This window comes from Reichenbachiella agarivorans (genome assembly GCF_025502585.1).
Classification (GTDB): domain Bacteria; phylum Bacteroidota; class Bacteroidia; order Cytophagales; family Cyclobacteriaceae; genus Reichenbachiella; species Reichenbachiella agarivorans.
Genome location: NZ_CP106679.1, coordinates 4,247,375 through 4,362,717 on the forward strand (window position 1 = coordinate 4,247,375; position 115,343 = coordinate 4,362,717).

General features: G+C 41.8%; 95 protein-coding genes and 2 tRNA genes (1 of these 97 cut by a window edge). 29 read left to right on the forward strand and 68 right to left on the reverse strand.

Features of this window, described 5'->3' with window-relative positions; translation table 11 throughout:
* Positions 1 to 334: 334 nt before the first annotated feature.
* From N6H18_RS17620 to N6H18_RS17665, 10 genes are all read right to left on the reverse strand, one after another.
* The gene (locus N6H18_RS17620; protein ID WP_262309597.1) at positions 335 to 1,237 is read right to left on the reverse strand and encodes a Cbp1 family collagen-binding glycoprotein adhesin; all 903 of its coding nucleotides are present in this window, start codon (positions 1,235 to 1,237) and stop codon (positions 335 to 337) included.
* 58 nt (positions 1,238 to 1,295) lie between these two features.
* Positions 1,296 to 1,433, reverse strand: a complete 138-nt coding sequence (locus tag N6H18_RS17625; protein WP_262309598.1) for a hypothetical protein — start codon at positions 1,431 to 1,433, stop codon at positions 1,296 to 1,298.
* 119 nt (positions 1,434 to 1,552) lie between these two features.
* A complete protein-coding gene (locus N6H18_RS17630; protein WP_262309599.1) occupies positions 1,553 to 2,905 on the reverse strand; it encodes a sigma-54-dependent transcriptional regulator in 1,353 nt (450 codons plus the stop codon).
* Positions 2,906 to 5,311 (reverse strand): ATP-binding protein, encoded by a 2,406-nt coding sequence (locus N6H18_RS17635; protein WP_262309600.1) that lies wholly within the window; start codon positions 5,309 to 5,311, stop codon positions 2,906 to 2,908.
* A gap of 213 nt (positions 5,312 to 5,524) precedes the next feature.
* The gene (locus N6H18_RS17640; RefSeq protein ID WP_262309601.1) at positions 5,525 to 6,004 is read right to left on the reverse strand and encodes a DUF4468 domain-containing protein; all 480 of its coding nucleotides are present in this window, start codon (positions 6,002 to 6,004) and stop codon (positions 5,525 to 5,527) included.
* A 154-nt stretch (positions 6,005 to 6,158) separates the two neighbouring features.
* A complete protein-coding gene (locus N6H18_RS17645; RefSeq protein WP_262309602.1) occupies positions 6,159 to 6,656 on the reverse strand; it encodes a hypothetical protein in 498 nt (165 codons plus the stop codon).
* A 305-nt stretch (positions 6,657 to 6,961) separates the two neighbouring features.
* Positions 6,962 to 8,383, reverse strand: coding sequence for a sugar porter family MFS transporter (locus N6H18_RS17650; protein WP_262309603.1), 1,422 nt, complete (start codon positions 8,381 to 8,383; stop codon positions 6,962 to 6,964).
* A 106-nt stretch (positions 8,384 to 8,489) separates the two neighbouring features.
* Positions 8,490 to 9,833 carry a xylose isomerase gene (gene xylA / locus N6H18_RS17655; RefSeq protein WP_262309604.1) on the reverse strand — a complete coding sequence of 448 codons (1,344 nt, stop codon included), beginning with the start codon at positions 9,831 to 9,833 and terminating at the stop codon, positions 8,490 to 8,492.
* Between the two features lie 15 nt (positions 9,834 to 9,848).
* The gene (locus tag N6H18_RS17660) at positions 9,849 to 11,333 is read right to left on the reverse strand and encodes a xylulokinase (RefSeq protein WP_262309605.1); all 1,485 of its coding nucleotides are present in this window, start codon (positions 11,331 to 11,333) and stop codon (positions 9,849 to 9,851) included.
* Between the two features lie 830 nt (positions 11,334 to 12,163).
* On the reverse strand, positions 12,164 to 12,529 hold the full coding sequence (locus tag N6H18_RS17665; RefSeq protein WP_262309606.1) for a hypothetical protein: 366 nt from the start codon (positions 12,527 to 12,529) through the stop codon (positions 12,164 to 12,166).
* Between the two features lie 892 nt (positions 12,530 to 13,421).
* Here N6H18_RS17665 and N6H18_RS17670 point away from each other — a divergent pair.
* The 5 genes from N6H18_RS17670 (at position 13,422) to N6H18_RS17690 (ending at position 16,219) form a co-directional block, all read left to right on the forward strand.
* Positions 13,422 to 13,904 (forward strand): glutathione peroxidase, encoded by a 483-nt coding sequence (locus N6H18_RS17670; protein WP_262309607.1) that lies wholly within the window; start codon positions 13,422 to 13,424, stop codon positions 13,902 to 13,904.
* Between the two features lies 1 nt (position 13,905).
* Positions 13,906 to 14,373 (forward strand): MarR family winged helix-turn-helix transcriptional regulator, encoded by a 468-nt coding sequence (locus N6H18_RS17675; protein WP_262309608.1) that lies wholly within the window; start codon positions 13,906 to 13,908, stop codon positions 14,371 to 14,373.
* A gap of 112 nt (positions 14,374 to 14,485) precedes the next feature.
* Entirely contained in the window at positions 14,486 to 14,896 is a 411-nt protein-coding gene (locus N6H18_RS17680; RefSeq protein ID WP_262309609.1) for a hypothetical protein, read from the forward strand.
* Between the two features lie 81 nt (positions 14,897 to 14,977).
* Positions 14,978 to 15,343, forward strand: coding sequence for a DUF2200 domain-containing protein (locus tag N6H18_RS17685; protein ID WP_262309610.1), 366 nt, complete (start codon positions 14,978 to 14,980; stop codon positions 15,341 to 15,343).
* Between the two features lie 72 nt (positions 15,344 to 15,415).
* Positions 15,416 to 16,219: a rhamnogalacturonan acetylesterase gene (locus N6H18_RS17690; RefSeq protein ID WP_262309611.1), complete on the forward strand. Its 804-nt coding sequence runs from the start codon at positions 15,416 to 15,418 to the stop codon at positions 16,217 to 16,219.
* Between the two features lie 97 nt (positions 16,220 to 16,316).
* Here N6H18_RS17690 and N6H18_RS17695 read toward each other — a convergent pair whose 3' ends face one another.
* The 9 genes from N6H18_RS17695 to N6H18_RS18775 form a co-directional block, all read right to left on the reverse strand.
* Positions 16,317 to 16,868, reverse strand: a complete 552-nt coding sequence (locus N6H18_RS17695) for a hypothetical protein (RefSeq protein WP_262309612.1) — start codon at positions 16,866 to 16,868, stop codon at positions 16,317 to 16,319.
* A gap of 222 nt (positions 16,869 to 17,090) precedes the next feature.
* On the reverse strand, positions 17,091 to 17,891 hold the full coding sequence (locus tag N6H18_RS17700; RefSeq protein ID WP_262309613.1) for an SDR family oxidoreductase: 801 nt from the start codon (positions 17,889 to 17,891) through the stop codon (positions 17,091 to 17,093).
* Positions 17,888 to 18,388: a dihydrofolate reductase gene (locus N6H18_RS17705; protein WP_262309614.1), complete on the reverse strand. Its 501-nt coding sequence runs from the start codon at positions 18,386 to 18,388 to the stop codon at positions 17,888 to 17,890. The genes N6H18_RS17700 and N6H18_RS17705 overlap by 4 nt, the downstream gene beginning before the upstream one ends.
* A gap of 19 nt (positions 18,389 to 18,407) precedes the next feature.
* Positions 18,408 to 19,325, reverse strand: coding sequence for a methionyl-tRNA formyltransferase (fmt, locus tag N6H18_RS17710; protein WP_262309615.1), 918 nt, complete (start codon positions 19,323 to 19,325; stop codon positions 18,408 to 18,410).
* A 12-nt stretch (positions 19,326 to 19,337) separates the two neighbouring features.
* Positions 19,338 to 20,273: a fatty acid desaturase gene (locus N6H18_RS17715; protein ID WP_262309616.1), complete on the reverse strand. Its 936-nt coding sequence runs from the start codon at positions 20,271 to 20,273 to the stop codon at positions 19,338 to 19,340.
* Between the two features lie 74 nt (positions 20,274 to 20,347).
* Positions 20,348 to 20,569 (reverse strand): membrane protein insertion efficiency factor YidD, encoded by a 222-nt coding sequence (gene yidD, locus N6H18_RS17720; protein ID WP_262309617.1) that lies wholly within the window; start codon positions 20,567 to 20,569, stop codon positions 20,348 to 20,350.
* A 41-nt stretch (positions 20,570 to 20,610) separates the two neighbouring features.
* Complete coding sequence (locus N6H18_RS17725) at positions 20,611 to 21,162, reverse strand: 1-acyl-sn-glycerol-3-phosphate acyltransferase (RefSeq protein WP_262309618.1); 552 nt, start codon at positions 21,160 to 21,162, stop codon at positions 20,611 to 20,613.
* Positions 21,163 to 21,167: 5 nt separating this feature from the next.
* Positions 21,168 to 22,115, reverse strand: a complete 948-nt coding sequence (locus N6H18_RS17730) for an acetyl-CoA carboxylase carboxyltransferase subunit alpha (protein ID WP_262309619.1) — start codon at positions 22,113 to 22,115, stop codon at positions 21,168 to 21,170.
* A 99-nt stretch (positions 22,116 to 22,214) separates the two neighbouring features.
* Positions 22,215 to 22,430: a PspC domain-containing protein gene (locus N6H18_RS18775; protein WP_262309620.1), complete on the reverse strand. Its 216-nt coding sequence runs from the start codon at positions 22,428 to 22,430 to the stop codon at positions 22,215 to 22,217.
* Positions 22,431 to 22,571: 141 nt separating this feature from the next.
* Between N6H18_RS18775 and N6H18_RS17740 the strand changes: the two genes are divergently transcribed.
* Positions 22,572 to 24,350 (forward strand): hypothetical protein, encoded by a 1,779-nt coding sequence (locus N6H18_RS17740; RefSeq protein WP_262309621.1) that lies wholly within the window; start codon positions 22,572 to 22,574, stop codon positions 24,348 to 24,350.
* Positions 24,351 to 24,542: 192 nt separating this feature from the next.
* A complete protein-coding gene (locus N6H18_RS17745) occupies positions 24,543 to 25,526 on the forward strand; it encodes a pyruvate dehydrogenase complex E1 component subunit beta (protein WP_262309622.1) in 984 nt (327 codons plus the stop codon).
* A 2-nt stretch (positions 25,527 to 25,528) separates the two neighbouring features.
* Here N6H18_RS17745 and scpA read toward each other — a convergent pair whose 3' ends face one another.
* Positions 25,529 to 27,670, reverse strand: a complete 2,142-nt coding sequence (scpA, locus tag N6H18_RS17750) for a methylmalonyl-CoA mutase (protein ID WP_262309623.1) — start codon at positions 27,668 to 27,670, stop codon at positions 25,529 to 25,531.
* Positions 27,667 to 28,719 (reverse strand): methylmalonyl-CoA mutase family protein, encoded by a 1,053-nt coding sequence (locus tag N6H18_RS17755; protein WP_262309624.1) that lies wholly within the window; start codon positions 28,717 to 28,719, stop codon positions 27,667 to 27,669. Before N6H18_RS17755 ends, scpA begins: the two co-directional genes overlap by 4 nt.
* 308 nt (positions 28,720 to 29,027) lie before the next feature.
* Here N6H18_RS17755 and dnaA point away from each other — a divergent pair, with 308 nt between their 5' ends.
* A complete protein-coding gene (dnaA, locus tag N6H18_RS17760) occupies positions 29,028 to 30,443 on the forward strand; it encodes a chromosomal replication initiator protein DnaA (RefSeq protein WP_262309625.1) in 1,416 nt (471 codons plus the stop codon).
* A gap of 67 nt (positions 30,444 to 30,510) precedes the next feature.
* Here the strand turns inward: dnaA and N6H18_RS17765 are convergent, their stop codons facing one another.
* The 13 genes from N6H18_RS17765 to N6H18_RS17825 all read right to left on the reverse strand — a co-directional run bounded on the left by N6H18_RS17765 (position 30,511) and on the right by N6H18_RS17825 (position 44,884).
* Complete coding sequence (locus tag N6H18_RS17765; protein ID WP_262309626.1) at positions 30,511 to 31,431, reverse strand: glutaminase; 921 nt, start codon at positions 31,429 to 31,431, stop codon at positions 30,511 to 30,513.
* A gap of 69 nt (positions 31,432 to 31,500) precedes the next feature.
* Positions 31,501 to 31,992 carry a hypothetical protein gene (locus N6H18_RS17770; protein WP_262309627.1) on the reverse strand — a complete coding sequence of 164 codons (492 nt, stop codon included), beginning with the start codon at positions 31,990 to 31,992 and terminating at the stop codon, positions 31,501 to 31,503.
* A gap of 47 nt (positions 31,993 to 32,039) precedes the next feature.
* Complete coding sequence (locus tag N6H18_RS17775) at positions 32,040 to 33,014, reverse strand: NADPH:quinone oxidoreductase family protein (RefSeq protein ID WP_262309628.1); 975 nt, start codon at positions 33,012 to 33,014, stop codon at positions 32,040 to 32,042.
* Positions 33,011 to 36,115 (reverse strand): UvrD-helicase domain-containing protein, encoded by a 3,105-nt coding sequence (locus N6H18_RS17780; RefSeq protein ID WP_316044846.1) that lies wholly within the window; start codon positions 36,113 to 36,115, stop codon positions 33,011 to 33,013. The genes N6H18_RS17775 and N6H18_RS17780 overlap by 4 nt, the downstream gene beginning before the upstream one ends.
* Positions 36,116 to 36,267: 152 nt before the next feature.
* Positions 36,268 to 37,185, reverse strand: coding sequence for a flavin reductase family protein (locus N6H18_RS17785; RefSeq protein ID WP_262309629.1), 918 nt, complete (start codon positions 37,183 to 37,185; stop codon positions 36,268 to 36,270).
* 66 nt (positions 37,186 to 37,251) lie between these two features.
* Complete coding sequence (gene fahA / locus N6H18_RS17790) at positions 37,252 to 38,490, reverse strand: fumarylacetoacetase (protein WP_262309630.1); 1,239 nt, start codon at positions 38,488 to 38,490, stop codon at positions 37,252 to 37,254.
* A gap of 18 nt (positions 38,491 to 38,508) precedes the next feature.
* Positions 38,509 to 39,162 (reverse strand): 3-oxoacid CoA-transferase subunit B, encoded by a 654-nt coding sequence (locus N6H18_RS17795; protein WP_262309631.1) that lies wholly within the window; start codon positions 39,160 to 39,162, stop codon positions 38,509 to 38,511.
* 2 nt (positions 39,163 to 39,164) lie between these two features.
* On the reverse strand, positions 39,165 to 39,860 hold the full coding sequence (locus N6H18_RS17800; protein ID WP_262309632.1) for a CoA transferase subunit A: 696 nt from the start codon (positions 39,858 to 39,860) through the stop codon (positions 39,165 to 39,167).
* Positions 39,861 to 39,947: 87 nt separating this feature from the next.
* Positions 39,948 to 41,105, reverse strand: coding sequence for a homogentisate 1,2-dioxygenase (locus tag N6H18_RS17805; protein ID WP_262309633.1), 1,158 nt, complete (start codon positions 41,103 to 41,105; stop codon positions 39,948 to 39,950).
* A 241-nt stretch (positions 41,106 to 41,346) separates the two neighbouring features.
* Positions 41,347 to 42,069, reverse strand: coding sequence for a YoaK family protein (locus N6H18_RS17810; RefSeq protein ID WP_262309634.1), 723 nt, complete (start codon positions 42,067 to 42,069; stop codon positions 41,347 to 41,349).
* Entirely contained in the window at positions 42,053 to 42,544 is a 492-nt protein-coding gene (locus N6H18_RS17815; RefSeq protein ID WP_262309635.1) for a hypothetical protein, read from the reverse strand. Before N6H18_RS17815 ends, N6H18_RS17810 begins: the two co-directional genes overlap by 17 nt.
* Before the next feature lie 268 nt (positions 42,545 to 42,812).
* Positions 42,813 to 44,198 (reverse strand): sensor histidine kinase, encoded by a 1,386-nt coding sequence (locus tag N6H18_RS17820; RefSeq protein WP_262309636.1) that lies wholly within the window; start codon positions 44,196 to 44,198, stop codon positions 42,813 to 42,815.
* Positions 44,195 to 44,884 (reverse strand): response regulator transcription factor, encoded by a 690-nt coding sequence (locus tag N6H18_RS17825; protein ID WP_262309637.1) that lies wholly within the window; start codon positions 44,882 to 44,884, stop codon positions 44,195 to 44,197. The genes N6H18_RS17820 and N6H18_RS17825 overlap by 4 nt, the downstream gene beginning before the upstream one ends.
* A gap of 326 nt (positions 44,885 to 45,210) precedes the next feature.
* On the opposite strand from N6H18_RS17825, the gene N6H18_RS17830 reads away from it, so the two are divergent.
* The gene (locus tag N6H18_RS17830; protein ID WP_262309638.1) at positions 45,211 to 45,627 is read left to right on the forward strand and encodes a hypothetical protein; all 417 of its coding nucleotides are present in this window, start codon (positions 45,211 to 45,213) and stop codon (positions 45,625 to 45,627) included.
* A 140-nt stretch (positions 45,628 to 45,767) separates the two neighbouring features.
* On the opposite strand, the gene N6H18_RS17835 is transcribed toward N6H18_RS17830, so the two are convergent.
* Positions 45,768 to 49,166, reverse strand: coding sequence for a chondroitinase-B domain-containing protein (locus N6H18_RS17835; RefSeq protein ID WP_262309639.1), 3,399 nt, complete (start codon positions 49,164 to 49,166; stop codon positions 45,768 to 45,770).
* Between the two features lie 405 nt (positions 49,167 to 49,571).
* On the opposite strand from N6H18_RS17835, the gene N6H18_RS17840 reads away from it, so the two are divergent.
* Positions 49,572 to 50,135, forward strand: a complete 564-nt coding sequence (locus N6H18_RS17840; protein WP_262309640.1) for a DUF4136 domain-containing protein — start codon at positions 49,572 to 49,574, stop codon at positions 50,133 to 50,135.
* Between the two features lie 311 nt (positions 50,136 to 50,446).
* On the opposite strand, the gene N6H18_RS17845 is transcribed toward N6H18_RS17840, so the two are convergent.
* From N6H18_RS17845 to N6H18_RS17900, 12 genes are all read right to left on the reverse strand, one after another.
* Entirely contained in the window at positions 50,447 to 51,607 is a 1,161-nt protein-coding gene (locus N6H18_RS17845) for a TIGR03364 family FAD-dependent oxidoreductase (protein WP_262309641.1), read from the reverse strand.
* Between the two features lies 1 nt (position 51,608).
* Positions 51,609 to 52,892: a DUF5690 family protein gene (locus N6H18_RS17850; protein WP_262309642.1), complete on the reverse strand. Its 1,284-nt coding sequence runs from the start codon at positions 52,890 to 52,892 to the stop codon at positions 51,609 to 51,611.
* A gap of 3 nt (positions 52,893 to 52,895) precedes the next feature.
* Positions 52,896 to 53,585, reverse strand: coding sequence for a phosphonatase-like hydrolase (locus N6H18_RS17855; RefSeq protein WP_262309643.1), 690 nt, complete (start codon positions 53,583 to 53,585; stop codon positions 52,896 to 52,898).
* 31 nt (positions 53,586 to 53,616) lie between these two features.
* Positions 53,617 to 54,984 carry a (R)-1-hydroxy-2-aminoethylphosphonate ammonia-lyase gene (pbfA, locus tag N6H18_RS17860; protein WP_262309644.1) on the reverse strand — a complete coding sequence of 456 codons (1,368 nt, stop codon included), beginning with the start codon at positions 54,982 to 54,984 and terminating at the stop codon, positions 53,617 to 53,619.
* Complete coding sequence (locus N6H18_RS17865; RefSeq protein WP_262309645.1) at positions 54,977 to 56,860, reverse strand: metallophosphoesterase; 1,884 nt, start codon at positions 56,858 to 56,860, stop codon at positions 54,977 to 54,979. Before N6H18_RS17865 ends, pbfA begins: the two co-directional genes overlap by 8 nt.
* Positions 56,857 to 58,212, reverse strand: a complete 1,356-nt coding sequence (locus tag N6H18_RS17870) for a PhoX family protein (protein WP_262309646.1) — start codon at positions 58,210 to 58,212, stop codon at positions 56,857 to 56,859. The genes N6H18_RS17865 and N6H18_RS17870 overlap by 4 nt, the downstream gene beginning before the upstream one ends.
* Complete coding sequence (locus N6H18_RS17875; RefSeq protein ID WP_262309647.1) at positions 58,209 to 59,303, reverse strand: phosphatidylinositol-specific phospholipase C1-like protein; 1,095 nt, start codon at positions 59,301 to 59,303, stop codon at positions 58,209 to 58,211. The genes N6H18_RS17870 and N6H18_RS17875 overlap by 4 nt, the downstream gene beginning before the upstream one ends.
* Before the next feature lie 44 nt (positions 59,304 to 59,347).
* Positions 59,348 to 61,015, reverse strand: coding sequence for a metallophosphoesterase family protein (locus tag N6H18_RS17880; protein ID WP_262309648.1), 1,668 nt, complete (start codon positions 61,013 to 61,015; stop codon positions 59,348 to 59,350).
* A 6-nt stretch (positions 61,016 to 61,021) separates the two neighbouring features.
* On the reverse strand, positions 61,022 to 62,101 hold the full coding sequence (locus N6H18_RS17885; RefSeq protein ID WP_262309649.1) for a sulfatase-like hydrolase/transferase: 1,080 nt from the start codon (positions 62,099 to 62,101) through the stop codon (positions 61,022 to 61,024).
* A 98-nt stretch (positions 62,102 to 62,199) separates the two neighbouring features.
* A complete protein-coding gene (locus tag N6H18_RS17890) occupies positions 62,200 to 63,300 on the reverse strand; it encodes a hypothetical protein (protein WP_262309650.1) in 1,101 nt (366 codons plus the stop codon).
* Between the two features lie 26 nt (positions 63,301 to 63,326).
* Positions 63,327 to 64,877 (reverse strand): SusD/RagB family nutrient-binding outer membrane lipoprotein, encoded by a 1,551-nt coding sequence (locus tag N6H18_RS17895; protein WP_262309651.1) that lies wholly within the window; start codon positions 64,875 to 64,877, stop codon positions 63,327 to 63,329.
* Between the two features lie 38 nt (positions 64,878 to 64,915).
* Entirely contained in the window at positions 64,916 to 68,131 is a 3,216-nt protein-coding gene (locus N6H18_RS17900) for a SusC/RagA family TonB-linked outer membrane protein (protein WP_262309652.1), read from the reverse strand.
* Positions 68,132 to 68,379: 248 nt separating this feature from the next.
* Between N6H18_RS17900 and N6H18_RS17905 the strand changes: the two genes are divergently transcribed.
* Positions 68,380 to 68,946, forward strand: a complete 567-nt coding sequence (locus N6H18_RS17905; RefSeq protein WP_262309653.1) for a helix-turn-helix domain-containing protein — start codon at positions 68,380 to 68,382, stop codon at positions 68,944 to 68,946.
* Positions 68,947 to 69,286: 340 nt separating this feature from the next.
* On the opposite strand, the gene N6H18_RS17910 is transcribed toward N6H18_RS17905, so the two are convergent.
* The 3 genes from N6H18_RS17910 to N6H18_RS17920 all read right to left on the reverse strand — a co-directional run bounded on the left by N6H18_RS17910 (position 69,287) and on the right by N6H18_RS17920 (position 73,978).
* On the reverse strand, positions 69,287 to 69,748 hold the full coding sequence (locus N6H18_RS17910) for a hypothetical protein (protein ID WP_262309654.1): 462 nt from the start codon (positions 69,746 to 69,748) through the stop codon (positions 69,287 to 69,289).
* Positions 69,749 to 69,758: 10 nt separating this feature from the next.
* On the reverse strand, positions 69,759 to 71,609 hold the full coding sequence (locus tag N6H18_RS17915) for a hypothetical protein (protein ID WP_262309655.1): 1,851 nt from the start codon (positions 71,607 to 71,609) through the stop codon (positions 69,759 to 69,761).
* Between the two features lie 125 nt (positions 71,610 to 71,734).
* Entirely contained in the window at positions 71,735 to 73,978 is a 2,244-nt protein-coding gene (locus N6H18_RS17920; RefSeq protein ID WP_262309656.1) for a Tex family protein, read from the reverse strand.
* Between the two features lie 129 nt (positions 73,979 to 74,107).
* On the opposite strand from N6H18_RS17920, the gene N6H18_RS17925 reads away from it, so the two are divergent.
* Both N6H18_RS17925 and N6H18_RS17930 read left to right on the forward strand, forming a co-directional pair.
* Positions 74,108 to 74,695: a TlpA family protein disulfide reductase gene (locus N6H18_RS17925; RefSeq protein ID WP_262309657.1), complete on the forward strand. Its 588-nt coding sequence runs from the start codon at positions 74,108 to 74,110 to the stop codon at positions 74,693 to 74,695.
* Between the two features lie 62 nt (positions 74,696 to 74,757).
* Entirely contained in the window at positions 74,758 to 75,132 is a 375-nt protein-coding gene (locus tag N6H18_RS17930; protein ID WP_262309658.1) for a hypothetical protein, read from the forward strand.
* A 159-nt stretch (positions 75,133 to 75,291) separates the two neighbouring features.
* Here the strand turns inward: N6H18_RS17930 and N6H18_RS17935 are convergent, their stop codons facing one another.
* On the reverse strand, positions 75,292 to 75,948 hold the full coding sequence (locus N6H18_RS17935) for a T9SS type A sorting domain-containing protein (RefSeq protein WP_262309659.1): 657 nt from the start codon (positions 75,946 to 75,948) through the stop codon (positions 75,292 to 75,294).
* Between the two features lie 154 nt (positions 75,949 to 76,102).
* Positions 76,103 to 77,197, reverse strand: coding sequence for a T9SS type A sorting domain-containing protein (locus tag N6H18_RS17940; RefSeq protein ID WP_262309660.1), 1,095 nt, complete (start codon positions 77,195 to 77,197; stop codon positions 76,103 to 76,105).
* 230 nt (positions 77,198 to 77,427) lie between these two features.
* On the opposite strand from N6H18_RS17940, the gene N6H18_RS17945 reads away from it, so the two are divergent.
* The 3 genes from N6H18_RS17945 (at position 77,428) to N6H18_RS17955 (ending at position 79,501) form a co-directional block, all read left to right on the forward strand.
* On the forward strand, positions 77,428 to 78,027 hold the full coding sequence (locus N6H18_RS17945; RefSeq protein WP_262309661.1) for a TetR/AcrR family transcriptional regulator: 600 nt from the start codon (positions 77,428 to 77,430) through the stop codon (positions 78,025 to 78,027).
* Between the two features lie 40 nt (positions 78,028 to 78,067).
* The gene (locus tag N6H18_RS17950) at positions 78,068 to 78,937 is read left to right on the forward strand and encodes an alpha/beta fold hydrolase (protein ID WP_262309662.1); all 870 of its coding nucleotides are present in this window, start codon (positions 78,068 to 78,070) and stop codon (positions 78,935 to 78,937) included.
* Positions 78,938 to 79,057: 120 nt separating this feature from the next.
* Positions 79,058 to 79,501 carry a hypothetical protein gene (locus tag N6H18_RS17955; protein ID WP_262309663.1) on the forward strand — a complete coding sequence of 148 codons (444 nt, stop codon included), beginning with the start codon at positions 79,058 to 79,060 and terminating at the stop codon, positions 79,499 to 79,501.
* 105 nt (positions 79,502 to 79,606) lie between these two features.
* Here N6H18_RS17955 and N6H18_RS17960 read toward each other — a convergent pair whose 3' ends face one another.
* The 6 genes from N6H18_RS17960 to N6H18_RS17985 form a co-directional block, all read right to left on the reverse strand.
* A complete protein-coding gene (locus N6H18_RS17960) occupies positions 79,607 to 79,825 on the reverse strand; it encodes a hypothetical protein (protein ID WP_262309664.1) in 219 nt (72 codons plus the stop codon).
* Positions 79,826 to 79,921: 96 nt separating this feature from the next.
* Positions 79,922 to 80,248, reverse strand: a complete 327-nt coding sequence (trxA, locus tag N6H18_RS17965) for a thioredoxin (protein WP_262309665.1) — start codon at positions 80,246 to 80,248, stop codon at positions 79,922 to 79,924.
* Positions 80,249 to 80,423: 175 nt separating this feature from the next.
* Positions 80,424 to 81,002 (reverse strand): toxin-antitoxin system YwqK family antitoxin, encoded by a 579-nt coding sequence (locus tag N6H18_RS17970; RefSeq protein ID WP_262309666.1) that lies wholly within the window; start codon positions 81,000 to 81,002, stop codon positions 80,424 to 80,426.
* 67 nt (positions 81,003 to 81,069) lie between these two features.
* On the reverse strand, positions 81,070 to 81,924 hold the full coding sequence (locus tag N6H18_RS17975) for a 5-oxoprolinase subunit C family protein (protein WP_262309667.1): 855 nt from the start codon (positions 81,922 to 81,924) through the stop codon (positions 81,070 to 81,072).
* Complete coding sequence (gene pxpB / locus N6H18_RS17980) at positions 81,914 to 82,633, reverse strand: 5-oxoprolinase subunit PxpB (RefSeq protein ID WP_262309668.1); 720 nt, start codon at positions 82,631 to 82,633, stop codon at positions 81,914 to 81,916. The genes N6H18_RS17975 and pxpB overlap by 11 nt, the downstream gene beginning before the upstream one ends.
* A complete protein-coding gene (locus tag N6H18_RS17985; RefSeq protein WP_262309669.1) occupies positions 82,621 to 83,388 on the reverse strand; it encodes a 5-oxoprolinase subunit PxpA in 768 nt (255 codons plus the stop codon). Before N6H18_RS17985 ends, pxpB begins: the two co-directional genes overlap by 13 nt.
* A gap of 144 nt (positions 83,389 to 83,532) precedes the next feature.
* On the opposite strand from N6H18_RS17985, the gene N6H18_RS17990 reads away from it, so the two are divergent.
* Complete coding sequence (locus tag N6H18_RS17990) at positions 83,533 to 85,485, forward strand: Crp/Fnr family transcriptional regulator (protein WP_262309670.1); 1,953 nt, start codon at positions 83,533 to 83,535, stop codon at positions 85,483 to 85,485.
* Between the two features lie 488 nt (positions 85,486 to 85,973).
* Here N6H18_RS17990 and N6H18_RS17995 read toward each other — a convergent pair whose 3' ends face one another.
* Both N6H18_RS17995 and rlmD read right to left on the reverse strand, forming a co-directional pair.
* Positions 85,974 to 86,342: a hypothetical protein gene (locus N6H18_RS17995; RefSeq protein WP_262309671.1), complete on the reverse strand. Its 369-nt coding sequence runs from the start codon at positions 86,340 to 86,342 to the stop codon at positions 85,974 to 85,976.
* Positions 86,343 to 86,344: 2 nt separating this feature from the next.
* Positions 86,345 to 87,748: a 23S rRNA (uracil(1939)-C(5))-methyltransferase RlmD gene (gene rlmD / locus N6H18_RS18000; protein ID WP_262309672.1), complete on the reverse strand. Its 1,404-nt coding sequence runs from the start codon at positions 87,746 to 87,748 to the stop codon at positions 86,345 to 86,347.
* 155 nt (positions 87,749 to 87,903) lie between these two features.
* Between rlmD and N6H18_RS18005 the strand changes: the two genes are divergently transcribed.
* On the forward strand, positions 87,904 to 88,710 hold the full coding sequence (locus N6H18_RS18005) for an SDR family oxidoreductase (RefSeq protein ID WP_262309673.1): 807 nt from the start codon (positions 87,904 to 87,906) through the stop codon (positions 88,708 to 88,710).
* A 126-nt stretch (positions 88,711 to 88,836) separates the two neighbouring features.
* Here the strand turns inward: N6H18_RS18005 and N6H18_RS18010 are convergent, their stop codons facing one another.
* The gene (locus N6H18_RS18010; RefSeq protein WP_262309674.1) at positions 88,837 to 89,583 is read right to left on the reverse strand and encodes an SH3 domain-containing protein; all 747 of its coding nucleotides are present in this window, start codon (positions 89,581 to 89,583) and stop codon (positions 88,837 to 88,839) included.
* A 79-nt stretch (positions 89,584 to 89,662) separates the two neighbouring features.
* Here N6H18_RS18010 and N6H18_RS18015 point away from each other — a divergent pair.
* Together N6H18_RS18015 and N6H18_RS18020 are read left to right on the forward strand one after the other, a co-directional pair.
* Positions 89,663 to 89,735, forward strand: a tRNA-Lys gene (locus tag N6H18_RS18015).
* A 46-nt stretch (positions 89,736 to 89,781) separates the two neighbouring features.
* Positions 89,782 to 89,857: transfer RNA gene (locus tag N6H18_RS18020), tRNA-Lys, on the forward strand.
* A 121-nt stretch (positions 89,858 to 89,978) separates the two neighbouring features.
* Here N6H18_RS18020 and N6H18_RS18025 read toward each other — a convergent pair.
* From N6H18_RS18025 to N6H18_RS18035, 3 genes are all read right to left on the reverse strand, one after another.
* Positions 89,979 to 91,943, reverse strand: coding sequence for a fructose-1,6-bisphosphatase (locus N6H18_RS18025; protein ID WP_262309675.1), 1,965 nt, complete (start codon positions 91,941 to 91,943; stop codon positions 89,979 to 89,981).
* 104 nt (positions 91,944 to 92,047) lie between these two features.
* Positions 92,048 to 93,484 (reverse strand): RagB/SusD family nutrient uptake outer membrane protein, encoded by a 1,437-nt coding sequence (locus N6H18_RS18030; protein WP_262309676.1) that lies wholly within the window; start codon positions 93,482 to 93,484, stop codon positions 92,048 to 92,050.
* 50 nt (positions 93,485 to 93,534) lie between these two features.
* Positions 93,535 to 96,513, reverse strand: a complete 2,979-nt coding sequence (locus tag N6H18_RS18035) for a SusC/RagA family TonB-linked outer membrane protein (RefSeq protein WP_262309677.1) — start codon at positions 96,511 to 96,513, stop codon at positions 93,535 to 93,537.
* Positions 96,514 to 96,660: 147 nt separating this feature from the next.
* On the opposite strand from N6H18_RS18035, the gene N6H18_RS18040 reads away from it, so the two are divergent.
* From N6H18_RS18040 to N6H18_RS18050, 3 genes are all read left to right on the forward strand, one after another.
* Positions 96,661 to 97,536: a DMT family transporter gene (locus N6H18_RS18040; RefSeq protein ID WP_262309678.1), complete on the forward strand. Its 876-nt coding sequence runs from the start codon at positions 96,661 to 96,663 to the stop codon at positions 97,534 to 97,536.
* Positions 97,537 to 97,706: 170 nt separating this feature from the next.
* Entirely contained in the window at positions 97,707 to 98,672 is a 966-nt protein-coding gene (locus N6H18_RS18045) for a PKD domain-containing protein (protein ID WP_262309679.1), read from the forward strand.
* Between the two features lie 77 nt (positions 98,673 to 98,749).
* On the forward strand, positions 98,750 to 101,437 hold the full coding sequence (locus tag N6H18_RS18050) for a DUF4832 domain-containing protein (protein ID WP_262309680.1): 2,688 nt from the start codon (positions 98,750 to 98,752) through the stop codon (positions 101,435 to 101,437).
* Here N6H18_RS18050 and agaR read toward each other — a convergent pair.
* Positions 101,427 to 102,209: a transcriptional repressor AgaR gene (gene agaR, locus N6H18_RS18055; RefSeq protein WP_262309681.1), complete on the reverse strand. Its 783-nt coding sequence runs from the start codon at positions 102,207 to 102,209 to the stop codon at positions 101,427 to 101,429. The two genes, N6H18_RS18050 and agaR, sit on opposite strands and share 11 nt — an antisense overlap.
* Positions 102,210 to 102,382: 173 nt before the next feature.
* On the opposite strand from agaR, the gene N6H18_RS18060 reads away from it, so the two are divergent.
* From N6H18_RS18060 to N6H18_RS18085, 6 genes are all read left to right on the forward strand, one after another.
* The gene (locus N6H18_RS18060; protein ID WP_262309682.1) at positions 102,383 to 103,555 is read left to right on the forward strand and encodes an SIS domain-containing protein; all 1,173 of its coding nucleotides are present in this window, start codon (positions 102,383 to 102,385) and stop codon (positions 103,553 to 103,555) included.
* Positions 103,556 to 103,559: 4 nt separating this feature from the next.
* Complete coding sequence (locus N6H18_RS18065; protein WP_262309683.1) at positions 103,560 to 104,498, forward strand: carbohydrate kinase family protein; 939 nt, start codon at positions 103,560 to 103,562, stop codon at positions 104,496 to 104,498.
* Positions 104,499 to 104,586: 88 nt separating this feature from the next.
* Entirely contained in the window at positions 104,587 to 105,408 is an 822-nt protein-coding gene (locus N6H18_RS18070; RefSeq protein ID WP_262309684.1) for a class II fructose-bisphosphate aldolase, read from the forward strand.
* Positions 105,409 to 105,410: 2 nt separating this feature from the next.
* Positions 105,411 to 106,478, forward strand: a complete 1,068-nt coding sequence (locus tag N6H18_RS18075; RefSeq protein WP_262309685.1) for an amidohydrolase family protein — start codon at positions 105,411 to 105,413, stop codon at positions 106,476 to 106,478.
* Positions 106,479 to 106,557: 79 nt separating this feature from the next.
* Positions 106,558 to 108,498 carry a glycoside hydrolase family 36 protein gene (locus N6H18_RS18080; protein ID WP_262309686.1) on the forward strand — a complete coding sequence of 647 codons (1,941 nt, stop codon included), beginning with the start codon at positions 106,558 to 106,560 and terminating at the stop codon, positions 108,496 to 108,498.
* Between the two features lies 1 nt (position 108,499).
* Positions 108,500 to 109,954, forward strand: a complete 1,455-nt coding sequence (locus N6H18_RS18085) for a hypothetical protein (protein ID WP_262309687.1) — start codon at positions 108,500 to 108,502, stop codon at positions 109,952 to 109,954.
* Positions 109,955 to 110,177: 223 nt separating this feature from the next.
* Here N6H18_RS18085 and N6H18_RS18090 read toward each other — a convergent pair whose 3' ends face one another.
* The 3 genes from N6H18_RS18090 to N6H18_RS18100 form a co-directional block, all read right to left on the reverse strand.
* Positions 110,178 to 112,367 (reverse strand): T9SS type A sorting domain-containing protein, encoded by a 2,190-nt coding sequence (locus tag N6H18_RS18090; RefSeq protein ID WP_262309688.1) that lies wholly within the window; start codon positions 112,365 to 112,367, stop codon positions 110,178 to 110,180.
* 90 nt (positions 112,368 to 112,457) lie between these two features.
* Positions 112,458 to 112,799, reverse strand: coding sequence for a hypothetical protein (locus N6H18_RS18095; protein ID WP_262309689.1), 342 nt, complete (start codon positions 112,797 to 112,799; stop codon positions 112,458 to 112,460).
* A 700-nt stretch (positions 112,800 to 113,499) separates the two neighbouring features.
* On the reverse strand, positions 113,500 to 115,343 hold the 3' portion of the coding sequence (locus N6H18_RS18100) for a methyl-accepting chemotaxis protein (RefSeq protein ID WP_262309690.1). Its footprint extends 739 nt past the window's final position; 1,844 of the gene's 2,583 nt are visible here — the last part of the coding sequence; the start codon falls outside the window, past its right edge; the stop codon is at positions 113,500 to 113,502.

The following is a 115,343-nucleotide window of genomic DNA, read 5'->3' on the forward strand; positions in this document are numbered from 1 at the left end:
GGGATGAGCAGCTTTTTTTTGTATCTATGTTTCTCATATAGCCACAAAAAAAAAGACCCACTTGCGTGAGTCTTTTATATGAGCAGATAGCAGCCTCTGCTTACATAACACAAATTCCATGCTATGACGCATGTGTAAAATAGAAGACTGGAATCAGTCAAAGCGATTGGGTGATCTTTGGCTGTCTTGCACAGGGGAAAGCAATTCTGGTTGAAAAGATGGCAGACAAATCCACCACTCCACTCAAACTAATTACCAGTTTTCTATTTCAAATCATTAACGGGTTGAATGGTGACACCAATCCACAGGCTGATGTCACAAATTCTTTGATCATTTAGCTATTGACTGCCACTACCAAGAACTTAGATATCTTCCAAAATTCCTCTGGATTGACAATCTTGATGAACTTGACATTGTCTCCTTCTTTGACGATTTCATATGAGCTACTTGGGTGCTCTGTAATGAAATCAACTTCTTCTGCATCAATCAATAGATTTTTAGTCGTACGTATGTCAATTTCTTCAAACTTCTCTTGTGGCACATCGCTTTTCAAAGCTGTCGTTTTACCCATTCCTAGGAAGCCTCCTTCTTTCGTTACAAGACCTTCTTCTTCCAATATTTTTCTCGTTCCGATAGCTAGATAGGCCTTGTTCAACTTGACATCTTGTTGATCCAGCACTTTCATTTGATCTTGAATCGTAGAATCTTGATTGACAACTTTAGTCTCCAATGTGTTCAAATCAGTGGTCAAATCTATGATTTGAATATCCTTTTCTTTCAAGTTTTCTTGCAAGGCTATAAGTGACTCCTTTCTCTCTTTCAATTCCAGAGAAAGGTTACTGATTTTGTTTTGAAATGATTTCAAGTTGATATTAGCATCATCCAATCTAGCCGAAAGGCTTGCAACTTTTTCGTTGGTCTCAAGGATCAAACTATCAATAAGGCTCATATCCTTCATCATTTGCATTTTATCAGCCTTGTTGACATCTCCCATCGAAATGTTAGATATCAAGCTTTCTCTGTCTTTGATGCTCTCTATTTTGGACTCCACGCTGTACATGATGTCGATGATTTCATTGTAAGCCGAATCTCTTGCCTCCAATTGCTGCTCCAGCTGAATGGACTTTTCAGACAATTTACTCTTCTCTTCTTCCATCGTGAAGAACAAGGCTATGAGTCCTACCGTCACCACTAAAGCAACAAGTAATACAGTGATTTTTATAGTTCTATCTTTCATGATTATAATTTTTAGGTCTAATTATTTTATTTAAGGATAACAGGGATTAAAAGGGAATCTAGTACCATGCATGACGATTGACTTGAATCGATTCTCTGATTGCATCATCGTGCTGCTCTATCTGAGGCTCTTGGCTTTCGGATGTCGCAATGCTTGTCAATGCTATACAAGATAATGTCAGTACAAATCGTCTCATGATCTATGATTTGATCCGTTGATACCAACAGATATACCAAAAACATTAAACACTGATTTACAGTTAGTTACAAATAATAGCACTTGTGATTTTTTCTCAAAATGAGAAAAAATCACTCATTAAGAGAGGGATTCTTCTTTGAGTAGTCGATAGATCGTAGACTGGCCTATGTCCAGTTTGTCAGCGACTAGTTTGATATTGTCATCATATTGCTTGAGGTAAAGCTTAATGATTTTGAGTTGATATTCTTTCATGGTGAGTTCCTCCGAGAGGACATCGGATACCACATCTCTTTGTGCAAAGGTGATATCGTCTGCAGTGATCTCATCACCATCTGCCATGACCATGGCCAACTCAATGATCGATTTGAGTTCGCGGATATTGCCAGGATATCTATAGTTCATCAGCTTCTGCAAAGTCTCCTGACTAAAACTCTTGTGGGACTGATGGTTTTCTTTGGCAAAGGTCTCTGCAAAATGTTTAGCCAAAATCACCACATCCTTGTCTCTGTCTCGCAAAGGAGGCAGTTCGATAGGCAGACCAAATAACCTATAGTAGAGGTCTTCTCTGAAATTGCCATTTTTCATTTCCTCCAACAAGTTGCGATGAGTGGCTACTATCACCCGACAATTCACCTTCACCACTTGCGTCCCCCCTACTCTGGTGATTTCCTTTTCCTGCAAGGCACGAAGGAGCTTGGCCTGTAGCGAGATCTCCATCTCTCCTATTTCATCCAAAAACAAAGTACCTCCATGTGCCTGCTCAAACTTGCCAATTCTCTGACTAGTTGCCCCAGTAAATGAGCCCTTTTCATGTCCAAAAAGTTCACTTTCAATCAATTCACGTGGGATGGCACTCATGTTGACTGGCACAAAAGCCTTGTTTCTCAACGGACTGTTGTAATGGATCGCTTTGGCTACCACTTCTTTACCTGTCCCTGTTTCTCCTGTGATCATTACCGTCAGGTTGGTAGTGACTGCTTTTTCGATCATACGAAACACCTTTTTGATGCCCGCACTCTGTCCTATGATGCTGGACTGAAAATCGTATTTTCGCTCTACCTCCTCTTGCAAAGTCTCCACACGTTGGATCAATTCCTTGTTTTTGCCCAGCTTGTTGAGTACATGAATCAGCCGGTCACGGATATCTTCACTTTTGGTAAGGTAGTCATAGGCTCCTTTTTTGAGTAGACTGACAGCTGTCTCCACATCCTGCTGCTCTGAGATCATAACGATCTCGATATTGGGATCAAAAGCCTTGATCTTGTCGAACAATTCTGCTCCAGAATAATCCGGAAGACGAAAATCAAGAGTGATCAAATCAGGTCTCTTCTTCAGATCGGCCAAAAGAGATGAGCCGTTTTCGTATGTTGACACTTCATAGTCAGGATTGAGACTTAAAGTATGCACCAATAGCTTTCTGTACCATTCGTCATCCTCTACGACAAAAACCTTCCATGACTGCTGCCTCATCTAAATTTGTGTTTGCTGTAAATATAATTGAAGCGATTCAATCACCGAAAGTGTTTCTTCTTTGATTTTACCCAGACGCTCTCTGGGTATGGGTGTGCCCCTTCGAGCGGAAAGTTCGGTCTCCTTGAGCAGATGGACCAACTCAGTCAACTTGAAGTGTCTGGCTGGTGCGATGATTCGATGCAAAACATCAGCAGCTCCTTCCCAATTCTGCGTATTTACCTCCCTATCCAACATCTCCAGATTCTTTTGAGAACTACTGATAAAAGTCTCAACCATGTCCATGACGAAAAACTCATCGCCCATTTGATGAAGTCCATCCAAAGAAAACTGCTGCGGTCTCTTCTTTTTGATCAAGCCCCCAGATGAATTAATAAAAGACCTTGTTTTCAACTGATCTGCCATTGCTCTCAACAAGTCTTCGGGCTTAAAAGGTTTTCTGATGATTTGGTCGATACCAGAATCAACTGCGGTTTTTAGGTGCTGATCAGAGACTGTTGCCGTCAAACCTAAGATCGGAATCCCAGCATTGATACCTCCCTCCTTCCTGAGCAAACTGGCCACCTCTGGACCGCTCATTTTGGGCATTCGAAAATCCAAAAGCAAGAGATCATACTTGTGTCGACTCAACAATTCATAGGTTGCTTGTCCATCGATCCCTACATCGTAACTGATATTTTGTGCATCCAAGATCGTTTTCAGCAACTTAACATTGAACGGCTCGTCGTCTGCTATGAGCAAGTGAACACCCAAAAAATCAAAGTCACTATGATTATTAGATTTCAATTCTTCTTCATTAGGCTCCAACTCCTCATAAGGTAGCTCTATCGAGAAGGTAGTTCCCTCACCAACGACACTTTGCAATCTGATGCTTCCTTGATGGATGTCAATCAGCTTTTTGGTAATGGTCAATCCAAGACCTGTTCCAGTTTGTTTGTCACTCCCATTGACTTGCTCAAATTCATCAAATACCAAAGCTTGTCGATCAGGTGGAATCCCAATTCCCGTATCACTGATGTCGATTTGCAGGTAGGTCTTATCTTCCCGTATGACTGATGTCGCACGTACGCTTATCTCTCCACTTTCCGTGAATTTGATGCTATTAAAGATCAGATTGAGTAGGATTTGTCTCAATCTAAATGCATCTCCCGACAGACACTTGGGCAGAGAAGACACCTCACACTTGAGACGCAATCCTTTCTCTTCTGCCTTTTGACTCAACAGCTGCACCGCCTCTTTGATCACAATCTCAGGATCAAATGGCGTGATATCTAATTTTATCTTACCCGATTGCAGTTTAGAAAAGTCCAATACATCATTCAAAATATGGATCAGATGGTTGGAAGACTTGTCGATGATAGAAACCTGTTCCAGCTGTTGCGCACTGAGGTTCGAATTGAGCAGTGTTTTGGCAAACCCTGCGATTGCATTCATAGGGGTACGAATTTCGTGACTCATATTGGCCAAAAACTCTTCCTTCTCCTTGGCAGTTTGCAAGGCGTTTTGTTTGGCCAAATTCAATACCATCTGATGACTCCTGGTACGCAGGACATAGATGATCAACATCGTCAAGGTAATGAACAAAATCACAGAGGCCATGAAACTAAAAATAGTGATGTATCGATTGGTAAACCGAACTCTATCCTGTGTTTGCAGCGCCATTTGTTTGATGCGAGTGATTTGCCAAGTTTCCATCCTTTTGATCAACGCCACGATCTCTGCATCAATGTCTTGATGATCCTTGTAGAGGGTGAACTCTCTTATCTTTTGGTTGTAGGCGCGCTTTTGTGCCTTTCTGGCAATAGAATCCAACTGCAAATTGACATCTACCGTGGGGCGTTCTTCTACTATCACAGTACTATCCGTAGTGATTACTTCTACCTCCTTTTTCCCAAGCAACTTCTGCAGAAAACCAATTTTCTTTTGATTGGAAACCACTGTATCAATAAGGATCACCGTGTCTTTTTTGGTCTCCTCAAAACGAGGAATGGAGGCAAACGTCTCCTCCACAGAAAACATATCAAGATGCGCGGCCTGATTCAATACAGTCACTTTGTTGAGAATGAGATTCTCTAAAGAATCAATAGATTTGGAAAATTCATAATCAGCACTCCGTAGTCTCAACTCTCCGAGGTGAGCCATAGCATTTTGTGTTCTCGCCTTGAAATCTGCCATATAGGACGTGTCCTGATTGAACACATACCCCTCGATCGCATCTTCCATTCTCCCCAATTCGATAGATATCTGACCTAGGATGATCAAATCCAGGTTAGGCTTCACTTCTTCCTCCAGAGTACTGACAATCTGGTTGAGATTGCGATAGGCAAAATACCCTATGACCGCTGCACCCAATGTGAGCAACAGCAACGAAGTACTGAGAAAATATGGGAAAAGTGACTTTTTCAAGGGCTTAGAAACATAGTTATATCAATCAATTCCTCATAGATACAAAAAAGGAAGTGAGTTTTGACTAGTTCGTCCACAAGTTTTACGGGTTACAGCAGCCAAAGTTAAGCTAGAGGATAAGACCAATGGCAAAAGAAAAAGGTCAATGGTGATGTCCCATTGACCTTTTACATTTTCTGAATTATATTTTTCTATAACTTAAGTGGTGGACTATCAATCCTGTGTTTTCTTCGCCATCAATTCACTGTACATACTTGACTGCAAGTTTTCCGAAAAAGTCTCGATTTCAAGACTGATGTCTTTGACGATTTTGCTCTTTGATTTCAGCTTTTTGTCCTCAAATAAATAAACCTTGTTGCCCGTCTTGTAAGTAAAATCTTTGAATGTCTCTCGGTACATGTTGTTTCTAAACTCAAGTACCAATGTGTAGTTGGCTACACTTGGAATACCCGACAGGTCATGCTCGATCATGGCATTCACGATAATCTTGTTGGCATCCTCGTCAAAAAAGGTCTTGTCTTGTGTTGGATTGGTATTGGCAGCAACCCAAGCTTTGGCTTTTTGGAAAAGCTCTGCATCTTGTCCTTGTAATCTTACTACCTTCTGAGCAAGGTATCTTCCGCTTTCTAATGTGAGTTGTGCACTGGCTTGAAAACTAGTGATCACAGCGAGTATGAATACTATCTTCTTCATGTTAATTTTGGTTTATATTCAATGCAAACTTACTTCACACCACAAACCATAACATCCTGACAAAGACGTATTTATTAAAATACAGTTTTCTCCTATCTCATATTGAAAAAGGGTGATTTTTCACCCCAAAACTGGCACAAAACCTCAACGAGTACTATTTGCGAGGAAATTGTGCATCCACGAGGCTGGATTGCTCTGAAAACATGTTGCTGTACATTTCGGAGATCAAACTCCCAGACAGCATGTTGATCACAAAACTTGCCTCACTGATCGCAAATGTTCGATCTGGCAAAGTAGCATCCTCCAGCTGATAAATATCATCCCCTATTTGAATGGTGATTCCTTCTACTCTCTCCTGGTACCAACCTTCGCCAAATTCTATGGTATAAGTGAAATAGAGCGTCTTTTGATGAATTTCTGAGTGAAATTCCGCAGCGATCCGTGTAGACAAACTGTTGCCATCCCTATCTACCTCCTCGTGATAGGCATCTGCTCTTTGTTGCACAAATGCCTCTCCCTTCTCCATGAGTTCTGCGTGAGTCCGCTGAACCTCTGTGACTTTCTGAAATTGGTAGAGTCCATCTACCAATTTTAGTTGTGCGTTTGCCTGAAAACATACAATCAGGGAAAGCACGGTTATCATTTTTTTCATAACTGGTTAAAGACAAAACTAGATTATTCCAAGATGAGATACATCCCTCATATTACCTATTTGCACAATTACGCGTTTCTCTTAATGGTGCTTTTTCCGACATTTTTGTCTCAAAAACTGGTAACAAAAATGCCCCTGACTCCAAGAGAATCAGGGGCTTTTCAATCACAAAGTGAGGATAATACTGTCTTATGCCAATAGATATAAGACACTGCATTCTAGAAACTTGATCTTTTATCTAACATCTAGCCTCTCATATATATTATCTCAATTTGGCATTCTGCTTCAAGCAACTTTGAATTGTACTATCCTTCCATTTCTTCTAATTCCTTGCCTTTGGTTTCATATACATATTTCACCACAAAGAAGATAGAGATAATTGCTCCGATCATGTACAAGCTATACGCAAAGGCCAAACCTGCTGATCCCAACAACATAGGGAAAGTCAAAGTCACAATAAAATTGGACACCCACTGCGCAATACCAGCAATCGCCAATCCCAAACCGCGAATCTGATTGGGGAACATCTCACCTAGCATCACCCACATCACAGGACCCCACGAGAAGTTGAAGAAAATCACATATAGATTGGCAGCTATCAGCGCCAACACACCCATCGAATCACTCAATTCCAAAGTCTCCTTGCCTGTCAACGGATCAGCGACCAATGAACCTGAGGTAAACGCTACCACTACCAAAGCCAAGGTAATACTCATCCCTACTGAGCCAATGACCAAAATAGGTTTTCTCCCCATCTTGTCAACGAGCAGTAAAGAAACCACCACAGCTCCTATACTCAATGCTCCTGACACTACGTTGATCAACAAGGCATCGTTCTCTCCAAAACCAACCGCTTGCCATAGGATAGAACCGTAGTAGAACACCACGTTGATCCCTACAAACTGCTGAAAACTCGCTAAACCAATCCCAATCCATACGATAGGTTTGATTCTACCCAAAGTCTTGTCATACAAATCAGACAGACGAGGTTTGTGATGATCCTTCGCCAAAGACGCTTGGATTTCATCCACCTTCGGCTGCCCCATCCCAGTTCCATAGAGGATATCCATTACTTTCAGGGCCTTTGCACTTTTCTGCTTGGCCACCAAATAGCGCGGACTCTCCGGGATGAAAAACAATGAAATCAAGAAAATAGCTGCAGGTATCAACTCCACCCAAAACATCCACCTCCAAGTTTCAAAATCTAACCACAGGATATTGACCGCTGATCCTGATATATCCGCTAGGATGTAATTGCTCAGGAAAGACAAAAACAATCCCGTAATGATGGCGACTTGTTGGATGGTCGCCAATGCACCTCTGAATCTAGCAGGCGCAATCTCCGCAATGTATGCAGGTGCCATGACAGAAGCCGCCCCCACTGCCAATCCACCTATGATTCTATAAACAATGAACTCAGGCGAGGTGACCGCTATGCCTGATCCCCAAGCCGAAATGATAAAAAACACAGCCGCCACGATAAGCATCGTACGTCGACCATAGGCATCTGCCAGTTTACCCGCAAAAAATGCCCCTACCGCACAGCCGAGCAACATCGAAGCGACATTGAACCCACTGCCAATATCCTCTGCCTCAAAAGCTACCTCCAACCCATGTACTGTCCCATTGATCACTCCACTGTCAAACCCGAATAGAAACCCCCCAAGGGTAGCTACCAGTGTAATCCCTATCACATAGAGATTATTTACTTTTTCTTCCGTTTTCAAAATTGTTTTAGTTTTTAGTCTTAATCATAAATCTTGCAATGCTACAAAGGGATATATAAAAAAAGGGTAGACTCATGTTTAAATCTACCCTAGTAAATATTACATCTTACCGAATGTACTGGTTGATGATGTTTTCGAAGAGCTCTTGCTGGCCACTTCTCAACTTAGGCTCACCACCCTCAGCAGCGATCTTTGCTAGTTTGGCCAAATCCATCTTACCTGATTCGAATTCTTTGCCATGGATCGTATCGAAAGAGCTATATCTCGCTTTTCTCAAGTTCAAGTACTGAGAGTTGGTCAAGATGTCGTCTGCGATCATCAACGCTCTCGCGAAGATGTCCATGCCGCCAATATGCGCATAGAAGATATCTTCTAGGTCTGTAGAGTTTCTGCGGGTCTTCGCATCGAAGTTTACACCGCCACCTTGCAAGCCACCGTTTTCTAGGATGACCAACATCGCTTCGGTCACTTCGGTGATGTCGTTGGGGAACTGATCGGTATCCCATCCATTTTGGTAATCCCCTCTGTTGGCATCTATCGATCCGAGCATCCCGGCATCAGCTGCCACTTGCAACTCGTGAGTGAAAGTATGCTGCGCCAAGGTCGCATGGTTTACCTCTAAGTTCAATTTGAAGTCTTTCTCCAAACCGTGATCCTTCAAGAAGCCAATCACTGTCGCCGAATCAAAGTCATACTGGTGCTTAGATGGCTCAGCTGGCTTAGGCTCGATGAAGAAGTTGCCTTTGAAACCATTCGCTCTCGCGTAATCTCTCGCCATGCCTAGGAATCTACCCATGTGGTCTAGCTCTTTTTTCATGTTGGTGTTGAGCAATGACATGTAGCCTTCTCTACCTCCCCAGAACACATAGTTTTCACCGCCCAACTTGATCGTAGCGTCCAGTGCATTTTTGATTTGTGCACCAGCGTAGGCCACTACATCAAAATCAGGATTGGTAGATGCACCGTTCATGTATCTTGGGTTAGAAAATGCATTGGCAGTTCCCCAAAGCAATTTCACGCCAGAGGCCGCCTGTTTTTCTTTCGCGTAATCCGTGATTGCATCTAGACGCTCTCCTGATTCCTTCAATGAAGACCCTTCTTGGATCAAATCGAAATCATGGAAGCAGTAATATGGCGCACCGATTTTGGTAAAGAACTCAAATGCAGCATCCATCTTGTCCTTCGCAGCACCCAGCGCATCCTTCTTCGCATCCCAAGGGAATGCCTTCGTACCAGGACCGAATGGATCTGCTCCCGTACCACAGAACGTGTGCCAGTAAGCGATCGCAAACCTGAAGTGCTCCTTCATGGTTTTGCCTGCTACTACTTTGTTTTCGTCATAGTATTTGAACGCCAATGGATTATCAGAATCCCTGCCTTCATATTTGATCTTTCCTATGCCACCGAAGAATTCCTTGTCTCCGGTTACAACTTTTATGTCTTCTGCCATGTCTATTGTTATTTTCTATTTAATAATTCTTTCTAATTCTGTTTTCCAAATTTGGTATCCCGCCATGTACTGCGTTCTATCTTTTGCTGCTTTGTAGGTTTTGATGATATCCACTTTTGCAAAAGCAGCTTTTTCATCTGCATACATACCTGTAGCAATCCCTGCCGCCTTGGCAGCACCCACTGCTCCGGTCGCATTGACCATCTGAATCTCACAGTCCAGTACGCTCGCAATGGTCGTAGAGAAGATTTCGGATTGAAACAGGTTGTCATTGCCGACCTTCATCACCTGCACATTCAATCCCATCTTCTGCATCACTTCCATCCCGTAGATGAACGAATAGGCAATCCCCTCCAAGGCCGCCCTGAAAAAGTGTGCCTGCCCATGGCGGTTAAACTGTAGATTGGATATGTGTGCACCCGGATTTTGATTTTCCAAGACACGCTCTGCACCATTGCCAAAAGGAATGATGCGCAAGCCATCCGAGTTGATCGCAATCTCAGCCGCCATCTCCTCCATCTGTGGATACGAGATGCCATTGGTAGCGATCATGTGCTTCACATAGCTGTATTGTATCCCTGCGCCGTTGATGCACAACAAGACACCCACGCGTGGGTTCTCTTGGGTGTGATTCACGTGCGCAAATGAGTTGACTCGCGTCTGCGGATCGATGGCTGGCTTGTCCACCACACCATATACCACACCCGACGTACCGCCTGTCGCAGCTACCTCTCCTGGGTGAAATACATTGAGAGACAAAGCATTGTTGGGCTGATCGCCTGCTCTGTAACCAACAGGTATGCCAGCCGTCAATCCTAAGAATGCCGCTGCGACCTCTGTGAGCTGACCTTGATCACCTATCGAAGGTACGATCTCTGGGATCACGCTGGCGTCTATGCCATAGTGATCCAACAGGAAGCCTGCTACTTTTTCTTCTTTGAAGTCCCAAAGCATGCCCTCCGACAAGCCCGAAACCGTAGTGGTCGCTTGACCTGTCATCTTGAGTGCGATGAAGTCTCCTGGGAGCATCATCTTGTGTACTTTGGCAAATATCTCTGGTTCGTTGTCCTTGACCCACTTGAGTTTGGAGGCGGTGAAATTGCCCGGTGAGTTGAGCAATCGCTCTAGGCACTTGCTCTCTCCGATCTCTTGGTAGGCTTGGTTGCCGATCTCAACGGCACGGCTGTCGCACCAGATGATCGAGGGTCTGAGTGGCGCATCGTCCTTGTCGACGAGCACTAGTCCATGCATCTGATACGAGATGCCGATTCCTTTGATCTGTGAGGTATCGATGGAGCTAGACGCCAAGAGCTTTTGGGTGACCTTCTGGATGTTGTCCCACCAGACGAGCGGTTCCTGCTCTGCCCAGCCTGTTTCGTGAGAGATGATCTCCATCTCAACCTCAGGATACTGCGTCAACGCCACGGTCTTGCCACTATCCACTTCTACCAAGGCGGCCTTTACCGAAGAACTACCCAAGTCATATCCTAATAAATACATTGCGTCTATTTAGTCTTTGTAATGATTCCAAGTCATTGATGGGCTTTGCAGCTCATGCCTAACTTGTCAACAAAGTAAGACCTCTTTGTCCCCACAATGTAAAAAGGAGCTACTTCATCCATTCTTCAATTTACTTCAACACTACGTCAGGAAGAGAATAATGGGAGAGAAAAGTATGGCTTTGTGCGCATCAATCATGTCACACTGTGGAGCATGTTTAGGTTTTTGAGGCAATGCGTGATTATTCTGTACATCTTGCAAATATTACAAACACTTCTTTATGCAGTAGGTAGGGCTGATATGTCTTACTATTTTAAGTACTTTACGTTTAGTATATGGCAACTGGAACAGTAGAAAGCAATAAACTTTCAACTTTGCTCTGAGCCAAAGCGTTGTATTTCACTTATATCTTTTCATTTTAAAAGCCAAATTGTTGATTTGGCGGTATTGGTTAATAGCACTGAATTTTGTAAACCACCGAACGCCCTATTTACTATATACCTTGTTGTGCGTTCGACTTTTTCAATGTTGCTTGTCGTGACAAGGTTTACATACCGAGACGAGCCATTTGATTGGTTCTTTTCCGATATTTTTTTTTGCATACCTTTTGTGATGAACCTGTGTCGCACGAGCTCCACAATATACACATTGCCAATTATCTCTTTTAAGAACTACATATCGTTTCCGTTTCCATTCATCTGATTTTAAATATAGATTTCTGTAGTAATCACGTCTTCGTTTACGTTTTATGTTAAAAATCCAATGCTTAAATAGCCAAATAGATAATGTGACAAACAGCAATATTAAAACCTGAATATCCATAAGGCTTATTACTCACAATGCATCGTATCAAATTCTACATGAAGTTGAGTTGTGCCAATATGATCAACTGTAACCCATTTGTAATTTCTTAAAACATAAGAGTTTCCACTATCCAATTCGACCCATTCGTCTATTCCTTTAGCGGCATTTTTTAGGTCGCTTTTTGTGGTTAATCCTATAGGTGCAGTATAACTTCTTCCTTTAACGAGATACTTACATTTATTCGATGATTCAATTTCTTCTAAGTCGGTCTGTGAAATAAATTTTGATTGAGTGAGTTCAGGTAAATTGTTGTTTACTTTCATTGGAGTCATTGAAGTCGCACAAGAGCTCAAAAGCAATAATGTTCCGATTAATAGTCTATTTCTTTCCATTTGATACGTTCATTAATTCAGGTTCCTGCTCATTTTACTGACACACAACAACCAAGTATAATTCACTCTCCAGTTTACCCTATAAAAATACGTGTAAATATACTGATACCAATAGGTTGTTTATATTTGATTTATCCAAGAATACCTCTTTCCGTCCATTGCAACAACCATCTGTCAGACGAATGATGTCCAAGCTGTGAAATATACCAAGATCTTGGTATAGCTAGGAGCAGTTGTCGCTCACAAAACTCACCGACACGGCCTTGTAATAAAAGCAAATAGGCACTGATTTGGGCTTCCACTTTTAGCTGTCTTTAGCTCAGGGTTGAAGTAAGCTTACCTGAAGGTCCATGTTGCGCAAGGTGAGGGTTGATGTTGCGCAAGATGAAGATCCATGTTGCGCAACATGAGAGGCAATGTTGTACAACATGAACCCTGAGCTTGCGCAAGCATCACAAAAGGCGCACATTTAGCCCTTTTCGGCGTATTGCGTGACTACTCTCCTCCATCAACAAAACCATCAATCCGAATCCTCTGCACGGCTTGTCGATGCTTCGTCACAGCGCAGCATGACAAGGAAGCCATTCCTAAACCTACCACCAGAGACAAGAAATAATGGCTTGCTTCCCTCTCAAGACTGTACCTTATCCATCGGGCAAACGAGTACACAAATGCGCTCCTCTAAGCTTATTTGAAAACGGACAGACAAACGACTGCTGAAAATCTCAGTTTTGCATCCCAAAACATGAGGCTTATGCTCCCTTTCCTTCAGAGAAATCAACACATTTTCTTTGTCCAATAAAAGCAGACCTACTTTGATTTGACAATCAATCAAATCTTGTTACATTTGTATCGCACACGATTTAATCGTTCAAACTTAATATTAGTTTCCATGAATTCAACAACATTTTATAACTTCTCAGCAGACAATATCAAAGGACAGTCAATCGATATGAGTACCTACAAGGGCAAACCTGTCTTGGTTGTCAATACAGCTAGCAAATGTGGTTTGACCCCACAGTTTGAAGGCTTAGAAAATTTGTACCAATCCTACAAAGATCAAGGGCTCGTTATTTTGGGATTCCCATGCAATCAATTCGGTCAACAAGAACCTGGAAACGCCAACGAGACCGAAGAATTTTGCCAAATCAACTATGGTGTGAGCTTTCCTATGTTTGCCAAAGTAGAGGTAAACGGCGAGTCTGCGCATCCGATTTTCAAATACTTGAAATCCAACTTGGGCAGCATATTTGGTAGCAAAATCAAATGGAACTTCACCAAATTCCTGATCGATCAAAATGGGAAACCCGTCAAACGCTTTGCCCCCATCACCAAGCCAGAGAAGATAGCATCAGCCATCAAAAAACTACTCTAACATGAGAAATCAAAATGATATATTGTGGTTGGAAAACCAACTCTGCTTTCCATTGTATGCTGCATCACGACTGACCACCAAGCTCTATGGCCCCTTGCTCAAAACCCTGGATGTGACCTATCCCCAGTATCTCGTATTGCTGGTTCTTTGGGAGCAGAACCACCAAAGCGTCAGTGCGATCAGCAAACTCTTGTACCTAGAATCCAATACGCTCACCCCCCTGCTCAAGAGGTTGGAGCAAAAGAAGTTGATCACTAGAGAACGCTCTGAAGCAGACGAAAGGACTGTGATCATTTCTTTAACAAACTATGGTACAGCACTAAAAAAAGAAGCCCTTTGTATCCCAAGTCAATTGATGGCCAACTTACAAGATCATACTACCACTGAAAAAGAAATCAAAGAATTTAGCAATACACTTTTGAAATTACTTACCGTTTTGGATCAAAAAACGAGTAAACTTACAATATAGGACTTTCAACCGTCGTGATGTGATATCTCACTATCAACATATTTTCTTTTGCTCCACAACTATTTCCGTCTTCTTCGTGTCTATAATTTGAAACCAATAAAAGTTGATGCATATGAAAGTAAATCCTCACCTACTAGTTATTCTACTTGCAGTTGGACTATTGACTGCATGTAGCACAGAAGATGTAACAAAAGAAAATCGCTTACCTGATTCTCAAGAAGAACAGCAAGCATACTTGGAAGAACAACTGGCGGCAATCACCCAATTGGCCGAAAGTGTGACTTGCCAGGACGCAGATCAGTGGAGTTTCACTTCTCTTGGCTCAAAAGCATGTGGTGGTCCGAGTAATTATATCGCTTACTCCCATAGCATCGATGTCTCCGATTTCTTGCTTAAAGTAGAATCCTACACGACTGCCACTGCTGCATACAATAGTAAGTGGAGTATCGTCTCTGACTGTGCAGTCACTCCAGCACCTTCCAGTGTTATTTGCGTATCTGGTAAAGCTGTCCTAGTTTTTTAACCTTGTGCAGGATATACAGTCTACGAAGCAGAACCGAATCACTATCCAATCGACTATGAGAAAACACAAAACACATTTGTCATGAACACAACCGATACTCACAATCAACGCATGGCTTCCATGACCTTTGCCTCCGTCTACCCGCATTATCTTACCAAAGTGGAAAAGAAAGGCAGAACCAAAGAAGAACTCGATCAGGTCATCGAATGGTTGACAGGCTTTCATCTCCAAAAAATAAATGAGCTGATACAAGAGAAAGTGACATTTGAAACCTTTTTTCAGCAAGCCACTCTCCACCCCAATGCACATCTGATCACTGGTATGATCTGTGGATACCGCATCGAAGAAATCGAGAATCCGTTGACACAAAAGGTGCGGTACCTAGACAAGCTGGTAGACGAACTGGCCAAAGGTAGAAAAATGGAGAAAATCTTGCGTGGTTTATAAGGAGTAACCTCTCTCTTTGGTACTCTATGCAAATTGTTATAGTTTTCCGAATCAAGAAGCGGATACCCAAGCATGAAGACCAATACATTTTATTCCAGTGGCCTACTCCTCATTCTCCTAGTCGTGTTCAGTGGTTTTTTCTCTATGAAGAAAAAACCTGTCAGCATTTATCTTATTGGAGACTCTACGATGGCAGACTATACGGACAATTATGATGAAGGCAAAGATTACTACAAAACCCGTTACCCTATCACAGGCTGGGGACAGGTATTTCAAGAGCAGTTTGACGGATGCGACCTGAGCTCATTTCAAGCGCTGTTTAAGGCTGATTCGGTGATCGTCAAAGATCATGCAAGAGGTGGGCGGAGTACACGCACATTTTTTCAAGAAGCGAGATGGCGCAAGGTATATGATCAACTGGAAAAAGGAGATTTGGTACTCATCCAGTTTGGTCACAATGATGCTGCCCAAGGCAAAACAGAGCGCTACGTTGATATCCAAGGTTACCAAGAATTCTTGCGACTCTACGTTTCACAAACCAGGGCCAAGGGAGCCATTCCGATCATTTTGACACCCGTATGTCGAAACTATCCTTGGGAAATGGGACATCTGCAAAATGTGCATGGTGAGTATCCACAAGCAGCCAAGGATATTGCCCTAGAGATGAACACCCACTTGATTGATTTGAACCAGTTATCAATGGACGCCTTTAGCAAAAAAGGAGAGCCATACGTCACCACAAACTATTTCTTGAATCTAGCCGCAGGTCAATACGAAGCGTATCCAGATGGCAAATCTGACAACACGCATTTCCAACCAGAGGGAGCCAAAGCTGTGGCGACACTGGTGTTTGAAGCTTTGAAAACTCTCCGATGAACCTGAGTTCTTTATCGTCAGATTACTATATGGGAAAGAAAGAAGGTTTTAGGTCTTCATTTTGAGACTTAAAATCTCATTCATCAACTATCGTGAATCAATCCCAACTAGCTTTTAGATCAAACACCTGATCACCTTTGGCCATAGAGCTTACAATTTCCACCTTCATATTGACACAACCACAAATTTCCCCTGCCTTTTCGATCCATCCTGCAATACGGTGCTCGATCAGTTCACTATTGACAGGCAGTTTGGTACATCTGACCAAAATCCCTTTGCTCGAACTTTCTTCTATTTTAAGTTCACTCGGGTTGTAAAAAGTAGTCAAGATTCTCGGTGCTCTCTTCAGGATAAAGGTTGGTGTACTCACCATCACAAAGACTTTATAAATCCCTGTCAACCCAGTCTCCGCACTGTATCTACCTATCTCCCAAGAACCCCTCAGTGGATCAGAATATATCAAACCACATAAAACTTCCAATGGTTTGAGAAGCGCATCCTCTATATTGTACCATGCTGTGTTAGACAAATTTTCCAGAAGAGCGGAGGATTGTTGAGGCAATTTTGACAACCATTCATTGTACTTTTCCTTATGTTTCTGTGACGCATAATCATGAATTCCCCGCAACATTATCCCTCTTACTTCCATCTAACTATAGTGTCATTTGTTCTTTAATGGGCGCAATTTGCACAAAAAAACACAAAAATTAAACCACAGATCGATGGCAGTGAACTATAAAAACTGTACCTGTAATTATGAAGAGAGCTATTATCGTATGTTACACCCAAGTATCTGACCACCTAAGGGATCAGCAATAAAGAAATCTCAAAATAGTCTAAAGTAATAGATACAAAACATAATAAATTCGTGTCAAGTCACGGCTATTTTCCGCACGATGCGTGAGAACAAACTTGGGAAGAAACGCTTGACATAGATACCCATCACTTCTTTGAATCCACCGATGTACACCTCTTCCTTTTCAGCCGCAATTGCTTTCGTTGCGATCTTGCAGAATTGCGCTACTGATAGACCGTTGGCCTGTGCATTGTCTAGCTTTTGTTGCTGTGATCCATCTCCCATCAGGGCATTGTAGGAGATATTGGTATGTACATATCCAGGACACAACAGAGTCACCTTCACATTGTCTTGGTGATGCTCTGCACGCATGGCATCATAGAATCCATGCAAGGCATGTTTGGATGCAGAATACCCTGACCTAAATGGCGTACTGATGATCCCCACTGCACTGGTCACAACCACATGCAGTCCAGATTGTCTCTTTACCATCTTTGGCAATACTGCCCTAGATAGATGAATCGCTCCAAAATAGTTGACCTCCATGATCTTGCGCTGTACATCCATTGAGGTCTTGAGCACTGTGTCCCGTTGGCTGATTCCACCACTTTGTACCAGTATGTCAATATGCCCTACTCTATTTTCTACTTCCTGTACACAACTATCGATTTGTGCAGGATTGGCGAGATCCAAGGGAGCAATTTCTATGCTTGCTTTCTTTCCTTCATTGTGCTTTTTCACTCTTTCCAACTCCTCCACTCTGCGAGACGACAGGATCAGCGTGCAATCAATATCACTCAAAAAAGTAGCTAAGCCTTCTCCTAATCCACTAGATGCTCCTACGATCCAAATATTTTTCCCTTCAAAGTATCTCATGCCTTTTCGTATTTTACAAAATCAAAAGAATACTTATGTCTGTCATCTGCAGCGTGATGTTGACGAGACACCTCTACCCAGCTGCTATCCAACTCAGGAAAAAACACTTCCCCTCCTTCTATAACTGCATCGATCTCAGTGAGATAAATTGTGTCTGCTATGTTTATCCCCTGCTTGTAGATCTGTCCACCGCCAATGATAAAAAGCAGTTCCTCTCCTCTTTGCTTCGCAAAATCTACCGTTGCTTCGATGTTTTTAAACAACTCACATCCTGGAGCCTCATAGTCAGATTGGCGGGTCACTACCAAATTTGTTCTGTCTGGCAGAGGACGAAATTTGGGAGGCAATGACTCATAGTTTTTTCTCCCCATCACTACACAATGGTGTTTGGTAGTTTCCATGAAGTACTTCATATCATCTGGCAAATGCCATGGCAAATCGTTATTGATTCCGATCACTCGGTTGGTTGACATGGCAGCTATCATGGCTATTTTCATGGGTATCTATTTTTTGGGATCAAACAAAATTATAACCTCTCAGCAAATCCTGAATCCCCATTCTCTTCTTTCCTTCCATCTGGATTTCAAGTATATCCAAAAAACCATTGCTGGTTTTCACACTCAAACGGTTTTTTCCGTCCGTTTGGATTTGACCTGGGTACAATGATTGATCAATTGCATCGGTGGAGTGTGCCACTTTGTATATTTTGAAATTCTTGTCGTTCCACTGTGTCCATGCAGCAGGGTAAGGAGACAGTCCCCTGACAAAATTCCTGATCTGCTCGGACGGTTGATTCCAGTTGATTTCACAAGTTTCCTTGTGGATTTTGGGGGCAGCTTTTAGTTCCGCAGACTCCATTTGTGGTTTGGTGACAACTTCTCCTTTGACTATCTGCTGTACAGTACTCAGAACCAATTTTGCACCATTGTGCATCAGTCGTTCGTATAGCTCACCTACCGAATCCTCGTCATGGATAGGTTCTTTGATTTGATCAATCACATTGCCTGTATCGATCTCATGCTGAAGGAAAAATGTCGTTGCACCTGTCTCCTTCTCACCATTGATGATCGCCCAATTGATGGGTGCAGCACCACGGTATTGGGGCAACAATGAGGCGTGAAGATTGAAAGTGCCTTTGGGCGGCATATCCCAAACCTGCTCTGGCAACATCCTAAAAGCCACCACGATCTGAAGGTCTGCCCTCAGTGACTTCAACTCTTCGATAAACTCTGCAGATTTCAGGTTGGTAGGTTGTAGGATGCTAAGCCCTACACTCTCTGCATAGTCTTTCACAGGAGTTCCTTGTAGCTTTTTGCCTCTACCTTTGGGTTTGTCTGGAGCCGTGATTACACCCACGACATCAAAACCGTTTTCTACCAATATCTGCAAACTAGGTACGGCAAATTCTGGCGTACCCATAAAAACAATCTTCATATTCAGCGGATTTTATCTCTGTCTCCTCACACGACTACCCAGCGTAATCATAGGATTGGCGATGAACTGAATAATGACCTTGGACCAAGACTTGTGTGTGAACAAATGATCGTAAAAATCTGGAGCCGTCTTTTTCACCTCTGGCAATCTTGTACCTGGTACATTAGGAAAATCATGGTGCTCATTATGATACCCGACATTCAAGGCAAAGATGTTCAATGGACCATAGTAAGAATAAGTCTCCTGCCCTTCTTTGAACACATAGTGTTCCGCAATGAAATGCCCAGCCAATGGATGTAAACTACCTGCAAGAAATATACTGATCAGCAGATAGACTATTGCCCCCGTACCCACAAAGTACCAATATACCGCAATCACAGCCAATTGAAATACCACGTTGATTTTGTGCCACTTTTCGTACTTGATAGGGTGTACAAACATCGGCCTCAGGGCATAAAACAGAATTTGATTGGTGGCCCATAGCAACTTACCTACAAATCCTTGAAATACTTTGCGCTCTCCGTCTGTTGGTAGATCTGTATCATTTTTGACATCCCCTTGCTCCCAATGGTGCTTGAGGTGATAGGTTCTAAATGTCATCGCATAGGGAAACAAAATAGGAATATTGGCAACCAAAGCCAACCAATTATTTGCCACTCGGCTCTTGAAAGCCAAGTCATGACTGATCTCATGGATAGCCAAAAACAAAGTATGACTCACCGACGCGCCTATCAAATAGGCCAAAGGTAGATACCAATACCAAGCCAACTCAGCAATAAATGGAGCACTCACCAATTGAAAAACTACCAGTGCCAAAGTCTTAAACTTCAATCCTTTGTCAATCCCAAATAGATCACGTACTTGTGGGTATTTGGCAAGAATCTCCTTTCTTCTGTTAAAATGAGGCTCTCTTTCGTCTGACCAGTAAAAACCGTTTTTCTTTTCCAAAATGTCTACTATTAATTAAGCCACAAAGATAGTCGGGAAATGGGAGCTAGGAAAATCGAAGGATGCAATTCTTGTCAGGGGACAGGATCATATCCACTCCCTCCCCATGGGTGACACTTTCCGATCCTTGTGAAGCCCAATTTCATGCCCTTCCATACACCGTGCTTCATGATTGCTTCCTTCATGTACTGCGAGCAGGTGGGAGAATACCTACACGAAGAGGGGAATAGAGGTGAAATACTGTATTGATAGATCAGTATAGGAATAATGGCTACCTTTTTAAGAATTTCTTTCATAGATGTTTGAACATAAAAAGGATACAAGAAGTTCTGAAATATCAACGCACACCCAACTCAGGATGCTTACCTTTCACATCACGGTATTGATTCTTGATATAAATTATATCCTCTTCCATGTTGCCAGTTGGCTCAAACTCTTCAATGAATTTGACGAGTTTTTTACTGTAATCAAAGCCTACCAACACGATAGGTACCTTGGCTCTCCATGCAATTCTATAGAAACCTGTTTTCCATTCTTCCACATACGATCGTGTACCCTCTGGAGTGATCGTCAATACCAATGAGTCCCTAGACTCAAATTTCTCTACTACACTCCCTACCAGATCGACCTTCTTGTTTTTACGATCCACAGGTATTCCACCCGTATAGGTAAAGAACCACGCCAAGGGTTTGAATCTAAAAAATTCCTTTTTGATCAGGTAATTGGCTTTGAATCCACAAATTGTTCTAGAAACAACGCCCAAAACAAAGTCCCAGTTGCTGGTATGAGGGGCGATAATAAGGACACACTTTTTCAGCCCTGCTGACAGGTTACCGTCAATTCTCCAACCGATCAATTTGAATACAGCTATAAAAAGCAGTCGTGCCATGATACTTAAGATGCGTAAGCACCCATATCACTGAACTTCTCGATACGTTGACTGATTCTTCCCTCTACAGACACTTTACTGAGGGCTTTGATATCCTTCAAAATCTGCTTTTTCAATTCCAAAGCAGCGGCCTTCATGTCAGTATGCGCACCACCTAGTGGCTCCTTGATGATCCCATCGATCAACTTATGACCCATCATATCTGTAGCTGTGAGCTTTAATGCTTCTGCAGCTTGCTCCTTATATTCCCAACTTCTCCAAAGAATGGACGAACAAGATTCTGGAGAGATCACCGAATACCAGGTATTTTCCATCATGAGTACTCTGTCTCCGATACCGATACCAATCGCTCCACCAGATGCTCCCTCACCGATGATGATGCAAATCACTGGCACTTTGAGCATAAACATTTCTTTGATATTTCGAGCGATTGCTTCGCCTTGGCCTCTTTCTTCAGCTTCTAAACCTGGAAATGCACCTGGAGTATCAATCAAACAAACGATGGGCTTATTAAATTTTTCGGCCATTTTCATCAAGCGAAGTGCCTTTCTGTACCCTTCTGGATTGGCCATTCCAAAGTTACGCATTTGTCTTTGCTTGGTATTTCTACCCTTTTGTTGACCGATCAGCATCACGGATTGACCATCAATGGTACCAAACCCACCGACCATGGCTTTGTCATCCTTGACGTTGCGATCTCCGTGTATCTCGATGAAATCGTCCGTCAACTCATATATGTAGTCTAAAGTATAGGGTCTGTCTGGGTGTCTGGATAGCTGAACTCTTTGCCATCTCGTCAGGTTTTGAAAAGTTTCTATCTTCAACTCTTCTATTTTGGTTTGAAGCGATTTTACAGTTTTAGAAACATCCACATTACTGGTTTGAGCCAATTGAAGCATATCTTGCAACTTTTCTTCTAGGTCAGCAATAGGTTTTTCGAATTCTAATAGCATATCTCTTAACATGAATTGAGTTGCAAACCTAAAAAGAAAAATGAATTAGAGAGCCAAAAAAAGGAAAGAGATATTCCTCATTTGTCTGAGGAGGTAATATCAATAATACCAGAGAGAATGTCTTCTTCTTAGATGCTTTCGGAAGTTCATCACAAAAGCCAATACTACATAGACAATCAGAGGACTACCAAAGGTTAGAAATGATATATATATGAAGAAAAGACGAATACTAGACGAAGGTATTCTCAACTTCTCCCCTAGTCTATTACAAACACCAAAAGCATGTTTTTCCAAAAAATCTTGAAGTACCTTCATAGCGCTGCAAATTTAAGCTAAAAACATCTATTTATTTGTATTGTTTAATTTTAGGTTATATCTAATTTTTCCGTATTATTGCATTTCTTTCGAAGAAAAGTACAAAAAGTTATATCAATTTTCAAAAAAATAATTTTTCAAATGAGAAAATCGAATATTGTGATAGCCATCGTATTGGGCTTGACTGTATTTTCAGCATGTAGTTCGTTGAACAAAATGGTGAAACTTGCCGCATCGCAGCAAGTAGACATTGTTCCGAACCCGCTTGAATTGCACGGAGATTCCGTAAAGTATGACATGGCCGTAGTGTTGCCAGCTAAAATGCTGCCAGAAAAGTATGTTTATAAACTAACCGCCTTCTACAAATCTGGAGATACAGAAGTAGAAGCAGGAACCATGACTTTTGACGCTGCTGATTTCCCAGACAGCAAAACTACCACCTCAAGACAAACAGACACTTTTGCTTTCCTATATGACCCAGCTATGGGTAATGGAAACTTAGAAGTAATGGGTACAGCTGTAGATGAGAAAGGTGAAAACAAATCAACTCCACGAACTACTGTAGCTCAAGGTTTGATCACTACCTCTCAATTGGTTGAAGATGTTTACTTCCCAACTTACGCTGCTAGTGGCTACACCGATCAGGAAGAATTGGCTCCTACCAATGTAAGCATGTACTTCGACAGAGGTAGTGCAGTATTGAAAAGCTCAGAAACAGGTGGTAAAAAAGGAAAGGCATTTTCTGCTTTCATTGCAGATAAGAACGTAACTAAAACCGTGACTATCACAGGTACTCACTCTCCAGAAGGTCTAGAAACTGTCAACTCTAAGTTGTCTGAAAACAGAGCTGCTGCGATTGAAAAGTACTACAGAAGCCAAATGAAGAAGTATGACTACAAAGGTCTTGCTGACTCTGTCAAGTTCATTTTGAAGCCAATCGTAGAAGATTGGACTGAATTCAAAACTGCATTGGATGCTTACGAAGGTGTTTCTGCTGATCAAAAATCAGAAATTTTGAAAATCGTAAACGGAGCTGGAACTTTCGAGGACAAAGAGAAGGCTTTGCAAAAATTGGATTCTTACAGCGCTATCTTCAAGGATATCTATCCAAATTTGAGAGCTGCTAAAACTGAAGTATTGACTGTAGTTGAGAAAAAGACAAACGCAGAAATCGCAGTAATTGCTAAGCAGATTGCAGAACAAGATTCTACTGCTACTGATTCTCTATCTATCGGAGAGTTGATGTTTGCAGCTACTTTGACTCCTTCACTTACTGAGAAAGAAGCCATCTACAAAGCAGCTACTAAGCAAGAAGGTAACTGGGAGTCTCACAATAATTTGGGAGCTGTTTACCTAGAAATGGCTATCGCTGCTGAAGGTGATGAGAAAAACCAGAAGTTAGAAATGGCATTGGCTCAGCTAGAAATCGCGGCTAACAAAAATAATGCATCAGAAGTACAAGCGAACATGGCTACTGCATATGCGCTACAAGGCAACACTGCTCAAGCTTACGATGCTGTAGTGGCTTCATTGTCTAGCAACCCTGGTAGCAACGCTGGCGGAATCAATGGTGTGAAAGGAACACTTGAAATCAAAAAAGGAGATTACGAATCAGCTATCGCTACTTTAGGTTCTGCTGACGAAACTCCACAAGTTGCTTTCAACAAAGGTTTGGCTCTTCTTTTGAACAAAGACTTGGAAAATTCTATCACTGGATTCGATAGTGCTATCGAACTAGATGCTGAATACGCCAAAGCTTACTATGCATCAGCTGTGGCTGCTGCTAGATTGGGCAAAGCAGAAGATGTACTTTCTAACTTGAAAACTGCAGTAGAAAAAGATCCTTCATTGAAGGAAAAAGCTCTTGCAGACTTAGAATTCAGAACTTTCGCTACTCAGGTAACCGAGGCTTTGAACTAATCAACGAAATTCACATTTGAAAAAAAGACTCTGACATAATTGTCAGAGTCTTTTTTTTGCTTTTACAGAAGTTCAAAAACATCTATTTATCCAAAATAGATTGGGATATTGCTATCCTTGACATAATTTAGCAGCTCGAAAAAATACGAGAAGACACCTCCTATTCACAGTATATTATTAAATAAGAAAAGAATGAAAGTTTTACAATTCAGAGAAGCCCTGAGAGAAGCCATGAGCGAAGAGATGCGCAGAGATGAGTCTGTCTATCTAATGGGTGAAGAAGTAGCCGAATACAATGGCGCTTACAAAGTAAGTCAAGGCATGCTTGAAGAATTTGGAGCAAAGAGAGTAATCGATACCCCTATTGCGGAGCTTGGTTTTGCAGGCGTAGGTGTTGGGTCAGCTATGAATGGTCTTCGTCCTATTATCGAATTTATGACTTTCAACTTTTCATTGGTAGCTATTGACCAAGTAATCAATGGCGCTGCTAAGATGATGTCTATGTCTGGTGGTCAATTCAATGTTCCGATTGTATTTAGAGGACCTACAGGAAATGCTGGCCAATTGAGTTCACAACACTCACAAAACTTTGAAAACTGGTATGCAAATACTCCTGGTTTGAAAGTAGTTGTACCTTCTAACCCTGCAGATGCAAAAGGACTATTGAAAGCTTCTATCAGAGACAATGATCCTACGATCTTCATGGAGTCTGAATTGATGTATGGAGACAAAGGTGAAGTACCAGAGGGAGAATACATCATTCCGATCGGAGTTGCGAAAACAGTGAAAACTGGAACGGATGTAACTATCGTATCATTTGGTAAATTCATGAAAGTTGCCATCGCTTCTGCGGAAGAATTAGAGAAAGAAGGAATCAGCGCTGAAGTAATTGACCTTAGAACTGTAAGACCTATCGACTATGCAGCAATCATCGAATCAGTAAAGAAAACCAATAGATTGGTCATCGTAGAAGAAGCATGGCCTTTGGCATCTATCTCTTCGGAGATCAGTCACTATGTACAAAGAAAGGCATTTGACTACCTAGATGCTCCTATCCACAGAATCACCAACAAAGACGTGCCATTACCATATGCGCCTACTTTGATCGAGGAGATTCTACCAAACGTAGAGAGAACAGTCAAAGCTGTAAAAGAAATCATGTACGTGCAGAAGTAAATTCACTCCTGCAATGTAACTATCAATTTTTCCAAAATCCCCGAAGCTGCTTCGGGGATTTTTGTTCCTGGCCCAAACACACCAGACACTCCTGCTTGGTACAAGAAACCGTAGTCTTGCTCTGGGATGACACCACCAGCTATGACCAATATGTCTTCACGTCCCTGCAGCTTCAACTCTTCTATCAACTGAGGAATGAGGGTTTTGTGTCCTCCCGCTAGACTAGATATCCCTACGATGTGCACATCATTATCCAAAGCTTGCATAGCTACCTCCTTTGGCATTTGAAACAGCGGACTGAGATCTACATCAAAGCCCATATCTGCAAAACTCGTTGCGATGATTTTAGCACCGCGATCATGACCATCTTGTCCCATCTTAGCTACAAGAATCCTAGGATTCCTTCCATCCAACTCTCGTACTTGCTCTACTAACTCTCGAATATCCTTTAACATATCCTTATCCATGTATTCTTTGGAATAAACCCCAACTACTGAACCAGTAGTGGCTTGGTATCGGCCAAACGCCTCCTCCAACACCCCTGAAATTTCCCCTAAGGTAGCTCTGGCTCTCGCAGCAGCCACACTCAACGACAGGAGATTTCCTTTACCCGATCGGGCACATAATCTAAGTTGCTCTAGAGCATTTTTCACATCTTGAGCATTGCGATTGTTTTTTAACTCATTGAGTTTCTTAACCTGAGAATCCATTACTTGTACATTGTCCACTTCCAACAAATCCATCAAATCCTCATCCCTATCTTGATACTTATTGACCCCCACAATGACCTCCTCTCCAGAATCAATTTTAGCCTGTTTCCTAGTTGCCGATGCTTCAATCTTCAATTTCGGGATCCCCTTTTCGATCGCTTGAGACATCCCTCCCATTTCTTCTATCACCATAATTTCATCCCATGCTTTTCGTGCCAATTGATTCGTCAAGTATTCCAAATAATACGAACCTCCATATGGATCAATTACCTCCGTGATTTGACTTTCTCTTTGCAAATACAACTGTGTATCTCGTGCAATAGCAGCTGAATACACACTTGGCAAAGCCAAAGCTTCATCCATGGCATTGGTGTGAAGGGATTGAGTATGTCCCATGATAGCTGACATGGCCTCCATACAAGTTCTAGCTATATTATTCCTAGGACTTTGGGCGGTTAGGCTCCATCCAGAGGTTTGACTATGCGTTCTCAAAGCCATGGATTTTGGATTCTTGGGATGAAACTGCTTCACCAGTTTGGCCCAAAGCAGGCGCCCAGCTCGCATCTTGGCAACTTCCATAAAATGATTCATTCCTATCCCCCAGAAAAAAGAAAAACGTGGAGCCAAGTCATCAATGTTTATTCCTGCTTTGATACCCGCACGCAAGTATTCCAACCCATCCGCCAATGTAAACGCCAACTCCAAATCTGCACTAGCACCAGCTTCATGCATATGGTAACCACTGATACTGATAGCATTAAACCTCGGCATCTTCTCAGCGGCGTAACTAAAAATATCACTAACAATGCGCATAGATTCCTTAGGAGGATAGATGTAGGTATTTCTCACCATAAACTCCTTGAGAATATCATTTTGGATCGTCCCATTCAATTGATCTGGCGCAACTCCTTGCTCCTCAGCTGCTACGATATAAAATGCCATGATGGGTAGTACAGCACCATTCATCGTCATAGAAACGGACATTTTATCCAAAGGAATCTGATCAAACAATACTTTCATATCCAGAACAGAATCAATTGCTACACCAGCCTTGCCCACATCACCAGATACACGCGGATGGTCAGAGTCATATCCTCGGTGTGTAGCCAAATCAAACGCTACAGACAATCCGGTTTGTCCAGATTTCAGATTATCAAGATAAAACTTGTTAGACTCCTCTGCGGTCGAGAATCCAGCGTATTGTCTAATTGTCCACGGCTTATTGACATACATGGTCGCATAGGGACCCCTGACATATGGAGCTGTCCCTGCACCAAAATTGAGATGCTCTGCATCTTTGATATCTTCTAGGTTGAAATGATTTTTGATTGGGATGCCTTCTGCCGTATTAATTCTTCGATCTACCTCGTATTGGGCAATACCAATTTTCAGATCGTCATAAGACAGTTCGGACAAGTTGATCTTGCTTTTCATGCAAATAGCTTTTGATACTGTGAATAATCAGACAAGAACCAAGACGAATCTGCTTGTTTAGAAACCAATTGGAATCTAGACCAAGCCTCTTTTGACAAATCCAACCCTACCTTTTCAAAAAAGTAGCTGCCCTTCAATGGATCCGATACCGTAGACAAATATGCTTCCTCTCTTAATAGATTAGAAACATTGCGATAGCGTGTTTTAGCATAATCGTCCGCAAACAGAGCCACTTCTATGTCACTGGCTCCACCCAAAATGGCTGACGTCATGACTGAAGTCAATCGGATTAATTGCTGCTCCAGTTCCATGTTTTCTAATCCTGTCCCCAACTCCGCCAGGATAGGAATAGATACATCATCCACGTCATATTGATCCAGCACTGCCGAAAACAAGCTATGCAAACAGCGGAGTTTTAGAATCTCTTGGTAGTAACTGGTCGAAATAGATGTGCGTATAAACAACTGCTCAAAAAATTGACCGAAATCCTCCTCTTCTACAGTTTTCAATTTTTCATGTAACTGTAGCAATGCTCCCACTATTTCATACAGAATGTCATTATGAGACTTACCTTGACGAATATCAATCATAGACGTCCTATATTTCTGAAACTTTTGTAAGGGGAGATTGTATGCAAACACAAACCCATCCATAGACATTTCTCCCTTTGGTCTCCTCCACTCATCCGCTGAAATGGTCTCTAACGAAACCAGAAGATTTCCTAATTCATTGAGGGCAATCCCATCCAATTTTTTCATATCAGACAGAATCACTCCCTGTACACCCAAATTTTGTATCTCAGTAAGATTCTCAGTAGAGGCAGACGCCACTCTTTCGTGGTAATTCCACCCTGTAGTGTGAGAAAAACCATCTATCTGAGGCAACCCTTCGGTATCAGATCTATCATAGTAAGAATCGACACCCATGCCCACAATAAATTTCCGATGAAACATCTCATGAAATGCCTCTATCCCTAGGGTCTTCAAATTCGATTCTACCCAGTTATCTTTACTTAATGAGGAGAATTCACTAAAACCGAAAGCCTTCATAATCATTTGGGGTTGTTTCAGTAATATAATTTCAATTCGACAAGAATAAAAACTCTCTGACTTACAAAGCTGTTTCTCGTATTTCTTGTTTAGCATTGTGCTTCCAAGTTCAATCAAAAGGCCAAAAGAGCAAATTGCACTTTTTAAAGAATTTAGAATTATTTTTTCTCATTTTCGGATAGAGGATAATTATTTAAAAAGTCAACATGAATTTGATTTTTTAATTCATTTTTTTTTGGTCAAATTTGATATTCCGAAAGAGAAAAAGCACAAGATTTTATTGTAAACCTCCATCTACCAAAGTTCCAATGCACATAAGAATATGGGATAACTGTCTGAAATTTATAGGGTCAAAAATCCCTGAACAAAGCTTCAAAACTTGGTTTATCCCGATTATTCCTATGAAATTTGACAGCCCTGTATTGACTATACAGGTACCGTCTCAGTTCTTTTATGAGTGGCTAGAAGACAATTATGTCCACTTACTTAAAGAAGCAATTCAATCAGAGATCGGTCCAGAGGGAAAGTTGGAGTACTCAGTGATAATTGACAAAGGAAATGCTAAAAATCAGCCATACACCGTCAATTTAGCTCAAAAGAAGGAGTTTTCAAGATTTGCACAAAACGGGGCAAGCAATAACTACGTAGCTTCGAGTCCATTTGCACTACCTCAGATAGAAAACATACAGCAGCGCTCTAATCTCAACGCTGAATATACATTTGACACCTATATCGAAGGTGATTGCAATAGACTAGCACGTTCTGCAGGTCTCGCAGTAGCAGCTAAACCAGGTATCACCTCATTCAACCCACTCATGGTTTACGGTGGTGTAGGTTTGGGCAAGACACACTTGGTACAGTCAATAGGCAACCGGATCAAAAGAGAAAATCCAGATCAATTTGTACTGTATGTGGCCTCCGAAAAATTCGCCAGTCAATTCATCGAAGCATTAAAAAATAACAGCCTTCAAGAATTTCAAAATTTCTACCTCAACGTAGACACTTTGATTATTGACGATGTGCAGTTTTTCAAAGACAAAGTAAAGACACAAGAAATATTCTTCCATATATTCAATCACCTGCATCAAAATGGCAAGCAGATCATCATGTCAAGTGATTGTCCACCTACTGAGTTGCAAGGACTACAAGAGCGATTGGTATCAAGATTTAAGTGGGGATTGACTGCAGATTTGCAACAACCTGATTTTGAAACCAGGCTGGCAATCATCCAGAAGAAATTGCAGGATGATGGATTGAAAATAGATGACAAAGTATTGGAGTACCTCGCATACAGCGTAGACACCAATATCCGCGAACTAGAGGGTGTTTTAATCTCTTTAGTCGCTCATGCATCTCTCAATAGAACAGAGATCAACTTGGAATTGGCAAAACAAACGCTCAAGTCGATTGTCAAAAATATAGAATCAGAAGTTGGGATAGACTATATCCAAAAAACCGTTTCTGAATACTTCAACGTATCATCTGATGACTTGAAAGCAAAAACGCGTAAGAAAGAAATTGTAATTGCTAGGCAACTGGCGATGTACTTCTCTAAAGACTACACCAATCATTCTTTGAAGAGCATTGGCAGTCACTTTGGAGGCAGGGACCATAGTACGGTGATTCATGCGCTACAATCAGTCAATGACATGCTGGATACAGATGCCAGATTTAGGTCTTCTTTCTCAGAGTTGAAGAAAAAATTTAAAATGAAGGCAATTTGATCTAGATTCTAGAATCAAAAGCCAAGATTTTAGCCATCAAAGCACTAGATACTTTTATTTCTGTCTTTCAAAAGATAGAATCACCAAGTTTGGTGGTCAGCAATTCCAACGCTTTCATTCCCTTGCTAGAATTGCCCTTTTTATTGAGTGGTGGACTCCAAACACTGACACAATAAAGTTGAGGATTGAGAGCTACAATAGCTCCTCCTACTCCACTCTTGCCAGGCAAACCAACCTCGAAGGCAAAATCTCCTGATTCATCGTAAAATCCACAAGTCAACATCAGTGCATTCATCCGTCTCGCTGCACTTTCGCTTAGCACAAAATCACCATGTCCAAAGGGTTGGCCTGTTTCGGTAAAATTCAGGAAGGCTTGCGATAATTCAGTACATGTCAGCTCCAATGAACACTGCGCGTAGTAGAAATCCAATACCTCTTCCACTTCATTTTCCAAATTCCCCTTGGCCTTCATCATGTATGCCAGCGATGAGTTCATATAGCCTACACTCTTTTCTGAACTAGCCACCTGCTCATTGTAGAAGATATCACTCTTGCCACACAGCCCTCTTACAAAATTTAAGAACTCCTGCTTAGGATTCTTCAATTTGCTGACAAGTATATCAGACACTACAATGGCTCCAGCATTGATGAATGGATTCCTTGGGATGCCATTTTCATATTCCAATTGAATGATAGAGTTGAAGGGGTTGCCAGAGGGCTCTACCCCTACGCGCTTCCAAATTTCAGCACCAATCAGGCTGATCGCCATGGACAGTGTCAGTACTTTTGAGATACTCTGAATAGAAATTTTCTCTTCCGAATCCCCATATTTAAATGTTTGGCCTGAAATAGTAGTGAGACAAATGGCAAATTTGTCGCGATTCACTTTGGCCAATTCTGGAATGTAACTGGGCAACTTGCCTTGGTTGTCAAAATCTTTAAGATCAGCAACTATTTCCTCAATGATCGCACTGTAATTTGTATTCATATCGCTGTGGCAATAAAAAACCTCTGACTCACAAAGAATCAGAGGTTTCGATTTCTGTCAATTTTCTTCTTACTTGATACCTTGGCAACTCATGGCCCATTCCATATATTGATCTTGGAATTTTTCGAAACTTTCTGGTGTCGCCAGTGCATAAAACATATAGTACACTTCGCTGTAAGCATTCTTTGCTATCACTGCGTACATCATTTTTTCACCTACCTCGGCTTCATAGACTTCCCACCACGCAAAACCATTTTCAGACTCACCATTGTCTACTGATGTCCAGTTTTTCTTCTCTATACCAGATTCCTTAGATCCAAAAGCATAAATTTTAGACTTATCAATTGCACCCATATAGGCGTAAGCATTGATTTTGGTGTCAGATTCGGCATTGTATCCTTCGATTTTGGTAAAACCATCTTTTTCAGATTGCTTGAAACCATATCCTTCAGGAATTGCCATGTCAAATTTGAACTTTTTGGTATCGATGTTACCTTGAGCCAATAAACTCTGTGAAACAACGGTCACCAAAAAGGCAAATACTAGTGTGAATTTTTTCATCTTGTTAATTAGGGGTTTGTATGATTAGTTAAAAATATAGAATTAATTCAAGGCAACAAAACAATCTTTCCTTTCACCTCTTTATTCGTCAAACAATCTAGCGCTTCCTTGAATGCGGATAATGGATATACTTGATACAGCTGTGTACTCATTTGCCCGTCATCAAACCAACGAAGCAATTGTGCCACGTTTTGAGCATTATCCTCTGGGTTATTTCTAAAAAAAGAGCCCCAAAACACACCCACAATGGAGGCACTTTTCAACAAGGGTAGATTCCAAGCAATACTAGGGATTTCACCACTGGCAAAACCCACTACCAAATACCTCCCAAACCTAGCAATGGATCGAAATGCAGGCTCCGCAAATCGCCCTCCTACAGGATCCACGATCACATCTGCGCCCTGGCCATTCGTGATTTCTTTGACTCTTGTTTTGAGATCTTCCGACATATAATTGACTGTCTCATCTGCTCCCAGTTGGCTGCAAAAATCCAATTTGTCATCCGTAGAGGCGCAAGCAATCACGTGACACCCCAGTATTTTGGCAATTTGAATAGATGCTACACCAATACCTCCCGCCGCTCCCAAGACGAGTACTGTTTCTCCTGACTTGATAGCTGCTCTATCTACCAACGCATGGTAGGCTGTCGCATAAGTCATCAGCGACCCTGCAGCAGACTCAAAACTCATCGAATCGGGGATTTTGAAAGCATTGCTAGCCAAAGAACGTGCCTCCTGTGCCATTCCTCCCCAGCTAGTGCCTGCCATGACTCGATCCCCGACGCACAGGTGTTTGACTTCAGATCCGATAGATTTGACAGTCCCAGCTACCTCTCCTCCTGGCGAAAAAGGAAACTCAGGTTGAAATTGGTATTTACCCTGAATAATCAAAGTATCAGGAAAATTCAGACCACAGGCCTTCACATCAACGATTACCTCGTTGGGTTCTGGTGTCAAGGATGGCATGTCTTCCAACGTCAACAAATCGGGAGAACCATAGTTTCTACAAATCACTGCTTTCATACTTTCATCACTTCAAGTTCTGTAAAATAGATCAAGTATCCTTCTACTGTTTTGTAACCCATTTTGGCTAAGATAGACTTGTATTCTTCTACCTGTCTGATGTGTCCAGCTGACTTTGCTCCTGTTTTATAGTCTATGACCAAAGCCCTGTCTCCTTTGATAACTACTCTGTCAGGCCGCTTCATTTTACCATCCGACAACAGGATTGATGCTTCATTTTTGACCTCCCAACCGTCAGTAAACCACTGTGGCACCTGAGGAAGATCCCATATTTGTCTCAATCTTGTTTTGATTTCATCGATCTCAGTAGTCCGTAAACCAAATTTTAATACGGCCATTTCTATCGCAGAGGAGAAATCACTGCGCTTCGTGATCTTGGAAAAGATCCAATGCACAATATCACCGTAATTGATGGAGTCGATTTGCGCCTCCTCCAATATTCTGGACTGATATCGCAAAATGATGTTATTACCCAATTCTGTAGCAAGTTTTCTAGGATGGATAGAATAGCTGGAAACTGTCTTGGCATCATAGGAAGAAAACGCTGGCAATTGACCTACTACAGCTTGTTGTTTATCCTCTTCAATCAACCCTTGTTTCAGCGCATACTCATATACCAATTGACCACTGGTTTTTATGCTTTTGGCATTTTTATCAATAGCAGAAGTAATGAACAAAGCCTCTTCTGCCCTGGTCATAGCCACGTAGAGCAAATTGAGGTTATCCAAATGTATATCGTGCTTTTCAGCAAAGTAATCCTTAGAGAAGATCGTATTACTAAGTGTGGCAGTATATTTAACTGGCACCAAAGGCAAACCCAGTACGGCTGGGTCATTGGCTCTTTCACTCCACAAGAATTGACTCATCAACCCCGCCCTGTGATCAAATAACCAATTGCAAAAAGGAATCAAAACTGCTTTGAATTGCAATCCCTTGGACTTGTGAATCGTCATGATTGCCATTGCATCTTGATTTTCAGAGACTTGGATTGATCGCTTGTCATGATCTGACCACCAATTGATGAAATCAACAATGGTATCACTCTCATACTCCAAAAAATCATCTACGGCATCCGAAAATGCCATTACATATGGCAAATCTTCCTCGGAATCCAACAAATCAAATTGGCGAACGATCACCTGTATCAATTCGGACAATCTAAATGACTGCCACTTGGTAAGTTTGGAACGAATTTGCTCCATGACTGTTGGTAACTCTTCGTCCTCAAACCAAAATTTCAGGGCATATTCGACTTGCTTTTTGTATAGTTTTTCATGAGGGAATAAAATGTAGTTTAGCAACTGCAACATCAAATGAACCGCCTTGTTGTTTTTGATATACAAAGATTCATTGGAGAGCACATCGTAGCTGAATCCATCATCGGGATACTCCATTTGGTGATTCATCAATGCCTGAGCAACTTCTCGACCCTCACGGTTGCCTCGCACTAAGATTGCGATATCACTCAGTGCATAATTGGCACGTTGGAGGGTTTGTATGTTTTGAATGAGAATCTGCATGGGATAATCCTTTTCTACTTCTGACTTTTCATAAAAATCCAATTGTATCAAGCCCTCCCCTGACGTATCAAACAACTCTTGACTACTTTGGTCATAAGCTTCTTGGACACGTAGAATCTCAGAGCCACCCTGTAGTGCTGACTCTATCATATATGGAGCTTGTTCGAAAAAGTCATTGTTGAATGACACGATATTTTCCTTACTCCTTCGATTGGTTTTCAGGTTAAGTTCATCGATCACACTGGCATCTATACCTTGCTTTACCTTGTTGAGCAAGATGTCCCAATCTCCACCACGCCATCGATAAATGGATTGCTTGACATCACCCACGACCATATTGAAGTTGCCACTGCTGAGACTATCCTGTATCAAAGGCTTAAAATTGCCCCATTGCATGCTACTTGTATCCTGGAATTCGTCAATCAAATAATGTTTGTAGCGGGTTCCTATTTTTTCATAGACATAGGGAGAATCACTGTCACTGATGATTTCATTGAGAAAGAGTTGAAAATCAGAAATGAGTAATAGCTCATTTTCATCCTTGTACTGAACGATCTCTTGCGAAATGCGTGACAACAAACCAAAAGCATAAAGCTGGCGTGACACCTGCGTCAGCGAATTGTATATCTCCACATGCGACTCATAATACGCCACCATCTCTGTCAACAAATCTCTCAAACCCGCATGAACCAGTGACATAACTTGATCTTTCTCTTTGGATGTTTTGGCTACCCAAGCGTCTTCTTCCAGTGCCTTGCTGACACGGACACCTGGTTCTTTGATGTCGCCCTGACTCACCTTGTACATGTAGCCTCCGACTCCTGATGACCCATAAGTAAAACTCCCCTCCGTCAGCCCATAGCCTTCGATCATCTGGACGGCACTTTGCCCAATCCCTCTATAGGTAGACTCAAACTCGACGATTCTCTGGCGTACATTCTTGATCAGACCATCCATAAAAGTAGTCTCCTCTAGTTTTTCGAAGACTTGCTCTCGCTTGTCTACTACTTCTTCTTTGAAAAGCTCCTTAGACAGGGTCAAAATGCTCTTGCTCGTATCCCAAGATTTGCCTTCGTTGATTTCGCTGATCGCAAAATCCGTCAGCCATTTGAGTAGCTGTGCATCCTCTGAGATTTTTTGGATCATCTGATCCACCACTTCTTTGAGTACCTTGTTTTGATCCAGTTCGATCTTGAAGCCTGTATGAATGCCTATTTCTCTGGCAAAAGACCTGACTACCTTCTGAAAGAAAGCATCAATAGTTGTAACAGCAAAAAAGGAGTAGTTGTGAAGGATACTGAGCAATACTTGTGAGGCTCTTTCTTTGAGTTGTGCATCGCTAAGTCCCAAATCCTCCTTGAGTTGGGTAGCCATGCCATGTCCATGACTACTGAGTTCCTTTAGCGTTTCTACGATTCTGGATTTCATTTCCTGCGTCGCTTTATTGGTAAAGGTCACTGCCAATACGGACTTGAAATAGTCTGGGTACTTGAGCACCAATCTCAGGTAATTGTAAGTGAGCGTGTAGGTCTTTCCAGATCCAGCCGATGCACGATATATGTTGAAATTTTTGATAATTATCCTTTTGTCAAATGAAAAGACAACTTACAATTTCATGCGGGATTATGCAATAGCCGATCGGTTGTTAAACCTGAAATATGTAATCCAGGAAACGATTGACCATCTTGCTCTGCAACAATGTTGGAATAAAGATCAAAGGAATGGAAAAAACTTTATCCCCCCTTCAAAACCTGATCTGCCAACACCACCACGGCCAAGGCTTGTTCCGTTTTGTGATCCAGCAACAATTGCTGTGCAAGCTGGTGCAACTGATCGATACAGGTCTGTGCATTGGTCCTATTGTCATGTAGAATCTGCATGACTTTCTCTGATTTCCGAAGCTCCAGAACTACATGCTGCTCTGGCCAATGCGGAAAATTCCCTAACCTACCCAAATTGTTGCCTGTAAGTACCCAACTATCTTTGGCACTATCTGGCAGACGATCTACTCCTATTCCTTTGGCATGGATCGGTTTGGGAATCTGAAACAAAGCTTCTGGAATCGCTCTGCAATACCAACTACCTCCCATCCTTGCTACCAAATCCAGTTTTCCAGTATCTAGGTTTTGATTTTCATCCAAATAATCCTCCCTCACATGAATATACACCACTTCGGCAAACACCAAATTGCCTGCTCCAGGACCCTCCCCTAGGGATTTTATTTCTGTCACTTTGCATTCGAAAGAAACTGGGGATTCCACCACTCTTGGCGGTTTCACTTTGACAGACTTCCCCTCTGTCAGGCCTGCTTTTATAAACTCATTGATTCCCTGCTCATATTCTGTACTGGCTAGCGACATCTGCTCGACAATGGGGTAGTTCACCACATTGATCACTACCTCAGGTACCTTTTGGACATTGTCCCAAGTATGCTTGGTAGTATTGTCCCTCCCGCGTCTGGTGGGAGAAAATATCATGATCGGTGGATTGGTGCTAAACATATTGAAGTAACTAAACGGACTCAAATTCACGTTTCCATGTTCGTCCACTGTGCTGGCAAAACAAATCGGTCGTGGTGCTATGGCCGTCAATAGGTAGTTGTGCAAAGCAGGTTGAAGCAATTCTTTGGGATCTATACTGATGGTAGACATATTTTTTTTGAGTTAAAAGGTGAAAGTTAGAAAGTTGAAAGTTGAATTATGCTTTCAATTTCAACTCTATTCTTTACAAGGTAACAACTGTGCGCTAACCGAACCAAAACCCACTCTGATATCCTTCTTTACGCCATACCCACGCAAAGTCACTATATCCATGTCTTCAACGAAGGCACGTGTAGTACCGTCGTTCATCTGGATCGGCTGACTACCTCCCCATGTAAGTTCCAGCATTGAGCCATATGTGCCTTTAGTGGAGCCAGAAATGGTTCCTGAAGCCATCAAATCACCTATGTGCACATCACAGCCATTGATGGTGTGATGCGCCAACTGCTGCACCATGTTCCAATACATGTATTTAAAATTGGTACGGCAAAAGATTTGTTCATCCAGATGCGCTGCTTTGAGCCCCACCTCCAATGTAATGTCAAAATTCCTATCTCCACTGTATGCCAAATACGGCAACACCTTTGGTTCTTGTATTGGTCCAGCGACTCTAAATGGCTCCAATGCCTCCATCGTCACTACCCAAGGAGACATCGAGGATGCAAAGCTCTTAGAAAGAAATGGTCCCAACGGCACATATTCCCATCGCTGAATATCTCGCGCTGACCAATCATTGAACAGCACCTTGCCAAATATATAATCCTCAGCATCGGTAGTATTAATTCTGTCCCCTAGTTTGGATTCTCTGCCTATGATATACCCCATCTCCAATTCGAAATCTACCTGCGCAGAAGCCTGAAAAACTGGCTCATCACTGCCATCTGGCAAAACCTGACCCATCGGACGATGAAATGGCTCGCCACTCACCCTGATAGAAGACGCCCTACCATGGTATCCCACAGGAATATGCTTCCAGTTGGGTAGTAGCGCATGTTCTGGATCACGAAACATCTTTCCCACATTGGTGGCGTGCTCTTTACTGGAATAAAAATCTGTGTAATCTCCAATCTTCACAGGTAGATGCATCGCTGCTTCTACCTGATTGATGAGTAGATCGGGATGATTTCTAAGAGGAGAATTCTCCTCTGACAGCAATTGTTGAACCTCTAGTCTGACTTGTTTGGTCACCTCCTTGCCTAAACCAATGAAATCATTCAAATAATCCTTCCGAAAAAAGAAAGAAGAGATAGGAAGTAATTCATTATCTGCCAGACCTGTCAGATTCACAATTTTATCACCGATGGCCATACCAATCTGCCTCTGCCCCCCATGTATAGAAAATACGCCAAAGGGTAAATTGTAAATACTGAAATCCGAATCACGATCAATTGCTAACCAACTGTTTAGCTCTTTCATATGCCTAGGAGGATTTGTTTAAATGTTCATCTCAGGAATCTCACCTTCTATGATCAGATTGCCCGCTGTGGCACTGACAATCTCTGCCACCGATACACCAGGTGCTCGCTCAATCAATTTGAAACCCTTGGTTGTGACATCCAAAACTGCCAAGTCTGTAACGATTCGTTTGACACACCCTACGCCAGTCAAAGGCAAAGCACACTCTTTGAGTAGTTTGGATTCGCCAGACTTGCTTGTGTGCATCATCGCCACGATGATATTTTGGGCAGAAGCGACCAAGTCCATGGCCCCTCCCATTCCCTTAACCATTTTACCAGGCACTTTCCAATTGGCGATGTCTCCTGTTTGGGATACTTCCATGGCTCCTAGTACTGTCAACTGTACGTGTTGGCCTCTAATCATGGCAAATGATGTCGCAGAATCAAACAGCACTGCTCCAGGTTTGAGCGTCACAGTTTGTTTGCCAGCATTGATCAGATCAGCGTCTTCCTCACCCTCTATAGGGAATTGCCCCATACCTAAAATGCCATTTTCAGATTGAAATTCTACCTCAATTCCCTCAGGAACAAAATTGGCAACCAGCGTAGGTATCCCTATGCCCAAATTGACATACCATCCATTTTGTAACTCCTGCGCAATGCGCTTGGCTATTCCTTGTTTGTTTAGCATGGCTATCGGTTTCTAACGGTTCGTTGTTCGATTCTCTTCTCATATTCCTTGCCTTGAAAAATTCTTTGGACAAAAATTCCAGGAGTATGAATTTGGTTTGGATCCAATTGACCTGGCTGTACCAACTCCTCCACTTCGGCGATCGTAACCTTGCCTGCCATCGCCATGACTGGATTAAAATTTCGGGCAGTCCCTTTGTATATCAAGTTGCCCAAGGTATCTCCTTTCCAAGCTTTGACAATAGCAAAATCTGCTGTAAGTGCGGTTTCTAATATATGTGGTTTGCCGTTGAATTCTCGCACTTCCTTTCCCTCTCCAATTTCAGTCCCATAACCCGCTGGGGTAAAAAACGCGGGAATCCCAGCACCTCCAGCACGGCATCTCTCTGCCAGTGATCCCTGTGGTATCAGGTCTACTTCGAGTTCACCGCTGAGCATTTGCCGCTCAAATTCCGCATTCTCACCTACATATGACGAAATCATCTTCTTGATTTGTCGTTTTTGTAGCAGCAGCCCAAGTCCAAAGTCATCGACACCTGCATTGTTGGAGATACAGGTCAGTCCCTTGATCTCGGCATCTACCAGTGCCTGAATACAATTTTCAGGAATCCCGCACAAACCAAAACCTCCCAACATCAGGGTCATATGGTGTTTGATTCCTTCGATCGCTTCTTCTGCATTTTGTACAGTCTTGTTCATATAGGAAAGTTTAAGGTTTATAAAATTAAAAGTTAGAAAGCCCGTTAGTCAGAAACAGTTAAAAACTTGCTCTCTTTCGCCACTAGGCTATTCTATCCATGAGCTGTAATACTTTCCATCATCGATTTTCAAAGCATTTTCGGTCAGCATCAGTGGTCTGAAGGTATCGATCATCACAGCCAATTCCTTGGTCTCTGTCTGGCCAATACTCCTTTCGTACGCACCTGGATGTGGCCCATGTGGAATACCCGCTGGATGCAAACTGATATTGCCAGGTGCTACATCGTTTCGACTCATAAAATCCCCATCTACATAATAGAGCATCTCATCCGAGTCTATATTGGAGTGATTGTATGGAGCAGGAATAGATTGCGGATGGTAATCATACATCCTCGGACAAAACGAGCAAACCACAAACGCTGAAGTCTCAAAAGTCTGATGAACAGGTGGTGGCTGATGAATCCGTCCAGTAATAGGTTCAAAATTGTGAATCGAAAAACCGTATGGGTAATTGTATCCATCCCAGCCGACTACATCAAACGGATGCGACGCATAATGCACATGATGTAGCATTCCTTGTTTCTTGATCTTGATAAGAAAGTCTCCCTTCGCATCATGTGATTCCAAATCCCTAGGCAACTTGTAATCTCGCTCACAAAAGGGCGAATGCTCCTGCAATTGCCCAAACCAGTTGCGGTATTTTTTAGGCGTATAGATCGGACTAAAAGACTCTACATACAATATTCTATTGTCCGCTGTGTCAAAATCAATTTGATAAATCATGCCTCTTGGGATGATGAGATAGTCTCCATATTCAAAGGGAATATTCCCTACTAAAGTCCTCAGTGTACCTGATCCTCTATGAATGAAAAGCAGTTCATCCGCACTCACATTTTTGTAATAGTAATCTTTCATAGACTGCCTAGGTGCAGTTAGTCCAATGATCAGGTCTTGGTTGACCATCAAAGGTTCTCTTGCCTGAAGGAAGTCATCCTTTTGCGACACTTGAAAGCCTATCAGCTTTTTGGAGTGAATGTTCTTTTCTACAGCAATCACAGGAGACACATCGATACTTTGACCGATATCCTGAATCATCGTAGGTCGGCGATGATGATACAGCAAAGACGACATGCCTTCAAATCCTATCGTTCCAAACAATTGCTCATAATAAAGAGAACCGTCAGATTTTTTGAATTGAGTATGTCGCTTGCCCGGTATCTCACCTAGTTTGTGATAAATGGGCATGGCAATGTTGTTTTTGGGTCTATCGCTTCCAGTACTTCTTACCAGAAAGCTTCCTAATTTTAATCAATTTTCGGGAGAAATGAGAGCAAATGAAAGACTATCCATTGCTAGGAAGCAGGAAAGACACTAGGCACATAAAACCATCGCCAATCAACAAAATAAAAAGCCCCGATCCGCACAACGCTGAAGTAGTTGAGTAGAGGCGTTGTGAAATCTGGGGCTCTTGGATGTATTTTCTTTGTTATGCTCGGTTGAGCTTTACACTGAATCTAATCTGATAATAATCATAGCAGATAATGAAAAACAGAAATAAGCAGACGATATAAAAGACATTGTAAGAGACCTCATAATATAGATACCCTGCTACAAATCCTCCTAGCAAATAAGCCAACATGATGGTTGTTTGCATTTTGGCCTTGTCACGCAAATGTTTCTTTTGGCGAAATTCTCTTTGTGTAAACATTGAGAACAAAATACCCAAATCAGTAGTCAAACCAGTCAGGTGAGTGGTCTTGACTGTCGAACCAGAGATACTAGCTGTCAAGCCGTTTTGAATCCCCATCGCAAGCAACATGAATCCTATCAATATCTCCGTTTCTACCAAAGTCTCCATGTAAAAAAATTGAACATAGCTTCCTACAATCAGTAGACAAACGATCTCCATCGCCAAAGGCAAGGCGTGCGCCAAATAGACATTAAATCTGTTGAGATTGATGATGATAAAGTTGGCTAAAAAGCCACCGAAGAAAAACAGCAAAATCCATGCGGCTACTACACCCGCTTGGTACCAATTGCCTTTGGACAGTTCCTCCGCCAATACAGCGTAGTGCCCCGTCACATTGGATGTATAGGCAAAAAACACAATGACAGACATCACATTGACCATGCCCGCAGACATGGCTGTGAGTGTTCCTAACTTTATATTATCACTCAGAGAACGCTGAGTGTCAAATTTTCTTAGCATAACTTATAGTACTTGGCACCTTCTCAAAAACCATCTTCACTACCCCTCTTGCGCCAATATCCGTGGTAAAGTGGATCTCCATTTTATCCGCAGACAAACTTTTAATATTGTAATACTCCGTACGCTCTCCGTCGGCCAACAATTTCAATATATTTCCTCTTCCTTTCAATCTCCAATCCAATCTTTTGGACTTCCCGTATTGGTCAAACAATCCTATTTCACCATCAGGAGCAAAATGCCACACTTCTGCTTCATGAAACACCAAAGACTTGCTGATCTCACTCTTCATTTGATGATCGATTTCCATGGTCATTTCATCCTCACCTTCTAGGTCGTCAAGCTTTTCATATTGCCAAGACGTTTCTTTCCAAGCACCTATCAGATGATTGTGTGGGTGCCCGCCTGAGTTGATCATCAACGAAATTACTCCTACTAGGGATGAGAGTATTAATGTGTAGATGATTGCCACTTTCATAGTTTGTTAGTTTAATTTCCAATGAAAACTTGCCCTTTGAAGGGTGGTATTCAAGTCTTCTGAAACAAAACTAGAGTAGTCACATTAAGACCACATAAACACGAGATTAGAATGACATTAGAGTTTCTTAATTTGAATGGTAGATGCTAGATACTCGAAGATGTATTGAGTATTGAGTATTGAGTATTGAGTATTGAGTATTGAGGAATACATTAACAGATCTTTACACTCTGTTAATTTTCTAATTTTATAGACTCTCTTATCCGTGCTAGACAGGTGATTCTATCTTGGCAGGTTTGAGCAGGACTCTTACCACAGTACCCTTATTCATCTCGGAGTTGATTTGGAGTTTGCCGTCGTGCATCTGGATGATATTACGGGCCAAGGGCAGGCCAATCCCATAACCTTCGTGATTACGCGTATTAGTAGCTCTAAAGTAAGGGTCGTAAATAAACTGAAGTTCCTCTTCTGGAATACCAATACCTGTGTCTTTGATTAAGATGATGATTTGTTCTGGCGAAACTCCAAGAGCGACCCTGACGGGTTGATTGCCAGAATATTTACACCCATTCAAGATCAAATTTGAAAGTGCCAAATGCAAAAGTGTTTCACTCCCTTCTATTTTGAGTAGGTTATGATTTTCAGGTAGCAAGTTAAAATCGATGTTCACCTGACTATTGGGACTGATTTTCATCACAGTCTCCTTCACATCTAAGATTAGCTGATCTATTCTAAAACGACTGAACTCTTGTTTTTTACCATCAAATCCTGTCTGAGCCAGTCTTAGCAAGGCATGGGTTTTCTTGTTTAGTTTTTCTGCTTCCTCCAATATTGTCATGAGGGATTCTATATAATAATCACTGGTTCGCATCTTGCTAAGTGCCACATCTGCCTCTCCGATGATAGTGGTCAGTGGTGTATTGAGCTCATGGGATGCATTGCTAATGAAATTTTTCTGACTCTCAAAAGACGCTTCTAGTCTGTTGAGCATATCGTTGAATGTGCGGGTGAGATCCCCAATAGTATCCTCTTTTCCTGAGTTTACCTCTAGGCGCATGTGTAGATTACCCGAACTGATCTCCTTAACCTTCTTGATTATATCATTGATGGGTTGAGTGATTTTTTGGGAAAATAGATAGGAAACCAGCAGGATAATAAAAAATGCGATCATAAATGATCCAACCAGAATGTTACGAAAATATGAAACATGGTGTGTGATGAAATAATTTTCTGCTGAAGCCAGCACCACATATTTTTCATTGATCGCTGATTCATAGATCATTCCATAGTAGAAAATCCTCTGGTCATTGTAGTTGGCACTACCATTATCCAGTATTTCATTGATGAATTCCTTTTTGTATGCACTCAAGTCGTGTTTATGAGGACTGTGATAGAGTTCTGTGAGTTCAAAGAGCTCAATATTCTCATCAGGAAGCTTCTCTAAGTATTCTTGTCTCAGCTCTCTGATCACCATGACCTCTGTCTCATGCTCTACATATATTTTTGCTGCTGTGATAGCACGGATCTCTAGGCGTTTGTAAAAATCCATGAAGGCATAATCGAAGATCGAATAGTAGATAAAACCACTGAACAGCAGACTGTAAGACACAAATACCGCCAACAATACCAATATGATTTTATTTTCTATCTTCATTCTTCTTCTTTGAGAACATAGCCCATACCTATCACTGTATGAATCAGTCTTTTGTCTGTATGACGCTCTAATTTTTTGCGCAAGTAGTTGATGTACACATCGACTACATTCGTACCCATATCAAAATCAACACCCCATACCTGATCCAATATCGCCACTCTAGACAACACTCTTTTCGGGTTCTTAAGTAACATGAGCAACAGTCTATATTCCGTAGAAGTAAGTGATATATCTATACCGTTTCGCCGGACAACTTTGGTTTCATCGTTGACCTCCAAATCTGCAAATCTATACATCTGATCAGGCAGTGACTCGCTACTATTATGAGACCGTCGGAGCAAAGTACGCATCCTGGCAAGTAGTTCGATAAATTTGAAAGGTTTGGCCAGATAGTCATCTCCACCAGAATCAAGTCCCATCACGACATTTTCGGTACTACCTAGTGCTGTTAGAAATAAGATAGGCACCTCTTTCTTTTCTTTGCGAATCCCCTTGCATACCTCTAGCCCGTTGAGTGTGGGCATCATGATATCCAATATGATGAGATCATATTGGTTGGATAGTGCCATATCTAATCCTTGCTGTCCGTCCATGACCACAGTCACCTCATAAGCCTCCTCAGTGAGCCCTTTATTGATAAAGGCACACACATGACTATCATCTTCTACCAGCAATATCTTCTTCACTTAGACTTCTTTTTTCTGGAATAACAATTTACAATCTGTACCGACCAAGATAAACAGATTTTCGAAACCTCAAATTAGACCATGAGTTCTAGCCAACATATTTTATGTAAATGAGTTCTTAAAACCCTCATGGGCTCAATTGAAGGAAGTAAAAAAAACAAAAATTAAGTGCTTTGTCATAACCATTTGCATACGGAATGTATCTCACTTTCTTTTTTGTTTAATCACACGATTCTACTAAATTAGATACAGTAGTAAATACATAGCTCGACTAGGTACATGATGCTTTGTTTTGAAATATTGTTCAACCATCAAAATCCACTGTTATGAATCAAGGTTTCATCAAAATTGAAAAGTCTGTAACAAAACACGCCAAAGAGGCCTACGAAAAGCATAACTACATTGAAGCTGAGCAAGTTCTACATTATTGGATAGAAAGTCAGTTGCATGAGCAATTGATACTATCTGGCTGTATCGATCAAGACGGTGAAATGCTCAAGGTATGGAAGCAGGCGAGCACCACAGACCTCCTTACTGCTGCACGCGTTCTACATTTGCACAATCAAATATCTAAAACTCAGTACCAAAAAATTACCCAATTTAATGAGCTAAGAACCAGAGTGACACACTTATTATTTTACGATCCCCTTGACAGAACCTACCAAGGCGTCCCAAAAGAAACCTATGACGAAATGTTCAAGCTGGGTATGGAGCTAGCCAGAAAGTATGAAAGCCAAAATTGAGTGTTGATGAATCAATTTGAAGCAGTGACTTGACTAATCTAATTCAAGTTTGATTTTCATTGTTTTCAACATGCGATTTTTTTACATAAAAAAACAGGTGAAGAATCCTTCACCTGCTCGACTATGTTAAAAAGCAATCGTTACTGCTTGATAATTCGCTGACTGAAAGTTTCCTTACTTCCCAACAATCTAAAATAATATACCCCAGGGTCCAACTGACTAACATTAATTGCAGATCCGTCTAAAGACTGGTTAATAACTGTTCTACCTAGTTGATCAAATACTTTCAGCGTGTGATAGTCATTTGCTCCACCTATATTGACAAAATTAGTCGCAGGATTAGGACCAAACCACACAGATTCGATCGCAGTGTCAGGACTGACTCTTGCATTTGAGTTTGCATACCCAAACACTCTGAATTCTTCAATACTCGCCCAATCTCCAGAATAGTCGGCTGCTCCAGTCACCGTAATCCTTACATAACGTGCGTTGACACTCGCAAACGTATCTGTAATTGGAGAGGTGTTGGATCCTCCTGTTGTATTACTGGATCTGTTTACTATTTGTGTATATGAACTCCCATCGGTAGATACTTCGACCTCATACTGGTATGCACGGTCTCCATAGCATATCACCTCAGTACTATTGATTGTGTAAACAGCCCCCAAATCAACCCTGACCCATTCTGGGTAAGTTTGTGCAGACCATCTAGAATCTGGATCATCATCTACCAAATTTGATGCAGGATTGGTTGATTGTTCACTTGAGAATGTTACCGACTTGTTCAATGCCAAATTAGAAACAGTCGGCACGCTGGAAACAGTAACCGAACTATTGTCAGTAAACGAACCATCTACAGTAGTCACAGTAATAATTGCAGACCCTGCAGAAACTGCAGTCACCAAACCGCTACTATTAACTGTTGCTACAGAAGTATTGCTACTACTATAATTAACAGATTGATTACTAGCATCATTAGGACTCACCGTAGCAGATAGTTGTTGTGTTGTCCCTTCTACCATAGAAAAACTAGAAGGTGTCATTGACACTGAAGTAACATCCACCGTCTCAGACACACTTTCTCCTGCATACACTCTAAGCTCCAGCAGACTAACCCAACTGCCAGTATATGAAGCGGCGCCCGTTACAGTAATTTTCACATATCGTGCATCTATGCTTGAGAAAGAATCGCTTATCGGGTTTGATGTAGTTCCAGAAGTAGAGTTGGCACTTCGATCTACAACTTCTGTATAACTGCCATTTTGTGTAGAAGAAACTGATATGGTGTATTGATAAGCTCTATCACTATAGCAAACCAACTCTGTGCTTCCCAACGTAAACTCAGCTCCTAAATCAATGATAGCTGACTGAGGATAACCAGACACAGACCATCTTGTACTTGTGACTCCATCCACCAAATTGGCAGCCACATTAGAACCATCAGGCGTACCTGTACCAGTCACTAGTTTGTTTAAGGCAAGGTTCGTGTCATTTGATGGAGCGACAACAGTAACCACACTTGAGTCAGTGAATCCACCATCCAATGTAGTCACGGTAATGGTTGCATCTCCAACTGCTATAGCCGTCACCAAACCACTTGCACTCACACTTGCTACTGAACTATTGCTGCTACTATAATTCACTCCTTGATTGCTAGCGTTGCTTGGCAACACCCCGACGGTGAGCTGTTGCGAAGCACCTAAACCCAATGTGGCTGTACTTGGAGAGAGGTTGACACCTGTCACATCCACATCAGCTGCAACTCCAGCTTGTGTTACGGTGATAGTTTTAGCTGCTACTCCTGAAGCTGAAACGGTAACTGTGCCAGTTCTAGCTGAAGAAGATGTATTAGCTGTCACAGTGACAGAAATACTACCATTGCCACTACCCGAAGTAGGTGAAACTGTGATCCATGATTGATTGTCTGTGACTGTCCAACTCACATTAGAAGAAATGTTAGCCGTCTTGCTACCTGTAGAGGAAGCAAAATTCGATACGGGTGATACCGTCAAATACTCACTAATCACCCCACAACTACTCAAAGGACTACCAGATGCATTCAAAAAACAAGCTCCAACGGACACACCTACCATACTATCGGTATGTGGGAAAAAAGTAGCCGAACCACTACCTCCACTGACCTCATGTGCACCCACGTCCATATTAGAATTTGGCCTAGCACGGCCTTCTATGTCATAATTAACAGTAGAACTGTAACTACTGCCTGCTACATTGGCTACCGGACCCGAAGCACTAGGTTTAAATATTTCTCCACTTGCCGAAAAATTAGCGTTTGCATTGGTAATTCCAGCATTTGAGATGCCGATTGCCGAACCTCCAAAAATATTGCCTTCGTAAGTCATCCCTTGACCTGTACCCGAGATGTCCCCACCTACAATATTAGATAAGGTACTATAAATCACATTATAAGCCAAAACACCCGTCGGATCATAACTAGATCGATCGTTATAAAAAATCGGTGATTCCACATTGTACAATGTATTGAATGCCACTACAATATCATCTACCTTTTGGTATCCATTGGTGATACCGCCTGATGCATCAGATCCTCCTACGAGTGTGATACCATTGTTCCATTTATCATTCGTACTGATTACGTCTTGGATGTAATTGTTGGTAATGATATGATAACTATCCGTGATTCTTATGCCACCTGTGCCTTCCACACCTTCTCCTAAGAAGTAATTCCCATCCACAGTAGCACGAGCACCATGCCTTAGAACCAAAGAACCTCTACATCTCCTGAAAGTGTTGTTTCGATAGGTATTGTCCGCACTTTTGTTGGTGATGATTTCATTTTCACCATCAGACTTGTAAAAGTAATTACCCTCTACAATGACGCTAGCACTCTTGTCTTGAAACTCACTAGTCCCTACTCGGATTGTTTCGCTGTCCCCCGAGTGCGTAGTAGTTGGATCTCTTTTGACATAATTATAGAAATAATTATTTCTAATGATGTGACCTACAGGGTTGAAGTCATTATACTCTAGTTCTACCAAAACCAATGCACCTGGGCTATTCTTGTTTAGAAAGGAACAATTTTCAACAACGTTGTTTGTGCCATAGAGTACCACCCAACGGTGTTTGTCTGTACCATTAGGTGTCAGGTTGTTAAAAGCACAATTTCTTAAGGTGGAATTGTTTGCATAAGTGCTGCTCTTTCTGAACTGTACATGGTTGTTACTAGACCCTCCACCATTCCAATAAAAACCATCAACAATCACATAGTCACCAGAAATATCCATATTGGTATGCCCTGTAAAAACTACCCCGCCTGGGGTTTGTGCTTTTAATATTATAGGATTAGAGGCGGTTCCGTTGGCAGTAAAACTGATCGTTTGATTGGAACTGTATGTGCCATTTGTCCAGGTCACTACGTCTCCAGGAGACAAACTTAGACTGTTGAATTGACTTGCAGAGTTGACGGTATAATTGGCTCCATAAGTCTGAAAAGCACATAAATGAATCATGACGCACAGTGCCCATCGGCCCATGCGACTCAGTAAATAGTCTTTCATACTAATTAATTTTAGTTAAATAATCATGCTCATAATTGGACACCCAATAAATTGGTAACCCAATTACTTATTGACCAAAGTAGAAAAAATAAACTGAATATACAACTGAATATCAATGCGATAGACGCTACATAGCTATGGGAAACAAATACATTCACAATAAAAAACCATCAAATCGGCTCAAAAAGGCGTTTTTTTAAACTCATAGAATATTTAAAATAAATATTACTTAAATGCAAAAAAACACCAAAGCAAATAATCCAACATGCATGACAGGAGATAGTAAAGATCGATCCCCATAGCACCGTTCATCTCATCAAAGTTTATCAAAAAACCTACTTACAAACCACTATTGGCTGAAAGTGCAATAGCTATTTGTTGATTTTTTGTTAACTTTATATTAACATGAAATTAACACATCTATATATTGTGCTCTGTGTATTGGCCAGCTGTAGCATGTCGCATCACCATACCATCCAATCTTCGTATGCAGAAGATGGTCGATTTGAGCAATATCAGAGCTATTCTATAGTTAGCAATGTTGCACTAGCTGCAGTAGATAGACAAGCGGTCGAAAAGGGAATTGCATCACATATGAACTCGCTCGGTTATCAAATAGACAGCAAAAATCCATCAATCTACATCTATTACCAATCCTACACTGAGGATTTCAAACTGAAGACCGATAACCAGCCTTCTCTTGAAAACTGGTTGGCACGAAAAGAATACTTCCAAGAGGAAGAAAAGAAAGACAAGCAAACCAGTCCTACTATGATCTATGGCAATTCCCTCTTCATCTCCTTTTATGATCCTGCTTTACAAAAAGAAATCTGGAATGGTCACGTCAGTAACATGCACAACTCTCGCTCCTACAACAATCAGGCTGCCGCACAAGTCATCCTGCAGCAATACCAACTGATGTCCAAAGGTTCTCAAATAGAAGAGTTTAGACATTTCGCGCTACGTTAGATTGCAGACCAATCTGACATGGGAGATTCAATTTCTTTATTCAAGAAATATACATGCAGACATAAAATTTATCTTCATTCTTTATTCAAAAAGTCAGTATATTTTTGTCTCTTCATAATCCTAAGCAGGGTTATCTCAAAGTCTGTGCAGACTTCTATTCCAGTACTTTTTATACCTTTTAAATACCTGACAACTAGATGATCGACTTTCTTGTAGGGATAAAATTTATAGAGGTAAACTACATCTGAGTCTACAGTATTGCCTCTGGCTATGTGTATAAATGGCACAAAAAAAGCGCTTGATTCAACCCCCTACTCTCCAAAAATCTTCCGAATACTTTCCTCAGCGAATCCTGCGCTACCTGTCATGCCCTTGCCTCCTATCCCGGTGACAATGTGGATGTGCTGGTCAATGGTATGCTCGAAAACATCCTTGTTTTTGCACTGGCTATAGATACCAAACCAGGTGCGCTGCAGCTCCCAAGATTCTAGGTCGAAGATTTCCTTGGCTAGCTGGATCATGTACGCATTCATCTCCTGATTGATATCGAAACCCAAGGCATCTGCTTGGGCGGCATCTGCATATTCGTGGGAATCACCGATGATGACACTGCCATCCATCGCTTGCTTGAATAGGATGTGAATCCCCCATTCTTTGTGTTTGGACTGTGGGTCTTCTTTGGCCTTGATTGCTGCGTAGGAGTTGCATTCGCTAAAACTCTCATAACGTCGGATGCTCAGTCCTGTCAGCACAGAGCCAGGTATGAACTGATTCCTTTGCGGCACTGTCTGCATCATCTGCAGTTTGGTCACTTCGAGATCGCTCTCCTGGTAGAGTTTTGGATACAGATTTTTGAAATCACTGCCCGTGCATACGACGACCTTTTCGGACATGAATACTTCGCCTGAATTGCAAAATACCCACTGGTTGTCACTGGCAGACTCAATCTCTGTCACACAGCGGTTCGAGAAATACTGCAAACCGTACTGCTCGATCAAGTAGGCTCTGATCTGATGTACCGCCACTCTCGGCTCTACGGTCACCTCATCTGGAAAAAACAAGCCTCCCTTCACATAGTCCGCTTTCAAACCCTGATAAGTCTCTAGACATTCGGCAGGGGATTTCAACTGTGAAGCATATCCATTGACCTGATTGATCTGCTGCAGTTCGTGGATCAGTGTCATTTCTTCCTCGTCTGAGGCAATGTAGATCGAGCCGTTTTGACGAATCGATATATCTGTCTTAGCCTGTATGTCTTTATATATCTCTAGACTCCTGCGGCCATATTTTTGCCATTTGGCATCCATACCCGAGGGGACGACCTGTCCGAAGTTTCGCACGGTGGCGCTCATCGGTTCATGGTCTCGCTCGATCATCGCGACGGACCTGCCTGCCATCAGTGCATGGTAGGCATGAAAGGTACCCAAGATACCGCCACCTACTACGATCAAATCATATTTCATTGTACTCATCTCAATTCGCTATTCTAATCTTTCGCAACAAATAAACTACCGTAAAACCCGTCATCACGATCCCTATCACGGCTACCACATAAGCGGACTGGACGATAAAGTCCAACCAATCCACATTGGGTGAATAAAAATTCTTAAACAACAACACTCCCACACTGCCTAGGTAGCCAAAAGCATCCGCGATGTACATCAAAAAACCTATGTTGGCACCAGAGATTTTGAAGACCGGGATGACCCGCTCAAACACAAAGCAGTTGAACGGAATGTAGGCCAAATACACGCCTGTCATGATCATAATCACCCACAGCGAACCAGACACCACTTTTTGTTCCATCCCAAAAGTGCTCAACGCAATCGTGACATAGCCCACCAATATGATCAACTGTATGGCCAACAGTGCCTTGAAGTTGTCCCTGATCAGGAAAATCGAACTCATCACGATCAGTACAATGATGGTGGAAGGTATCGACGTACTCAAGTAGATCGACGGCTCCTCCGCAAAGCCCAAAGCCAGCCAAATATCGGAAGCGTAATTGCTGCGCAGGTCTCTAAAGATGGTGAGCATCATGTAGCTCAGTACCATGACCAGCATCAATCCTCCGATACTTTTGAGGCTTGTACGGCGACTTGCAGCATCCATAGGCACGCGTGCCATCCGCTCCGCTTTGTCCTCCTCTGTCGGTTCGGGCATTTTGTTGAGCAAATAGACCGAGATCAACAGTGGCACGGTGAATATCAGCCCAACAATGTAGGGCATGTGGTACTCCGATACACTGAGGTTGATGATGAGCCATTGTGCGACGGACTTGCAGAGATTGGATGCCATGATGAAACTGATCGACAGGATCGCGCCCAATATCTCCGTACTAGACCTACCCTCGAGGTAACTAAACACGATACCCCAGATCATACCCAAGGGCAGACCATTGAGGAAAAGACACCAGAAGTTGTAGGGAGCTGGGATGAACGCAAACAGTACCAAGGCCAACTCTGCAAAACCAATCAGCGCCAAAATCAACCAAGCCCGCTGGCTCTTCTTTAGCTCGGAGATGAACTTGATCCCTATGAACTTCGAGAACATGTACCCCAGCGCCTGTGCGATGATCAACAGGCTCTTGAACTCCAACCCCAGATAGGTGACATCCGCAAATACACCCACAGAAAAAGCCTTTCGAAAAGCATACATGCATGAATAGGTCGAAAATGCCACCAATCCCATAGAGATCACGAGGAACCAAGCGTTTTTGGATTTTTGGGAGAAAGCAGCAGGCAAGGTCACATCCATGTCTTATACTTTGGCGTAATCCATGATTTCCATCAGATTGGAGACGACATGTGTCGCACCCAAAGCTGTCAATTCTTCGCGGCTGTACATGTTGGACGCTACGCCTACGATGTACTTGCACTGGGCGTTGAGTCCCTCTTCCATATCGGATTGGGTATCCCCTACTTTGACGACTCGCTGTGCGTCTGTGATTCCAAAATGCGCCATGATCTTTTGGATCATCTCTGGCGAGGGTCTGCCCGATTCTACTTCATCACTGGTCACTGTGAAATCGATCAAATCACTTCCAGTCCAGCCTAGACGCTTGAGCAATAGGTCCACAATCTCCCGACTATAGCCAGTATCTAGGGCTACTTTGATCCCACGGTTGTGTAGTTCTGCAAATAACTCTACCGCTCCTGGAAAAGCCTTTATTTCATCTGTCTCTTCGTATTTTTTGATCAAAATCTTAAAAAAATCTGCATTGACTGCCTCACGCTCTTCATCACTAGCCTCAGGCGCATGCGCATCAATCAACTGATTGATGCCTTCGGTTTTGTTCATCCCACCCACTGCTCTAAACACCTCTTCCAACTCCAGATGGATGCCGACTCTTTCCAATGCTTTTTTCACACACTGATACACTGTTTTTCCTTCTTCTACTGTGGTGCCAGCCATGTCAAATACGACCAGCTCTATTCCGTTCAAATTCATATATCTATATTATAATGCCGAAGCACAATGGTTAATTTTTTATTAAGCTTTTGAAAATCTGTCTGAAGCTCTCCAGGATAAAATCCGCTTCGTCCTGACTAATGATCAAGGGAGGATGCAGTGTGACCACATTGGTATCGATCACTTTGAATGACAAGCCTTTGGACAGGCCATATTCCAATACCGCATTCGCTAAAGTTGGGTTCCGTTCTTTGGACTTCTTTGAGGTCACCAGATCTATCGACAGAAGCAAACCGATCCCGTCCACATGACCGATCTGATCATACGCAGCTGCCATCTCTTGCAATCCTTTGAGCAGGTAGCTACCCAATGATTCCGCACGTGACACCAATTCTTCATGCTGAATGAAGTCAATCGTGGCATGCCCCGCTGCTGCACTAATCGGACTCTTCTCATGCGTAAAATGCCCGATCGAATAATCTGCCACGACGTTGTATTTGTCCTTGGTCAAGATACCTGCAAACGGCAGAATACCTCCGCCTAGAGACTTGCCCACCACCAATACATCAGGGGTGACATAGTGCTCCGCGGCAAACATTTTACCCGTTCGTCCCATGCCACACACGATTTCATCAAAGATCAAAAATGCGCCATACTCATCACAAAGTGTTCTCACAGTCTGCCAATATCTAGCTGTCGGGATAAAAGGCGTAGATGCCACAGGTGTCCCGACCACCGCTGCAATATCTGGATTGTTCTGAAACACCACACGCAGCTGATCAAGATAGGCAGCATCGATGGCATCTGTATCAGCAGGATCTATGCCCCAGGGATTGCGGTAATAGTTCGGGAACTCCACGAAAAATGCACCCGGCACCATGGGACCCACGCCAGTCGTCCAGTGGGCATTGCCACTGAGCGTCGCTGCTTGAAAGGTGCTGCCATGAAATTGATTCCAAAAGGAAACTGTCTTCCACTTGCCCGTCACCCGCTTGGCGAGCATCACCGCCATCTCGATCGCCTCCGATCCTCCCGGACAAAACAACACTCGATCCAGTTCCTCAGGTGCCATCGACACCAGCTTCTCCGCAAAATCCACCGTCACCTGTGCCGTGTAACGTCTCGGAGCAAAACTCAACTGATCGTCCAGTTGACGTTTGATGGCTGCTATGACCGCAGGGTTGTTGTACCCGATGTGGTGTACGCCATTGCCATGCAGGTCGAAGTAGCGCTTGCCGTCATGGTCGAAGATGTAAGCGCCCTCTGCCCTGTCGATGACATTCATCACAGGCGAAGACAATGCTTGGTGCAAAAAAATATTGGCATCACGATTCAATATCGTCCGTGACGCTTGACTCAGGGATTCGGCCTTTCGGCTCTGCACCCCAGACTTGTGCGTATCTCCTTGCTGCACGAAGGAGGCAGTCATGTTACTCATGGTTGGTTGATTTATTGAGTTTAAATATGTCTTTCATTCGGCCTTCGCTATCGTACATGCGCAGCTCCAGCTCGTCCCCAAACACCTCGATGGTCAAGTAGTGATGTCCCCTGAATGTCTTGGCACTGAACCATGAACGAGTCGGTGCAAAATCCTCCAAATTACCGCCTGCACCACCGGCTTGGACATAAGTCACACCTTTGGTTTTGGTGACTTTGTTGTCCAATATCTGATGGGTCCGCTGATAGGTATGCAGGTGACCGAAGAAGACCATGTCCACGCCGTACTTTTCGTAGAGTGGCACGATGGGCTTGATCTCTGGGTCGCCCATGGAGGTGGATTCCTTCCAACTGTCTCCATAGTCGTCCTCATCCGAGGAATAGGGTGCATGATGATGCGCCACGAACTTCCACTCAGCAGTAGAGTGCTGCAGCTGTTCCTCTAGCCAGACATACTGCTCCGCTCCCTCCGCAAACTGATCCTTTCGGTTGCTATCGAGCATGAAGAACTCCGCATTGCCATAGGTGAATTTGTAGTAGGCCTTGTCCTTGTACGGCAAGATGTGGTACTGATTGAACCAATACAGATCACCCTCTCCATTGCCCGCAACTGGATACACCGGAATGCGTGAGGTCAGTTGACTCATGGCATGGAAGTACTCATAGTTCCACTGGAACTTGTTGGCCTCTTGGCCGCCATCAGTCAGGTCTCCAAGATTGAGCAGAAACTCAGGTCGCTCGTCCCAAAGCAACTTGGACACACGGTTGTTGACATGTGGACGCGCTTCCGTATCACCTATCACCGAGAAGGTGAAAGATGCTGGCTCAACCTCTCCCGTTTTGAAGGTCGAAATTCCGCTTTCTATCACCTGCCCTTCCTTGGTGGTTGATTTGATGTTGTAGAAATAAGCTTGACCCGGTTCTAGGTTTTTGAATACGTATTGATTGATGTTGCTGCCTTCAACTGTACCTGTTTCGCGGTTGCTTTTTAGGGTCTCTAGCTTCACACTTTCCGTCAAGGGCACAGACGTCCCGTACTCAATCACTGTATTGGCGGGTTCGCTGGTTTCCCAGACGATCCCCATCTGGGTAGGCGTACCCATCTGTAGGTAAGGTCCTGCATTGTAGTGAAACAAGTCTGGGTAGAGTTTCCCTTCTATGGTCAGGTTTTGAAAGTCTTCGAAGTTCTTTTCAATCTTCTTTTTGCTCAAAGCCTGACGATACAGTCGCTGACACTTCAACAAATCTCCCATCTGCATGTAGGGCTCATGAGAGAGGTAGGCAGCATTCTCCAACTGCATGACTTTCGGGTCGTATTGCATGATTTTACCGACTTTCATCTGAGCTTTCAGTTCGCCATTGAGGTAGAGTTTCATGAACTGTCCGTCATAGGTGGCTACCAGATGTGCCCAGTAATTCTTCCATCCGCGTCCCTCCACTTCAACATTCAGCGCGCTAGAAAACGCCGACTCCTGATCTTTGAGCGTAAAGACTACCTGACGACCATAGACACCCAGCAACCACAGCGGATCTTTCTCCTCATGCTGATAACGATAGGTGGTCATAATGCCCACCTCTTGATTGACATGGTAGAGCAACCAGAGTTCCACCGAAAAAGCCTCCGTTGGCACTCGCTCAGAAGGGAAAAAACCTTCGACTCGCTCCGTTGGATCTTGACCGAAAAACTCAAACGGATAGGTCTTGTATTTCAAAGGAGCAACGGGTGACTTAGGCGATTCTAATCTTGGTCCGATAGGGTTATTGGCATGGCGATCCAGCGTATAGTCTGGCCAAAACCACCATTCGCTGAGGGCGTCCTGTGCTCGCGAAAATTGTACTGCCCCTATCAAAACAAGTAGAATTAATAATCTTTTCATACTTTGTCTCTCAATTGGTCCCAAGGCCCTGTGATGGCCATGGTGAGCCCTTCTTCTTGTACATTGACGAATAGTGTTTTGCCGGATGGCGAAAAACATACGCCCGTGAGCTCTGATTTGGAGCCTACATTTCTACCAATGTTGTAGATCTCTCCGTTCGGCTTGATGCCTCGGATGTAAGCACCCGCTACATCCTCCACCAGGATCACATCACCCCATGGTGAAACGGTCAGGTTGTCGCAGAACTTCAGTATCTCGGTATCATTGGGTTCTGCAAACAAAGTCAAAACACCGGGCTGTTCGGCTTCCCGATCAGTCCCCTCAAACGGACTCGGTTTGTATTTGAACACCTGACCTGAGCGGTTCTTGCCGCCATTGGTACAGGCAAAATAGACCTCTTCGTTACCATACCACATCCCTTCGCCTCTATCAAAAACAGCCGCTCCCGCTTCGAAACCTCTGTGGCGCAAATCATCCGCTGGGCTTTCGACATTGTCAAGTGTCATCCATTCCACAGCAAGTGACTGGCCAACTGCCAGCGCCTGTTGTTCAATATTTCGTGTATCAAAGCTCGACTGATCTTTGATAACCAAGGCCTGTAGCACGCCTCCTTCATGGAGCTCTCCCGGCACATGAGGCAGGTAACGATAGATCAAACTGTCGTGCTGATCCTCGGTCTGATAGACTATGCCAGTACTGGGATCTACAGCCACCGCTTCGTGGTTGAAGCGACCCATCGCCTTGATGGGCTTAGGTACGATCAATCCTGTGCCACTGACAGGAATCTCAAAATTGTATCCATGAGACTGCTCATTTTCTTCGCCTTGTGGCGTAGTGTCTTCCTCACAGGTGATCCAGGTGTTCCATGGAGTCGGTCCTCCTGCGCAGTTGCGATTGGTACCGATCAGGCTTAAAAACTGCTTCTCTACTTCCTGCTTCTCTTCGTCAAATACCACAGTGGTCGTACCCCCAAGACTTGGATTTTTCCCAAATCCATGGTCATAAAACTGCTCTTTGTGCAACAGATCAAACAGCTCCAAATCTTTGCCAAATGGACCAAATTCTATGGGTTTAGGGCTGTTCTCATGGTTGCGGATGAGGACGACTTTCCCATCCAAATCAAAAGCCGCCATACCATCCGCTCTGCTCGGTACAAAGAATCCATCTGACATTTTCTGTCCCCATTGGGAGATGATCTTTGCCTCGAATCCTTTCGGCAATTCCAACCATTGATTGGCAGCTGTCATGGTTTCATTTTTGGCAAACGAACAATGGGTCAGGTACTGTGCTAGTCCGGCAAACCCTATGGAAACTACTGCAGACTGTTTGATAAATTTTCTTCGTGAATTCATTGTGCTTGGTTGAGATTGATAGATACAGGATTGCTTCTTTCGTAGGTCGAGCTATCAAATGTGACTTGGAAAGTACTGAATGGATTGATTTCTTTGACATAGTAATCTGTCGTGATCACCTGTGCGCCTGAGCGTTTGGCAGCCTCGAATCGCTCGTAGTTGTTCTTCCTCGCTTCATCTGTATTGGCATCTGCGCGGGTTCTGACCATGTAGCCCTTTTTGACTCGCTCTCTGATTTCCTGCTCCTGCTCAATCGGATCATTCATGATGAAAAATGCAGCCATAGGGTGTGTCTCTTCTACATCCACGAACATTGGTTTGCTCGCTACGTCACCTTGCAAATACTGCTCAGTTAGTTCACGACCTGCATCGAAGACAAACAAGACTTTCCCTCTCGAAGCGTCCAATGCTGGCCAGCCAGTAGTCAAGACCGCTTCCCTCAAACTCGCTGCTGATCCCTGTACCAGTCCAGGGGTGATCAGCTCTTCATCTGCAAATACAGCTGCGATCTCCGCATCCAAACTATCCAAAGCCTGTGCATCGAAAGCCGTCACTTCGGTATATCCTGGCTTGTTGATACCGGAGTTCTTAGGATTGATCGTGATGATGATAGGGAAATGGGTAGGATTTGCCATAGACCAGGTCCGTACATCCGACAAACACCCCTTGAAAGTCAAACAGTGACTCCTAAAGTCAATGTCCGGGATATGAAACGTTTTGATACCCCGAGTCGACAACTCATGAGCCGTATCGAATGGTAAGGCTGGGATTCCCAGAGAATCCATCAACTGCAAAGCCAAAGGCTGCTGAAAACGCCCTCCTTCTGGGTCATACACGACATCTATTTCCAGATTCCTCAGTCCCAAATCCAACTGCTGATCGAGTGGCAGGTGTTTGTAGTCCAAGCCCATCGCACCAGAGTCTTCTTGAATCAACAATTGCATCAGGGCGGGTTCTATACCGCTCTTGTAGCTGTTGTGGCTACCGATGACTTGCATTTGGTTGAGCTTGATTGGTTCTTGGGTTTCTTGCTTGGGTTGACAGGCGATTGCTGTCAGGAAGAGAAAGAATATGGGAGTCAAATGTTTCATGAATATAAAATGATTAATTGCTAATTTCTTTTGGGTTGGGTGAATCATTGGTGCGTTAAGGTTAGACTATCCATCAATTGATTTTCCAGATCATAAGCTCTGAATATCAATGATTTATCTTGTACTGTGGCGATACCATAGTGGTGTTTTTTGATGACGGTATCCATGACTGGCCAGTCGGATAAACCCGAAGGTTCGAGTCCACCACCTCCGCCACCTACAACCAGAAACGCTGTCTTTTGCGCTCCAAACTGACGGATCAATCGCTCATAGTCATGGCTGTGTCCAGCGACCACTAGATCGATGCGAGTGGATTCAAAAAGCGGCTCTAGGAGTTCCAATATAGATACCTCACCGTGATAGCCTGGCCAACCTTGTGAGTAAGGCGGATGATGCAATACAATCCATCGCCACTCCGCTGACACCCAAGCGGATGAATGAATCTGCTCAATAAACCAATCGTACTGCGCAGAGCCCTCTGGTATCCCAACAGGAAACCGTTCATCAGGATCCAATGCAATGAAAACACAATTGCCCTCTGTCCATGAGAAATATTGCTTTTGATGAGGCAAAGCAGCGAACTCAAAGTAATTCTTTGGATTAAGGTCATCGTAGTACCCATCATAATCATGATTGCCCGGCACTGGATAATGCACAAAAGTGGACTGACTCAAGGCCTCTACAAACTGTAAATATGCGAAGCGGTCACTGCCCTGATCGACAAGATCCCCTGCTCCTAAACCGAAGGTGGGTTCATGTTCATTCATACGAGATATAAGCTTACTAAAAGTAGCCCATCCTCCTTGGCTATCTCCCCAGAGTGCCAATTGGAAAGTGTCCTTTACCATTTGTTTTTGGAAACTGTAGATCTGCGATTGCGTCTTTCCTTGTTGTATTTGGTAATAGATTTTGTTCTCAAAGGACTGGAAAGCTGTGAGAAAATTTCCCAAAACACCAGAGACCGTTTTGTTTTGGTTGAGATCCAAAGAATCTTTTCCGAATCGGACAGTTGCCTGCTCTATTCCCTCAGATTGCCACCTTAGATAGAGACTATCATTGGCTGATTGCCAGTAGGGATCGGTGAGTATGGCTGGATATGCTGACAAATCTGCTTGTTTCAAATCTGGATGAATCAAGCTGAGCTTTCGCTCTATGATCCACTGATCGTAATGTTTTTGTTGGGTGCTCTGATAGTCTGACCAGTCCTTTTGAGCAATCCATTGGACACTTCTGAGTCCGCCCTCCATGGCATTGTTGAGCACTCGAATCGTAATTTCTGTAGGTTGATTGGATGTAGCGTGAATGGGGAAATATTCTCCTGTCAATCGATGAACACGCTGGCCATTGAGCCAAAGCTGTGCGCCATCATCGGCACGAATGTGCAGTACGCCGTTATCGAATTGCACAGAGGTTCTGTACCAAATCGGTGAATTGGGCAGTAGGATTCGATGTGGGAGTGTAATAGGTACAGCACTATCAAAGGACGGTATGGTGGGATTTAATCCTCCGACCATATCACTGGTCAGCACCTGCCAGTCTTGATTGACATCCACACCAGCCATCACAGGTAGATGCATCAGAGAATCCAGCCTTGCATTGGCTTTCAAGTCTCCTAGTAACACATCCGAATAAGTAAGAATGGGTAAATGAGTCTGAGGGCTACTACACCCCCAGACAAACAAAATTACAAACGTAACAACTAGTCTATTCATGAATCACTACTTCTGAATTGCTCCCTTGATTGCTTCACCAGCTTTAGGTTGCTTGTACTTTTCTCCCAGAGCCTCCATGACAGTGCGCGCCACTTGGTTTTGGTAAAACTGCCCTTCTTCTTTGATTTCGCCCTTCGCAGGTGAATCTGGTCCCATCACTGCTATCCAGATTTCACCAGCATCTTTGATGCGGTTGCCATGGTGCTGCCAAGTTTTCTTTGGGTGTGTGCCACGTCCGTGATCCGTTGTGATGATGAGTGTCGTCTTACCTTTGTACTGTTCCTGAGACTGTGCATAATCCCATAGCTCTTTGATGTAAGCATCCGTTTGCTTCGCAGACTTCAAATACTGGTCGTACTCGCCATCATGAGCAAAATCATCCGTCTCACCATAGGCGACATAGAGTACCTTAGGCTTGTTTTTCTTCATGTATTCCATGGCATAGTGATGGGTAAACACATCCAACCGAACGCCACCCCAAGGCCCTCTGATTTCGTCTTGAATCTTGTTCAAGAAAGATTCGGTCTCGCTAGGGCTGTCGGTTGCTTTTTCAAACCCGGCATTGATTGGGAGACCACTGCGCTCCCTGTTGATGATGTAGGGGAACACATCCCAAGACCCGAAAGCAGCCACTTGCCCCTTGTATTTTTTGGTATTGTTGAGATGCTCTAGAATGGTAACATTGGGATTGTTAATTTTATCGTTGCTACTGATATTTTCGTCATCTGCAAAGCCTGTCAAAATCTCGTTGTACCCTGGATATGAAAACCACATCTGGTTGCTGCAATCTACCTTATTCCCATACTTCCTATTGCCGTAGAGTTGCCCCTCTACTGCGATGGTGTTCCAAAAGAAAGGCATCAGCATTTCTCTTCTTTGTAGTGGATCATTGACCCAAAACTCCTCAGTGAGCTCTTCTGGATTCTCGACATATTTAGAATCATCGACAAGCAGGGAATCTGCTCCTCCGAACAATTCTTGCCATCTCAGACCATCAAGAGATACGAGTATGATATTTTCTGTTTTTTGTGCCATACCCATCACTGAGAATAGACAAAACAGACACAGTATTGATATTTTTTTCATATTTCTTAAAACAATTATTATTTGAATTCGAACACCCTTTTTACTAAAGTATGAGGTTCGTATTCTCATTGAACCTCATACTTATTTGTGTTTTCCTACTACAGTCTGCCTTTATAGCTCAATCTAACCGTCGTTGACCCCTCCGAAGATTTGACTATCTCCAAAATTCTAATTACAGCATATTCATTTGACTTACTAGTAGGCTTTCCTACTTTTATCAAAATAGAAATATCTGATATACCAACCGTCAAATCAGAAATCTTCGAAGAAGGTGTGCCCATAGCATATGCATCTCTGACCGATTGAAAATCAGCTGTCTCAAAATCAAAATCTTCTGAAATCACATACTCAGTACCTGAAACAGCATTTGATATCAACTCAAGAGTATTAGCATTACTTACCAAAATAACATCCTGATTTTCAGCATCTATATCATCTTCAGAACCAATCATCATAGATGATAAATTGAAGGAATTGGCTCCATCTAGGGTTAATATTTCCTCTCCAACTGAATTCAATTCTATGGGAATGACAAGCATTTCAATTTCTTGAGCGGCCATTAAACCCGCCTCTGAAACAATCTCTGATCGAAAGTATATTTTAGTATTAAGACCTAAATCACTTTCTTTTGGGACTACAAAAGAATATTCTCCGTCAAAAGTCAAACTGCTCAAAGCCTGACTATAAACTTCTTGAAATGTATCTTCAGTCTCGTATTTTCTAAATAATTTGATGGATTTAATATTTGTTTGACGAGTAGATGCTTTGATTTGTACTGTTGCAGTCGAATCATTGTGTACCGTAGCAGGTGCTTTAGTAGACATAGGCTCAGCTTTAGTAATAGAATATTTGGTTCTAAATTCATTTCCAGTATTCGCATCCTCAGCAATAACATCTATTCGATTAGCGTCTTTGATCTCCGACCAAGTTGTCTGAATTGTTGCAATACCATTTGAGAAATTTACTGTCCCCAAATTAATTACAGTCCCTTCTAAAATGGCTTCTACATTGGCAGACTGCAAATCGACAGACTCCACCTCAATCGTCAAATTATCAATAGCCGTCCACTCACCAGATGAATATGGAAATAAAACCTCCGTAAATGGTTCAAAAGCAAAATCCTCTTCACGGTCATCATAACAGCCAAATGCGAGTACCCCTAACACCATTATTAATATTATTCCTTTATACTTTTTCATTTTTATATTTTTTAGAAGTGTATATTTTATTTGACATCCCACCACACTTTCGTGTTGAGATTGTCTGGCCCCTGACGAGCGATCACTGCATCGTAATTGTCTTTATTGAGTGCCTGTACATCGGTTGGATAGATGAATCTCACAGGTACCGTAGGCTGAACTGCTCCAGACCCTGGCGTAATCGTCGGGTAGCCAGTTCTTCTCCAGTCAAACCATGCTTCCATACCGCTAAAAAACAATGCGATCCATTTTTGTGTCCCGATTTTCTCCAAAAGCTCTTCTTGTGTGCCAGTATAGGCTACATCTGCTTGTGTGAAATAAGTCGCGTCTGGCTCTACTGCAGCACTGATTTCAGTATAGCCACCCACATCTAGTCTAGAAATATAGTAGTCAAATGAAGATTGGATACCATTCATATAGTAAGTCTTAGCATCACCAGTCGAGATAAATCCACGCTCTCTCGCCTCTGCCAATACAAACTGCAACTCAGAATAGCTCATCAAGATCGATTGTCTTGCTATCGGTGAAGCCAAATCATCACATGCAGAACAAGAGAACATCAAACCCACACGTGAGATGTAATTCGATCCACCTTTGTCAGCCTCTCCAGTAGGAGAATAAGCCAATGCTTCTTCATCAGCTAGGCCATTAGGTACTCCTTGATAATCATCCAAAGTACCGACCAATCCTGCTCCAGAATTAGTCGTAGGTTGTGCATACGCATAAAGTCTGTTATCACCTAGTGACTTCAGGATTGTCTCCATGTTTTCACTCAATCTGTATTCATCATACGAACCAGAACGAGTGGTATAAAGTGGCTGCTGGTTCGGATTGTCCTGCAAGTACTGCAAAGCAGCATTGTCAACATTTCCTGTCATGATCGGATAAGTCGTAGGATCACTTATGATGGTCTGCATAGCTGTGCTAGGATCTACTCTATCAGACAACCTCATGTGAATTCTCAACAAAAGTGAATTGGCAAACTTCTTCCACATCATGATCTCCCCATCAAATAAAATGTCACCCTCTATCCCAGCAGATGATGGATCAAGCAAGGTATTAGCAGTTTCTAAATCTGCAATAATGCCCTTGTAGATATCTTCTTGGGTATCAAAAGTAGGCAGGTTAACACCTGATTTGGCTGAAGTTGCTTCAGAATATGGCAAATCTCCATAGGTGTCTGTCATAATCGAATACATCCATGATTTCATCACCAAGGCAACACCCTTGTAGTTATCATTACCTGACTCTTCTGCAATAATGATGATGTTTTGTACATCACGCATAGCTCCAAAATAGGGATTATATGGATCAGATTCTGGTCCCCAGTTGTATCTATCTTCGTTTGTAAACTGGATTTTAGCAGAATACTGCATCACAACATTACCATATCCCCATGCCAAATCTGCACTTTGAGAAACACCACTCCTGATCACTGTCGGCAACAGCAAGTATGCAGGTACTGATTCAGGGCTATTTGGGTTGGTATTTACCTGTTCGAAATCATCGTCACAAGAGGTCACTGTCAACACGACAGCCAGCACCCATGCTATTAGTTTTATATTAAATATTTTCATCTTTCTGTTTTTAGAAAATTAAGAAGTATGCTTTCTGCTTAAAGATTGATATTGATGTTGAATCCATAGCTTCTTGCTGATGGGTAAGCCATGTTTTCGATACCTGGCTGGAGGGTTCCTCCACTCATCGCCATGACATCAGGATCGAAATGTGGGTTTTCTGTCCATAGTGCTAGGTTTCTACCTACTATGGATACCTTCACAGATCTTACAGGCAGATCGGTAAACCATTTCTGCGGCATAGCGTAGCTCAATTTGACCTCTCTCAACTTCACATAAGAAGCATCATATTTGGCTGCCTCCACGTTGTTACGCTCATAGTATCTGTTGTTAAAATTCCTTGCAGAAATTACCACATCATTGGGCTCATAAGAATTTTCACCTGTACTAATCACGCCATAGCTAACAAGTCCATTTTCACGACCGTTGAGCGTCTCTTTCAACTGACCAGAGGTACTTCCAATCGTCTTGGTACGAGACACTACGATACCACCTTGTCTGATATCAAATAGGAATCCTAATGAAAGCCCTTTGAAAGAAAGTGTATTTTGGATCCCCATCATCCAGTCAGGATTGTAGTTGCCTTGCATTTGCAAATCCGATCCTCTGAGTGGGGTTCCTTCGGCAGAATGAATGATCTGACCATAGTATGGACTGTTCACATCCTCCACTCTGGCAAAGCCAACACCGTAGATATTCCCCATTCTTTCACCCTCACGAGCTTGGATGTAAGCACCATTACTTTCTGTCAAAGTATAGGCATCAAGACCATCTGCCAATTCGATTACTTTTGATCTATTTCTGGTGAAGTTGACATTGATATCCCAATTCAAGCCATTGTTCAATTTAATAGGAGTAGCTGTCATCATCAGCTCTATACCATTGTTTTGGATCTCTCCTGCATTGATGATGCGGCTATTATACCCAGTAGAGATATCCATCGCAATCGGTATGATCTGATCCCTGGTTCTGTTGTCATAGTAGGTAAAATCCATGCCCAATCTTCCTTTGAAAAACCTAAAGTCTGCTCCAAATTCGTATGATGAAGTTCGCTCTGGTTTCAACTCAGAGTTGGCCAATGTAGAAGACTCACTTTTGGCTTGTGTAGAACCCCATGCTGTGCCTGGCACAAAAACATTTGTCAAGCTATATGGATTGGTATCGTTTCCTACCTGAGCAAATGCAGCCCTCACTTTCATGAATGAAAACACAGATGGCAACTGGAACATATCGCTTACCACTGCACTCAATGTAGCAGATGGGTAGAAGTAACTATTGTTGTCTGCTGGCAAAGTAGAAGACCAGTCATTTCGTCCTGTGATGTCCAAGAACAACATATTCTTGTAGGCAAACTGTCCATAACCATAAAAAGAGTTAATCCTCTTCTCTGAATTAGTTTGCTCGGCCTGTAGATTCACCGCTGAGTTGGAGAAGTTATAGATACCTGGGATCAATAGCTGTGGAGCAACTGTTTTGTTGTAATTGTTGACCTGCTTCATTTGGTTTCCTCCAGCAGACAGCGTAAAAGCAAAGTTTTGATTCAACGTTTTGTTGTAAGTCAACAAGAAATCAGAGTTGCGCTCATTGAAGAATATTTTATCCTCTCTGTACATACCCACTGGGAATCTCTGTGTACTGAATGCTCTCTTTCTGTCTCTCAACTCATTGTAAAAATCTGTCCCTGTTCTGATCATTAAGCTCAACTCATCCGTGAATTTGTAGGTAGCAGACACGTTGCCCAATACTCGGTCTTTGGACTGACCATTGGTGTTTTCGTATGTTGTGAAATAAGGATTGTCGTGGTAGTTGTAGTTGTAGTTGAACTGCTGCACTCCCTCCATACCTGGCATCCAATATTCTCTCAAATTGCTCGTATTGATCTGACGACCATACCAGATCCATAGGTACATCAAACTCTCTGTACCATAGCTAATCGCAGGACGGTTGCCACTTTCAGTATTGATGTAGTTGATCGCAGCATTCACTTTCAGCTTATCAGTGATGTTGATACCAGTATTCAATGCCAGCGTATTTCTTTTAAGATCGGTGTTAGGCACCATTCCTTTTTGATCCAAATTGGTGTATGACAGTCTCACATTTCCAAAATCATTGGCAGACGTTATAGCTATGCTATTGGTCAAAGTCACTCCTGTTTGAAAGAATTCATCGATGTTGTCAGAGTTTTTGCTCCATGGAGTCGGCGTAATTGTACTACCAGCAGGTGCATTGAGATCCCCACCTCTGTATCCATCCACATTTCTTGGTGAATCAAATTGTGCGATCAACTGACCATCCATTTTAGGTCCCCAGCTTTCATCCACACCATCGGCAGTACCAGATCCAGCACCATCCACAAATTCAAACTGGCCATTATTACCTTGCCCGTAAGTATTTTGCCAATCTGGCAATCTGAGAGGGTTCTCAAATGTCGTATTAGAGTTGATAGATATACCCAATCCTTTCTTTCCCTTTCCAGACTTTGTCGTGATCAAAATTGCACCATTGGCAGCTCTAGAACCGTACAATGCTGCAGCAGCAGGCCCTTTCAGTACACTCACGGATGCGATATCGTCTGGATTGATCTCCCCTGCAGCATTTCCATAATCGACTTCAAGGTTGTTGTTACCAGATGCACCTTGTACCTGGTTACTAATCGGGATACCGTCTACGATGAATAATGGTTGGTTGGCATTGATATTCAATGAGGACTCTCCTCTGATTGTCACCCTTGCTGACCCACCTATCGTAGACCCTGAGTTGGTCACTTGCAGACCAGCTACTTTGCCACTCAAGCCACTGACCATGTTGGTTTCTCGTGCTTCGGTCATGTCGTCACCTTGCACTTCTTGTACAGAGTAGCCAAGAGCTTTGGATTCTCTCTCCACACCCAAGGCAGTCACGACGACTTCATTGAGTTGTTTTACATCTTCTGATAACGTGACATCAATCACAGTTTTGTTTCCAATGGCGATCTCTTGTGTAACATAACCTATGCTAGTTACAATGAGGGTCTGTGCTTCGGTCGGTAGGTTGAGCACATAGCTGCCATTGATATCAGTGATACTACCCACTGATGCAATTTCTTTTACGATCACAGTAGCACCAATAATAGAGCTACCTGACTCATCGAGAACCTTACCCTCGATACGTCTATCCTGTGCCATCACGTTGGATGTACAGCACAAAACTAAAACAAGCATCAAACTACTTAGGAGTAGCTTGATCTTTTCGGGATTAAATAAAGTTGAATTCATAGAATTTGGTTTTTGTGATTTATTCTATGCAATATCAAACTCTACTTTAAAGTAGCTGTGTTGAAAATGTTACTGTATCTCTAAGTTAGTTCACGAAAAACATACGGTTTGTTAACATTAAATTCATTGACTAATATGAAACCCTTTTGGTAACTTTGTTTCTAAATAAATGCATTAATCGAATGTTAAGTTTATATATATGAAACTTACATGATTAGTAGTTTACAAATAAGAAACCTCTCTAAAACATGGACAACATCGTAGTAAGCTGGATCGGTAGCAAAATCAAATCAATCCGAAACCAAAAAAACCTCTCACTCAAAGAGCTGAGTAATCAATCCAAAATAAGCAAAGGTCTCCTCTCAAAGATCGAAAACTCCAGAACTATTCCCTCATTACCTGTTTTCATCAACATACTAGAATCGCTAGAAGTAGCCCCCAAGGACTTCTTTGAAGACATGTACCTGAAGAATGGAAAGAATTTCACAATAGTAAAAAAAGAAGATAGAAAGGAAATAGAAAAAGAAGACAGACAAGGTTTCAGATACCATTCGATATTGAATCAAAGCATGCTCAATCTCAACGTGGACATAGTACACCTCACCGTCGAACCGCATGCAAAGTACGAGCCCACCAGTACGGATGGTTATGAATTCAAGATAGTCTTGTCTGGTAAAATTGAATACATCGTAGGTGAAGACAGCACACTATTAGAAGAAGGCGATTCCATCTTTTTTGATGCGAGGATACCACATTACCCTAAAGCTGGAAATGAAAAAGTACAACTATTGGTGATTTACTTTTTGTTTCCATAATCCTACTAGATATTTAGCGAGTCACTGTGAAGACCCAGCGAGTATTAGTGGGTGGTTAGCGAATCATAGTGAAAGAAAAACGAGTGATCACGAATGATTAACTGGTTTTAGTGAATACCCAGCGAGTCGTAGTGAAAGAAAAACGAGTTTTAGCGGATGGCTGACGAGTCATAGTGAAAGGAAAACGAGTCCTAGTGAATGGCTGACGAGTCTTAGTGAATGGCTGACGAGTTTTAGCGGATGATTAGCGAGTCATAGTGAAAGGAAAACGAATTATGGTGAATGCTTATTCCATTCGCTTTCCTTTCACACCAAAACTTTGCTGTTCATTGAGTGAAATTTAGAAAGAATAATCTTCTTCTATATTGACCCCATCGAGTTCATAGGATACCTTCAGGTATTTGGAAGTCAAGTATAGCACTGACATACGATTGATATCTTGCAAGGCTTCAGTGTTGAATTCTATTTCATTTCCAAAGTTCTCTTGAAGATCGCCAACTACTTCATACCTGGCTTTATAAACCACCACCACGGGCACATCACTGGCACATCCATCAGTTTGTGAAAACATAATCACACTATCTACTTCGGTGGTACGAAGGAAAGCAAGTATGTTGGCATCAAAACAATTTTCCAGCTCAACTTTTCTGCCATTTTCGTAGCGTGAGTTGAGCTCCCACAACTTCAAACTGTCCGCAGAAAGTAATCTATTGGCCTGTGTAGTCGAATAATTATCTTCAACATCCCCTAGGCAGGAATAGAAAGCGCTTCCTAACAGAAGCGCTATCCAAATATTTTTCATTCGTGATTTTTTATCTGACATTTCCTGTTCTATCGATGACTTTGTAGGCGACTTCACCAGGCCCTATGGTATCCATTTTATCCTCTGCTACAAAATAAAAGATGGTCTCCTTCACAATGTCGTTGAGCTTGACCTGAACTGGCTGACGGGGAGCATCTATATGATTAATCCATTTCACCTTTCCAGAAAAGTCAGTAGACACTGCCAGCATGTTGTGATGTGGCTTTTCAGTGACGCTGTATAGATAGGCTGTCACCATGCCACTTTGCGCAGGTACAAATGCCCCATAAACCAACAAATCTGATTTGTCATAATTGAATGATTTTAGGGTGATCTTCTCCTTCCACACAATCTGTCTAGCATTGTTGACCTTGGCGATGAAACCGTGATCTACTTTGTCTTTAAAATCAATACCTATGACATAGGTATTGGATGAATCGTCCTTCATGGTAGCCACCGTATAGAAATCACTCAGGTATCTGGTGGCGTATACACCGTCTTCTCTTGGTGCCAAATACAAGGAATCTTTACCATCCACACTCACGCCCCATTTACTTTTCAAGTCAACGGCTTGGTGTTTCTTTTCCCATATCTCTTTGTTGGTCTTGACAAAGGTTTCCATTTTTTGTCTCAACTTGATCAAACCAAAATCTCCACCATACTCACCTTCAACTAGACTGGCATATTTCTTTTTTCCTACAGTAATGTAAGGCTCTACCAGTGTCGCAGCATTTTTCCCGATTCCATCTAAGATGTGAATTAGGCTGTCTGTGATTTCCAATTGATAATCAATATCCATTTCATCTTCTATTCTTGGATTTTGCAGTGGTTTGGTGATGAAATCAAACAAGTTCAATCCGATTTGGATATTGAAAAGTTTCTCTGGCAATGGATTGTTATCCAGATCATGCATCTCTCTAATCAAGCTGTGATCTATTTTGGTATTCAACGTTTCAAAACGCACAGTAGCCAATCCATTCATTGATTCGCCTTGTGCTTTCAGTTTCTTATCAAAATCCACCAACTCTTGCTTCAAAGTCAACACGTCTCTTTCTATTGTCTTGAAACTCGATTCTGCCCATGTGCCATAATCCCATGCTTCTACATCATTGGCATAGAAATTCACCTCCGAAAGACCGTCCTTTCCATAACTACGAATTTGCTTGAGTTCCAACTCTGGGCTGTAGCCTTTTACTCCAGTCAAACTCACCGCTTCACGGACTTTATTGAAGGCATTTCTCACATCAGACATATAGGTAATCATCAAGTCCAAAGTATCCATTTGAGGTTTGTGTGCATGCACCAAAAATTCTTTTTCCTGACTATGGTTCTTGACAATATTTGCGTAACTCGATTTACAAAATGTATAATTAGAGTTGATTACGTAGAGATTTTTATAAATCTGTCTTGCATTGCTCACAATATTGGAAGTTGCCTTGATTTTGTTATCCAAATCCAACTGTACATCAGAGAGTTTGATTCCAAAATCTCCAGTCCTCAAGTCACGGCGGTAGTACATTTGGTAAAACTCATCATTTTTCTTAAGCTCCTTTTCATCTATCAAGGTTTTGGCTATGACCAAATACTTGAGTGATGAATCTGCCGCTTCCAAAATGGCTGTCGAATCTTTCACCAAGTGATACCCCGCTACAAGCTCTTCATAATACAATCCCATTCGCAGGTTGGGGTTGGCCTCTGTTGCCTTCTTTTTATCAGACAAATAACTACGAAGCATAGGAATAGCTGTATCGTAATTTTTGGCCTCTAATAGTGCAAAGATGTCTTTGTATTTTTGAGCCTGCACCTGTTGAAACACGGTACAGCATAAAAGGATTAAAATTGATTTTGTAAATTTTGACATACGTCTATGATTTTTCTCTATTTAAGAAATTGACTTCTTGTTAGTTAACAAATGCTTTCTGCATTCAAAGCATGAAATTATGGATTTTCCACGCAAAAACCATAGAATGTTGAACTAACGAAGGTTTAGCCATTAAATTTCCCTTTCAACATGGCTAATTTTGATTGCAAATCTCCTTCCGGTTCATTTTGCTTGGCTTGCTTCTTTTCATTTCGGTTGGCTGGTGCCTTGCCAAAAGGATCAGATTTGAGTGAAAGAGAGATTCTTTTCTGTGCTGCATTGATTTCTGTGACTGTCACTTGCACTTGCTGTTGGATCTTCACAACCTGTGATGGATCACTCACAAAATTGTCAGACAAATGACTCACGTGTACCAACCCATCCTGGTGTACGCCAATATCCACAAATGCTCCAAACTTAGTGATGTTGGTTACGATCCCAGGCAGTTTCATCCCGATTTTCAAATCTGAGATCTCATTGACTCCTTCTTGAAAAGAAAACACTTCATATTTCTCTCTAGGGTCTCTGCCAGGTTTGTCCAATTCGCTCAAGATATCCTCCAAAGTAGGCAGCCCTACTTCTTCGGTGATGTATGCCTTAGGATTGATTTTAGACCTCAAGGCAGGGTCAGACACCAAGTTCTCCACAGAACTTGACAAGTCTTTAGCCATTTGTTCGACCAAGCGATATCTCTCAGGGTGAACGGCACTTCTATCCAGTACATTTTGACCATTTCGAATACGGAGAAATCCCGCTGCTTGTTCAAATGCTTTATCCCCCATTCTGGCAACTTTCTTGAGCTCTTCTCGGCTCTGAAATGGCCCATTCGCCTCTCTGTGTTTGATGATGTTCTCTGCCAGTTGTGGCCCCAACCCTGAAACATAAGTCAACAGTTGTTTGCTGGCAGTATTCAACTCTACACCTACACGGTTCACACAGCTACCTACTACTTCGTCCAGTGAGCCTTTCAAAGCTGTCTGATCGACATCATGCTGGTACTGACCTACACCGATAGATTTTGCATCGATCTTTACCAGTTCTGCCAAAGGATCCATCATTCTGCGTCCGATTGAAACCGATCCTCTTACCGTCACGTCCTGATCAGGAAACTCGTCTCTTGCTACCTCAGAGGCAGAATAGATCGAAGCACCACTCTCATTGACCATCGCGATGATGATCTTGCTGTCCAAGCCCAATGAACGAACAAAAGCCTCTGTCTCCCTACTTGCCGTGCCATTACCAATAGCAATGGCTTCAATGTTGTGCCGCTCTACGAGCATTTTCAATACTGCCCCAGACTCTCTGGTTTTGTTTTGTGGCTGGTTGGGATAGATGGCTTCAAACTCCAAGAGCTTTCCTTGACTATCCAAGCATACGACCTTGCACCCAGTCCTAAAGCCTGGATCTACCGCCATGACGTTTTTTTGACCCAAAGCAGGTGCCAACAACAACTGACGCAGGTTGTCCGAGAAGACATCAATTGCCTCCTGATCAGCTATTTTCTTTGACTCCACACGTGCCTCTGTCTCCATTGAGGGTTTCAACAATCGCTTGTAGGCATCCTTCAAAGCGATTTCGACTTGTTGACCACAAGCGTTTTGACTGTTCAGTACTTTATTTTCGATGGATTTGATCGCCAATGACTCCTCTGGACAGATGTCCAAAGACAAGATCATTTCCTTCTCTCCTCTTCTCATGGCCAACAGCCGGTGCGAAGGGATTTTTTTGAGTGGCTCATCCCATTCGAAGTAATCTTTGTATTTCTGTCCTTCCTCTTCTTTGCCTTTCATCACGGTGGATTTGACCACACCCTGCTCCATGAATAGCTTACGTAGCGAGGCTCTGACCTCACTATTTTCATTGATCCACTCTGCAATAATGTCTCGCGCGCCTTGTAGTGCCTGTGCGACATCTGCGACATCCTTTTCTTCGCTGATGTATTTCTCAGCAGCCAACTCAGGATCATCCATTCCTTGCTTGAAAATCAATTCTGCCAATGGCTCCAAACCTTTTTCTTTGGCAATGGATGCTTTGGTTTTTCTCTTAGGCTTGTATGGCAAGTAAATATCCTCTAGCACTGCCATGGTAGCAGCTGCTTCTATTTTCTTCTTTAGCTCAGGTGTCAATTTGCCTTGCTCCTCGATAGATTTCAAGATCGCCTCTCTTCTTTTGTCCAGATCGCGCAATTGCTGAATCCTATCCTTGACATCTCCAATCTGCACTTCATCCATGCTACCTGTCATTTCCTTTCGGTATCGAGAGATAAAAGGAACCGTACCTCCTTCGTCCAACAGTGTGATAACAGCTGCCACTTTACTATTGGCAAGATTTAATTCCGAAGCGATGATTGCTATGTGTTGTTGACTCATTGAACTCTATTGATTAACTGAATATTTTTATTTTGGGGAGTCAAAAGTAAATGGTTAAGGGAATTAATTTGTGTTCTGAATTGTCTTAATTCCGAAATATTTATCCACAATGTGTAATCATCGGTCTATATGAAAATCAAGAAGGAAATTAGAGAATGGGGCATCATGATTACCCTCTTCGGTGCACTCTATTTCACGGGCTACTACAAGGACGTGGCGGGCTTTTTACAGCGTATGATTCTGGAAACTCGTTTGCTTCAACCAAATATCATCGATGATGAAAACAAAGTGGCAGACTACCAATTCACCCTCATGGATGAAAGTGGTCAACAGGTGGATTTTAGCAGTTTTCGGGGCAAAACTGTATTCCTCAACTTTTGGGCGACATGGTGTCCTCCCTGTATCGCCGAGATGCCAGATATCAATGCTTTGCATGATGAGGTCAAGGGTAAAAACATCGACTTTGTGATGATCAGCCTGGACGATGATTTCAATACCGCCAAGGCATTCAAAACCAAGAAAAATTACACCTTCCCAGTTTACACATTGGTATCAAAAAGACCTGATGTATTTGCTAATCAGTCGATACCCACTACTTTCGTGATTGCTCCAGATGGTAAAATCATCGCTGAAAAAAGTGGGATGGCCAAATACAACACTGAGGACTTTAGAAATTTCCTCATTACAACATCCAAAAACGAGACACTAGTTTATTAGAACCAAGACAAAAGGTTGACTGCTGGCAGTCGACTATCAATAATTACTTTTTAACTTTCCCTATGATCGAAACCATTCTACCTGCTATCACTGCCCTCATCGGTACGACCATTGGAGGATTGCTGGCTTTCTTAGTCCAGAAGAAACAGTTTCAGCATGAGCTGGACAAACTTAAACTTCAAAACAAAACGGAGTTTATGGCCGAAGAAACCGTCAAGCACTTCCTCAACCATAAGACCTACACAGACCGCTCATTTGATGTGATCAAAAAACATCTCGGTGGGTTTGATGATGATGAACTCAGAAAAATACTGGTTCGTGCTGGAGCAATCAGAGACTACAGAGATGACGGCTCAGAATGGTGGCGTTTGCTCTCCCGCATGGATGAATACATCGAGAAGAAAACAAGTAAGAAACAACTTGAGAGAGTCAATTAATTTCTGAATCTATGCAAAAAACAGCAGGTTCAAAGGTCGAAAAAAGTTTGTAAGGACACAAACCTTGGCGTATCATGGTAGTAATCTGACATAGTAGGGTTATGCCTAGTCAAAAAATTAACTTATTGATTTTCAGCTTTTCACTTTCAAACCGCTGACTCATTTCTTTTTGATCTGAACCGTCTTTTGACCGAAAACAGTCGTGACCTTCAAAAAATAAATACCTGCTTGGGCTTTGTGTAGTTCTGCTGAGAGAATCAGTTCGGCTTCTAGGTTGGAACCAGGATTGCCAGACACCAAAGTCCCGCCCCTGATGTCTTGTAATTGATAACTCAAGATCTCTTCACTTGAGATATGAATGTTTCCTTTCGTGGGATTGGGATACACGAGAAAATCTTTCCCGTGATCGCCTACCACAAATACGGAAGGGCTATGGCTAAAACTGCCATCCTCAGCAATCAACTTTAAGCGATAGCTTCTATTGAGATTGTGGGTTGACAAAGGGTAATAAAGCTGCTTGTTTTGATAGACACTACTCGTTATCAATTCCAAACTTACAAATTCCTTCTCAGACGCAGATTTTACTTCGATTACGTATTCCTTGACTCCTGGGATTTCATTCCAGTGGAGTTGCAGACCATGCACATGATCTGTGATTTCAAAAGCCAAATTGGTCTGATCAATTCGCCCTGCCAATTGCTCCCAAACAAAATTATCTATCTTCAGATTCCGATTCAGTACAATAACTTTATGAGAATGAGCTTCAAACGAAGCTATCTGAGTCACAAACACCAATACCAACAACAATCTCAACATATCTATCTCTAAAAAACTAATTATTCACTGTTAAGCAAGCAACATACATACGGCAAAAACATTGCCAAGAGCTAAGTAAAACACTAATGCATTCTCTTAATTTTATTTTTAAGCAAAACGGCTATTATTGCGTAAAATCCCAAAAAGAGAAAATCTATTCCTTTACTAGATTGATTGTTACCATACCACTTGGCGTGTACAAGGACAACATGTATCTACCTGACTGAGCTGACATCAAATAGAGAGACACATGTTGCTCTAGGGTATGACTATCCAAAACTGTTTCGCTGAGGACTGCTTTTCCAGACAAATTATAGAGTTCGAAAGCATTGACATCACCACCATTGAGATATATCTGTCCATTAGTTGGATTGGGATACACCGAGTAGACATTGCTCGCTCTCATTCCTGTTTGCACAACTGCACTGTACTCAAACCCTCCATCAAAATCGATTTGTTTCAAACGATACATAACAGTCTCATGGCTGACTGGTATTGCATAACTATATTGCTGCATTGTATTGCTTGTACCATTGCCCTCTACAAAACCTATGGTATAAAAATCATCGTCAGATGACTCCTTCCTTTGGATTTCAAAACCCTCATTGTTGATTTCAGAAGCTGTCTCCCAAACCAGCATTTGTTCATCATCACTTTCTAGACATTTGAAATAAGTAAACTCTACAGGCAATGGGCTTCCTGCCATTTCTGTATTCAAATTAACCTCTTCACCATCGTAGGTTACAATACCTCCATCGTCCACATATCCTCCATTGGCCACCACTGTTCCTCCGTCCTCAATGTCCAGTGTAGAGCCCTCTTCTGCTATCATTTGACCCTCTATCCATAAACCGCCTTCACCCTCTATGGTCATGTGCCCATATTCTTCATTGACAAAATCACCTCCAACTGTTATAGATCCATTATTCGTATCTGGTTGATTAAAAATAAACCACCCTCCATTGTTAAAATTTTGCCCTACATCCAGTGAAGCACCTGTATTGACGGTCAGTTCCCCCGTAGCATCAATATTCAATTCTCCCGTTACAGTAAGGTTACCATTAATTATCAAAGTACCATACACTGCAAAATCACCATTAATCGTTACGTCACCATTGATAGTGAATGTGTACAACCATCTTACACTATGATTACCCACGTAACTACATACATCTCCGAGAACATTATTTTGATTCGTAAATCTTCTAGAACCATCTGGATTTGGACAGGCTGCACTGAGATGCATCATGTTGAGAAAAAATACAAAACTTAGAGATATTAGAATTTTAACAACTGGAGGTATTGATAGATAGCTAGTTTTCATGTTGATTGTATGATAATCGATTGTTGCAATTGACTTAAACCAAAATTAAACCGTCCATTCAGTCCAAAAAATAAGGCATTCACCTAAAGTTACTTTTAAGAAAATTCTTGGTATACCAATTGGTACAATATTGAAAATTGACTAACATTACAGACATGACATTGACCAAAGCCGCCAAAACAACCCAATACATCATAGAGACAGTAGCTCCCTACTTCAACAAGCACGGCTACACAGGCACGAGTCTATCAGATATCACCAAGGCTACTGGTCTGACAAAAGGCGCCATTTATGGCAATTTTGAAAACAAAGAGGACTTAGCTATCCAAGCATTTAACTATACGGTTAAGACTCGATTGTGGCCTGTCATCGAAACCATCAATGCTCAAAACACAGGTTTAAAAAAATTAAAAGCATTGACTAATTTCTATAGGAATTACTACGATCATGTATCAGAGTATGGTGGTTGCCCGGTACTCAATGTGGGTGTGGACTCCCTCAACCACAACAATGCCCTCTACAACCGAGTGGTCTCGGTCATTCAAAAAATGACTCAAGGCATTATAGATGTCATCGAACAGGCTCAGCAGGAAGGCAGCATCAAAAGCAACCTAGATGCTAGCTCCTACGCCAAGAAAATATATGCTCAAATACAAGGAAGTGTTTTCCTTGCCATCATCAGCAAATCCAATGAAAATATGCAATCCATGATGGATCACATTGATCAGATGATCGATCAAGAAATGAGAATCTAAAAAAATTTACTTTAAAATATACCTATCAGTATATAATATTATGAAAAAATTGATCAAACTCTATTTCCAAACACTATCTTTTATCTCCCCTTCATTGGCTGCTGGACAGGCATTCAACCTGTTTCAAATCCCAATAAACAAAAAAATAAGAACCAAAGAGCAAGCTTTTTTCGACTCAGTTGATTCGTTTGACATCAACTGGGAGATAGAGAATATCCAATGTTACGAACTAGGCCCAAAGGACGGCTCACTTGTCATCATGGTACATGGCTGGGAGTCCAATGCCGCCAGCATGTCAGGTATCGCCAAGGAATTGGCCGTCGCAGGACATAGAACTGTCCTGTTCAACCTGCCTGCACATGGGTTTTCAAAATTGAAACGCACCAACCTCAAAATGTGCCAAGAGGCGCTACTGACAGTATTGCAGCATCTCGACCCTCAGATGCCCTTTTCGGTGGTGTCTCATTCGTTTGGTTCTGCGGTCACCTCCTATGCCCTCGCCAAATCTTCCTACCAAGTAGATCATCTGGTCTTCTTAACCACACCCAATAAAATTGAAGATGTATTCTTAGAATTCGCAAACTTCATCGGACTCAGCACCAAGGCACACCACAAAACACTCCACATGGCAGAAGCCATCCTCCAAGAGCCCATCTCCAACCTCACTGTAGCTCACTTGGGACAATTCATCAATTCAAAAAATCTACTAATCATCCACGACAAGACAGACAAAGTCATCAGCCAAGAAAAATCAATCGCAGTATCACAAGCTTGGCTAGACTCAAAACTGGATCTAATCGACAAAACAGGGCACTACCGTATGCTCTGGGATAAAAATGTGATACAAAAAGTCAGTAATCAATTGACTGCCAGCCAGACAATCAATACCCAAAAGGAACTAATCCCCTGACCCCCTCGTCAGAAACATAATGTCAAGCTTGGTCATTTGATCCAAAATCATAAACTGACATACACTATTATTATCGGCTAACGGTTATAATAGAGTTATGTAAATAAAAATGTTAGTGTTATGAAAAAGTTAGTATCAATTGCTATCGGGTTGCTCGCTGCAGCAACTGCCATAGCTCAAGATTTAAGCCCCTACGCGGCTTATCAGATCAAGGAAAATGTCAAGGTTGAAATCCTAGAGATCAAACGAGTGGAAAAGTACGGATGGGACAATCTGGAAGTCAGCTATCGACTAATCAACGAGAGCAACTATGACCTACAGAAAGTTGATTTTCTGGTGCACTTGATTGATGTAAATCAAAATGAAATAGGAACTGTAGAATTATTTGCTTTCGACATCCCCAAAAAGTCCGATGATCAGTACAAAAGCATTGAAGTACTATCTCCCTACGCCAATGAGAATGTCACCAAACATTATGTAGAGACCAAAGCAATGGATGTGATGATAGGCCAACAAAATCAAACTGTATCGATTCAGTCTACCCAGTCTGTAAGATTCAAATAATCTTTAAGTAGCCAGATAAGTGAACTATCTGGCTACTCTTTTAATGCAGCAGGCTCTACACCTTTCGGATGACCTCCAAAAACTAGTCTCCTACCCACCAACTTGTTATTTCCTTCGGATCAATTTCCAAACACCAAACACTGCAGCAACTGCCCCTACGAATAGCGTCAGGTAATAACTGTTGGAACTCATGGTGTATGATCCCCCCAATTCATTCTTTACGATTGTTCCCAAGCTGGCATTGGGAGAGTGTGTCATAGCCCAATAGATAAAGAAGGCGCCAATGAGGATATAAATCAATGCGAGTTTCATGTAGTTCTTCATATTGCTTGTTTTTACGGAAAAGATACAGAAAGTATCTATAAAGAAAAACCCTGACCATTTGCATGATCAGGGTTCTTCAATAATTTCAAATCTATATTATGCAAGTTGCGCATCCAGTTTACCAGCCAATACCCCTTTAGGTACAGCTCCTACTTGTTTGTCAACTACTTCTCCATTTTTGAAAACCAAAAGTGTTGGTATGCTTCTTACTCCGTACTTGGCAGATACTTCTGGATTAGAATCCACATCTACCTTACCTACGATCGCTTTGCCTTCATAATCACCGGCAAGCTCTTCGACAACTGGTCCGATCATCTTACATGGTCCACACCATTCAGCCCAAAAATCCACTAATACTGGCTGATCAGATTGTAAAACTTCGTTGAAGTTGCTGTCTGTAATTTCAATTGCTTTGTTACCCATGATTATAAATTTTAATAAATATCTTTTTTTAACTGTGCTTTGAAAACGCAAATATAAAGCAAATTGTTCATGAGAGATTATCGTTTTTGTGAATGATCACATAGAGAAAAACAATTAATTGCTATTTACACATACTTAGACCCATTCAAAAACTCACTTCAAATCTCAGAAAACATTATTTCTGAACCAATTTGCCGTTTTCGTATTCGTATTGGATTGTCACATTTCCATTTTGATCATACCACAGTGCAGTGCCATGTATGAGTCCATCTTTGTACATGCTCTCTTCCATCACCTTTCCACTCGTGTAATATTTTGTCTTTACTCCGTTGAGTTTCCCCAAAAGATAAACTCTAGACTCTGCCTTTTTACCTTTGTTGTATAAAATATACTCCCCGTCCTCAAGACCGTTGACATAATTAGCTACCAAGGACAACTCTCCACGAGTATCCATTTCGATATGAATACCTTGTTTCAATCCATTGACATAGGTAGTGATGGTTTTAGGCAACCCATTTGCATGGTATACCGTCCAACTCCCATTTCGCTTGCCATCAAAATACTCTCCCTGCTCGTCTATGCGATTGCTGAACTTGACTGTAGCACGGGATACTCCTGGCAAGCCTTCGAACTCTGTAATCTCAGCATACTCTGGCAATGCTTCTAAACCTACACTGCTGGACTCTACGTTGGATTTCTCACATGAAAACACCAACAAACTGAACATAGAAATTAAAAATAAGTACTTCATCATTGATCTATAGTTTTCAAAATTTGAAATTAGAAATAAGAATAAACTTTGGCAAGTTCCATGGCAAACTTCACTTCCATTTGAACCAAATCGAATCATTTGGCTTCAATTGTGCCAGCAGGTTCAAGTCATTAGAATCTACGACTGCTATCCTAGGATAGCCTCCAGTGGTCTGTGCATCAGCCATGAGGACAATCGGCTGTCCAGCATGTGTGAGCTGAATCACACCTGGAAATACTCCTGAGGAAATAATCTCAATCTTTTTTTCGATGAGAAAAACATGATCCAGCCGAATACCCATCCGATTGGACAAATTGGAAATCAACAAAGGCCGACCTACCCATTCGTCTTGTTGTTTACGAGTCAATACAGACAGCTCTGGCCCAGGATAAATCCCAATTTCAATTTCCTCAGGCGTCTTAGTAGGTGTAAAAAGATTAGGAAATACTCGCTCCAATGTTAAAACCTCTACAATCTGATGCTTGACGATGATCGTCTCATCAAATACCGAATGAGCCACTGGACTGACACTGCCTAGCCACTGATTTTGCTCCCATATACCTCTCACGCCCAAATATGTGCGACACCCATCTGTATTTTTACCAAAGGTCAATCTGTCTCCATCATATATATCGATGGTTTCGTTGAGAGCCACCTGTTCTCCATTGATCATAGGAGAGGTATCAGCACCTGTCATCGCTATTTGTCCGATTCCTTCGAATAAAATAACTGGCCCCATTAGCGTGATTTCCAACACAGGGGTATTGAGATCATTGTTAACCAAACGATTGGCCATCTCATAGGATTCCAAATCCATGGCTCCCCCCACTGGGATTCCTCTATGCTGTTGCCCGACCCTCCCTCGATCTTGGATCGTAGTGTATAATCCTGGCTTTTCAAATATCAATTTTAACTTACCAGACATGGAGCGACTTATTGTTAAAATGTCCCAATCTCACATCCTTTTGGATCAATTCAAAATCTCTGCTCGTCACAGCAAAAAACTGCACCTGATCACCTGCCCGCAACAAAGCGGACGCTGATTCCACCGACATCATCGGGATAGGTGTTCGTCCTATGATTTGCCAACCTCCAGGTGCCTTACTCGGATAGACTCCAGTTTGCTCACCTGCCAAACCTACAGATCCTGAAGCCACACTGGTACGAGGGTGCTGACGTCTTGGTACTTGGATTTTGGCATCCAATTTTCCCAAATAAGGAAATCCAGGCAAGAAACCGATCATAAAAGTATGATAGATGCTTTGACCATGTATGTCAACGATCTCTGAGAAACTCAATCCTGTCAACTGCGACACTTCTGACATATCCTGACCAAAGTCACCTCCATAACATACAGGCAACCTATACAGCTTGCGTTGGGTATCAAATCCAGTTTCGTTCCATTCATACGAATTAACAATCGCTTTCAATTTCTCAAATGAGAGCAAGTCTGGATTGTAACGCAACGTCAATGAGCAATAGGCAGGAATACTATCAACAACCCCTACGATACTTTGATTCAATAACCAATGATTGAGCGCATGCACAGAACGATTGATCTCTACATCAATCCGCTGCTCAAATTGAATCAGGACAGCTTGGTCTCCATATGGAAGTATCACTAGTGACTCCATCGCTTCAGTTCTAGGTTCATATTGCTCATCTCCATGTGGATACTTTTGATAATTTCATAGGCTACAGGATTGTCTCCATGCAGGCAAAAGGAATCTGCTTGTATCGACAAGAGACTTCCATCTCTAGTCACAACCTCTCCCTTTACCAAACCTACGAACTGCCTTGTTGCTTGTTTCACATTAGTCAAGACTGCTCCCTCTAGTTTCCTGTTGACCAAAGTCCCATCAGACTCATATAGTCGGTCGATAAAAGCCTCTCTGATGTACCGAATCCGTTGTTGCGCTGCGAGTTGCTCCAACAGACTATTGGGTAATCCCATCAGTGCCAGCTGTGGGTCCAACTCTTGGATCGCTTGGATGATAGCGCGTCCTACTTCTTCGTCTTTGGCTGCTTCATTGTACAATGCACCATGAGGCTTGATATAGGACAGCTTCGCTCCTTTGCGTGCTGTGTTTTCTTTGATGATTTCTATTTGATGCTTGACTGTATCAATCAATTGTTGATATGGCATTTCCATTCTACGCCTCCCAAACCCCTCCAAATCTGGATATGAAGGGTGAGCAGCTATTCTTACGCTGTATTTAATTGCGAGATCAATGGTATCCTCGATCACTTGAGGGTCTCCTCCATGAAAACCACAGGCGATATTGGAAGAACTAATCCAAGGCATGATCGCCACATCATTGCCTACAATCGACTCAGCATAACTCTCCCCCATGTCACAATTAATATCTATGTATATTGGGTCGATCATCGTATTAACTAAACTTCAATCCAAAGCTAACAAAATATGAACAGACTAGAATTAGCACATATGGAAGAGTGTTTATCACTTTTTACTGATTAATTATCTCCATGCATCAATCCATAATTGAAGTTTATTCCATAAAATTGCACTTTGAAATCAATCGCCTCCGAATTGTTTAACTTTTATAAAAAATCATCGCCCAACAACCTAGATAGTATTTTTGCGAAAGCAGAAAAAGTGACCTATACCAAAGGTCAACACCTAGCTGTACAATTCGAAAGAACCAATTATTACTTCATGCTCCAAGAAGGTGAGGTAAGTGTGTATTCCTATCTGGATGGTAGAAACAAGAAAATAGAACTAGGCAGATATTCTAGTTTCAATTCCCCGCTAGGTCTTGATATGATGAATGAGCCGTATCGCTATGACTCTCATATTGAAGCCTATTCTGATACTGTTACTGTTTTGCGTTGGGACAGAAAGCAACTCAACTTATTTCTTGATAAAAATATTGATCTAGCGATTTTGTTCTTTGAGCATATCAATAGACATGCTTTGGATTTGATCAGAGAGTCAAGTTACCTCTTTGCGAATACCGCAATGATCACCAAGCAACCAGAAATTGCATTAAAAGCGGCCAAAGGTTACGATTCTCCTTTAGGATTCAATGAAGATGATCTCGTTGTCTTTTTGCTCCAGTCCCCTTTCTTCGAAATCTTCGAAGAGGAAGATTTGAGAGTATTGTCCAAACATATCGTAAGAAAGCAATACAAAGTCGGCAACATCATTGACCTACAAGATGAAGTCAGCAAGGGGATCAGCATCTTGAGAGTAGGCGACATTCGATTTTCACGTTTCAATAGTGAAGGAGAGGAAAAATACAAGGTTTCTCTTCGTGCCATTTCTACGCCAGGCTACCTACTGGGTCCCTCTGGTTTTTTGGGCGCTGAAAATGTGATGACCACCAAGGCGAAAAAGGACTCTGTGATCCTACATATCCCATATGATGCGGTCAAGGCGCTCAGCAAGAAGAATCCTGCCTTTGCACTAAAACTGCAAATCAGAATCTCATGGCTGCTCAACAACCAGTTGAGAGGATTGAGAGCACGATTGATTTCTGCTCAGTTCAACGAGGAAGTGACTGTATCGACCAATTTGATAGAAAGCAATCGGGCAAGTTTATCATTGAGTTCGCCACTGCACAAAGTCCCTCATTTGCTGAGTTTTAAGCACACGATCACAGACGGATTGAGTATTTTGCACCATGTTGAGTTGAATGGATCAGGTATCGAAAAGAACATTGCCTCTCTCTGTCTGGACAATTTGCACGACACACAACGGGAGGTGACTTTCTATGAAAACCTCCAGAAAATGTACAACACTGTGGTGTCAGCTCCTGCCATCATGATGGCAGATCGTGTACATAAAGAATGCATCAAACTCTCCAAAGAGACTTTTGATCAAATATCGACTTTCGTCAAAGGCAAAGAACTGATTCCAGAGCAACCTGGTAACCTATTTATTTACAATCATTTGCTCAATCCACCCTACTATGCATTGCCCAATCAGTTCCAAATCAATTTGGATTGTCATTTTTTGAGCACCATCATCAGTGAAGCATACAACGAAGAGGTGGGGATGAAAATCGTACGTAGTGGTAGAGAAATCGAACACGGTCATCAATCCTACTACGAACGACTGGGGTATATCAACGCCTATTCGGAAGACACGAGCAGCAGCGAAAATTTCGAAAAGAACGAACGCGTATCCGATCAGATAGAGGAGTTCCTCACGGAATACAACAACGTGATCATCGCACCAGAGCACACATCCTACACCACAGAGCAATCTCCTGGATTGTTCAATGCAGACGTGTTCGAAAGGGTATTGGAGATGGAAAGAGAGCCTCTTATCGTACCTGTGGTGATGGCCAATTTTGATCAGCGAATCAGGAACAACAAGTTTGCCTGTGAGATCAAAGAGCCCTTCCTATTGAGCGAAAAAATGAAGTCATACAACACGGACAATGTTCGGGATTTTCTTCAAATGTACCGAGGAGAGTTTAAGCATCACGTCAAGCTCCTAAGAGAAGAGATACAATAATCTTTTGCTAGACTTTAGATTATTAGAAGTTAGATTTTAGACACTTGTATGGTCTAAAATCTATAACAATATAAAACGGCACGGGTCTGAAAAATATATCTTGAAGTCAAAGAGATACACTAAATCACTCTGTATCAAACCTATGACAAAGCATCCAAATCAAGCCTGCCATATCACAGGATTTCACATCGGAAAAAAGCCTTTCTACCTTGTTGATACCCATAGTTATGTTCTCAAACGGCTACTACATTTGTATCATAAGGTTTTGAAGAAAGCCTTTCTTATTTACAAGTTTACTGAAGATAGAATTTGAGTGAGTGAGTAGGTTAATTTCTACAGAAACGATCATTCTTTTTTAAAGTATTTCTGTGTATTTGATGTTTTCAAGTCTATAGGCTCTACTGGTTGTCGGACGGTAGAGCCATTTTTTTGTCCTTTTTTCAATCTTCTATAACGACCTCTAAATTTTCATATAGCTGTCAATACTCCTAATCCTCTGGATAGGGAACAAATACGAAATTGGTAAAATCTTTGTCTATCACGAACAAGCAGCAAAACTCATCCGCGTCTTTATATGCTTCTTTGAACATTTCAATTTTATCCTCTTCGACCACTTTCCTCTGAACGAATTCATCCAAAAAAGATGCTGAGTAGTTCCAATCATTGTCCAGCTCACCCGCTTTGTACAGTATCTGTCCTATAGACACTTCTTGCTTGGAAATTGGAAAAATTGGGTAATCAGAAAAACCACGAGCTCTAATTTGATAAGAAGCTTCCTTGATGTTTTCACAAACTTTTACAAAATCTTGGGTAATAGTCCCCAAGTATTTTCCATTCAATTCTGGATCGTTATTCATTTCTATCGCTTGGTTAATAATACTATATTCTCCACATGGTGTGTATGTGGGAACATGTCCACAGGTTGTATTTTCGTGACTTGATAATTTGCATCCATCATCGCAATATCTCTAGCCTGAGTCGCAGGATTGCAACTCACATAGACGACTTTCTGAGGTGAGAGTTTGAGAATCATCTCGACGACATTTTCATGCATACCCGCACGTGGTGGATCAGTGATGATCACATCAGGCCTTCCATGTTTAGCTACAAATTTATCATTGAGGACATCTTTCATGTCCCCAGCAAAAAAATCTACATTGGTGATCCCATTGACTTCTGCATTGACGAAGGCATCTTGGATCGCATCCTCTACATATTCTATCCCTATGACCTTCTTAGCCTTTTTCGCACAGTAGTTTGCAATCGTACCGGTCCCCGTGTACAAATCATAGACCAGTTCATCGCCTTGCAGATCGGCAAACTCGATCGTTTTGTCATAGAGTATTTTGGCTTGTGCTGAATTCGTTTGATAAAAAGACTTGGGTCCAATTTTGAATCTCAAATCTCCCATTACTTCTTCAATATGATCTTTGCCCGCAAACAACACCACCTCTTGATCATAAATGGTATCATTGCCCTTTTGATTGATCACATAAAGCAAAGAAGTAATCTCAGGAAATTGCTCTTTGATGTGATTCATCAACCCATCAATTGCCTCCTGATCAGGCTCAAAGAACTGAATCAGCACCATCACCTCCCCACTATCCGTCAATCGAATCATCAAGTTGCGCAACAGACCGTGTTGGTCTCTGATATCAAAAAAGGTCAGACTGTTGGCAAGGGCATATCTTCTGATTTCATTCTTGATGGCATTGGTAGGCTCTTCCATCAAATGACAAGTCTCTACATCGACTACTTTGTCAAACAAACCTGGGATATGAAAACCGAGACCATTTCTCTCAATTTTGTCAGAGGTATCGATTTGTTCTTTGGTAAGCCACTTCTTGTTGGAGAATGTAAATTCCAACTTGTTGCGGTACCGCAAGGTCTTTTCTGATCCCAAGATCGTAGCAACCTCTGGCAACTCCACTTTGCCAATTCGCTGCAAACTGTCCTCTACCTGCTGTTGTTTGAACTCGATCTGAGAAGCATAATTGAGGTTCTGCCATTTGCAGCCACCACAAGTACCAAAGTACTCACAGGTCGGCTCTACCCGCAAATCAGAGTACTGATGAAAATGCACAGGGCTACCTTCCATGAAAGCCTTTTTCTTTTTGGTAATATTCACATCCACCACATCTCCAGGGACAGCTCCTTTGACAAATATCACCTGACCATCCAATCTGGCGATGCTTTTACCCTCTGCCGCTACTGCCTCAATTTTGAGGTTGTCCAACCTAATTTGCTTTTTTCTTCTTGCCATTGGGCGCAAAATTAGCTGAAAATAGCACCGATTAAAAGCTTAGTTTCATTTCAAGTCTTACTAAATTCGACCATTCAAATTTTTGACTTCATATTCATCAACACAATCAGCAAGCATACGTACCTAGTACGAAGATTTTCTACATAACTGACTCCATGCAAAAGACACTTATCATCACTGGCGGTACCTCAGGCATCGGCAAAGCCTGCATCCTCCGTTATGGCAAAGAAGGTTATCAAATCGTCTATACAGGTAGGGAACAAAGCAAAATAGACCGTGTCCAAAAGGAGTTTGAATCAGCTGGCATCCAATGCGTCGGCATCTGTGCACCTGTAGAAAGTGAAAAGGATGCTCAAAACGTGATAGAGGTAGCCATAGAAAAATTCGGGAGAATCGACGTGTTGATTTGCAACGCTGGCGTATCAATGAAGGCACTTTTTGAAGATGTGGATCTCAAGGTATTCGAGCGGGTCATGCAGATCAATTTTATGGGAACGATCAACTATGTCAAGCATGCTCTGCCTCACATCATCCAATCCAAAGGCTCTATTGTTGGCATATCGTCCATCAATGGTCACCGCGGTACGCCTGGACGTACTGCCTACTCAGCCTCCAAGTTTGCCATGGAAGGGTTCTTTGAGGCACTCAGAATAGAGGTGATGAAACGAGGCGTTCACATCATGACTCTGAGTCCTGGATACACCCAATCCAACATCCGAACCAATGCATTGGGTCCTAACGGAGCAATTCAAAATGAGTCTCACAAGAATGAAGAAAAACTCATGGATGCTGATACAGTAGCCAACCACATCTATCAAGCACAAATCCGCAAAAAACGGGGTGTGATCCTAACACTCCTCGGCAAAGCATTGATTTTCCTCAACAAGAGATTTCCAAAATGGATGGACAGAACTGTCTACAATGTCATGACCAAGGAAGACCCATCGTTGATTAGAGAGTAGTCGATGGTCAAAGGCTGAGACATAAAAGACAACGGTCAACAGTTAACTGTCGACCGTAAGCATTCACAATACTTTTTTTGATCAGAATCGTCACACATCAACTGTGGACAGTCGTCCATTGACTATCTATATAACCTTCTCTACCATTGACTGCTTGACATAGACCTCTGTGTCTCTCCACATGACTTTGCACCAGACATCGTCCTCAGTCACCACTGTGAGCCTGTGCCCCTTCTGAATCACCTCCACCAAATCAGATCCTGACGAAGGTCCGTCCATCAGGTAGGCATGGTCATGCGTGACAATGACTTGCTCAGGGCTCAATTGAAAATTGGACACAAAAAAGAAAACGATCAACAGCACACACATACTGATCGCATAGGGGTAGGCATTGGTTTTGCTCCAAAACTTGCGATAAACTACGACCACAAAAAGCAACAATGCAATCGCCAAGATTGAAATATTGACCAAGAAATAATTCCTATTGACCAGGCCTTTGAAAAAATCCGTGTCGGTCACTTCATACCCCTCCAATGTATGCTCCTCAGCAATATCCTGCATTTTGGTGCGGGCATTTTTGTTAGATGTGAGCAAATAATATTTGTTGAGATACAAAAGTGCTTGGCTATAATTCCCCAACCCTTCCTTGATGTATGCCATTTTCATCAGCATCTGTGGGCTGGCTTGACCTTCATTTTCGAGGATTTGGTGATAAATCTCAAATGATTCGGTGTATTTTCTCTCCTTGAATAGCGAGTCAGCCTGACTCAAGGAGGATTTATTCTCTAAGTCTTGCGCTGTTAATGAAGGAGTTATAAAAAGTCCTGAAACTATCAGAATAAAATTGAATAATATGTTTTGTTTTTTCGTCATTGCCTACCTAGATTTGCAACCGCAAAATAAGGGAATGGCTTAGAAATAAGAAAATTCTTTTAGAAGATTTGCAAAAAACGATTGGTTAGCTCAGCTGGTAGAGCAACGCCCTTTTAAGGCGTGGGTCCTGGGTTCGAGCCCCAGACCAATCACAACAAGACCCTGACAGCAATGTCGGGGTTTTTATTCACACCAGACGACTGGTTAGCTCAGCTGGTAGAGCAACGCCCTTTTAAGGCGTGGGTCCTGGGTTCGAGCCCCAGACCAGTCACCAAAGCCTCTTCAAACGAAGAGGCTTTTTTGTCCCGCAGCTTTACTGACTGATCCCTATTCAGGTCTATTCAGTGAGCTGTGTCATTATTAATCAATATCTAATCTGTCTTGATAAATAATAGCTAATTGAGAACCTGCTGCTGGATATGTGATACTTTAGGTGATGTCAAGCATATAGAGGCAGGCTGATACGACCTCAACAGATCCTTTAGGTCATCAATCCTTTCGGTGATCACTTCTCCCTCAGGGCAGTCCTTTACTTTGTGCAATTTTTTATGCCGACTGAGGTCTTCCTTTTTGAATTTGTTTAAGTATCCGCTTTGTGCTACAATTTCTTCCTTATGAGACAAATGGGTAAACAACTGACGACCCCATGCATCATGGATCAAAGTAAATCCTGCAATCCCTGTTTGTGCCTGATATGCTTTGGAAAACCCTCCGTCAATAACCATGAGCTTGCCATTTCCTTTTTTAGGGTTCTCTCCTCTCCTGACAGACACAGGAATGTGGCCATTTATGATGATGGCATCTGTGGAATTAAGACCAAATTCTCCTAACAACTTGATGCAAAACGCTTCATTTTCTCTCAATGAGAAATAGGTATTTTTCTTTTCTGTATGCAACAATTGATCACTTGTGAAATATCTTTCAAAGGTTGCCATCTTATCTTTCCCGAAAACGGGTGATAGCGGCCCTGTCCATAAATACCACAACAAGTCTTTAGAATATTCGGCATTTTCTCCAACTTTAATTGGCCATGCGTTTTTTATAGTTTGATTCAGAAAATCAAAAAGAGATTTACCTTGATATTGTCCACGGCCTAAATCCACTGGGATAAAGTCTCCATCTTGATCGACTGGGACACAACCGTGAAAGAACAAGTTGTTATTAGAAACCTTGTACATTCCTCCCTTTTCAAAAAGGAAGTTTGCGTGAGCTTGAAGTCTGTAGCTTTCAAGAAAGCATTTTTTCAATCTAAAAATCAGCTCATCTTCATCGTGAGTAAGCGAGTAAGGGTCTTCGGGATCTATCGTAGGAAAAAATGAGCTACTGAGTTTATGAATTTCACCGTTGATTTTAATCGTATTCTGATCAAAGTCTATTTTGTCAAGTAAAAGACGAGAATCCATGTTAAATTTTGGTCTACGGGCAATTAATTGTCCCTCCAACTTGAACTGTATAATTGCGACAGCCTTGTGCATGATTTTATTCAGGTCCTTCTCAGCGTCGCTCATAGCCTCGTCATCATCGGTTTTCGGCTCAAAACCAATCGCAGGGTCATCTCCATAATATTTCAATGCGAAGGTGGCCAAAGGGATAAGGTGTATTCCATATCGGATGAGTGTACCAATATTGCCATACCTGAGCGAAACTCTCAAGACATTGGCAATACACGCTTCGGATCCATATGCTGCACCCATCCATACTACGTCATGGTTGCCCCACTGGACATCACACTCCTGATGATCAATCAATTGATCGACGATAAGATCTGCCCCAGATCCTCTGTCATATATATCCCCTATGACGTGTAGTTTTTGTATGCTCAACTTCCGAATGAGGATGGCCATATCAGAGATGATGTTATTTTCTAAGTGTAACGCAAACAAATTGTCAATTACACTGAGTACATATCCTTGGTTGGTAGCATTTCTATTGACCAAATCCCAGATCACAGCATCAAATTTAGAAGTCATGACCTCATTGAAACGCCCCATTGAATACGTCCCAAGGAGAGTATTCATCACCTTGAGCATGTTTGAAACAACCCTTGTCAAGGACTCTTTTCTATCAACTCTATGCTCATAAAGCTCAAACGTATCTTGCGGATAGTAAATCATTGACAAAAGCTCACGTTTCTCCTGCGCAGACGTATCTACCGAGACAGTGCTATCGACAATTTGCTCAATCGTCCCAAAACCAATTCTAATTAGGTTTTCAAAAGTTTCGTGTGACCCATGCAAATCGCTTACAAACACCTCCGTGCCTTTGGTCAATTCAAGTATCGATGTTAGCCTGAGGAGTTCGGTAGAAGCACTTTCATAATCAGGGAATCTTTCAGACAATAGTCTAAGCGCCTTATTCATAATTGCAAGACATGTAATAAGAGAAACAAAAAGAATAAAAAAAGAAGGGAATCGCTGTTTAACAGGCGACTCCCCAATTCCATTTTCAAGATGGATAATTGCACTTATGGATTTTGCTTTGCCTCAGTATTATTGGTAACCTCATTGAGAGGAATGAAATAAATATTGCGTAGATCATCCCAAGGTATAATTTGAGTAGTTTCTCCATTTGGTAAATGGACACCTGGATAACTTCTATCAATATTCATTTTGTTTCTTACTAAATCGTGGGTTCTGAAGCCTTCCCAGGCCAATTCTAGTCTTCTTTCATTCAGCACCACCTCTAGGATATTAGCCAGTCCTTTAAAATCACCTGCCGAGTACAACTCAGTACCAGAAAGACCCGCACGCTCGCGAATTTTATTGACATCTGCCAGTGCTTCACTTTCATTGTTCAAATGTGCATAGGCCTCTGATCGGTTGAGATACACCTCTGCCAAACGAATCATTTGAGGAGAGTTTAAGGTCACGACATCATCCTGATATGAAAACTTGGTAATGAAATATTTGGGATAGCCGTTTCTCTGTTTGACGGTCACTCCATCGACATCATAATCTGGTTTGATAAAATCATTTCTCACATCGTTGGGATTGGCTCCCAAGAGGTCTCTCAACGTCTTGGAAGGATAAATCTCTCCCCACCCCAAGCCTTGATCTGTCAAGTACATGGATCCAACAGCTGCAAGTGTTTTATCATCTTGAAGCAATTGAGCAACATACCAGATCGCCTCAGAAGAAGAAGCGCTATTCCATAACGAATTGACATAATTGTCTCTAGGCTCCAATTCATATGGGCCATTTGTGATTACCTCATCAGCATAATCAATGGCGTCTTGCCATCTTTCCATGTGTAAATACACTCTACTCAACAGAGCCTGCGCCGCGCCCTTGGAGGCAAACGCACGGCCTCTTCCTGTCCCCATCAACTCCTCTGCTAGCAATAAATCTTCTTCGATTTGATCATAGCATTGACCTACAGTTGATCTAGCTTTCAATGGCGAATCTTCTATTGACAACTTTAGAATCACACCATCATTGTCGACACCATGAGAATAAGGTAAGGCAAAAAGTTTCAGTAACTCCAAATGCATGAATGCGCGAAGAAAATAGCTCTCACCCAACAACTGTCTCGAGTTCTCGTCCTGAGTATCGCCTAGGACTGCTATTATCTGATTGGCTCCATTGATTATTCTATAAGAAGAAAACCATAGATAACTTGTATTGTTCATCGCCGCAAAATGCTCGCGAGTAAAAGAGTAAAACAACGGATCTGTAGTTGATCCACTTAGCATTACATTGTCACTGGCATATTCAGCCAAATGGTGATAATGGCGTATCCAATAATTGGCTGTGTTGTTCGCTCCATAGTAGGTGATGACATCTTTCATCATGGCATAGTTGCCATTAGTGGCTGCCAGCAATCCTTCATAGTTTGTCGACAAAGATTCCGCCACGATGCCTTCACTTGGCAATTGATCCAACTCACACGCTGTAGTTATCATTATCAAGCAGGCAAAACTTATTATTAATATTCTTTTCATCTCTCTTCTGATTAAAATTTAGCGGTGAGTTTTATCAAATACTGCTTACTGATAGGATATTTAAAATCCTGAAAGCCTGGCAGTTCATACTCTGATGCAGAAATTCGTGTTTCAGGATCCAACCCCGAAAATTTCGTCCAAGTAATCAAATTGTCTGCGCTCAAGGAAAGATTCAGAGATTGCAAACCAATTGCAGAAATCATGTCTCTTGGAAATGCATAACCTAAAGAAACATTTCTCAAACGTATGTAATCACCATCCTCTAGATACCTAGAAGAGACCGCATTTGATTGCTGGTTACCTCCTCTTACAGGCAATGGGTGAGTTGCCTCGTCCCCTGGTTTTTCCCATCTACTCCATCCATCTTGGAGATTCATCAAATTATACTCAGGATATGCTCCATCACTGTCAAAAAGCTGACGTGCACTGTGATACACCTTGTTACCAAATTGATATGACAACAAGACATTGAGCGATATGCCTTTGTAAGCAAAGCTATTGGTCCATCCACCGTAAAACTTTGGAAGTACATCTCCCACGGCCTGATACTCTGCTTGAGAATATACACTTGTCGCTTCTCTCGATATCACATTCCCATCCGCATCACGATTCACCTTCTCCCAAAGAGGGCTACCGTCATCTGGATTCACTCCCAGCCACTTGGGCAAATACCATTGTCTCAGAGATCCTCCTACCTCAGAGATCTGCTGTGCCCCTGTCCCAAAGTACAATTCATCGTCATCACCTAAACTCACTATTTCACTTTTATTCCATGAAATATTAAAACCTGAGTTCCAAGAAAATTTACTAGTTGATTTTAGAATGTCAGCATTTACGGCAAGTTCTACTCCTTGATTTTTCACTTCTCCAGCGTTCCTCAACTGTTCTTCATATCCAATAGACAATGGTAGCTGAACTCTCAGTAGCATATCCTTGGTTGAGTTTTGATAATAATCAAGAGTAACATTGATTCGATCAAACAATGACATGTCCACCCCTACATTCCTAGAGACGACTGTCTCCCAAGTAATCTGTCTATCTGCCAACAAGGGAATTGTACCAGCAGGACTGCCATTATAATTGGTAGAAAGGTCATAATATGATAAATAAGGAAAGTAAGTACTACCTACATTGTCATTGCCAACCTCTCCGTAACTAGCTCGAGCCTTCATGAAAGTAATCGGTCCCTCGCCAAAAAAGTCCTCTTCACTAATCAACCATGAGGCGGACACACCAGGGAAGTACCCCCATCTATTGTTAGGGCTAAATTTGGAAGACCCATCTGTTCTGAAAACTCCTGTCAAGAAATACTTTCCTGCATAGGAATAATTTAGCTCCGAAAGGAAAGACATCCGGGTACTGGTCACATTTGATCCTCCCACACTCACTGGCTCTGCTGCCGCATCCAGTACATTCAATCCGATGGGGATGTTTCGTGCCGAAGCATTCAAATATTCCGCATAATAACTAGCCCCCTCTACACCTACAAAAGCACCAACAGAATGCTTGCCGATATTCTTGCTTCCTCTAAGAATTAAAGTGGAAATCGCATCTCTCGAACTATTGTCCGAGCTAGTAAGTGTCCCATTACTGGCCTTACCATCTTTGGTTCTAGGATCATAAAAAGTTTCATATCCCGAATCAAACAAAGACACCATGGTACGAGACTCAAGACTCAGCCACTCTGTCATATCAATGGTCAAAAAGACGTTGCCCGTCATGGCCAAAGATTTGTTTTTGTTGTAATTGTACTGAGCCGTATGCAACACATTTCTTTTATCCCTACCATACCATTCGAGAGATGTGGTATTGTCGATGTATTTTACCGAACCATCATCCGCATAAGGATTATCCCAAGGTAAATTTAGAAATGGGTCATATCTCCAATCCCAAAAATCTTGGTTGCTGTCACTTTGAACTACCGAAAAATTTGTTTTAAGATTTATGTTATCCTTGATCTGAAAACCCAAATTCGTACGAAAGCTGATTCGTTCATAGCCTGTATTCACAAGTGTTCCATCCTCATTATAGTAGTCCAGAGACACAGCATAGGTTGAGTTTTCACTACCTCCTCTCGCTGCTACATAATAATTTTGAAGCATGCCTGGCTGATACACTTCATCGACCCAGTTAAAATTTTGATCCTCCAAATTACTCGGTCTTTGATTAAGAAAACCCACAGTATTGGTGCCCCACATTACCTTTTGAACTTCATAAAGATCAGCTCCGTTCATTACCGAAAAATTTCCCGTCGTAATTCGCTTTTGCCCTAAGGTAGCCGAAAACTCTATTTCTGAATTTTTCTTCGTCCCTACCTTGGTAGTCACCACCATCACTCCACCAGAAGCTAACGAACCATAAAGTGCCGTAGCAGCGGCATCTTTCAATATCGTCACAGATTCTACATCATTGGGTTGATAAGTCCCCCCAATCATACCATCCACTACTACTAGTGGTGCTCGATCTGCCGTGAGAGAATTGACTCCTCTAATTCTTATTTCAGCAGCGGACCCAGGAGCACCTGTCGATGTAGTGACACTCACACCCGCAACCTTACCCTGAAGCATGCTTTCGACATTGGAGGAAGTCACGTTCTGTAAATCATCACTACCCAAAGTACTGGCAGAAGCCGAAATCTCTTGCCTTGATTTGATTGAGTACCCCATCACCACTACTTCTGAAAGCTCAGATGCATCTGGCTCCAAGGTAACGTCAACAACGGACCTACCTCCTATTGCCTCTCTAGTACTGGCAAAACCCACAAATGAAAAGACTAAAACATCGTCTCCCTTTGCCTCAATAGAATAATTACCCTCGAGATCAGTAACGGTTCCTACTGATGAACCTACAACAACAATTGTCGCTCCCGGCAACCCTTCTCCATCCTCACTTGATATCACTCGCCCATTAACCAAAGACTGAGCCTTCAAATTTGGAGCAATTATAACCAATAGCAGGATTAACACTCTTCTTATAAATGTTTGTATCATATAATTATCTGCTTTAAACTTTCATTTCCTTTTATTTAAGAATAGCCAAATTAAATAATATTTATTTAACTTTCAATTTCTTTCTTTAATAAAATAAAATTTTCTTTATCTTATTTATTATTCTTTCAATTTATCAGCACATATAACATGATTTTATTCAAACCATCATCCAAATGGCTCATATTCACTTTTGCAACAACCATATCGTGGGGCATATGGGGAGCACTTATAGAATTACCCGAAAAAAATGGCTTTCCTGCTACCATGGGATACATTGCATGGGCACTCACCATGGTACCTTGCGCAATCATAGCACTCAAAATAGCAAATTGGAAGCTTGACAAAAAGCCTAAATCCATCTTACTAGGTATGGCAGCAGGCTTAACAGGTGCTGGTGGTCAAATCATACTGTTCCAAGCATTGCGCGAAGGACCTGCGTATATTATTTTTCCTATTATATCCCTCTACCCAATCATAACCATCTTGCTTTCCGTCTCAATTTTAAAGGAATCAGCAAGCAAAAGACAAGTTTTTGGAATTCTATTTGCCCTTGCGGGAATTTTTCTTCTCTCTTATAGTAAAGGAGACAATTCTATCACACAAGGATACACTTGGCTCATCCTCTCTGGACTCGTATTTCTATCATGGGGCACTCAAGCCTATGTAATGAAATTCTCCAATGAATCAATGAGCGCTGAAAGTATCTTCTTTTATATGACAATCTCCAGCCTTATATTGACACCTATAGCATACGTGATGACAGACTTATCCATAGATATCAATTACGGATGGGATGGAGCATACAGCGCACTACTGATTCACTTCCTCAATTCTATCGGCGCACTAACCTTGGTATATGCACTTAGATACGGAAAAGCAATCATAGTCGTACCCTTGACAGGCCTATCTCCATTGATCACAATCACACTATCCCTAATCCTGTATAACGTGTGGCCTAGCCCCTCACTATTTACCGGAATGGTGCTAGCCATAGTTGCGATATGCCTATTCTTCGAAGAATAACTGCTGATCCGCAGATATCTATATGTTATTTAAACTACGACACAAACAATATTAATATTTTATTAAATTTCGTTTGCTTTCTTTTTAAAACTTTATAACTTTCGAAATCTAATTATAAAGGTTACGAAAAGTGTCGGAACCTAGTCTCTAAAAAAAATAAATTAAACTATATGAAAAATCTCAACTTTAAAAATTTGCTAACGCTGGGCTTATTAGTAAGTGCCACTGTGTTTTTCTCATGTGAGGACAAAGAAGACAAACTACTTGCTCCTGAAGCTGGATTTACTTCTGAAATAGACGGCAAGACCATCACACTTACCAACACGACAGAAGGAGAAGAAGTAACCTATTCTTGGGATTTTGGTGACGGAAACACTTCAGTGGAAGTATCTCCATCACATACTTATGAAGTAAATGGTAGCTATGTAATTACCTTGATAGCAACCAACGAAAGCGGTACAGACGACACGCAAGCTGCTGTAGAAATCATCAACATAAAAATCGATGGTGACTTAAGTGATTGGGATGACATTCCTGCTTTGGATTTCGAAGGAGACGGATCTTTTGTACAAGTGAAAATGGAAAATCTAGGAAACCAAAAGCTTTACGTCTATATTGAAGGAAATCAAGATGCGACTTCATTTATTGATTTTTGGTTAGATCTTGATCATGAAGCAACAGCTTTGGGAGAAAGCGACACCACTGGATACACCAATCCCGCCCTATACCCTGCAACCAATTTAGGTCTTGACGTCCTGTTTGAAGGTATATTTGGCAGCCCATCAGGAAGAGAACTCAGCGGAATGTTCTTCGGTATATTTTATACAGATGACGATGACGATCTATTCACCAACAACACCGATTTCTCAAAAAGAATAGAACCAGGATTCAGTAATCAAGTAATCTTTTCTGACTTTGTCAAAACAGAAGGAAGTGTCGCTTACGAATTCTCGATTGACCTCCAAGCATTCCCAGAACATTTAATCCCAGAACAAGGCAATAAAATTAGCTTTTTCATAGACGAATGGGCTAATTCACCTGAATCAACTGATGGTTGGTGGGCAAGTTTTTCTGGCCACTACCCAGGCAACCAAGGTGCCGATGGAGCTGAGGCAGCTACCTACATTTTGAAATAATCTATCTTTTCATTTTAAGGACGCAATGTTATGGACAAAACCACAACATTGCGTCCTTTTATTAACAGATTTTAGTCATGCAAAAAAGTCTAATAGTTGTCATCTTCTTCATCCTTACAAGTCCCCTAAGGTCCAACTGTCAATCAGTCACATACCAAAGCCACAGCGATATCATATCCAATCCAGAAAGAGGGTTTTATCACCACACGGAAACACACTCAGCCAACTATAACTTACTCTCTGAATCAACACTTGCTTCTTACCAGCAATCAGAATCTATTACCCAAATATTACGCGTGTTTTACCTAGAAGACTTTAGAACATCTCCAATCTCAGAAGAATACCTCAACAATATAAGAAAAGACTTTAGTGTAGCCAGAAACGCAGGTATCAAATGCATCATTAGGTTTGCCTATACGACTAAAAGCACCTCTCCATACAATGATGCTAAACCGGAAATTGTTCAAACACATATTGCCCAATTGAAACCTATTTTTCAAGCGAACGCAGATGTAATTGCAGTCATGCAAGCTGGATTCATAGGTGCTTGGGGAGAATGGTATTACACGGACCATTTCTCTAGCAACCTCAGCGTCACCGAAAAAGATTGGGAAAACAGAAGACAAGTAGTTTTCAACCTATTAGACGCACTAAGCAGCGACAGATTTCTACAAATAAGAACTCCCGGTTACAAGATGAAAATTTTTGATTCACAAGAACCCCTAGATGAATCCACCGCCCTTTCAAACACATACAATAGTCGACTTGGGCATCACAACGACTGTTTCGTTGCCTCCTCTTCTGACTTTGGCACTTATGTTAATCCAGATGTGGAGAAACCTTACCTCAATCAAGAGACGCTATATACCCCAATGGGCGGTGAAACTTGCGCGCTCGCCTCGCCCTATTCCGACTGTGACAATAGTTCCAACGAACTGGCACGTTTTCATTGGTCTTACCTAAACAGAGACTACAATACTCAAGTACTTAACGAATGGGACAGCCAAGGTTGTTTTGATGAGATCACGCTAAAGCTTGGATACAGATACGAGTTGATATCTGGTACATTTACAGAAATGGTTCAACCTAGTGGTACGTTTTCATTCAATCTAAACCTGCAAAATATCGGCTATGCCAACCCATACAACCCCAGAGAAATAGAAATAATACTCAGAAATCAAGACACTTCGGAAGAATATTTGATCAAACCTGAGGCAAACATCAGACTTTGGCCACTAGGAGAAAATATCAATCTTTCGTTTACCGCTGGCATCCCTGCAGAGGCAATAGAAGGCAGCTATGACTTATTGCTAAACTTGCCAGATTCATACGAAACCTTACACGACGATCCTAGATACTCTATACAAATGGCTAACACTGGTGTATGGGAGTCAAATACCGGGTATAATAATTTAGCACAAACTATTTCGATTTCATCTGCTGGCACCCAACCTTTATACACAGGAGATATGGAGTTCAAGCTGATAGGAGCAACCTCAGACAATCTAGAAATCGAGGGTAGTTCTGAAATCTTTGGCACGACAAGTACTACTGGGATACTAGTCTATTGGGGCAGACAAAATACAGAGCTGAAACGCATCATACAGCGCTCAGAAAACGCAGGCGAATTCACCACTATAGCAGCCACACAAGCAAGTGAAGACTACTACTTAGACGCAAATGTTGAATCACAAAACCAATATACATACAGATACTACCTGGTACAGAACGATCAAAAGACGGCATATTCAGACGAAATCACACTAGAAACCAGCGACATAACCACACCGTCAATATCTATTGATGGACAGAAAGCTGACTGGGGAATTTCACCCCTACTAAATTCAGCAACACATGCAGGTCAAGCTTTCAGTATGCGGGTGTTTTTCGATGTTCAGAACCTAAACATACTCATGGAGGGACCAATTACTCAATATGAAGTCTACATCAATTCAGACCTTGACGGCAACACTGGATACCAAGAGGAAAACAATCCCATCCAAGGGGCAGATTACTTTATATCAAATCAAACCCTCTATAGATTCATCAATTCACAGTGGTCAGAAACCGAAGCAGTTATTACCACAGCAACAACAAGTAATATCACCGAGATTTCACTCAATCAAAAGGAACTTGAAAACTTAGGTTTACAGACTTCAGTTTCGTTTTACTCCTTGGTAAACAATGGTGAAATCCAGCTTTCCTCTACAAGCAACAAACCATCCATCGCATTCAGAGCACTACCCCCAGACCTACCTTCAAACATAACGGTTAAGAAATCGGAACTAATGCCAAAATCAAGGTTATTAATAACTTGGGAGGCATGTACGTACTGTACAGGGTACACATTAGAGAGATCCCTAGATCAAAGCAACTACATCGAAATAGGAAGATACAACGCTAATACGATAGAAACTCTAGATGACAACCTAGAAAATGAGACCACCTATTTTTATAGAATGACTTCCTTTAACAACATGGGAAGTTCTACCTACAGCGAACCAGTAAGCGGCACCACAGGAGAGACAATTTTAAAAACCCAGTTCGAAAAAAACGATTTCAATGTCTACCCAAACCCTACCACTGGCATCATCAATCTATCCAAAGCATACAATAAAATCTTCCTTTACTCTATATCAGGAACAATGCTCAGGTCAGCAGAGCAAACCTCTAGCGTAGACTTGAGTCAACTCCAAAAGGGTGTTTACATATTAGTAGCAGAAGACATTCAAACTAAATCCACAACAAAGGTGATCAAGCTATGATCACCTTTACTCCCGCATCTTCTAACCTCCTGCGATCCTCGTTATCTATCTTATCATCCGTCACTACCACATCAATTCTATCAACAGGACAGATATAGGCAAAGCTTTTCTTTTTGAATTTACTAGAGTCAGTCAAGAGAATTACTTCGTTAGCTATCTCAATCATTAATTCATTGAGATGGGCTTCCTCAATATTTGGTGTATACAGCCCCGTTTTGGTATCAAAACCATCCACTCCTAAAAAAGCCTTGTCTACATAGAAATTTTTGAGACCCCGCTCTGCCATTGGCCCTACCAACGACTGAGAATTTTTCCGAAGATACCCTCCAGGAATGGTCAAGCTTACATTTGGATTATTAATCAACTCACCTGCTATATTGAGAGCATTTGTAATCACAGTCAAATCCTTTATACCATTTAGGTTTTTAACCATCTCTGCAGTAGTAGTACCCGAGTCAATCAAGATAATCTCCGAATCACTAATTAAATTGGCAGCTGCCCTACCAATTTTAACCTTTTCATTGTAATTAAGTTTATCTTTTTCAGATAGGTTATAATCGACCCCTACCCTTCCTTCAATTTTCATCGCACCTCCACGTGCACGAATCAAAAGATTCTTCTGCTCTAGTTGATCCAGATCATTACGAATCGTAACTTCACTTACACCAAATCTAGAACTCAATTCTTCTACAAAGACCTTACCATCAGCATGAATAGCAGTAAGGATATCATTTCGTCTAGAGACAGTGGAACTTCTAGTATTTATAGGCATGGTTATGTGTTTATTGCAAAAATAGAAAAGTTTGGGACTTTAAAACAAGCGTTAATTATTAATGAAACTTTTCAAAAGTAAAAAAAGTAGTTACGAAAGTTTTTGAAAGCTTGAAGTTTATATTTAAATTTGAATCGACTCAATAAAACAAGCTTACACAAGATAAAACATATATGCACTTTTTAAATATCGATATTAAAACTCTAGAATCTTTGGGTGGTATACACACTGCCAGAGAGATTGCCCAACAACCAGCAGTTTGGAGAAAAATATGGAGTATAATACAGGAACAAAAGGATGAACTTAGTGAATTTCTAAGTAAAGCTGATTTTCATAAAATTATCTTAACAGGTGCTGGTACAAGCGCATACATCGGAGAATCCCTCACAGGAACTTTCTTTAGACACCAAAAAGGTTGTACAACAGCCATTCCCACGACCAATTTAGTTTCACATCCTTATGATTACTTCTCTAGCGAGGAGTCCTTACTTATGATTTCATTTGCTCGCTCAGGCAACAGTCCTGAGAGCAAAGCAGCAGTCGAGCTTGCCGATAAAATAAGTAAAAAATGTTACCATTTGATCATCACATGCAATCCAGTCGGTGAACTAGCTACATACCATACTAAAGGTGATAAGTATATCTTAAAGCTACCAGAAGAAACAAATGACAAGAGCTTAGCCATGACGAGCAGTTATACTGGTATGCTTTTAGCAGGTCTGCTTGTGGGCCGCTTAAATGAAATAGAAGCACTCAAATCACAGGTTGAGCAAGCTAGTAAGTACGCCGAAAGAATTTTAGAGTCATACCTAGATACTATCAAAGAAATTTCATCTCTACCATTCAAAAGAGCTGTATTTTTAGGTTCTGGGCCATTATTAGGTACTGCTACCGAATCACAACTCAAGCTCCAAGAACTTACTGATGGTGCGATTATCTGCAAAGAAGAATCCTTTCTAGGGTTTAGACATGGCCCTAAAGCCGTTGTTGATGAAGATACACTCATCGTGTACTTGCTATCAAATAACAAATATGTATGTCAATATGAACTTGATTTAATATTTGCCATGGAAAAAGGAAAAAAGGCACTCTCTCAAGTGGTTATTGCAGAACATTTTGATTTTGATTTGGATGTCAATTTTAGCATCCAATACACTGACAATGGAAATAGTCTTGACGAAGATTTCCTTTCATTGCCATCGATACTCCCTGGTCAACTCTTAGGCTTCTTCAAATCACTGGATCAGGGGCTCCAGCCTGATGAACCCTCTTCAAGCGGTGCGATTTCACGTGTAGTCCAAGGTGTTAACATTTATATTTTGCCTCAACCAACTCAAAACAGATAGCACAATGAAGAAAGTACTAGTTGTTGGAGAACTGAATGTCGATATCATCTTAAATAACATAGATGGTTTCCCTGAAATTGGCAAAGAAATTCTTGCTGAACAAATGACCGTAACTCTAGGAAGTAGCTCTGCCATTTTTGCAAGTAATCTTTGCTCATTAGGTGCTGATGTAACCTTTTTAGGGAAAATAGGGCAAGATCAATTTGGTGAGCTGATTGAAGATACTCTCCAAAAAAAGGGGGTAAAAACAGACTCTTTGATTAAGTCTAAAGCATACGCTACTGGATCAACCATAGTCCTCAATTATGACCTTGACAGAGCCAACATTACCTTTCCTGGAGCAATGGAACATCTCAATGCCCAAGAAGTTGAAGACGGTATCTTTGCAGAAGTAGAACATCTTCATGTGAGTAGCATTTTTATGCAGCCGGCACTCAAATCTGGAATTTTAGATCTTTTCAAAAGAGCCAAGTCGTGTGGGCTAACTACGTCACTCGATCCTCAATGGGATCCATCCGAGCAATGGGATTTGAACCTTCAAGAGGTACTCCCTTACATAGATATTTTCCTTCCCAACAGGGCTGAACTCTTGAATTTGACCAAAACTAGTACCATAGAAGATGGGATAGATAGTATCACAGATGTTGCCAATATCATTGCTGTAAAAGACGGTGCTGAAGGATCATACCTCATCAATAAAGGAAAAACCGAATGGCTACCAGCTTTCTTAAACAAAAATGTAGCAGATGCCATAGGTGCTGGAGACAGCTTCGATGCAGGTTTCATTTTTCAATACATTCAGGACAAACCGCTCATCGAGTGTCTAAAATTTGCAAACCTTACTGGAGCTATTAACACCACAGAATCTGGTGGCACCAAGGCATTTGAAAATAAAGATAGAATCATGGAAATAGCACAAACGCGATTTTCTTACAGTATATAAATATTAAACAGGAGCTAATAGCTCAAAAAATTTCACACGCTTAGAAACACAGGTTTCTAAGTAACCTATTTGGATTAAGCTAACAAACATGAAATTACAAGAACAACTCGCTCTTAACAAAAAAGAGGGAAAAGCTTTACTGGCTACTAACTTCTATAATTTTGAGACTCTATCTGCGGTATTGACAGCTGCGAAGGAGACCAATTCATCCATTATCCTCCAGCTTTCAGAAAGCTCCATTGCCTACATGGGACTAGAAGTAGCTACCCAATTGGCAAGAGCTGGAATAAAGCAGTATGGCATAAATGCTTGGCTTCACCTTGATCACGGAAATGATGTAGACTTGGTCAAAAAATGCCTAGATGCTGGTTTTGACTCAGTGATGATTGACGCAAGTGAAAGACCCTTTGAAGAAAATATCAAAATCACCAAAGAAATCGTAGATTATGCTAAGCCGTTAGGTGCTAATGTAGAAGCGGAACTAGGATACATATCTAAACTGGGACAAGAACAAAAGATGATCTACACCCGGCCAGAAGAAGCCAAGAAATTTGTAGAAGAGACAGGAGTTAATGCTCTTGCAATTGCGGTAGGGTCTGCTCATGGTTTTTATAAGGAAACCCCAAAGCTTCAACTAGATCTCATTGCAGAAATCAACGAAGCAACAACCGCAGCCTTGGTACTCCATGGAAGTTCTGGAATCCCACATGACCAACTACAGGAGTCTATCAAACGAGGGATCACCAAGATTAATCTAGCTACAGAAATCAAGAATATTTTCATGAAGAAACTACAGCTAACGCTGTCCGAGTCTGATGAGATTGACCTGAGAAAAGTTTTTCCATTGGCAACTCAATCGGCCATTGATTTGGTAAGGGACAAGCTCAATACTGTCAACTTTAGAGCATAATAATGAAGAGTATATATTGCGTCATAGCGTTATTTATATATCAGCAGAGTCTGGCCCAATCGCCAGACTCTCTTCTACTTAAAGATTACCAGCCTTACTCCATCTACAATATCCAAAAAACGACGATTCATCAAGCTCAATGGCCCGTCATTGACATGCACTCACACCCGTATGCTACTTCTCAAAAAGAGCTCGATGAATGGGTAACAGTCATGGATCAATTTGGAATAAAAAAAACCATAATCCTTACAATGACTACTGGACAGGAATTTGACAGTCTAGTTGACGTTTACTCAAAATACCCAGATCATTTCGAGCTATGGTGCGGAATAGACTATACTGGATATGAAAAAGAGGGCTGGACAAACCATGCCATTACTGAGTTAGAACGCTGCTATTCCAAAGGAGCGAAAGGAGTTGGAGAATTAGGCGACAAAGGGCATGGTTTGATCTATTCCAAACCAACACCTGCTTACAATTTACACATCAATGACATACGATTACAACCACTCATTAGACGTTGTGGAGAATTGGGCATGCCAATCAATATTCATGTCGCAGAACCCAAATGGATGTATGAGGCGATGGACAGTCATAACGATGGCCTTATGAATGGATATAAGTGGCGAATCGACACCACACAGACATCATTAAATCACTCTCAACTTATCCAATCTCTAGAAGAGGCCATCTCTAAAAATCCCAAAACAACTTTTATCGCCTGTCACTTTGCAAACTGTAGTTACGATCTCAGCATCTTATCCAAGATACTCGATAATCACCGCAATTTATACGCAGACATTTCTGCACGATTTGGTGAGACCGCCAGCATTCCAAGACATATGCTTGCTTTCTATAACAAATATCAAAACAGACTCCTGTTCGGTACGGACATGGGTTCAGAAAAAGAGATGTACGAACTAGTATTCAGGATTTTAGAATCTGATGATGAACACTTTTACAACCCATACTATTTCAACTACCATTGGCCATTGCATGGTTTTGGCCTATCGAAAAAAGTACTCAAGAAACTCTACTATGAAAATGCTCAAAAACTTCTTTCGCACTAGTATAGGACTCACTGCTTTCCTGTTTTTTTTTGGATGTAATAATTCAAATTTTGTGGTCATCACAAACGGTGACTTGCAAATGAGTATATCCAACCAATTATTCACAAAACTCTCCGACACCTCAAAACGACAAGACTTAACGTCACTTGGAGCGACCGAATACCTTGAAATAGATAATCGACGACTTGAGTCATTCGAAGTGACCGAAAGAAAAGTCAATGAAACAAAAGAATTAGGCGGTGCTAAAATTTATACCATTTCTGGAATCAATAAGGAGACTAAAATCTCCAAAACAATAACAATTACCGCATATACACTACATCCAGACCTACTCACTACTCAAGTGACCTATATCAATCTCTCAGATCGAGACATAGCTATCAAAGCTTGGATCAACCAAGCCTATACAATCTCATCACAACGTGAAGAAACTCCCTTTTGGGCATTCCAAGGATCATCGTCCAGCGAACGTGCAGATTGGATCAAACCAGTCACTCCAGGCTACTATCAAAAAAACTACATGGGAATGAACAACTCGGACTATGGTGGTGGAATCCCGTTGACTGACATTTGGAATCCTGAAATAGGTATTACCATTGGACACGCCGAACTAAACCCTAAGTTAATTTCTCTACCCACAGAGATGAAAAAATACGACAATGAAGTTTCAGTATCCATTCGACAAGATTTTTCATACCCACAATATTTGGCGGCTGGTGACACATTAAAGACTTTAGAGACATTTGTATCCATTCATTCGGGAGATTACTACAACGGATTGACCAAGTACTCCAAACTCATGCAAGCCAAAGGTATCCAAATGCCAGAGCCAGAACCTTTTGCATTTGAACCTATCTGGTGTGCTTGGGGCTATGAAAGGAACTTCACAGCAGACGAGGTAGTAGGTACCTTACCAAAAGTAAAAGAGCTCGGAATCAAATGGGCAGTTTTAGATGACGGTTTTCAACTAGCAGAAGGTGACTGGCATGTAAATCAAGATAAATTCAGCAAAGGAGATAGCCAAATGCGCGAATTGGTAGATGAAATTCATGCACAAGGACTAAAGGCCAAGCTTTGGTGGGCACCTCTAGCCGCAGACCCTGGCAGTGATTTACTCAAAGAGAATCCAGACATGAGACTATATCTTAGTGATTGGGCTCCTCAGTACATTACCTGGTGGGATGCATACTACCTCTCCCCTTCACACCCGCAAACAATCCAACACACCCAAGAAATCGTAAATTTATTCCTCAACCAATGGGATTTTGATGGACTAAAAATGGACGGTCAACACATGAATGCCATAGCACCAGATTACAATCCCAAAGCTGGGCTCGAATATCCTGAGCAAGGATCAGAAAAACTTCCAGCTTTTTTTAAATTAATCTACGAACAGGCACACACAATCAAACCCCACGCTGTAATCGAGAATTGCCCCTGTGGCACATGCATGTCGTACTTCAATATGCCTTATATGAATCAATCCGTTTCCTCTGACCCCACAAGTTCTTGGCAAATCCGACTAAAAGGCAAAACTTACAAAGCACTCATACCAAATACTGCATATTATGGCGACCATGTAGAACTGAGTGACAATGGAGACGATTTTGCTAGTTCATTTGGAGTTGGAGCTGTACTTGGTACCAAATTTACTTGGCCAAAAGACAACCCAGATGCCTCTGGCAGTTATCTATTGACAAAAGAGAAAGAGGTAAAATGGAAAAAATGGTTTTCTCTTTATGATCAAAAAATGTTATCCAGAGAGATCTATAGGGGTGATTTATATGATATTGCATATGACCGTCCAGAAACTCACCTCATACAAAAAGGAGATACCTTACATTATGCCTTTTACTCAGACTCTTGGGATGGAAAAGTAGAACTGAGAGGTTTATCCAAAGGACAATATATAGTCCGAGACTATGTCAATCATCGAGAGATTGCTGAGATTTCTGATCAAACCAACAAACTAAACATTCAGTTTAAAGATTTTATTTTATTAGAAGTTTATCCAAAATAATATGAGCATCATTTTTCCAAGACCCTTTGCCATAGCTATAGATGACTTAGGCTGGCTAAAAGGATACGACGAGGGCGAAGAAGGTTATGGACCTTATAGGCTAGGTATCGATCGTCTCACCACCATCGCTGACTATGAGGCGGTCATCGACCTAGCAAAAAAAGCTGGCGTAAGATTACAAGGCCTATTTATATTAGGCGAAATGGACAGAGAAAATTTTCTTGGAGACTATCCTACCACGACACATTTTAGAGAAAATTGGGACAACAGCGAAAATATCTCTGACTTGCAGCTTGAAATGATGGAATATGTAAAACATCATGGAGCTCACCTCGAATTTGGTTTACACGGTATAGGTCATGAGTTTTGGCCAAAAGAAGGAACAAGAAGAAGAGCTGAATGGTACAATACGGATGACGACCACCCTTGGCCAGAAGAAGAAATTCGCAAACACGTGGAATGCTTCGTCAGAATCATGAAACAGTATGGAATAAGCAAAGAAGAAGGTCATTCCTTTCCAGAAAGCTTCGTCCCATGCGCTTACAGCTACTACTGGAATCCCAATGGAACATATAGCTTAGGCAGTGTACTAGGAGAATACGGTATTAGATTCGCTAATACCGACTTCACTCAGATACCCGAATGTAATCCTCCAAAAGAAGACAATGGAGGAGGTTTTGACCACAAGGTTCACGTAATGAATCGCTACAACTATGGGAATTTATGGTGCGCTGAAGCCAAGCTCCCAGATACTCCACTAGCCGACCAACCTACAGATTACATAGAAACTCATTGGCCTAACCTACTATATAGTAAAGAAGAATCACAACAAGACGTAACAGCTAAATGGGTGGACTACTATCAATCTGTACAAAAAGATAGTAGTCGGTACTGTGCAAAAAACACAGAACAGATGCACTCTCAATGGCTATATAAAAAATACACGAAAATCACAGAAAAAAAACCTAATACAGTCCATATCGACAACACTGAAATGCCAGATGAAGTGTACGCCAATTTATCTCCTAGCAACATGGTTTTAAAAATCCAATTGAGCGAGGGACAACACATTTCTTCTGCAACACTAGATGGAAAATGCATTCCTGCATATTTTGAAGATCAAGGATACGCCTTCCTATACCTACCTCCACTCCTTCAGAAAAAATATGAGTTGAAGTATGAATTAGGAGTTACCCAAATCTCTCAGATAGTATGGCATGACAATACTTCCAACATACTTGACACTTCTTGTACCAAGGAAGAGACCCGTGTCAAACTGAGGTGGTATGGTAGACAAACATTAAGAATACTGAACGTAAAAACTCCAGTAGAAATCTCTTCCAACAATCAAAAATTAAAAATACTTGACTGGAAAGTAGAGGGTGAATATCTGAATATCGATCTGGAAGCACACGATATCCAAGGTGAAACAGGAACGATTCAAATCAAATACTAAAAGCCTCTACTAGGTTTAGTGAGTTTCAATTAGAGTTGAAAATGAGGTTGTCTTAATAGACAGCCTCTTATTTTTTCTGTTGATTTCCCACGCTGTTTCCGAGTAATACGTTTGCTTGCGCTTTTATCGGGAACCACCGACAGGTTATATAAAAAGAAGGGGACAGAAACTCAAAACTTATTCCTATCCCCTCTTTCCTTTCAAATAAATGGCTATGTCTAGTTTAGTTGATTATTTTCACCAACCTGCTATAAGTTTTGTCTCCAACAGAAACCTTTGCCATATACAACCCAGCGTTCAAATATTCCGAAATATTAAGTGACAAAATTTGATTACCAACATGTATCCGATCACTGTAAGTCGGCATGACTTGTTTTCCACTCAAATCATAAAACCTCACATCAACCAGAGATTGCTCTGGCAATGACAAGGATATATTTATTTCCCTACTCGATGGGTTTGGATAGAGACTAAAACCAACTACTCGTGTCTCCTCAAGCTCAGAAACCCTTACTCTGCTACCCGCAGAACCCATTACATAAGGAGAAGCCGCACCACCTGTAGTAGGGATGTATCCAGATGGAGACCACCCAGAATTCATCATTTTGGCAGCCAGACGAATTGTAGAGGATAGACTGCCTAGTGAAGACTTGCTGATCGCCATTTCTATCACCGATCCGCTTTTAGATACGGTGACCGCACCCAGGCTGGTCCATGACCACCCAGAACCTTGACCATTGTGAGCAAACAAAGTCCCGTTTTCTACCATATAGTCAAATCCAGTTGACGGCCAATCAGTATAGAGATATTCATTACTTCCAGCCGAAGTGCTGTTGTCCGTATCGATGAATATTTCATAGTTGGTGTCTATAGTGCCAGTGACTAATAAATACAGATATTGAGAATTATCAGCAACCTTTAGACTCGTCGGTCCACCAGAACCACTCGTGGAAATACTCGAGATAGATGACCAATCACTGGTGCTGCCATCTACGGTGATACTGAGAGAACCACCCCCGCCGCCACCGCCTGATACGTTGGTTTCATACGCGCCAATGTCTACTCTAGAACCTTGGACTCTTGTGTTGCCATCTAGATCCAACTGTCCTGATCCACTATACGATGGATCACCAGCGTTGACAGCTGGGGACGATGTGCCTATGGTGAAGTCATTGCTACCTGTATTGGTGAAAAGCGGGTTTTGCGTTACAGCATTGGCATCTCCTGATACGTTGTAAAACAAACTAGAGGTAGTGCCGTTGTCTCTCCAGTACAAATTGTAAGACTGAGTCTTGCTGCTACTACTGGTCCCACCCATCTGCACGATGGCATATCGGCCATTCGTAGGATAGAGGATGTTGTTTTTAATTATACTTCCAGCGTTGTTTTGAAGCGCTATTTGACCATTATCATATGTGCCAGTCCCACATTTGTAAAAGGTGTTGTTGTAGATTTCAGAGTTGTTGACGGTACTGGTGGTGTTCGATCCTAGGAATAGACCTGACAGGCTACAATCGTAAGCTAAGTTGCTCCTCAGGATGTTCCCGTTGGCAGACTTTCCAGCCACTTCACACCCAATTGAAAATCCGACTTTATAATTGTATACAATGTTGTTTTCGATCAAATTGTAACTACCTCCATCGGTATAGATACCTCCTGCAGCGTCCAAACCAGCAGGACCCGCATAGTTACTAACGGTATTACCACGAATGGTTCCACTTCTCGCATAATTCACATTGGCAGGAGCTCCAGTCCAGGTAAAATGACCTGCAGCATCAATCCCTATGTTGGTATTGCTATTGAGGGTATTGCCTTCTACCAAAAAGTATTCAACATTACCTGCGAGGGTTAGACTTTCACTATATCCAGTGATACAATCGTGTATGTAGTTGTCACCGATGTAAACATTTTTAATAGAGGTGGCGGTGGAACCTACTATAGCTATGGCGTGTGACGACTTGGTAGGGTCTGGCATTGTCGTTTTTCCAGTGGTCCATCCAATGTTATAAAATTCACAACCCGTGATACTCGTACCATCTCCGTATCCATGAACTTTGATTCCATCTGCATAATTACCCCAGTTGTTTCTGAAAACTAAATTCTGAACAGAAATGTTATTAGAATTATAAATTTCCAAGGCAATGACACCATTGGTAGCCTCTGATGAACTCCCATGCATGTAGACAGTCCCGTTGTAGCTTTTCAATGTGATATTAGATTTACCACTCAAGACGAACGGTCCAGTGTAGGTCCCGGCCGAAATAAAGATAACATCCCCAGAAGATGCGCTTGTACACGCACTAGCCAGTGCCGCGGTGTTTGAAACGTAAACATTGGCTGCCTGAGTACGCATAGCCATGGTACTGATTATCAGCAATAACCCAATACTAAAGTGATGTAATTTTAGATTCATAGTTTATTATTTTAGTTAAAAATGGAGAGAAAGATCGTTTGATCCTTCTCTAATAGATATGATTGAAATAGTTGTTATATTCTTACTCGGTTAGCTACCTGAATTGTTTCTATGTAGCAAATCGAAGAATGCTACAAAGGCATCACACTTATACCATTTCTGCATAAAGATGCCTTGGTTAAGCGCACTGATGCCCATAGACACATTTTCGCTAGAAATGTTCGTGTTGGCTATCAGTACCTTATCCGTCAGGTCAATGACTTCTATTCGAGAATGGAAGTCGGACTGAGCCAATTCTTCCTGCCTTAGAAGCATGTTATCCAGTGAAAATTTGCTTACCCCTAATTCGATAACAGACCCACTCTTATATACGCTGGCAATTCCTAGGTTCGTTCGTACAACTTCATCCGTTGCTTGCCCTACCATACGCATAAAACGTCCTATTCTCAGCCAAAAGTCAAAGCCCGTGGATAACCGTCTGTATCTAAATTTTCATTACTGCCAGCAGAGTGCTGTTGTTTTATCTATGAATATTCCATAACTGGCTTCAAATATCCCCTAACAAGCACATAGGATAATCTACTTTGGGTGGTGATTTCAAAACCGTAGGGACTTTACCACACTCTACTCAAAGGTAAATCCTTCATTTTGGTCAAATCCAGATACCTTTCCATAAAACGAACTTTTGCACTGGATAAATTGGTCATGACCAGCAGTACCAGCCTTAATAATAGTTCTCGTCTGCTGGAGGAGATTTTGATTGGTTAAGTAGTGATTTAATCATACTTCTTATGTTTTAGTTTAAATTTTATTTCAAAAGCTTTCTTTTTACCGATAAACCCTTCTACACGTATCATTTGTACTTAATAATAAATATAAGTAAAATATTTACCCTTCATAACATTTTCTTAATTTATATTTTATTTACAAAATCTTTATATATGGGCTTAAAAAAAAGCCCAAACACTTTTTCATGTTTGGGCTTTGAACACTCAATTATTAGACAAGCCATTACTGAGCCCTCAATTATAAGGTCAACATTGCGTTAAAATCTACACTCTTTTTTATTTTACATACAACGGTGCAATTCTTTACGTTTAGATTCCATGAGAACCGTCTATGACCCTACTTCTTATATATCCAATTTTATCCCAGGATAATTAGACCTTAACTCTCTTATATATTCTTCTGACTTAACCTCATTGGCTTTCACTTCACGCTGAATACCTAATATCCCCCAATCCCTATGTTCTGGAATCAGAAGAGGTATCTTTCTGATAAACCAATATTTGTCTCTACCATTTACACTTACTTTTTCCAAACTATATACTGGAATTCTACTTTTGATAATTTTCATCTCTTCCTCCCAATATTTAACTGCTACATCCTCTGAGAAAAATGCAGAATCATCCTTCCCAAGAATATCTTCTACCCCTACTCCATAATCTTTGGCAACAGATTTATTCACTAAATAAAAGGTGCCTGTTGGATCTTTTACTTCTACCTTATCCTGTAGCTCATTGAGGATATTCACAAAAAGCTGGTTTTGTTCCTTAGCTGAAAGAAGAGCTGCTTCAGAGGCAGCTCTTTGATTTTCAACCAACATTTTCTCCTGCTCTCTATTCAATCTCTCACTTTCCTTCATATCAGTTATATCTCTGGAAATTCCGAAAATACCTACAACTTTTTCATCGGCTCCATACAATGGCAGTTTATTAACCAGAAAATAACGATCCCCACTCTTTTGCACATGATTGAGCAGAGGTTCTTTAGAATAAATAATCTTCTGTTCTTCGTCCAAAGCTTCTTGAGCCATATGACCCAACAATTCAACATCAGATTTACCTAATAACTCTTCAGAATCTTTGACCTCATACAATTCTTTCATAGATCTACTCACCCTCGTGAAACGGCTTTTCAGATCCTTGAAATAAATAAAATCAGGCATATTCTCAAGCAAGGCATCTAATAAGCCTTTTTCCTTCTCATAGGCATCCTTCATTTTGAATATAACCTTATTATCCACATTTTCATCAGACAGTTTTAGCATACTTACTCCATCCTTGAAATTCTCTGCTATCTCTGATAAACCTTGAACTTTACGCTCATTAAGTCTCATCCCTCTAGACAGCTCTACTGCTGAAGCTGCTACTTGTTCAGAACCCGCAGCAGTCTGCTCAGCGATAACTACTATCTCTTCTGTCAGAGATAGTACACTTCTCACATCCAATTCCTGCCCATTTGTAGCTTTCAATATTCCTTCAGAAAAGCTCAGCGTCCTCATAGAAGCTTCCTGAATCTCCTTGAATGCACCAGAAGTAGTTTGAGCTACACTCTGTCCCATGGTCACACTCTCATTCATTTGTTGTACAGCAACTGAAGCAGACGAAGTGTCGTCTTGCACCTCATCTACCAAAGTCTCAATTTCTTTTAAAGAGTTTTTGGTATCATCGGCCAGCTTTCGTATTTCTTCTGCTACTACCGCAAACCCACGCCCAGCCTCACCAGCCTGAGCAGCTTCTATTGCAGCATTCAAAGCAAGTAAATTGGTCTGACTTGCTACATCTTTGATCAATTTGATAACTGTCAACATTTGCAATACCCTCTTCTGAAGCACCTGAATTGAGTCATTGGCCTTAAGAGTAGACTCTGATATTCTATCCATGCCAGATAGCACTTCACTGACCATCACCAAACCTTGTTCACTTCTCTCTACACCTTGCTTGGCTGCATTGTATATACCCTCCGAACTCTTTCCCATTGCTTGAGCCGAAGACAAGATGTTTCCGATCAATCTAGAAGCTTCATCAATTTTATCTACTTGCGCCTGTGCCCCATGACTCATTTGATTAATGGATGAAGCTATTTCCGTTGTATTCACAGACATTTCTTGGGTCGAACACTTCATTTCTAAAGCCGACTCATCAATACTGTGGGCATTTATAGCTACCTGAGTCAACAAACCATCCATGTTGT

Coding starts and splice junctions, on each gene's coding strand:
- N6H18_RS17620 (WP_262309597.1), bottom strand. CDS start 1,237: ATGAAAGATAGAACTATAAAAATCACTGTATTACTTGTTGCTTTAGTG.
- N6H18_RS17625 (WP_262309598.1), bottom strand. CDS start 1,433: ATGAGACGATTTGTACTGACATTATCTTGTATAGCATTGACAAGCATT.
- N6H18_RS17630 (WP_262309599.1), bottom strand. CDS start 2,905: ATGAGGCAGCAGTCATGGAAGGTTTTTGTCGTAGAGGATGACGAATGG.
- N6H18_RS17640 (WP_262309601.1), bottom strand. CDS start 6,004: ATGAAGAAGATAGTATTCATACTCGCTGTGATCACTAGTTTTCAAGCC.
- N6H18_RS17645 (WP_262309602.1), bottom strand. CDS start 6,656: ATGAAAAAAATGATAACCGTGCTTTCCCTGATTGTATGTTTTCAGGCA.
- xylA (WP_262309604.1), bottom strand. CDS start 9,833: ATGGCAGAAGACATAAAAGTTGTAACCGGAGACAAGGAATTCTTCGGT.
- N6H18_RS17660 (WP_262309605.1), bottom strand. CDS start 11,333: ATGTATTTATTAGGATATGACTTGGGTAGTTCTTCGGTAAAGGCCGCC.
- N6H18_RS17665 (WP_262309606.1), bottom strand. CDS start 12,529: ATGGAAAGAAATAGACTATTAATCGGAACATTATTGCTTTTGAGCTCT.
- N6H18_RS17670 (WP_262309607.1), top strand. CDS start 13,422: ATGAATTCAACAACATTTTATAACTTCTCAGCAGACAATATCAAAGGA.
- N6H18_RS17675 (WP_262309608.1), top strand. CDS start 13,906: ATGAGAAATCAAAATGATATATTGTGGTTGGAAAACCAACTCTGCTTT.
- N6H18_RS17680 (WP_262309609.1), top strand. CDS start 14,486: ATGAAAGTAAATCCTCACCTACTAGTTATTCTACTTGCAGTTGGACTA.
- N6H18_RS17685 (WP_262309610.1), top strand. CDS start 14,978: ATGAACACAACCGATACTCACAATCAACGCATGGCTTCCATGACCTTT.
- N6H18_RS17690 (WP_262309611.1), top strand. CDS start 15,416: ATGAAGACCAATACATTTTATTCCAGTGGCCTACTCCTCATTCTCCTA.
- N6H18_RS17695 (WP_262309612.1), bottom strand. CDS start 16,868: ATGGAAGTAAGAGGGATAATGTTGCGGGGAATTCATGATTATGCGTCA.
- N6H18_RS17700 (WP_262309613.1), bottom strand. CDS start 17,891: ATGAGATACTTTGAAGGGAAAAATATTTGGATCGTAGGAGCATCTAGT.
- N6H18_RS17705 (WP_262309614.1), bottom strand. CDS start 18,388: ATGAAAATAGCCATGATAGCTGCCATGTCAACCAACCGAGTGATCGGA.
- fmt (WP_262309615.1), bottom strand. CDS start 19,325: ATGAAGATTGTTTTTATGGGTACGCCAGAATTTGCCGTACCTAGTTTG.
- yidD (WP_262309617.1), bottom strand. CDS start 20,569: ATGAAAGAAATTCTTAAAAAGGTAGCCATTATTCCTATACTGATCTAT.
- N6H18_RS17725 (WP_262309618.1), bottom strand. CDS start 21,162: ATGGCACGACTGCTTTTTATAGCTGTATTCAAATTGATCGGTTGGAGA.
- N6H18_RS17730 (WP_262309619.1), bottom strand. CDS start 22,115: ATGCTATTAGAATTCGAAAAACCTATTGCTGACCTAGAAGAAAAGTTG.
- N6H18_RS18775 (WP_262309620.1), bottom strand. CDS start 22,430: ATGAAGGTACTTCAAGATTTTTTGGAAAAACATGCTTTTGGTGTTTGT.
- N6H18_RS17740 (WP_262309621.1), top strand. CDS start 22,572: ATGAGAAAATCGAATATTGTGATAGCCATCGTATTGGGCTTGACTGTA.
- N6H18_RS17745 (WP_262309622.1), top strand. CDS start 24,543: ATGAAAGTTTTACAATTCAGAGAAGCCCTGAGAGAAGCCATGAGCGAA.
- scpA (WP_262309623.1), bottom strand. CDS start 27,670: ATGAAAAGCAAGATCAACTTGTCCGAACTGTCTTATGACGATCTGAAA.
- N6H18_RS17755 (WP_262309624.1), bottom strand. CDS start 28,719: ATGAAGGCTTTCGGTTTTAGTGAATTCTCCTCATTAAGTAAAGATAAC.
- dnaA (WP_262309625.1), top strand. CDS start 29,028: ATGCACATAAGAATATGGGATAACTGTCTGAAATTTATAGGGTCAAAA.
- N6H18_RS17765 (WP_262309626.1), bottom strand. CDS start 31,431: ATGAATACAAATTACAGTGCGATCATTGAGGAAATAGTTGCTGATCTT.
- N6H18_RS17770 (WP_262309627.1), bottom strand. CDS start 31,992: ATGAAAAAATTCACACTAGTATTTGCCTTTTTGGTGACCGTTGTTTCA.
- N6H18_RS17775 (WP_262309628.1), bottom strand. CDS start 33,014: ATGAAAGCAGTGATTTGTAGAAACTATGGTTCTCCCGATTTGTTGACG.
- N6H18_RS17785 (WP_262309629.1), bottom strand. CDS start 37,185: ATGTCTACCATCAGTATAGATCCCAAAGAATTGCTTCAACCTGCTTTG.
- fahA (WP_262309630.1), bottom strand. CDS start 38,490: ATGAAAGAGCTAAACAGTTGGTTAGCAATTGATCGTGATTCGGATTTC.
- N6H18_RS17795 (WP_262309631.1), bottom strand. CDS start 39,162: ATGCTAAACAAACAAGGAATAGCCAAGCGCATTGCGCAGGAGTTACAA.
- N6H18_RS17800 (WP_262309632.1), bottom strand. CDS start 39,860: ATGAACAAGACTGTACAAAATGCAGAAGAAGCGATCGAAGGAATCAAA.
- N6H18_RS17805 (WP_262309633.1), bottom strand. CDS start 41,105: ATGCCCATTTATCACAAACTAGGTGAGATACCGGGCAAGCGACATACT.
- N6H18_RS17810 (WP_262309634.1), bottom strand. CDS start 42,069: ATGCTAAGAAAATTTGACACTCAGCGTTCTCTGAGTGATAATATAAAG.
- N6H18_RS17815 (WP_262309635.1), bottom strand. CDS start 42,544: ATGAAAGTGGCAATCATCTACACATTAATACTCTCATCCCTAGTAGGA.
- N6H18_RS17820 (WP_262309636.1), bottom strand. CDS start 44,198: ATGAAGATAGAAAATAAAATCATATTGGTATTGTTGGCGGTATTTGTG.
- N6H18_RS17830 (WP_262309638.1), top strand. CDS start 45,211: ATGAATCAAGGTTTCATCAAAATTGAAAAGTCTGTAACAAAACACGCC.
- N6H18_RS17835 (WP_262309639.1), bottom strand. CDS start 49,166: ATGAAAGACTATTTACTGAGTCGCATGGGCCGATGGGCACTGTGCGTC.
- N6H18_RS17840 (WP_262309640.1), top strand. CDS start 49,572: ATGAAATTAACACATCTATATATTGTGCTCTGTGTATTGGCCAGCTGT.
- N6H18_RS17845 (WP_262309641.1), bottom strand. CDS start 51,607: ATGAGTACAATGAAATATGATTTGATCGTAGTAGGTGGCGGTATCTTG.
- N6H18_RS17850 (WP_262309642.1), bottom strand. CDS start 52,892: ATGGATGTGACCTTGCCTGCTGCTTTCTCCCAAAAATCCAAAAACGCT.
- N6H18_RS17855 (WP_262309643.1), bottom strand. CDS start 53,585: ATGAATTTGAACGGAATAGAGCTGGTCGTATTTGACATGGCTGGCACC.
- pbfA (WP_262309644.1), bottom strand. CDS start 54,984: ATGAGTAACATGACTGCCTCCTTCGTGCAGCAAGGAGATACGCACAAG.
- N6H18_RS17865 (WP_262309645.1), bottom strand. CDS start 56,860: ATGAAAAGATTATTAATTCTACTTGTTTTGATAGGGGCAGTACAATTT.
- N6H18_RS17870 (WP_262309646.1), bottom strand. CDS start 58,212: ATGAATTCACGAAGAAAATTTATCAAACAGTCTGCAGTAGTTTCCATA.
- N6H18_RS17875 (WP_262309647.1), bottom strand. CDS start 59,303: ATGAAACATTTGACTCCCATATTCTTTCTCTTCCTGACAGCAATCGCC.
- N6H18_RS17880 (WP_262309648.1), bottom strand. CDS start 61,015: ATGAATAGACTAGTTGTTACGTTTGTAATTTTGTTTGTCTGGGGGTGT.
- N6H18_RS17885 (WP_262309649.1), bottom strand. CDS start 62,101: ATGAAAAAAATATCAATACTGTGTCTGTTTTGTCTATTCTCAGTGATG.
- N6H18_RS17890 (WP_262309650.1), bottom strand. CDS start 63,300: ATGAAAAAGTATAAAGGAATAATATTAATAATGGTGTTAGGGGTACTC.
- N6H18_RS17895 (WP_262309651.1), bottom strand. CDS start 64,877: ATGAAAATATTTAATATAAAACTAATAGCATGGGTGCTGGCTGTCGTG.
- N6H18_RS17900 (WP_262309652.1), bottom strand. CDS start 68,131: ATGAATTCAACTTTATTTAATCCCGAAAAGATCAAGCTACTCCTAAGT.
- N6H18_RS17905 (WP_262309653.1), top strand. CDS start 68,380: ATGGACAACATCGTAGTAAGCTGGATCGGTAGCAAAATCAAATCAATC.
- N6H18_RS17910 (WP_262309654.1), bottom strand. CDS start 69,748: ATGAAAAATATTTGGATAGCGCTTCTGTTAGGAAGCGCTTTCTATTCC.
- N6H18_RS17915 (WP_262309655.1), bottom strand. CDS start 71,609: ATGTCAAAATTTACAAAATCAATTTTAATCCTTTTATGCTGTACCGTG.
- N6H18_RS17920 (WP_262309656.1), bottom strand. CDS start 73,978: ATGAGTCAACAACACATAGCAATCATCGCTTCGGAATTAAATCTTGCC.
- N6H18_RS17925 (WP_262309657.1), top strand. CDS start 74,108: ATGAAAATCAAGAAGGAAATTAGAGAATGGGGCATCATGATTACCCTC.
- N6H18_RS17930 (WP_262309658.1), top strand. CDS start 74,758: ATGATCGAAACCATTCTACCTGCTATCACTGCCCTCATCGGTACGACC.
- N6H18_RS17935 (WP_262309659.1), bottom strand. CDS start 75,948: ATGTTGAGATTGTTGTTGGTATTGGTGTTTGTGACTCAGATAGCTTCG.
- N6H18_RS17940 (WP_262309660.1), bottom strand. CDS start 77,197: ATGATGCATCTCAGTGCAGCCTGTCCAAATCCAGATGGTTCTAGAAGA.
- N6H18_RS17945 (WP_262309661.1), top strand. CDS start 77,428: ATGACATTGACCAAAGCCGCCAAAACAACCCAATACATCATAGAGACA.
- N6H18_RS17950 (WP_262309662.1), top strand. CDS start 78,068: ATGAAAAAATTGATCAAACTCTATTTCCAAACACTATCTTTTATCTCC.
- N6H18_RS17955 (WP_262309663.1), top strand. CDS start 79,058: ATGAAAAAGTTAGTATCAATTGCTATCGGGTTGCTCGCTGCAGCAACT.
- N6H18_RS17960 (WP_262309664.1), bottom strand. CDS start 79,825: ATGAAGAACTACATGAAACTCGCATTGATTTATATCCTCATTGGCGCC.
- trxA (WP_262309665.1), bottom strand. CDS start 80,248: ATGGGTAACAAAGCAATTGAAATTACAGACAGCAACTTCAACGAAGTT.
- N6H18_RS17970 (WP_262309666.1), bottom strand. CDS start 81,002: ATGATGAAGTACTTATTTTTAATTTCTATGTTCAGTTTGTTGGTGTTT.
- N6H18_RS17975 (WP_262309667.1), bottom strand. CDS start 81,924: ATGTCTGGTAAGTTAAAATTGATATTTGAAAAGCCAGGATTATACACT.
- pxpB (WP_262309668.1), bottom strand. CDS start 82,633: ATGGAGTCACTAGTGATACTTCCATATGGAGACCAAGCTGTCCTGATT.
- N6H18_RS17985 (WP_262309669.1), bottom strand. CDS start 83,388: ATGATCGACCCAATATACATAGATATTAATTGTGACATGGGGGAGAGT.
- N6H18_RS17995 (WP_262309671.1), bottom strand. CDS start 86,342: ATGAATAACGATCCAGAATTGAATGGAAAATACTTGGGGACTATTACC.
- rlmD (WP_262309672.1), bottom strand. CDS start 87,748: ATGGCAAGAAGAAAAAAGCAAATTAGGTTGGACAACCTCAAAATTGAG.
- N6H18_RS18005 (WP_262309673.1), top strand. CDS start 87,904: ATGCAAAAGACACTTATCATCACTGGCGGTACCTCAGGCATCGGCAAA.
- N6H18_RS18010 (WP_262309674.1), bottom strand. CDS start 89,583: ATGACGAAAAAACAAAACATATTATTCAATTTTATTCTGATAGTTTCA.
- N6H18_RS18025 (WP_262309675.1), bottom strand. CDS start 91,943: ATGAATAAGGCGCTTAGACTATTGTCTGAAAGATTCCCTGATTATGAA.
- N6H18_RS18030 (WP_262309676.1), bottom strand. CDS start 93,484: ATGATAACTACAGCGTGTGAGTTGGATCAATTGCCAAGTGAAGGCATC.
- N6H18_RS18035 (WP_262309677.1), bottom strand. CDS start 96,513: ATGATACAAACATTTATAAGAAGAGTGTTAATCCTGCTATTGGTTATA.
- N6H18_RS18040 (WP_262309678.1), top strand. CDS start 96,661: ATGATTTTATTCAAACCATCATCCAAATGGCTCATATTCACTTTTGCA.
- N6H18_RS18045 (WP_262309679.1), top strand. CDS start 97,707: ATGAAAAATCTCAACTTTAAAAATTTGCTAACGCTGGGCTTATTAGTA.
- N6H18_RS18050 (WP_262309680.1), top strand. CDS start 98,750: ATGCAAAAAAGTCTAATAGTTGTCATCTTCTTCATCCTTACAAGTCCC.
- agaR (WP_262309681.1), bottom strand. CDS start 102,209: ATGCCTATAAATACTAGAAGTTCCACTGTCTCTAGACGAAATGATATC.
- N6H18_RS18060 (WP_262309682.1), top strand. CDS start 102,383: ATGCACTTTTTAAATATCGATATTAAAACTCTAGAATCTTTGGGTGGT.
- N6H18_RS18065 (WP_262309683.1), top strand. CDS start 103,560: ATGAAGAAAGTACTAGTTGTTGGAGAACTGAATGTCGATATCATCTTA.
- N6H18_RS18070 (WP_262309684.1), top strand. CDS start 104,587: ATGAAATTACAAGAACAACTCGCTCTTAACAAAAAAGAGGGAAAAGCT.
- N6H18_RS18075 (WP_262309685.1), top strand. CDS start 105,411: ATGAAGAGTATATATTGCGTCATAGCGTTATTTATATATCAGCAGAGT.
- N6H18_RS18080 (WP_262309686.1), top strand. CDS start 106,558: ATGAGTATATCCAACCAATTATTCACAAAACTCTCCGACACCTCAAAA.
- N6H18_RS18085 (WP_262309687.1), top strand. CDS start 108,500: ATGAGCATCATTTTTCCAAGACCCTTTGCCATAGCTATAGATGACTTA.
- N6H18_RS18090 (WP_262309688.1), bottom strand. CDS start 112,367: ATGAATCTAAAATTACATCACTTTAGTATTGGGTTATTGCTGATAATC.
- N6H18_RS18095 (WP_262309689.1), bottom strand. CDS start 112,799: ATGCGTATGGTAGGGCAAGCAACGGATGAAGTTGTACGAACGAACCTA.